The sequence below is a fragment of the Hyphomonas sp. J20-32 genome (assembly GCF_055808555.1).
Genome location: NZ_CM147873.1, coordinates 672,031 through 783,485, shown reverse-complemented (window position 1 = coordinate 783,485; position 111,455 = coordinate 672,031). Strand labels below are relative to the sequence as shown.

112 protein-coding genes (1 of these 112 running past the window's edge) are annotated in these 111,455 nt (G+C 62.3%); 52 read left to right on the top strand and 60 right to left on the bottom strand.

Annotated features, from left to right (window positions below):
• Positions 1–1,198 carry the 5' portion of a murein transglycosylase A gene (gene mltA, locus AC0L7I_RS03750; protein ID WP_473398200.1) on the bottom strand. Its footprint begins 26 nt before the window's first position, so 1,198 of the gene's 1,224 nt are visible here — the first part of the coding sequence; the start codon lies at positions 1,196–1,198; its stop codon lies off the left edge, out of view.
• 68 nt (positions 1,199–1,266) lie between these two features.
• Positions 1,267–1,881, bottom strand: coding sequence for a Tim44/TimA family putative adaptor protein (locus tag AC0L7I_RS03745; protein WP_473398199.1), 615 nt, complete (start codon positions 1,879–1,881; stop codon positions 1,267–1,269).
• A 135-nt stretch (positions 1,882–2,016) separates the two neighbouring features.
• On the opposite strand from AC0L7I_RS03745, the gene secB reads away from it, so the two are divergent.
• Positions 2,017–2,514: a protein-export chaperone SecB gene (gene secB / locus AC0L7I_RS03740; protein WP_473398198.1), complete on the top strand. Its 498-nt coding sequence runs from the start codon at positions 2,017–2,019 to the stop codon at positions 2,512–2,514.
• A gap of 3 nt (positions 2,515–2,517) precedes the next feature.
• Here the strand turns inward: secB and dnaQ are convergent, their stop codons facing one another.
• The 5 genes from dnaQ to AC0L7I_RS03715 are packed head-to-tail and all read right to left on the bottom strand — an operon-like array spanning position 2,518 to position 6,065.
• A complete protein-coding gene (gene dnaQ, locus AC0L7I_RS03735; protein ID WP_473398197.1) occupies positions 2,518–3,216 on the bottom strand; it encodes a DNA polymerase III subunit epsilon in 699 nt (232 codons plus the stop codon).
• Positions 3,213–3,821: a dephospho-CoA kinase gene (gene coaE, locus AC0L7I_RS03730; protein WP_473398196.1), complete on the bottom strand. Its 609-nt coding sequence runs from the start codon at positions 3,819–3,821 to the stop codon at positions 3,213–3,215. Before coaE ends, dnaQ begins: the two co-directional genes overlap by 4 nt.
• On the bottom strand, positions 3,818–4,633 hold the full coding sequence (gene aroE, locus AC0L7I_RS03725) for a shikimate dehydrogenase (protein ID WP_473398195.1): 816 nt from the start codon (positions 4,631–4,633) through the stop codon (positions 3,818–3,820). The genes coaE and aroE overlap by 4 nt, the downstream gene beginning before the upstream one ends.
• Positions 4,630–5,226, bottom strand: a complete 597-nt coding sequence (locus tag AC0L7I_RS03720) for a Maf family protein (protein ID WP_473398194.1) — start codon at positions 5,224–5,226, stop codon at positions 4,630–4,632. Before AC0L7I_RS03720 ends, aroE begins: the two co-directional genes overlap by 4 nt.
• The gene (locus AC0L7I_RS03715) at positions 5,223–6,065 is read right to left on the bottom strand and encodes a pyruvate, water dikinase regulatory protein (RefSeq protein WP_473398193.1); all 843 of its coding nucleotides are present in this window, start codon (positions 6,063–6,065) and stop codon (positions 5,223–5,225) included. The genes AC0L7I_RS03720 and AC0L7I_RS03715 overlap by 4 nt, the downstream gene beginning before the upstream one ends.
• Positions 6,066–6,391: 326 nt before the next feature.
• On the opposite strand from AC0L7I_RS03715, the gene hemE reads away from it, so the two are divergent.
• From hemE to AC0L7I_RS03670, 9 genes are all read left to right on the top strand, one after another.
• Positions 6,392–7,447 carry a uroporphyrinogen decarboxylase gene (hemE, locus tag AC0L7I_RS03710; RefSeq protein ID WP_473398192.1) on the top strand — a complete coding sequence of 352 codons (1,056 nt, stop codon included), beginning with the start codon at positions 6,392–6,394 and terminating at the stop codon, positions 7,445–7,447.
• A gap of 6 nt (positions 7,448–7,453) precedes the next feature.
• The gene (gene hemH / locus AC0L7I_RS03705; protein ID WP_473398191.1) at positions 7,454–8,527 is read left to right on the top strand and encodes a ferrochelatase; all 1,074 of its coding nucleotides are present in this window, start codon (positions 7,454–7,456) and stop codon (positions 8,525–8,527) included.
• Between the two features lie 12 nt (positions 8,528–8,539).
• Positions 8,540–8,968 (top strand): CopD family protein, encoded by a 429-nt coding sequence (locus tag AC0L7I_RS03700; RefSeq protein WP_473398190.1) that lies wholly within the window; start codon positions 8,540–8,542, stop codon positions 8,966–8,968.
• 149 nt (positions 8,969–9,117) lie between these two features.
• Positions 9,118–10,407, top strand: coding sequence for a transcription termination factor Rho (rho, locus tag AC0L7I_RS03695; protein WP_473398189.1), 1,290 nt, complete (start codon positions 9,118–9,120; stop codon positions 10,405–10,407).
• Positions 10,408–10,423: 16 nt separating this feature from the next.
• On the top strand, positions 10,424–11,758 hold the full coding sequence (mnmE, locus tag AC0L7I_RS03690; RefSeq protein ID WP_473398188.1) for a tRNA uridine-5-carboxymethylaminomethyl(34) synthesis GTPase MnmE: 1,335 nt from the start codon (positions 10,424–10,426) through the stop codon (positions 11,756–11,758).
• Positions 11,759–11,828: 70 nt separating this feature from the next.
• The gene (mnmG, locus tag AC0L7I_RS03685; RefSeq protein WP_473398187.1) at positions 11,829–13,694 is read left to right on the top strand and encodes a tRNA uridine-5-carboxymethylaminomethyl(34) synthesis enzyme MnmG; all 1,866 of its coding nucleotides are present in this window, start codon (positions 11,829–11,831) and stop codon (positions 13,692–13,694) included.
• Positions 13,695–13,697: 3 nt separating this feature from the next.
• Positions 13,698–14,324 carry a 16S rRNA (guanine(527)-N(7))-methyltransferase RsmG gene (gene rsmG / locus AC0L7I_RS03680; protein ID WP_473398186.1) on the top strand — a complete coding sequence of 209 codons (627 nt, stop codon included), beginning with the start codon at positions 13,698–13,700 and terminating at the stop codon, positions 14,322–14,324.
• On the top strand, positions 14,308–15,117 hold the full coding sequence (locus AC0L7I_RS03675) for a ParA family protein (RefSeq protein WP_473398185.1): 810 nt from the start codon (positions 14,308–14,310) through the stop codon (positions 15,115–15,117). The genes rsmG and AC0L7I_RS03675 overlap by 17 nt, the downstream gene beginning before the upstream one ends.
• A gap of 5 nt (positions 15,118–15,122) precedes the next feature.
• Entirely contained in the window at positions 15,123–16,034 is a 912-nt protein-coding gene (locus tag AC0L7I_RS03670) for a ParB/RepB/Spo0J family partition protein (RefSeq protein ID WP_473398184.1), read from the top strand.
• A 7-nt stretch (positions 16,035–16,041) separates the two neighbouring features.
• On the opposite strand, the gene holA is transcribed toward AC0L7I_RS03670, so the two are convergent.
• The 4 genes from holA to AC0L7I_RS03650 are packed head-to-tail and all read right to left on the bottom strand — an operon-like array spanning position 16,042 to position 20,578.
• Positions 16,042–17,076, bottom strand: coding sequence for a DNA polymerase III subunit delta (holA, locus tag AC0L7I_RS03665; protein ID WP_473398183.1), 1,035 nt, complete (start codon positions 17,074–17,076; stop codon positions 16,042–16,044).
• Positions 17,076–17,552 carry an LPS assembly lipoprotein LptE gene (lptE, locus tag AC0L7I_RS03660; protein ID WP_473398182.1) on the bottom strand — a complete coding sequence of 159 codons (477 nt, stop codon included), beginning with the start codon at positions 17,550–17,552 and terminating at the stop codon, positions 17,076–17,078. Before lptE ends, holA begins: the two co-directional genes overlap by 1 nt.
• Positions 17,549–20,116 (bottom strand): leucine--tRNA ligase, encoded by a 2,568-nt coding sequence (leuS, locus tag AC0L7I_RS03655; RefSeq protein WP_473398181.1) that lies wholly within the window; start codon positions 20,114–20,116, stop codon positions 17,549–17,551. Before leuS ends, lptE begins: the two co-directional genes overlap by 4 nt.
• A 36-nt stretch (positions 20,117–20,152) precedes the next feature.
• Positions 20,153–20,578: a DUF3576 domain-containing protein gene (locus AC0L7I_RS03650; protein ID WP_473398180.1), complete on the bottom strand. Its 426-nt coding sequence runs from the start codon at positions 20,576–20,578 to the stop codon at positions 20,153–20,155.
• A 116-nt stretch (positions 20,579–20,694) separates the two neighbouring features.
• Here AC0L7I_RS03650 and AC0L7I_RS03645 point away from each other — a divergent pair, with 116 nt between their 5' ends.
• Complete coding sequence (locus AC0L7I_RS03645; protein WP_473398179.1) at positions 20,695–21,882, top strand: porin; 1,188 nt, start codon at positions 20,695–20,697, stop codon at positions 21,880–21,882.
• Between the two features lie 75 nt (positions 21,883–21,957).
• Positions 21,958–22,410 carry an NtrZ family periplasmic regulatory protein gene (locus AC0L7I_RS03640; RefSeq protein ID WP_473398178.1) on the top strand — a complete coding sequence of 151 codons (453 nt, stop codon included), beginning with the start codon at positions 21,958–21,960 and terminating at the stop codon, positions 22,408–22,410.
• A gap of 11 nt (positions 22,411–22,421) precedes the next feature.
• Here the strand turns inward: AC0L7I_RS03640 and AC0L7I_RS03635 are convergent, their stop codons facing one another.
• Entirely contained in the window at positions 22,422–23,063 is a 642-nt protein-coding gene (locus AC0L7I_RS03635; RefSeq protein WP_473398177.1) for a thiamine phosphate synthase, read from the bottom strand.
• On the opposite strand from AC0L7I_RS03635, the gene AC0L7I_RS03630 reads away from it, so the two are divergent.
• Complete coding sequence (locus AC0L7I_RS03630; protein ID WP_473398176.1) at positions 23,044–23,703, top strand: YggS family pyridoxal phosphate-dependent enzyme; 660 nt, start codon at positions 23,044–23,046, stop codon at positions 23,701–23,703. The two genes, AC0L7I_RS03635 and AC0L7I_RS03630, sit on opposite strands and share 20 nt — an antisense overlap.
• On the opposite strand, the gene AC0L7I_RS03625 is transcribed toward AC0L7I_RS03630, so the two are convergent.
• Positions 23,700–24,215: a L,D-transpeptidase family protein gene (locus tag AC0L7I_RS03625; protein WP_473398175.1), complete on the bottom strand. Its 516-nt coding sequence runs from the start codon at positions 24,213–24,215 to the stop codon at positions 23,700–23,702. The genes AC0L7I_RS03630 and AC0L7I_RS03625 overlap by 4 nt on opposite strands.
• 96 nt (positions 24,216–24,311) lie before the next feature.
• Here AC0L7I_RS03625 and AC0L7I_RS03620 point away from each other — a divergent pair, with 96 nt between their 5' ends.
• Entirely contained in the window at positions 24,312–24,998 is a 687-nt protein-coding gene (locus AC0L7I_RS03620; protein WP_473398174.1) for a response regulator transcription factor, read from the top strand.
• Between the two features lie 225 nt (positions 24,999–25,223).
• On the opposite strand, the gene AC0L7I_RS03615 is transcribed toward AC0L7I_RS03620, so the two are convergent.
• Complete coding sequence (locus tag AC0L7I_RS03615; RefSeq protein ID WP_473398173.1) at positions 25,224–25,841, bottom strand: hypothetical protein; 618 nt, start codon at positions 25,839–25,841, stop codon at positions 25,224–25,226.
• A gap of 308 nt (positions 25,842–26,149) precedes the next feature.
• On the opposite strand from AC0L7I_RS03615, the gene AC0L7I_RS03610 reads away from it, so the two are divergent.
• The gene (locus AC0L7I_RS03610) at positions 26,150–26,737 is read left to right on the top strand and encodes a hypothetical protein (protein ID WP_473398172.1); all 588 of its coding nucleotides are present in this window, start codon (positions 26,150–26,152) and stop codon (positions 26,735–26,737) included.
• A gap of 6 nt (positions 26,738–26,743) precedes the next feature.
• Here AC0L7I_RS03610 and AC0L7I_RS03605 read toward each other — a convergent pair whose 3' ends face one another.
• Complete coding sequence (locus AC0L7I_RS03605) at positions 26,744–27,547, bottom strand: exodeoxyribonuclease III (RefSeq protein ID WP_473398171.1); 804 nt, start codon at positions 27,545–27,547, stop codon at positions 26,744–26,746.
• 300 nt (positions 27,548–27,847) lie between these two features.
• The gene (locus tag AC0L7I_RS03600; RefSeq protein ID WP_473398170.1) at positions 27,848–28,510 is read right to left on the bottom strand and encodes a LolA family protein; all 663 of its coding nucleotides are present in this window, start codon (positions 28,508–28,510) and stop codon (positions 27,848–27,850) included.
• Positions 28,511–28,754: 244 nt separating this feature from the next.
• On the opposite strand from AC0L7I_RS03600, the gene trxA reads away from it, so the two are divergent.
• From trxA to AC0L7I_RS03580, 4 genes are read left to right on the top strand one after another with little or no spacing between them, the layout of a single operon-like run.
• Positions 28,755–29,642: a thioredoxin gene (gene trxA / locus AC0L7I_RS03595; protein ID WP_473398169.1), complete on the top strand. Its 888-nt coding sequence runs from the start codon at positions 28,755–28,757 to the stop codon at positions 29,640–29,642.
• Between the two features lie 51 nt (positions 29,643–29,693).
• Positions 29,694–30,344 (top strand): LON peptidase substrate-binding domain-containing protein, encoded by a 651-nt coding sequence (locus AC0L7I_RS03590; RefSeq protein WP_473398168.1) that lies wholly within the window; start codon positions 29,694–29,696, stop codon positions 30,342–30,344.
• Between the two features lie 11 nt (positions 30,345–30,355).
• A complete protein-coding gene (locus AC0L7I_RS03585) occupies positions 30,356–30,589 on the top strand; it encodes a Trm112 family protein (RefSeq protein ID WP_473398167.1) in 234 nt (77 codons plus the stop codon).
• Entirely contained in the window at positions 30,586–30,891 is a 306-nt protein-coding gene (locus AC0L7I_RS03580; protein ID WP_473398166.1) for a gamma-butyrobetaine hydroxylase family protein, read from the top strand. The genes AC0L7I_RS03585 and AC0L7I_RS03580 overlap by 4 nt, the downstream gene beginning before the upstream one ends.
• Here AC0L7I_RS03580 and AC0L7I_RS03575 read toward each other — a convergent pair.
• Entirely contained in the window at positions 30,888–32,126 is a 1,239-nt protein-coding gene (locus AC0L7I_RS03575; protein WP_473398165.1) for an FAD-dependent monooxygenase, read from the bottom strand. The genes AC0L7I_RS03580 and AC0L7I_RS03575 overlap by 4 nt on opposite strands.
• A 214-nt stretch (positions 32,127–32,340) precedes the next feature.
• Here AC0L7I_RS03575 and AC0L7I_RS03570 point away from each other — a divergent pair, with 214 nt between their 5' ends.
• Positions 32,341–33,726, top strand: a complete 1,386-nt coding sequence (locus AC0L7I_RS03570; RefSeq protein WP_473398164.1) for an ammonium transporter family protein — start codon at positions 32,341–32,343, stop codon at positions 33,724–33,726.
• Positions 33,727–34,255: 529 nt separating this feature from the next.
• A complete protein-coding gene (locus AC0L7I_RS03565) occupies positions 34,256–36,715 on the top strand; it encodes a DNA translocase FtsK (protein ID WP_473398163.1) in 2,460 nt (819 codons plus the stop codon).
• A gap of 11 nt (positions 36,716–36,726) precedes the next feature.
• Here the strand turns inward: AC0L7I_RS03565 and AC0L7I_RS03560 are convergent, their stop codons facing one another.
• Positions 36,727–37,743 carry an aldo/keto reductase gene (locus tag AC0L7I_RS03560; RefSeq protein WP_473398162.1) on the bottom strand — a complete coding sequence of 339 codons (1,017 nt, stop codon included), beginning with the start codon at positions 37,741–37,743 and terminating at the stop codon, positions 36,727–36,729.
• 72 nt (positions 37,744–37,815) lie between these two features.
• Positions 37,816–39,540: a tetratricopeptide repeat-containing sulfotransferase family protein gene (locus AC0L7I_RS03555; RefSeq protein WP_473398161.1), complete on the bottom strand. Its 1,725-nt coding sequence runs from the start codon at positions 39,538–39,540 to the stop codon at positions 37,816–37,818.
• A gap of 41 nt (positions 39,541–39,581) precedes the next feature.
• Here AC0L7I_RS03555 and AC0L7I_RS03550 point away from each other — a divergent pair, with 41 nt between their 5' ends.
• On the top strand, positions 39,582–42,053 hold the full coding sequence (locus AC0L7I_RS03550) for a TonB-dependent receptor (protein ID WP_473398160.1): 2,472 nt from the start codon (positions 39,582–39,584) through the stop codon (positions 42,051–42,053).
• 54 nt (positions 42,054–42,107) lie between these two features.
• On the opposite strand, the gene AC0L7I_RS03545 is transcribed toward AC0L7I_RS03550, so the two are convergent.
• A complete protein-coding gene (locus AC0L7I_RS03545; RefSeq protein ID WP_473398159.1) occupies positions 42,108–42,617 on the bottom strand; it encodes a prolyl-tRNA synthetase associated domain-containing protein in 510 nt (169 codons plus the stop codon).
• A gap of 52 nt (positions 42,618–42,669) precedes the next feature.
• Between AC0L7I_RS03545 and AC0L7I_RS03540 the strand changes: the two genes are divergently transcribed.
• Complete coding sequence (locus tag AC0L7I_RS03540) at positions 42,670–43,404, top strand: DUF6065 family protein (RefSeq protein WP_473398158.1); 735 nt, start codon at positions 42,670–42,672, stop codon at positions 43,402–43,404.
• Between the two features lie 88 nt (positions 43,405–43,492).
• Here AC0L7I_RS03540 and hisE read toward each other — a convergent pair whose 3' ends face one another.
• Together hisE and hisF are read right to left on the bottom strand one after the other, a co-directional pair.
• Complete coding sequence (gene hisE / locus AC0L7I_RS03535; RefSeq protein WP_473398157.1) at positions 43,493–43,849, bottom strand: phosphoribosyl-ATP diphosphatase; 357 nt, start codon at positions 43,847–43,849, stop codon at positions 43,493–43,495.
• A gap of 171 nt (positions 43,850–44,020) precedes the next feature.
• A complete protein-coding gene (gene hisF, locus AC0L7I_RS03530) occupies positions 44,021–44,779 on the bottom strand; it encodes an imidazole glycerol phosphate synthase subunit HisF (protein ID WP_473398156.1) in 759 nt (252 codons plus the stop codon).
• A 131-nt stretch (positions 44,780–44,910) separates the two neighbouring features.
• Between hisF and AC0L7I_RS03525 the strand changes: the two genes are divergently transcribed.
• Both AC0L7I_RS03525 and AC0L7I_RS03520 read left to right on the top strand, forming a co-directional pair.
• Positions 44,911–46,443 (top strand): serine/threonine-protein kinase, encoded by a 1,533-nt coding sequence (locus AC0L7I_RS03525; RefSeq protein ID WP_473398155.1) that lies wholly within the window; start codon positions 44,911–44,913, stop codon positions 46,441–46,443.
• Positions 46,444–46,834: 391 nt separating this feature from the next.
• On the top strand, positions 46,835–47,029 hold the full coding sequence (locus AC0L7I_RS03520) for a hypothetical protein (RefSeq protein ID WP_473398154.1): 195 nt from the start codon (positions 46,835–46,837) through the stop codon (positions 47,027–47,029).
• Positions 47,030–47,113: 84 nt separating this feature from the next.
• Here AC0L7I_RS03520 and AC0L7I_RS03515 read toward each other — a convergent pair whose 3' ends face one another.
• The 4 genes from AC0L7I_RS03515 to hisB form a co-directional block, all read right to left on the bottom strand.
• Positions 47,114–47,704, bottom strand: a complete 591-nt coding sequence (locus tag AC0L7I_RS03515) for a hypothetical protein (RefSeq protein ID WP_473398153.1) — start codon at positions 47,702–47,704, stop codon at positions 47,114–47,116.
• Positions 47,705–47,766: 62 nt separating this feature from the next.
• On the bottom strand, positions 47,767–48,498 hold the full coding sequence (gene hisA, locus AC0L7I_RS03510; protein WP_473398152.1) for a 1-(5-phosphoribosyl)-5-[(5-phosphoribosylamino)methylideneamino]imidazole-4-carboxamide isomerase: 732 nt from the start codon (positions 48,496–48,498) through the stop codon (positions 47,767–47,769).
• Positions 48,495–49,139, bottom strand: coding sequence for an imidazole glycerol phosphate synthase subunit HisH (gene hisH / locus AC0L7I_RS03505; RefSeq protein WP_473398151.1), 645 nt, complete (start codon positions 49,137–49,139; stop codon positions 48,495–48,497). The genes hisA and hisH overlap by 4 nt, the downstream gene beginning before the upstream one ends.
• A gap of 112 nt (positions 49,140–49,251) precedes the next feature.
• Positions 49,252–49,848, bottom strand: a complete 597-nt coding sequence (gene hisB, locus AC0L7I_RS03500; protein ID WP_473398150.1) for an imidazoleglycerol-phosphate dehydratase HisB — start codon at positions 49,846–49,848, stop codon at positions 49,252–49,254.
• Positions 49,849–49,972: 124 nt separating this feature from the next.
• Here hisB and AC0L7I_RS03495 point away from each other — a divergent pair, with 124 nt between their 5' ends.
• Positions 49,973–51,727 (top strand): putative bifunctional diguanylate cyclase/phosphodiesterase, encoded by a 1,755-nt coding sequence (locus tag AC0L7I_RS03495; RefSeq protein WP_473398149.1) that lies wholly within the window; start codon positions 49,973–49,975, stop codon positions 51,725–51,727.
• Here the strand turns inward: AC0L7I_RS03495 and AC0L7I_RS03490 are convergent.
• The 6 genes from AC0L7I_RS03490 to AC0L7I_RS03465 form a co-directional block, all read right to left on the bottom strand.
• Positions 51,724–52,260 carry a GNAT family N-acetyltransferase gene (locus tag AC0L7I_RS03490; RefSeq protein ID WP_473398148.1) on the bottom strand — a complete coding sequence of 179 codons (537 nt, stop codon included), beginning with the start codon at positions 52,258–52,260 and terminating at the stop codon, positions 51,724–51,726. The two genes, AC0L7I_RS03495 and AC0L7I_RS03490, sit on opposite strands and share 4 nt — an antisense overlap.
• Positions 52,257–52,673 carry a nuclear transport factor 2 family protein gene (locus AC0L7I_RS03485; RefSeq protein ID WP_473398147.1) on the bottom strand — a complete coding sequence of 139 codons (417 nt, stop codon included), beginning with the start codon at positions 52,671–52,673 and terminating at the stop codon, positions 52,257–52,259. The genes AC0L7I_RS03490 and AC0L7I_RS03485 overlap by 4 nt, the downstream gene beginning before the upstream one ends.
• Complete coding sequence (locus tag AC0L7I_RS03480; protein WP_473398146.1) at positions 52,670–53,083, bottom strand: hypothetical protein; 414 nt, start codon at positions 53,081–53,083, stop codon at positions 52,670–52,672. Before AC0L7I_RS03480 ends, AC0L7I_RS03485 begins: the two co-directional genes overlap by 4 nt.
• A 117-nt stretch (positions 53,084–53,200) precedes the next feature.
• The gene (locus AC0L7I_RS03475) at positions 53,201–54,256 is read right to left on the bottom strand and encodes an HpcH/HpaI aldolase/citrate lyase family protein (protein ID WP_473398145.1); all 1,056 of its coding nucleotides are present in this window, start codon (positions 54,254–54,256) and stop codon (positions 53,201–53,203) included.
• Between the two features lie 188 nt (positions 54,257–54,444).
• Positions 54,445–54,678 (bottom strand): hypothetical protein, encoded by a 234-nt coding sequence (locus AC0L7I_RS03470; protein WP_473398144.1) that lies wholly within the window; start codon positions 54,676–54,678, stop codon positions 54,445–54,447.
• Between the two features lie 65 nt (positions 54,679–54,743).
• Complete coding sequence (locus AC0L7I_RS03465; protein ID WP_473398143.1) at positions 54,744–55,658, bottom strand: tyrosine recombinase; 915 nt, start codon at positions 55,656–55,658, stop codon at positions 54,744–54,746.
• A gap of 91 nt (positions 55,659–55,749) precedes the next feature.
• Here AC0L7I_RS03465 and cysK point away from each other — a divergent pair, with 91 nt between their 5' ends.
• Positions 55,750–56,736, top strand: coding sequence for a cysteine synthase A (gene cysK, locus AC0L7I_RS03460; protein WP_473398142.1), 987 nt, complete (start codon positions 55,750–55,752; stop codon positions 56,734–56,736).
• A gap of 113 nt (positions 56,737–56,849) precedes the next feature.
• The gene (locus tag AC0L7I_RS03455; protein ID WP_473398141.1) at positions 56,850–57,629 is read left to right on the top strand and encodes a hypothetical protein; all 780 of its coding nucleotides are present in this window, start codon (positions 56,850–56,852) and stop codon (positions 57,627–57,629) included.
• A gap of 2 nt (positions 57,630–57,631) precedes the next feature.
• Here AC0L7I_RS03455 and AC0L7I_RS03450 read toward each other — a convergent pair whose 3' ends face one another.
• Positions 57,632–59,224, bottom strand: a complete 1,593-nt coding sequence (locus AC0L7I_RS03450) for a hypothetical protein (RefSeq protein WP_473398140.1) — start codon at positions 59,222–59,224, stop codon at positions 57,632–57,634.
• Positions 59,214–59,348, bottom strand: coding sequence for a hypothetical protein (locus AC0L7I_RS03445; RefSeq protein WP_473398139.1), 135 nt, complete (start codon positions 59,346–59,348; stop codon positions 59,214–59,216). Before AC0L7I_RS03445 ends, AC0L7I_RS03450 begins: the two co-directional genes overlap by 11 nt.
• Positions 59,349–59,456: 108 nt before the next feature.
• On the opposite strand from AC0L7I_RS03445, the gene AC0L7I_RS03440 reads away from it, so the two are divergent.
• From AC0L7I_RS03440 to AC0L7I_RS03430, 3 genes are read left to right on the top strand one after another with little or no spacing between them, the layout of a single operon-like run.
• On the top strand, positions 59,457–60,029 hold the full coding sequence (locus AC0L7I_RS03440) for a shikimate kinase (RefSeq protein ID WP_473398138.1): 573 nt from the start codon (positions 59,457–59,459) through the stop codon (positions 60,027–60,029).
• Positions 60,026–61,156: a 3-dehydroquinate synthase gene (gene aroB, locus AC0L7I_RS03435; RefSeq protein WP_473398137.1), complete on the top strand. Its 1,131-nt coding sequence runs from the start codon at positions 60,026–60,028 to the stop codon at positions 61,154–61,156. The genes AC0L7I_RS03440 and aroB overlap by 4 nt, the downstream gene beginning before the upstream one ends.
• Before the next feature lie 25 nt (positions 61,157–61,181).
• Entirely contained in the window at positions 61,182–62,444 is a 1,263-nt protein-coding gene (locus AC0L7I_RS03430) for an HlyC/CorC family transporter (RefSeq protein WP_473398136.1), read from the top strand.
• A gap of 57 nt (positions 62,445–62,501) precedes the next feature.
• On the opposite strand, the gene AC0L7I_RS03425 is transcribed toward AC0L7I_RS03430, so the two are convergent.
• Positions 62,502–62,786 carry a BolA family protein gene (locus AC0L7I_RS03425; RefSeq protein WP_473398135.1) on the bottom strand — a complete coding sequence of 95 codons (285 nt, stop codon included), beginning with the start codon at positions 62,784–62,786 and terminating at the stop codon, positions 62,502–62,504.
• A 19-nt stretch (positions 62,787–62,805) separates the two neighbouring features.
• On the opposite strand from AC0L7I_RS03425, the gene AC0L7I_RS03420 reads away from it, so the two are divergent.
• From AC0L7I_RS03420 to AC0L7I_RS03410, 3 genes are all read left to right on the top strand, one after another.
• Positions 62,806–63,429 (top strand): DnaJ domain-containing protein, encoded by a 624-nt coding sequence (locus AC0L7I_RS03420; protein ID WP_473398134.1) that lies wholly within the window; start codon positions 62,806–62,808, stop codon positions 63,427–63,429.
• Positions 63,430–63,437: 8 nt separating this feature from the next.
• Positions 63,438–64,925 (top strand): glycerol-3-phosphate dehydrogenase, encoded by a 1,488-nt coding sequence (locus tag AC0L7I_RS03415; RefSeq protein WP_473398133.1) that lies wholly within the window; start codon positions 63,438–63,440, stop codon positions 64,923–64,925.
• Between the two features lie 114 nt (positions 64,926–65,039).
• Complete coding sequence (locus tag AC0L7I_RS03410; protein ID WP_473398132.1) at positions 65,040–66,527, top strand: hypothetical protein; 1,488 nt, start codon at positions 65,040–65,042, stop codon at positions 66,525–66,527.
• A 74-nt stretch (positions 66,528–66,601) separates the two neighbouring features.
• On the opposite strand, the gene AC0L7I_RS03405 is transcribed toward AC0L7I_RS03410, so the two are convergent.
• A complete protein-coding gene (locus tag AC0L7I_RS03405) occupies positions 66,602–66,979 on the bottom strand; it encodes a DUF4345 family protein (protein ID WP_473398131.1) in 378 nt (125 codons plus the stop codon).
• Positions 66,980–67,148: 169 nt separating this feature from the next.
• On the opposite strand from AC0L7I_RS03405, the gene AC0L7I_RS03400 reads away from it, so the two are divergent.
• A complete protein-coding gene (locus AC0L7I_RS03400) occupies positions 67,149–68,183 on the top strand; it encodes a glutathione S-transferase family protein (RefSeq protein ID WP_473398130.1) in 1,035 nt (344 codons plus the stop codon).
• A 16-nt stretch (positions 68,184–68,199) separates the two neighbouring features.
• Here AC0L7I_RS03400 and AC0L7I_RS03395 read toward each other — a convergent pair whose 3' ends face one another.
• Positions 68,200–68,817 carry a TetR/AcrR family transcriptional regulator gene (locus tag AC0L7I_RS03395; protein ID WP_473398129.1) on the bottom strand — a complete coding sequence of 206 codons (618 nt, stop codon included), beginning with the start codon at positions 68,815–68,817 and terminating at the stop codon, positions 68,200–68,202.
• Positions 68,814–69,902 carry an MBL fold metallo-hydrolase gene (locus AC0L7I_RS03390; RefSeq protein WP_473398128.1) on the bottom strand — a complete coding sequence of 363 codons (1,089 nt, stop codon included), beginning with the start codon at positions 69,900–69,902 and terminating at the stop codon, positions 68,814–68,816. The genes AC0L7I_RS03395 and AC0L7I_RS03390 overlap by 4 nt, the downstream gene beginning before the upstream one ends.
• 154 nt (positions 69,903–70,056) lie before the next feature.
• Here AC0L7I_RS03390 and AC0L7I_RS03385 point away from each other — a divergent pair, with 154 nt between their 5' ends.
• Positions 70,057–71,160, top strand: coding sequence for a complex I NDUFA9 subunit family protein (locus tag AC0L7I_RS03385; RefSeq protein ID WP_473398127.1), 1,104 nt, complete (start codon positions 70,057–70,059; stop codon positions 71,158–71,160).
• Positions 71,161–71,378: 218 nt separating this feature from the next.
• Here AC0L7I_RS03385 and AC0L7I_RS03380 read toward each other — a convergent pair whose 3' ends face one another.
• The gene (locus tag AC0L7I_RS03380) at positions 71,379–72,227 is read right to left on the bottom strand and encodes an undecaprenyl-diphosphate phosphatase (protein ID WP_473398126.1); all 849 of its coding nucleotides are present in this window, start codon (positions 72,225–72,227) and stop codon (positions 71,379–71,381) included.
• Between the two features lie 252 nt (positions 72,228–72,479).
• Between AC0L7I_RS03380 and AC0L7I_RS03375 the strand changes: the two genes are divergently transcribed.
• Positions 72,480–73,925 (top strand): NAD(P)-dependent oxidoreductase, encoded by a 1,446-nt coding sequence (locus tag AC0L7I_RS03375; protein WP_473398125.1) that lies wholly within the window; start codon positions 72,480–72,482, stop codon positions 73,923–73,925.
• Between the two features lie 6 nt (positions 73,926–73,931).
• Positions 73,932–78,473, top strand: coding sequence for a glutamate synthase large subunit (gene gltB, locus AC0L7I_RS03370; RefSeq protein WP_473398124.1), 4,542 nt, complete (start codon positions 73,932–73,934; stop codon positions 78,471–78,473).
• A gap of 46 nt (positions 78,474–78,519) precedes the next feature.
• On the opposite strand, the gene AC0L7I_RS03365 is transcribed toward gltB, so the two are convergent.
• The gene (locus tag AC0L7I_RS03365) at positions 78,520–79,428 is read right to left on the bottom strand and encodes a DUF4349 domain-containing protein (protein ID WP_473398123.1); all 909 of its coding nucleotides are present in this window, start codon (positions 79,426–79,428) and stop codon (positions 78,520–78,522) included.
• Positions 79,429–79,673: 245 nt separating this feature from the next.
• Between AC0L7I_RS03365 and AC0L7I_RS03360 the strand changes: the two genes are divergently transcribed.
• Positions 79,674–80,936, top strand: coding sequence for a SulP family inorganic anion transporter (locus AC0L7I_RS03360; RefSeq protein ID WP_473398122.1), 1,263 nt, complete (start codon positions 79,674–79,676; stop codon positions 80,934–80,936).
• On the opposite strand, the gene AC0L7I_RS03355 is transcribed toward AC0L7I_RS03360, so the two are convergent.
• Complete coding sequence (locus tag AC0L7I_RS03355) at positions 80,933–82,480, bottom strand: acyl-CoA carboxylase subunit beta (RefSeq protein WP_473398121.1); 1,548 nt, start codon at positions 82,478–82,480, stop codon at positions 80,933–80,935. The two genes, AC0L7I_RS03360 and AC0L7I_RS03355, sit on opposite strands and share 4 nt — an antisense overlap.
• 243 nt (positions 82,481–82,723) lie before the next feature.
• Between AC0L7I_RS03355 and AC0L7I_RS03350 the strand changes: the two genes are divergently transcribed.
• The 5 genes from AC0L7I_RS03350 to AC0L7I_RS03330 all read left to right on the top strand — a co-directional run bounded on the left by AC0L7I_RS03350 (position 82,724) and on the right by AC0L7I_RS03330 (position 86,319).
• Positions 82,724–83,026, top strand: a complete 303-nt coding sequence (locus tag AC0L7I_RS03350) for an SCP2 sterol-binding domain-containing protein (protein ID WP_473398120.1) — start codon at positions 82,724–82,726, stop codon at positions 83,024–83,026.
• Positions 83,027–83,091: 65 nt separating this feature from the next.
• Positions 83,092–84,057, top strand: a complete 966-nt coding sequence (locus AC0L7I_RS03345) for an alpha/beta fold hydrolase (RefSeq protein ID WP_473398119.1) — start codon at positions 83,092–83,094, stop codon at positions 84,055–84,057.
• Positions 84,058–84,120: 63 nt separating this feature from the next.
• The gene (locus tag AC0L7I_RS03340; protein WP_473398118.1) at positions 84,121–84,774 is read left to right on the top strand and encodes a DUF5671 domain-containing protein; all 654 of its coding nucleotides are present in this window, start codon (positions 84,121–84,123) and stop codon (positions 84,772–84,774) included.
• The gene (locus AC0L7I_RS03335) at positions 84,758–85,252 is read left to right on the top strand and encodes a hypothetical protein (RefSeq protein WP_473398117.1); all 495 of its coding nucleotides are present in this window, start codon (positions 84,758–84,760) and stop codon (positions 85,250–85,252) included. Before AC0L7I_RS03340 ends, AC0L7I_RS03335 begins: the two co-directional genes overlap by 17 nt.
• A 62-nt stretch (positions 85,253–85,314) precedes the next feature.
• The gene (locus tag AC0L7I_RS03330) at positions 85,315–86,319 is read left to right on the top strand and encodes a zinc-dependent alcohol dehydrogenase family protein (RefSeq protein WP_473398116.1); all 1,005 of its coding nucleotides are present in this window, start codon (positions 85,315–85,317) and stop codon (positions 86,317–86,319) included.
• Between the two features lie 7 nt (positions 86,320–86,326).
• On the opposite strand, the gene purH is transcribed toward AC0L7I_RS03330, so the two are convergent.
• The 7 genes from purH to htpX form a co-directional block, all read right to left on the bottom strand.
• Complete coding sequence (gene purH / locus AC0L7I_RS03325) at positions 86,327–87,931, bottom strand: bifunctional phosphoribosylaminoimidazolecarboxamide formyltransferase/IMP cyclohydrolase (RefSeq protein ID WP_473398115.1); 1,605 nt, start codon at positions 87,929–87,931, stop codon at positions 86,327–86,329.
• A gap of 60 nt (positions 87,932–87,991) precedes the next feature.
• Positions 87,992–89,884, bottom strand: a complete 1,893-nt coding sequence (locus AC0L7I_RS03320; RefSeq protein WP_473398114.1) for a polysaccharide biosynthesis protein — start codon at positions 89,882–89,884, stop codon at positions 87,992–87,994.
• Positions 89,881–91,611, bottom strand: coding sequence for a heparinase II/III family protein (locus AC0L7I_RS03315; protein ID WP_473398113.1), 1,731 nt, complete (start codon positions 91,609–91,611; stop codon positions 89,881–89,883). Before AC0L7I_RS03315 ends, AC0L7I_RS03320 begins: the two co-directional genes overlap by 4 nt.
• An 11-nt stretch (positions 91,612–91,622) precedes the next feature.
• Positions 91,623–92,291 carry a ribulose-phosphate 3-epimerase gene (gene rpe / locus AC0L7I_RS03310; RefSeq protein WP_473398112.1) on the bottom strand — a complete coding sequence of 223 codons (669 nt, stop codon included), beginning with the start codon at positions 92,289–92,291 and terminating at the stop codon, positions 91,623–91,625.
• A gap of 94 nt (positions 92,292–92,385) precedes the next feature.
• A complete protein-coding gene (locus AC0L7I_RS03305; protein ID WP_473398111.1) occupies positions 92,386–92,889 on the bottom strand; it encodes an outer membrane lipoprotein in 504 nt (167 codons plus the stop codon).
• A gap of 206 nt (positions 92,890–93,095) precedes the next feature.
• Positions 93,096–94,364: an RsmB/NOP family class I SAM-dependent RNA methyltransferase gene (locus AC0L7I_RS03300; protein WP_473398110.1), complete on the bottom strand. Its 1,269-nt coding sequence runs from the start codon at positions 94,362–94,364 to the stop codon at positions 93,096–93,098.
• A gap of 4 nt (positions 94,365–94,368) precedes the next feature.
• Positions 94,369–95,268: a zinc metalloprotease HtpX gene (gene htpX / locus AC0L7I_RS03295; protein ID WP_473398109.1), complete on the bottom strand. Its 900-nt coding sequence runs from the start codon at positions 95,266–95,268 to the stop codon at positions 94,369–94,371.
• Positions 95,269–95,365: 97 nt separating this feature from the next.
• Here htpX and AC0L7I_RS03290 point away from each other — a divergent pair, with 97 nt between their 5' ends.
• A complete protein-coding gene (locus AC0L7I_RS03290) occupies positions 95,366–95,590 on the top strand; it encodes a DUF1674 domain-containing protein (RefSeq protein WP_473398108.1) in 225 nt (74 codons plus the stop codon).
• 12 nt (positions 95,591–95,602) lie between these two features.
• Here the strand turns inward: AC0L7I_RS03290 and AC0L7I_RS03285 are convergent, their stop codons facing one another.
• Positions 95,603–96,625: an SDR family oxidoreductase gene (locus tag AC0L7I_RS03285; RefSeq protein ID WP_473398107.1), complete on the bottom strand. Its 1,023-nt coding sequence runs from the start codon at positions 96,623–96,625 to the stop codon at positions 95,603–95,605.
• Positions 96,626–96,671: 46 nt separating this feature from the next.
• Entirely contained in the window at positions 96,672–97,610 is a 939-nt protein-coding gene (locus AC0L7I_RS03280; protein WP_473398106.1) for a DMT family transporter, read from the bottom strand.
• On the opposite strand from AC0L7I_RS03280, the gene AC0L7I_RS03275 reads away from it, so the two are divergent.
• Positions 97,609–97,893, top strand: a complete 285-nt coding sequence (locus tag AC0L7I_RS03275; protein WP_473398105.1) for a hypothetical protein — start codon at positions 97,609–97,611, stop codon at positions 97,891–97,893. The genes AC0L7I_RS03280 and AC0L7I_RS03275 overlap by 2 nt on opposite strands.
• Here AC0L7I_RS03275 and AC0L7I_RS03270 read toward each other — a convergent pair.
• The 8 genes from AC0L7I_RS03270 to ykgO all read right to left on the bottom strand — a co-directional run bounded on the left by AC0L7I_RS03270 (position 97,884) and on the right by ykgO (position 102,918).
• Entirely contained in the window at positions 97,884–98,771 is an 888-nt protein-coding gene (locus AC0L7I_RS03270; protein WP_473398104.1) for an SDR family NAD(P)-dependent oxidoreductase, read from the bottom strand. The two genes, AC0L7I_RS03275 and AC0L7I_RS03270, sit on opposite strands and share 10 nt — an antisense overlap.
• Positions 98,772–98,857: 86 nt before the next feature.
• The gene (locus tag AC0L7I_RS03265) at positions 98,858–99,742 is read right to left on the bottom strand and encodes an SDR family oxidoreductase (RefSeq protein ID WP_473398103.1); all 885 of its coding nucleotides are present in this window, start codon (positions 99,740–99,742) and stop codon (positions 98,858–98,860) included.
• 27 nt (positions 99,743–99,769) lie between these two features.
• Positions 99,770–100,264, bottom strand: coding sequence for a hypothetical protein (locus AC0L7I_RS03260; RefSeq protein ID WP_473398102.1), 495 nt, complete (start codon positions 100,262–100,264; stop codon positions 99,770–99,772).
• Between the two features lie 41 nt (positions 100,265–100,305).
• A complete protein-coding gene (locus tag AC0L7I_RS03255; RefSeq protein WP_473398101.1) occupies positions 100,306–100,566 on the bottom strand; it encodes a DUF2312 domain-containing protein in 261 nt (86 codons plus the stop codon).
• A gap of 45 nt (positions 100,567–100,611) precedes the next feature.
• Positions 100,612–101,565 carry an alpha/beta fold hydrolase gene (locus tag AC0L7I_RS03250; protein ID WP_473398100.1) on the bottom strand — a complete coding sequence of 318 codons (954 nt, stop codon included), beginning with the start codon at positions 101,563–101,565 and terminating at the stop codon, positions 100,612–100,614.
• A gap of 5 nt (positions 101,566–101,570) precedes the next feature.
• A complete protein-coding gene (locus AC0L7I_RS03245) occupies positions 101,571–102,101 on the bottom strand; it encodes a tetratricopeptide repeat protein (RefSeq protein ID WP_473398099.1) in 531 nt (176 codons plus the stop codon).
• Between the two features lie 48 nt (positions 102,102–102,149).
• Complete coding sequence (locus tag AC0L7I_RS03240; RefSeq protein ID WP_473398098.1) at positions 102,150–102,761, bottom strand: HAD-IA family hydrolase; 612 nt, start codon at positions 102,759–102,761, stop codon at positions 102,150–102,152.
• A 31-nt stretch (positions 102,762–102,792) separates the two neighbouring features.
• Positions 102,793–102,918, bottom strand: a complete 126-nt coding sequence (ykgO, locus tag AC0L7I_RS03235) for a type B 50S ribosomal protein L36 (protein WP_034736570.1) — start codon at positions 102,916–102,918, stop codon at positions 102,793–102,795.
• Positions 102,919–103,030: 112 nt separating this feature from the next.
• Between ykgO and AC0L7I_RS03230 the strand changes: the two genes are divergently transcribed.
• Positions 103,031–104,392 (top strand): lytic murein transglycosylase, encoded by a 1,362-nt coding sequence (locus AC0L7I_RS03230; RefSeq protein WP_473398097.1) that lies wholly within the window; start codon positions 103,031–103,033, stop codon positions 104,390–104,392.
• On the opposite strand, the gene AC0L7I_RS03225 is transcribed toward AC0L7I_RS03230, so the two are convergent.
• Together AC0L7I_RS03225 and AC0L7I_RS03220 are read right to left on the bottom strand one after the other, a co-directional pair.
• Positions 104,393–105,664 carry an MFS transporter gene (locus AC0L7I_RS03225; RefSeq protein WP_473398096.1) on the bottom strand — a complete coding sequence of 424 codons (1,272 nt, stop codon included), beginning with the start codon at positions 105,662–105,664 and terminating at the stop codon, positions 104,393–104,395. It abuts the gene before it with no gap.
• Positions 105,665–105,709: 45 nt separating this feature from the next.
• Complete coding sequence (locus AC0L7I_RS03220) at positions 105,710–106,192, bottom strand: hypothetical protein (RefSeq protein ID WP_473398095.1); 483 nt, start codon at positions 106,190–106,192, stop codon at positions 105,710–105,712.
• Between the two features lie 144 nt (positions 106,193–106,336).
• Here AC0L7I_RS03220 and motA point away from each other — a divergent pair, with 144 nt between their 5' ends.
• The 5 genes from motA to AC0L7I_RS03195 all read left to right on the top strand — a co-directional run bounded on the left by motA (position 106,337) and on the right by AC0L7I_RS03195 (position 111,346).
• Positions 106,337–107,251, top strand: a complete 915-nt coding sequence (motA, locus tag AC0L7I_RS03215) for a flagellar motor stator protein MotA (protein WP_473398094.1) — start codon at positions 106,337–106,339, stop codon at positions 107,249–107,251.
• Between the two features lie 78 nt (positions 107,252–107,329).
• A complete protein-coding gene (locus AC0L7I_RS03210; RefSeq protein ID WP_473398093.1) occupies positions 107,330–107,749 on the top strand; it encodes a hypothetical protein in 420 nt (139 codons plus the stop codon).
• A gap of 58 nt (positions 107,750–107,807) precedes the next feature.
• Complete coding sequence (locus AC0L7I_RS03205) at positions 107,808–108,818, top strand: endonuclease/exonuclease/phosphatase family protein (RefSeq protein ID WP_473398092.1); 1,011 nt, start codon at positions 107,808–107,810, stop codon at positions 108,816–108,818.
• A gap of 44 nt (positions 108,819–108,862) precedes the next feature.
• The gene (locus tag AC0L7I_RS03200) at positions 108,863–109,387 is read left to right on the top strand and encodes a hypothetical protein (RefSeq protein WP_473398091.1); all 525 of its coding nucleotides are present in this window, start codon (positions 108,863–108,865) and stop codon (positions 109,385–109,387) included.
• A gap of 42 nt (positions 109,388–109,429) precedes the next feature.
• Positions 109,430–111,346, top strand: coding sequence for a cation:proton antiporter (locus AC0L7I_RS03195; RefSeq protein WP_473398090.1), 1,917 nt, complete (start codon positions 109,430–109,432; stop codon positions 111,344–111,346).
• The last annotated feature ends 109 nt before the right edge of the window (positions 111,347–111,455 follow it).

Below are 111,455 nucleotides of genomic sequence, written 5' to 3'. Positions count from 1 at the left end.
GGCCGGACACCTCGGAGACCTGCATTGCGCGGATCAGGCGTTCGGCAACATCGCGCGGCAATAGCACCCAAAGACGCCCCGGCGCGTTCATCGTTCCGGCGCGCGCACCAGCCTCGGGACCGGTGCCGAAATAGAGATCGCCGCGCACGGCGCCCTTGATCGCGCCGCCGGTATCCTGAGAGATCAGCAGGCCCGACCAGTCGCCGCCAAGGCCCGGCGCGGTTGTTTGCACGAACATGGGAACGCCCAGTGGCTGGATACTGGTGTCGACCGCCATCGAGCCGAGGGGCGTCAACGGCACGCCCTGCGCCCCGACCGGGCCCAGCGTGGGGTCGCCTTCGGGTTCCGCGCGGAAAAAGACATATCGCGGGTTCTGGTTCATCGCGAGGCGGGCCTCGGTGGGACCGGCCCTGTCCATCCAGTCGCGGATACCTTCCATGTTGGCCTGGCCCCGCGAGATGCGGCCGGTCTCCATCAGCCAGTTGGCGGTCGACCGGAAGGGCTGGCCATTGTGAGCGGCATAGACGGCCCTTGTTGTGGAGCCGTCTGGAAACCTTAGCCGGCCCGATCCCTGTATCTGCAGGAAGAAGACATCCGAGGGATGCGCATACGCAATCGCGGTCACGCCATTCCGCGTGATTTCCTCGCGCGCCGGATAGGGCCGCGTCTTGCCGTTTCGCAGTCGCTGGAGCGGCGAGGCGCCGTTTGGCACAAGGTCAGCGGGAAGGGCCGGAACGGGTTCTGTATAAGGGGGAACGGGACTGCGGCGCGCCTCATAGGTCGGCTCGAAATAGCCGGTGAACCGGCTCGCGCCGTCGGGCGACAGGGCCTCTATCGGAATGAATAGCGATTCAAAAGCTGCGCGTGCGGCAGTTTCATCATGCGCACGCTTGAGCGCTGCGCATGCCGGCAGCCAATCCGACACATTGCCGGCCCATGTGGCGTTGGCTGAGACATGACCGGACTTGGGCCGCGTCGCGAGGCGGGCACAGCTTCGCTTGAAGGCCTGGAGGCTCGCCATCAGCTGTGCGGAAGACCAGCCGGGAAGGTCGGCATAGGCCTGAGGTGTGCTGGCGGTCGAGGGCGGCCCCTTGAGCACGGCAATATCCTGCCCTGGATAGGTGATCGGCGGACGCAGCGAGCTTTGGCACGAAACCAGTGCGAGCGACAGGACGATGACGGCGAGCGAGCGAAGCATGACGCAATTTATGGCCCGCTTCGCGCGCACCTGCCATCCTAAAGATGCCGATCAGGTGAGGCGTGCGCCTAGTTGGCCGCTTCGACGTCGTCGAGGATCCAGTTGGGATCGGCCGCCGTCACGTCCCGCATGAACGTCCAGACTTCCTTGGCCGTACGGGTGGTTTCGCCATCCCCGAGATCAGCCTCGTAGCGAATCATGATCCGCGCCATGCGGCCATCAAGCTCTGCGCTGTCGATCTCTGCGCGCTTGATGCGCAACAGCTCGAACGTCTTTTCACCCGGTGCCCTGGCAGAAATGGCCGCGTCCCAAGCTTCATAGACATCGTCATCCAGCAGCGGGCGCAGCGCGTCACGATCACCCCGGGCAAAGGCGGCAACGATCATCTGGTAGGCAGCCTTGGCGCCCTGCATGAAACCCGAGGCCGAAAAGCTGTTGTCGGCATTGTATATTTCTTCAAGACCCCCTGCAGCGGGCCCCGTGAAAATGGGACGTTCGGCATGGTCCCGGCGCTGGCGGCGCTCGGCAAGGTCTGCCGGCGCAGTGTCCCTGGGCGCCTGGCTTGCTGTCGGCCGCTCCACGGGCCGGTCGTTTCCGCCACGACCGAGCGCCATGTAGAGGCGTGACAGCACGATCAGCGCCACGGCGGCAAGCACAAGAACCTCGATCACTGGGTCGAACATTTAGAGTAAAATTCCTTCAGGCATTCGGCGGTGTCCTGTCTAGATAGTCACGATGGGCTTGTGAAGCCAGTGATGCGTTGCGCCACGGGAGGCCGCATGCTAGGCGCGCGGTGCGATCCAGGTAGAGGAAACATCATGACAGACACGAGCGCACCGGGAAACCCCACTCCCCCACAGGACCCCAATGGCGAGAAGTCGCCCGCACCGATTATGCGCGTGCTCGGCCAGTATGTGAAAGACCTGTCATTCGAGAATCCGGGGCACGCCCCTGTTCAGTCGCAGCCAAATATCGACCTTGGCATTGATGTGGGCGCCAAGCCGCATGCCGACGGCAACGGCCTGTTCGAAGTGTCGCTGAAGCTTTCAGCCAAGGCCCTCTCCGATGGCAAGGTGATGTTCATCTCCGAACTCGATTATGCCGGCCTGTTCCAGCTGCAGAACATTGCCCAGGACCAGCTTGAGCCGATGCTGTTGATCGAGTGCCCGCGGCTGCTATTCCCGTTTGCCCGCCGGATCATTGCCGAGATCACGCGCGAAGGCGGCTTCCCGCCCCTGCTGATCGATCCGGTCGACTTTGTCGCACTGTACCAATCCCAGGTGCGCCGCGCTGCCGAGGCTGCGACCCAGCAATAGGCTTCAGGCCTGTTTCCAGAGACAGTCGGGACCGAGTGTCCCGATGAAAGCTGCATGAGCCGCCTGCTCTGATGCCGAGAGCAATGGCGCGAGCGGTGTTGGTCGTTGGCGTGCGGCGCGACGTTCGCTGCTCTCCGTTTCCTCGGCCGGCGCGTCAAAGGAGAAGGCCCGCGCGCGGCCACCCAGCAATTCCAGATAGACGCTGGCCAGCAACTGGCTGTCGAGCAGCGCACCGTGTAGCGTGCGGCTTTCCAGCGATATGTCGAAACGCTTGCAGAGCGCGTCGAGGCTGGCGGGCGCGCCCGGGTATTTCTTGCGCGCCAATGCGGCTGTATCGATCCAGCGATGGTCTTCGATCAAAGGCCGCCCGCACAAAGCGAGCTCCATGTTGAGGAAGCTGCGGTCAAACCCGGCATTGTGTGCAACCAGCATGTCGTCGCCAATGAATTCGAGAAAGGCCCCGATTACATGCTCTTCTTCAAAGAAGGGGGCATCTTTCAGGTGCTCATCGGTGATGCCGGTGATGCGGATTGTGTCGGCGGACACGGGCCGGCGGGGATGGATCAGCGTGCGGAAGGTCTTTCCGGTCGGGATGTGATTGATCATCTCGACAGCGCCGATCTCGATGATGCGGTCGCCTTCATTCGGGTTCAGGCCTGTCGTTTCGGTGTCGAAGGCAATTTCGCGGATGAGTGTGGTCATGCGTGGTCGTCCTCGTCCTTGCAATTCATCAACGCGATTATGGCGCGAACCAGGTCTCGTGCAAACTCGAAACCATGCTCGGTCGGGATGATGAAATCGGCGCGCGCGCGTTTTTCAGCGTCAGGCACCTGGCGCGCCAGGATGGATTCGAAGGCCTGTTCGGTCATCCCGGGCCGCGACAGGACACGTTCACGCTGGACGGCTGCCGAGGCCGTAACGACGACAACATAGTCGCAGAACTGCCAGCCCCCCGTTTCATAGAGCAGCGGAATATCGATCACGACGAATGGCGCGCCGGATTCGCGGGCGGCCTGACGGAATTCATGCTGGGCCGCACCCGCCAGCGGGTGCACGATGGCTTCGAGACGTTTCATCGCGTCGGCATCGTCGAGCACGCGCTCGCGCAGGCGGATACGGTCTATGGCGCCATCGACACTGACGCCCGGAAAGGCGGCTTCGACGGGCGCGACGGCCGCGCCGCCTTTGGCATAAAGCGCGTGGACAGCCTCATCGGCATCATAGACAGGCACGCCCTCTTCACGGAAGAGTTCGGCGGTGGCGGATTTACCCATCCCGATTGATCCCGTCAGCCCAAGGATGATCATGTCGTGGCCTCCACAATGGCGCGGCAGCGCGATTCAGCGCGCTCCATGTCTGGCAAAATTCCGAACCAGTGCTCGAAAGCAAAAGCTGCTTGCGCGACCAGCATGCCAAGCCCGTCCATTGTCCGCCAATCTTGCGCGGCAGCGTGGGCGAGTGTTGGTGCCGCCACCTTGCCATAGCTGATATCGTAGAACGTCCGGCCAGTCCCTTTCGGCAGTTCCAGCGCCTGGCCGCTGTGCCCGAGGCTCACCGTGTTGACGACCAGTTCTGCGGTTGCCAGTCGCTCGAGACCCACATTCAACGTACATGTCTCGGGCCTTGTCAGCAGGTTGTCGGCAATCTCCTGAGCGCGGGATATCGTCCGGTTACATATCGTGAGACTTGCACGCAGGTCGGTCAGGACAACGGCCAGCGCCCGGGCGGATCCGCCAGCGCCCAGCAGGAAGACATTCTTTCCGGCCACGTTCACACCGGCCTTGTCGAGTGTGTGGATAAAGCCCGGTGCATCCGTGTTCTCGGCACGCCATCCGCCGGTCTCTGTGCGTATCAGCGTATTGGCCGCACCAATGCGCCGGGCAAGGTCCCCTTTTTCCTCAGCCAGCGCAAGCGCGGCCTGCTTGTGCGGCAATGTGATATTGAGCCCGCGCGCGCCCTGGCGTTCGAGCGTGGCCAGCGCGTCTCCGAGTTCGCCTTCCGGCACTCGCATCGCCTCGTAAGTGGCGTCGATTCCGTGTTCCCGCAGCCACTCGTTGTGGATCAGCGGCGAGAGCGAATGGGCAATCGGGTCGCCAATGACACCATAAAGCCGGGTCATGATGATATTGCCCCGCGCGTGCGCAGGTAATCGAGCAGGGGCAAAAGCGGCAGACCAAGGATAGAGAAATAATCACCTTCGATCTTCGTGAATAGCTGGGCGCCGAGGCCTTCAAGCTGGTAGGCGCCAACCGTCGAGAGCAGTGCGTCGCCAACGCGGTCGACATAGGACTCGATAAATTCCTCGCTGAGCGGTCGCATGGTGAGTTTCGGGCGGGCAAGATGGCGCCAGACCGGCACGCCATCTTCGCAGACAACGATGGCTGTTTCGAGTGTATGGGTCTTGCCGGAGAGCCTGCGCAGATGGTCGCGCGCGGCAGCAAGATCTGCCGGCTTGTCAAAGGCCTCGCGCTCCAAGGATAGCATCTGGTCACCGCCGATGACGAGGCCGGGCGTGCGGCTGGACACTTTCACGGCCTTGAGCTCAGCCAGCTTCATGGCCTGGTCGCGCACCGACATGCCCTCTGCGCGCAGGGCCGCTTTGGCGGCGTCTTCGTCAACATTCGGCTTGATGCTGGCCGCATCGATGCCGGCGCCGGCCAGCAAGCCGCGGCGACTGGCGCTGCCCGAAGCGAGAGTAATGGCGAGGCTCATAGCTGGGCCCGCCGTTCGTTCAGTAGGTTCAGGATTGCCGCAGCCGTTTCCTCGACCGAGCGGCGCGAGACATCGATGGTTTTCCACTTGTTGCGTTGGAACAGGCGATTGGCCTGGGTGACCTCATCGCGCACGGCGTCTTCGTCAGCATAGACCGTGTGTTCGTCCTGGTTCAGCGAGATCAGGCGCTGGCGGCGAATCTGCACAAGGCGCTCAGCGCTGATCTTGAGCCCGACGACCATGGGCCCCTTCTCGCCGAACTCCTCGATGAAGGACGGAAGCTGGACACCCGGCACGAGCGGGATGTTGCCAGCGCGGACCTTCCGGTTGGCGAGGTAGACGCAGGTTGGCGTCTTGGACGTGCGGCTGACGCCGAGGAGGATGACATCGGCCCCGATCAGGCCATCGACATTCTGGCCGTCATCATGGGCGAGCGTGAAATTGATCGCCTCCATCCGATCGAAATAATCCTGGTCAAGCGCATGCTGGCCGGCAACCTTGTGGTTGGCTGCTATGCCGAGATGCCGGCCGAGCATGGCGATCGATGCGTCAAGCACCGGCAGCGTGGCCACGCCGCGTTCGCGGCAGAAGGATTCCAGCCGCGTCCGCAATGCCTCGTCGGAGATCGTGTACCAGACGACGCCGGGCGCCGCCTCGATCTCGCGCATCACACGTTCGAGCTGACGCTCGGACCGGACGAGGTAGTAGTTGTGCTCGAGTGCCTGTACATTCTCGAACTGGGCACAGGCGGCGCGCTGGACGGCATTCAGGGTTTCGCCCGTGCTGTCTGACACGAGGTGAACGTTGAAATAGATGCTCGGGCGTTGAGGACTGGGCATGGCACACTCTCTTGCCGACGGCCGGGCGATTTCACAAGGCCTGTGTACTGCCTGTGGACAGGTGAATCGTCACACCGGGAGTCACAATCCATCCACATGCGACCGAATCTGACTCCCGAGGATTCCCCCTATGTTTCATCCTGTGACTCCATAAGGGGGGTTAACCTGGCATTAACCCTCGCAGCAATTGATGGTTAAGGAGGTGTTAACGGGGTGCGACACCCTGTGACTCACGTGTGGATTTCGCTGGACAAATCCTGTGAGTAGCCTTTCTCCCCGGATATCACCGGATAGTAATAATAAGCGCCCTCACGGGCTTTTGAGAAATGAGGAATTTGAGGGTCATGGGGCAAACCGGCACATCAAAGTTCATCGAGGTACTGGAGGGAAAGCCCGCCAAGAGGCCTCCGGTATGGATGATGCGACAGGCCGGACGTCACTTGCCGGAATATCTCGAGCTGAGAGCCAGGGCCAAGGACTTTCTCGATTTTTGCTATACGCCCTCAATGGCCAAGGAAGCGACGCTGCAGCCCATTCGCCGCTATGGCATGGATGCAGCGATCCTGTTTGCCGATATCCTCCTCATTCTCGATGCAATGGGTCTGGGCGTGGAATTCCAGAAGGGCGTTGGCCCGGTCGTCCAGCAGATCAACGCGGCTTCCGACCTTGGCAAAGTGCCTGCGATCAAGGCAGCTGACAGGCTGGCGCCAGTTTACGAGACGGTATCGCGGGTGAAAGCCGAGCTTCCGAAGGACACGGCGCTGATCGGCTTTGCCGGATCACCCTGGACAGTGAGCCTGTATGCGATCGAGGGGCGTGGCAAGACGGACAAGTCGCTGGCCTGGCGGTGGGCGCATGGCCGGCCGGACGACCTGGCAGCGGTGATGGATCATGTCATCGAGGCAACCGCGCACTATTTGGTGAAACAGGTTGAAGCAGGTGCCGACGCCCTGATGCTGTTCGACAGCTGGGCCGAAGGCCTGCCGGACAATATCTTCCGCGAAGTCATCATCCGGCCGACCACGAAACTCGTGGCCTTGCTGCGGGACATGGGCGTGAGAGTGCCGATCATCGGCTTTCCGCGCGGCGCGGCGGCCATGCTGCCCGAATATGCGAAGGTTACCGGCGTGACAGCTGTCGGGCTGGACACCGCAGCTGTGCCGTCATTCGTGAACGCGTCCCTGCCGACAGGCCTGCCGGTGCAGGGCCATCTGGATCCCTTGCTGCTGATCGAAGGCGGCGCGCGGCTTGATGCCCGTGTCCGCGAATTGGTGGAAGCCTATGCCGGGCGACCCCATATATTCAATCTGGGGCATGGCGTCCGGCCGGAAACACCGATCGCGAATGTTGAGCGTGTCCTGAAAATTATCCGGGAAGGCTGATCGCTGATGGGTCGCAGAATCGCCGTTGTACTGTTCAACCTGGGAGGTCCCGATGGGCCTGACGCCGTACAGCCGTTCCTGCGCAACCTGTTCGACGACCCAGCAATCATCCAGGCTCCGCTGCCGATCCGGTGGGCGCTGGCGCGATTCATATCGAAAACGCGGGCGCCATCGGCGCGGAAGAATTACGCCCTGATGGGCCCCAGCGGTGGTTCGCCCCTGTTGCCAGAGACGGAGCAGCAGGCCGACGCCCTGCAGATCCAGCTGGCGGCAGCGCTGCCCGGCGATGAAGTGCGCACGTTCATTGCGATGCGCTACTGGCACCCGTTCACGAAAGACACGGCCAGGGAGGTGAAAGCCTGGCGTGCGGATGAGGTCGTCTTGTTGCCGCTATATCCGCAATTCTCGACGACGACGACCGGATCGTCACTGAAAGAGTGGAAGAAGCATTATGCCGGGCCGACCCGCACGGTGTGCTGCTATCCGTTCGAGGAAAGTTTTATCGCAGCGCATGTCGACCAGATCATGGCTGCGTTCGACAAAGCGGGCCGGCCGGCTGATGTGCGCCTGCTGCTTTCAGCGCATGGCTTGCCGGAAAAAATTGTTGCGGCAGGCGACCCCTACCAATGGCAATGCGAAACGCTGACCGCGATGATTGCCGCGCGCGTGCCGCAGGATTGGGACGTCGTCGGTTGCTACCAGTCACGGGTAGGCCCTTTGAAATGGATCGGCCCGGCGACAGATGAGGAAGTAGAGCGGGCAGCGAAGGACAAGCGCAATATCCTGATCGCGCCGATCGCCTTTGTGTCCGAACATATCGAGACGTTGGTGGAACTGGGCGAAGAATACAAATTGCTTGCCGAGCAGCATGGTGCGCCGAGTTATACGCGCGTCGAGGCACTCGGGGTGCATCCGGGCTTCATCCGGACTCTGGTTGGCGAAACGCTGGCAGCGCTGGACATGACTGGCAGTATCCGGTCGTGTGCCGGCAGCCGGCTGTGCCCCACAGGCGCGGCAGGGTGCCCGCACGCCGATGTGGCACGCAAAGCCGGGCTGGCCGTGAGCATGACGGCAGACTAGGGGCCGGATTCGATGCTGTATCTCTTTGTGAAAGCCCTGCACATCATCTTCGTCGTCGCTCTGATGGCAAGCCTGCTGGTCTATCCGCGCTACAAGATCCACCAGCTTTCAAGTTCGCCCGGCGAGCCGCTGTATGAGGCAATGAAAAAGGCTTCACTGCAGTTGCGCATGATCATCATGAATCCCAGCTTGATCCTGGTCTGGGTGTTTGGCCTGACGATGCTGTGGATGAATCCCGGCCTGCTGACGCAAACCTGGCTGCATGTGAAACTGGTCCTGGTCCTGGTCCTGTCGGGCATGCACGGCTATTTCATCCGTCTCGGCAAGAAGGTGGATCGCGGCGGTGATGGCGTGTCGGCCAAACAGCTGCGCATGCTGAACGAGGTGCCATTCCTCTTGATGATCGGCATCGTCATACTGGTGGCCGTTAAGCCGTTCTGAGCCGGAATCCGCATTGGTGCTTGACGAAACGGGCCTGTTTGGCCCATATGCGCTCAACCGGCGCACAGTCCTTGTGCAGCGCGTTTTCCATTAATGCCCGGTTCCCCCAATCCAGTCTTTAACCTGACTTACATCCGGATTCCCCCTGAATGGCTTCCTCCATGCTCGACAACGTCACCAGCGTCACCCTGCGCGAACTCAAAGCAAAATCGCCGGAAGAGCTTTTGCTCTACGCTGAAGAGCTTGAAGTTGAAAACGCATCGGCGCTGCGGACGCAGGACATGCTGTTCGCCATTCTGAAAGAGCTGGCCGACAGCGAAGTCGAGATTACGGGCCTCGGCGTGCTGGAAGTCCTGACCGACGGCTTCGGCTTTCTGCGCTCGCCGGAATCGAATTACCTGCCTGGCCCCGACGACATCTATGTCAGTCCGGAAGTGCTGAAAAAGGCCAATATCCGGACCGGTGACACGGTGGAGGGACCGATCACGGCGCCGCAGGACAATGAGCGCTATTTCGCACTGACAGATGTGTCGAAGATCAATTTCGAGGAGCCTGAGAAGGCGCGCCAGAAGGTTCACTTCGACAACCTGACGCCGCTGTATCCCGAAGAGCGGATGAAGATGGAAAGCCGTGATCCGACAAAAAAGGATCGCTCTGGCCGCGTCATCGATATCGTTGCGCCGATCGGCAAGGGCCAACGCGCACTGATCGTCGCGCCGCCGAGGACCGGTAAGACGGTATTGTTGCAGAACATCGCAGCCGCGATCGAAGAGAACCATCCGGAATGCTACCTGATCGTGCTTCTGATCGACGAACGTCCGGAAGAAGTGACCGATATGCGCCGCACGGTGAAAGGCGAAGTTGTCGCCTCGACGTTCGACGAGCCAGCCACCCGTCACGTCCAGGTCGCGGAAATGGTGATCGAGAAGGCGAAACGCCTGGTTGAGCACAAACGCGACGTCGTCATCCTGCTCGACTCGATTACACGTCTTGGCCGCGCCTACAACACAACCGTCCCGAGCTCCGGCAAGGTCCTGACCGGCGGTGTCGATGCGAACGCACTGCAACGCCCGAAGCGCTTTTTCGGCGCAGCGCGGAACGTAGAAAATGGTGGCTCACTCACTATCGTCGCAACGGCGCTGATCGATACTGGCAGCCGGATGGACGAAGTGATCTTCGAGGAATTCAAGGGTACGGGTAACTCGGAAGTCGTGCTGGACCGGAAGATTGCCGACAAGCGGACCTTCCCGGCCATCGACATCATGAAATCGGGTACGCGGAAAGAAGAACTGATCACGCCGCCAGACCAGCTTTCCAAGATCTACATCCTGCGCCGTATCCTGGGCCCGATGGGCACCAATGATGCGATTGACTTCCTGATCGACAAACTCCGCCAGACGAAGACCAATGATGAGTTCTTCGAGGCGATGAAAAACTAGGGATGCAGGCGCCCATATGAGCGAGCGCGATACAATCTGCGCCCTCGCTTCGGGCGCGCCGCCAGCCGCAATTGCGATTCTTCGCCTGTCGGGGCCGAAGGTCAGGCAACTGGCCGAGCAGCATTTGGCGTGCGGCATTCCCGTGCCCCGGCATATGACGCTGACAGATGTGAGCGATGGACAGGGGTGCCTTGTTGATCGCGGGCTTGCCGTGTTCATGCCGGGACCGGGCAGTTATACCGGCGAAGACACGCTGGAACTCTACCTCCATGGCGGCGCGGCTGTTGTCGAGCATGCGCTGGGCGCAATGACATCCCATGAAAGTGTGCGCATCGCCGAGCCCGGTGAATATACGCGCCGGGCTTTCGAGGCAGGCAAGCTGGACCTGACGGAAGCTGAGGGCGTCGCCGACATTATTGAAGCTGAAACGCTGGCACAGAAGGCACAGGCGTTGCGCCAGCTCGGCGGCGGACTGTCTGAAACCTATGCAGAATGGCGCGCTGAACTGACAGGCGTCCTGGCGCTTGTTGAAGTTGCCATCGATTTTCCGGACGAGGGCGATGCCCCGCAGGAGACGACCGCGCCAATCCTCTTGAAACTCGATCGCGTGATCGCCGAGATCAGCGAGGCTCTGGGCGATGGCGGGATTGGCGAACGAATCCGGGACGGGTTTCGGGTTGCCATTATCGGCGCCCCGAATGCCGGCAAGTCGACCTTGCTCAATCGGCTGGCGCGGCGTGAGGCAGCTATCGTGACCGCGAAAGCCGGTACGACACGTGATGTGATCGAGGTGCGCCGGGTGCTGGGCGGGCATGTCGTCTGGATCGCCGATACGGCTGGTCTGCGTGTTACCGAAGACGAAATTGAAGCCGAGGGCGTGCGTCGCGCGGAGATGGCCGCACGGGACGCGGACCTGCGACTGTTCCTGATTGATGCTGAAGCGCCAGATATAAGTGTTCTGTCTACGGACTACCGAAAGACGCAAGACCTAGTCGTCCTGAACAAGGCAGACCTTGGCTCAACCCCCTCCTCTATTGATGCCGACCATGTCATTTCCGCGAAAGCAGGCGTTGGCGTCGATGCTCTGGAACAAGCGATCGCAGGCTTTGTTGCTGACCACGCCCGGTCGGTCGAAGCGCCGGTCATCACGCGGCAGCGGCACCGGGCGAGATTGGAGGATGGATTGTCCAACCTGGTGGCGGCGCGGGTTGCCTTGTCCGAAGGAGTCGGGGCCGAACTGGCCGCTGAAGACGTGCGCATGGCACTGCGCCAGCTGGGCTCCATAATTGGTGTTGTGGGTGTTGAGGACGTATTGGACGCTGTGTTCTCCGCGTTCTGCATCGGCAAATGACCCCTAGGGTTTAGGCGGCCGCGCGGTTATATGTCCGCAACAAGATCCTGTTTCCTGAGGCGCGGACGTGATGGCGAAGCCAGACGAATTTGATGTGATTGTAATTGGCGGCGGCCATGCTGGCTGTGAAGCAGCTGCGGCAGCGGCGCGCTATGGTGCGCGCACGGCGCTGGTCACGCACAAGCGTTCAACCATCGGCGAGATGAGTTGCAATCCGGCCATTGGAGGGCTCGGCAAGGGACACCTTGTGCGTGAGATTGATGCGCTGGATGGCCTGATGGGCCGAATGGCGGACAAGGCCGGTATCCAGTTCCGAATGCTCAACCGTTCGAAAGGGCCCGCCGTTTGGGGCCCGCGTGCGCAGATTGACCGGGCGCTTTACCGTGAAGCCATGCAGGCTGAACTGGCGGATTATCCAAACCTGACGATTGTGGAGGATGGTGCCGAGGACCTGATCCTGGAAAACGGGGTTCTGGCGGGTGTGACCGGTTTGACCGGACAGTCATACCGCGCAAGCAAGGTCGTCATCACGACCGGGACATTCCTGAAGGGCATGATCCATATAGGAGAGAAGCGAATCCCGGCCGGCCGCGCTGGAGAAGCACCGGCGATAGGGCTGTCGGACCGTCTCTACGCGCTCGGACTTCCGATGGGGCGTTTGAAGACGGGCACACCAGCGCGCCTGGACGGCAAGACGATTCACTGGGACCGGTTGGAAATGCAGGCGGCAGATGAGCGCCCAGTGCCATTCTCTTACCTGACTGACGAGATCCGCGTGCCACAGGTTGCCTGCGGCATCACATGGACGACGCCGGAAACGCACGCCATCATTGCCGAAAACATTGGACAATCAGCTGTGTATTCCGGCGCGATTGCCGGGCGCGGCCCGCGCTATTGTCCTTCGATTGAAGACAAGGTCGATCGGTTCGCGGATCGTGATCGTCACCAGATATTCCTCGAGCCGGAAGGACTGGAGGACGATACCGTCTATCCGAACGGCATTTCGACTTCGCTGCCAGAAGCCGTCCAGGACGCCTTTATCCGGACGATACCGGGGCTGGAAGATGTCGTGATCCGCCAGTATGCCTATGCAATCGAGTACGATTACGTCGATCCGCGTGCCCTGACCCAGTCACTGGAGGTTCGCGCATTGCCTGGACTTTATCTTGCCGGGCAGATCAACGGCACCACCGGATATGAAGAAGCCGGCGCACAAGGGCTCGTTGCGGGCATGAACGCAGCGCGCCGGGCGGATGGGCAGGAGGCGGTCACGTTTGACCGGGCTGAGGCCTATATCGGGGTCTTGATTGATGACCTTGTGACACGGGGCGTCACCGAACCGTATCGGATGTTCACGTCTCGCGCTGAATACCGCTTGGCGCTTCGCGCCGACAATGCGGACCAGCGTTTGACCCAAAAAGGCCTCGATTCGGGGATTGTGGGCCGGATTCGGGCCAAAGTGTTTCACGTGAAACAAGATGCATTAACCGGGGCCCGGGAAAGACTGCAATCTCTCACGCTGTCTCCGGCCAAGGCGGCCCAGGCGGGATGGGAGATCAATCAAGACGGTCGCGTACGATCAGCCTGGGAATATCTCGCCTATAAGGGAATAGGGTTCGCCGAACTGGCGACCGTCTGGCCAGGCCTCGCGAATGTTCCGGCAGAAATCGCAGCCCAATTAGAAATCGAAGCCCTGTATGCCGGATACCTTGAGCGCCAGGCCGCCGATGTCGCGGCGCTTCGCCGGGACGAAAGCCTCGCGCTTCCGGACGGACTCGACTATGCGGCGGTCGGCGGCCTGTCGAATGAAGTCCGTCAGAAGCTTGAAGCGATCCGTCCGGCAACCCTTGGACAGGCCGGGCGTATCGAGGGCGTGACGCCCGGCGCCCTGACAGCTTTGCTCAGCCACGTCAAACGCCGCGCAAAGGCGGTATGACCGATGAACAATGGGAATGACCGAGCGGTATTCCTTGCCGCCCACGATGTTTCACGTGAAACGCTCGAACGCCTCGATGCCGTCATCGCTACGCTCGATTTCTGGCGGCAAAAAAGCAATCTGATCGGGCCACGAGAATGGCCGCATATCTGGCAAAGGCATGTCTGGGATTGCCTCCAATTGCTGGATCACATTCCCGAAGACGCGCGCGTTGTGGATCTCGGTTCGGGGGCCGGTTTTCCCGGGTTGATCATCGCGGCGGCGCGCCCAAACGGGCATGTCACGATGATCGAGAGCGTCGGGAAAAAGGCAGCGTTCCTTCGCGCGGCGATACTGGCGGCTGGCCTTTCGGCCGACGTCGTCCAGGGACGAGTTGAATCAGCAGAGGCTGGACCTGCAGATATTGTGACAGCGCGGGCGTTTGCGCCATTGCCGCGCCTTCTCGATTATGCCGCGCCTTGGCTGAAAAAAGGTGCAATGGGGCTGTTCCTCAAGGGCGAACGCTGGGAAGAGGAATTGACGGAAGCCCGACAAAGGTGGAACTTCGCGTATGAGGCGATTCCGAGCCGGAGTGGCGGATCGGGTGTCGTATTGATTGTAAGGGAGTTGCGCGGTGGCGACGAAGCCTAGGATTTTTGCGGTGGTGAACCAGAAGGGCGGCGTCGGCAAGACGACGACCTCTATCAATCTGGGCACAGCGCTGGCGGCCGTTGGTCGTCGCGTTTTGATAGTCGATTTCGATGCGCAGGGTAATGCCTCGACGGGACTTGGTATTTCCCGGGCAGACCGGCTGCTGACAAGCTACGATCTTGTGGTGGACCGGGTTCCGATGGAAGAAACGGTCCTGTCGACCATCGTTCCGCGCCTGGACATCATTCCCGGCGATGAGAACCTGTCGGGCGTCGAGACCGAACTCGCGACTGACGCGCGGCGTTCGTACCGGCTGCGCGATGCCCTGATGACCTATGTAGACCGGGCCGAGCAGGGCGGGCTGGTAAAATACGATTATATCCTGATCGACTGCCCGCCATCCCTGTCGGCGCTGACGATGAATGCCATGACGGCAGCTGATGCGCTCCTGGTGCCGTTGCAGTGCGAGTTCCTGGCGCTTGAAGGCCTGTCGCAACTGATGCGCACTGTGGATGCGGTCCGGTCGGGTTTGAACCCAACGCTCGAGATCCAGGGCGTGGTACTGACCATGTACGACCGCCGCAACAACCTGTCGGACGAGGTCGCAGACCAGGTCCGGGCGCATTTCGGCAACAAGGTCTACAATACGGTCATCCCGCGAAATGTGCGCCTGTCTGAGGCGCCTTCATTCGGCAAGCCCGCGCTCCTGTATGATTATCGGTGTCCCGGCAGCGAGGCCTATATCCGTCTCGCATCGGAAGTCCTGCAGCGCGAGAAGGCGAGGGCGGCCTGAACGAGATGACGGAAGACGCAAAGAGCAAACCCTCACGCCTTGGCCGCGGCCTGTCTGCCCTGATGGGCGAGATTGATGCTGTTGGCGCTGTGCCGACGACAGAAGGCAAGAGCACGCCGGCGCCGGTCTCGAACGAGATCGACATCGAGCTGATCCGGCGCAATCCGGCCCAGCCGCGCCGCACGTTCGATGAGACTGCGCTACAGGAGCTAGCGGAATCGTTGAAGACCAAGGGGGTCCTCCAGGCAATCCTCGTCCGCCCGGACCCCAAGGACAGCGGCAAGTTCCAGATTATCGCAGGCGAGCGCCGGTGGCGGGCTGCCAAGATGGCCGGTTTGAAGTCCATTCCGGCACTGGTGCGCGAGATCGACGAGCTCGAACTGCTTGAGATCGGCATCATCGAAAACGTCCAGCGCGCAGACCTCAACCCGATCGAGGAAGCGGAAGCCTATGAAGCGCTGATGAAGCGTTTCGGGCGCACGCAGGACAGCCTGGCGCAGAGTGTCGGCAAGAGCCGGGTTCATATCGCGAACACGTTGAGGCTTCTGCAATTGCCGGAAAGCGCGCGTGCGTTTGTCCGGGAGGGCAAACTCAGTGCGGGTCACGCGCGTGCTGCGCTGGGTGCGCCCGATCCGGAGGCGCTGATTCGCATGGCGGCCGAAAAGGGCCTGAGCGTGCGGGATGTCGAGTCGCGTGCGAAGGATGCGCGCGAAGGCGGAACGAGCGAGACCAGGCCGGCTAAGTCGCCGGGGATGGAAAAAGACGTCGATACAGAAGCGCTCGAAGCGGACCTGACACGGACGCTCGGCCTTGCCGTCGACATCCGGCATGGCAAGGATGGCGGCGAGTTGCGCATCCGCTATCGCGACCTCGAACAGCTGGACGATGTGTGCCGGCGCCTGACGGCCAAGCGCTAGACCCGGGTCAGGCGACGTTGGCCGCCGCCTTGCCAAGCTCATTCATCAGTACACGAACAACAGGGTCGGCGCTTCCGGACCCGGACTTCGCCTGATGTTCTGCATCATAGATGCGCTCAAGAATGCGCAGCAGCCGCTTTTGTGGCCACTTGCCGAGACGCCCCCGAAAAGCCGGCCAGTCACTTTGCCAGACCGGCGGACGGAGCTTCATGCCCGGGGAGCCTTCTCCCGCAGCCATCCGCTTGTGTGCGTCCAGCATGCGTAGCGTCTCGCTCTGCAGTGCGCGCAGGATGGAGATGGCTGACGTTCCGGCGATCTCGAGGCGCTGCAAGGCGGTATTCGCGGCGATGAGATCACCGGCGAGCGTTGCCCGGATCGCGGCCGACAGGTCGTGATCGATGTCGGTCGCGGACAGGGCACGAATATCGGCGAGCATGACATCGCGTCCCAATCCACGCGCGTAGAGCGCCAGCTTGTCGATTTCAGAATTGGCGATGCCGCGGTGGCCGGGCAGGTCGCCGGTAAAGGCGTGAAGTGCGGCGGGCTCTATGGTTGCGCCGACATCCATGAGCGCTGCTTTCACGCGCTCCTCGATATCCCCGGCTTCGTCGGCAAACAGCTGAAGGCAGGCGGTTTTCTTGGCTGTACTGGCTGCGGCTCGCAGCTTGGATTTCGAGGCGAGGCTTCCTGCTTCGATGACCAGTTTTGCAGCGTAGCGTTGCTCGGTCTTGTCGCCTTCCGCTATGGCTTCCGAGAGAAGCGCTGCGATCTTGTCTCCATTGGTACGGACACGAATGACGCGCGGGTCGCCCAGCAGCGACACGGCTTCGAGATTGTCGAACAGGAGCGAAGGGTCTTTCCTGATCGCATCATCATCCAGAACCGACACTTCGAGTTCGCCAGCTTTCGGGGCCCAGGCCTTGATCAGACTGGCAGAGGCGTCGCTCGCCAGGCCATCATCCTCGCCGAACGCCAGAACCGCCCAGATCGCCGGGTCGGGTCGGCGGGAGAAGGTGACTGCCTGCTTGCCCTTTAGCAGCATCAGCCGGCTGAGAGCTGTAGTCGCAAATCGTCGACAATGCGTTTCGCGAGTTCACGCATGGTGCGGTCATAAGCGCTGGTTTGAGCCGCGATGTCGCCATAGGGCGCCGATGGGGGAACCGTGAAATCGGTTTGGGCGTCGACCACGCCCGAGACCGCCCCACTATCGCGCGCCAGCACATATCGCCCGGACGCAGTAATACTGGAGCGGGACGCCGCGCCGTCGGGCTTGAACGCAAGCCGCGTCAGGTTGTCCTTCAGGATCACGTTCAGCGTTGCAGGTTCGGTCACGCCCGGTAGTCCGATCGCGAGCTCTTCCTGCAGCGCACGCCTAAGCAAGTACCCGGACCGACCGCGAATGGGCTCGACAGTGATGGGACCACCTGCAGCGAGCGCGCTCGTACCTGGCGCATAGACGGGCTGGAAGCCACAGGCAGCCAGGGAAAACAGGAAGAGGGAGGCGACGAGCTGTTTCATGCGACCACGATATTCACGATGCGGCCGGGAACGACAATGGTTTTCTTGACCGACTTGCCGCTCAGGAAGGCGGCAATATCCGGTTCAGCAAAAGCAGCCGCCTCGACCTCATCCTTCGAAAGCGCTTTGGCCACAGTGATTTCACCACGGCGCTTGCCATTCACTTGAACAGCCATGGTCACGCTGTCATCGACCAGCAGGGCAGGGTCCGGCGCGGGCCAGGCCGCAGCAGAAACAAAGCCTGCGCCGCCGATACGCTCCCAGCAGGACTCAGCCAGGTGGGGCATGAACGGCGTCAGGCACCGGGCGAGCATGGAAGCCCCTTCGAACCGGGCACCGAGGATCGAGCCGGAATCCGCTTCGGCCTTCTTCAGCGCCGTGACCCATTCATGGATGCTGGCGACGGCGGAGTTGAAGCGGAACTCGTTAATTGCCTTGTCGATGGCTGCGACGGCCTTGTGCGACGCTTTGCGCAAGGCAACCGAGTTATCGTCTGCGCCCAATTCAGGGGCAGCGGTTTCCGGAAGCGCGTCGAAGACACTCCAGATGCGCTGCACGAAACGCGCGGCCCCTTCAGCGCCTGCCTGTGTCCACTCGACGTCCCGTTCGGGCGGCGAGTTAGACAGCACGAACCAGCGTGCAGTATCTGCGCCGAAGGCCTGAATGATCGCGTCGGGGTCGACCGTGTTCTTCTTCGACTTCGACATTTTCTCGATCGGGCCAACGCTTGCAGGCTTGCCGGTGGCTACCTCGATCCAGGCGCCTTCCTTGAGCTCTACTTCGGAAGGCTCCAGCCAGTCGCCATTTGCAGACTTGTATGTCTCATGCGTCACCATGCCTTGAGTGAACAGGCCCGCGAACGGCTCGCCGCTCGGCAGGTCCAGTTCCCCGACATCGCGCATCGCGCGGGCGAAGAACCGGGCATAGAGCAAGTGCAGGACGGCATGCTCGACGCCGCCGACATATTGGTCGACGGGCAGCCAATAGGCGCGCTCGGCCTTGTCGTCGGGGCTGGCAAACCGGGCATAATACCAGGAACTATCGACAAACGTGTCGAGCGTATCGGTTTCGCGGCGAGCCTTTCCGCCACACGTCGGACAGGCGGTGTCCTTCCATGTCGGGTGGCGTTCCAGCGGATTGCCGGGCTTGTCGAAAGTCACGTCATCCGGCAGCCGCAAGGGCAGGTCGGACGCTGGCACGGGGACGATCCCGCAGGCGTCGCAGTGCACAACCGGAATGGGGCAGCCCCAATATCGCTGGCGTGAAACGCCCCAGTCGCGCAGGCGATAGTTCACCTTGCCTTCGCCGAGCCCTTGGGATTCGATCTTCGAAGTGGCCGTCCGCTTGGCGTCGTTGATGGTCATGCCATCGAGGAAGCCGGAATGGAAAATCGTGCCAGGCCCGGTATAGGCATCGTCCTCAACATCAAATGTTGCCGGGTCGGCATCAGGCGGCAGGACAACCGGCGTGACGGGCAGGCCATATTTGCGCGCAAATTCGATGTCGCGCTGGTCGTGCGCAGGGCAGCCGAATATGGCGCCGGTGCCGTATCCCATCAGTACGAAATTGGCGACCCAGACGGGCAGGGTGCGGCCCGGTTCGAACGGATGCTGGACGGTGAGGCCGGTATCGAAGCCAAGCTTCGGCGCTTTCTCGATGGCTTCCTCGCTGGTGCCCATAGAGGCGCATTCGGCGCGGAAATCCGTGAGCGCTTTATTGTCCTGCGCCAGCTGCACCGTCAGCGGATGGTCGGGCGACAGGGCGATAAAGCTCGCTCCGAACAGCGTGTCGGGGCGGGTGGTGAAAATCTCCACACCGCGCTCGAAACCATCAGGCTTTTCGCCAGAGAATTCGAACCGCATCTGCAGGCCTTCGGACCGGCCGATCCAGTTGGCCTGCATGGTGCGGACTTTTTCCGGCCAGCGCTCCAGCTTCTGGACCTGGTCCAGCAAGTCGTCGGCATAATGCGTGATGCGGAAGAACCACTGGGTCAGCTCGCGCTGTTCGACGATGGCGCCTGAGCGCCACCCCCGGCCATCGACAACCTGCTCATTGGCCAGAACGGTGTTGTCGACCGGGTCCCAGTTGACCTTGCTGGCCTTGCGATAAACGAGGCCCTTTTCCAGCATCTTGAGGAACAGGCCCTGTTGGGCGCCGTAATATTCCGGGTCGCATGTGGCAAATTCGCGGCTCCAGTCGAGAGACAGGCCGAGCTTTTTCAGCTGCGTCCGCATGGCGGCGATGTTTTCGTAGGTCCACTTTCCCGGATGAACGCCGCGCTGCAGTGCTGCATTCTCGGCAGGCATGCCGAATGCGTCCCAGCCCATCGGGTGGAGGACATTGTATCCGTTGGCGCGGCGATGGCGGGCAACAACATCGCCCATGGCATAGTTGCGCACATGGCCCATATGCACCCGGCCAGACGGATAGGGGAACATTTCGAGGATGTACGCCTTGGGCGCGTCGCCCGCCTCGGCTGGCGATTTCGCCTTGAACAGGTCTGCTGCGTCCCACTTGGCACGCCATCTGGTTTCCGCGGCCTGCGGATCGTAACGGGTGGCCATGTCCCGCTCCTTTAAAGAGGTCTGGTGCTTGGCTTTCTAGCCGATTTGTGACGCCTTGAGCGTGCGGGCACGTTGAAGGATCTTGTTTTCAAGCTGGATTCCGGTCTCTGGATCGACGCTCGCATCAGTCCAAGTCCCGTCCTGATTGGTCTGGCGGAAGACCGCCACTTTGACGCCGTCGGCGCGAAGACGGGTGTCGAGAATGTAGACGGTTGCCTTGATGCGCTCATCTGGCGAATCCGGGAACGACTTCCAGTCATAGACGACGAGACCGCCGACAGGATCGGCGCTCTGGACCGGCATGTTCTCGAACGTATCCAGCGCGGCACGCCACAGGTAGGGATTGACCGTACCGATATTCTTCTGCGTGATCTGGCTCTCGTTCTTCTTGCTGTTGCCCGATTGGCAGCCGGAAACGATCAGCAAGCCCGCCAGGGCAGCGGTGATTATGTGTTTGACCATGAAGATTGTTCCTGAGTGCAAGACCTTGTTGACGAGGGTTTGTATAACAAGGGGAGTCCGGGCTCGCCAGTGCTGATATGCCTAACAGAGCGGATGGTGTTTGCAGGAGAGAGACAATGTGGAAACCGCTGACACCGCTGACACTGCTGGCAATACTGGGCGCGATGACCGGCCATGCGCAGGCGCAGGACGAGTGGGACGTCTGGGAGACCAAAAGCGAAGCCGAAGCTGCGGTCGCTGGCTCGACGGCAGGCGCAGCGCCAGTGACCTATCTGGGCGCGTTCGGCCTGTCCACCAACCGGGTGCTGGATAGCGGCCTGGAGATTGGCGCTGTCGGGCGGTTTGAAGTGCAGCGCGACCACCCGGGCCGGGCCGGATTCACGGGGGTTCCCGGTGGTGGTGCCGGGGGAGCGCCAGATGTATGGCAAGGCGGCTTCAGCGGGCTGGCGACAGGCGCGGCGGGCGAGCATATCGGTGCGCGCGGGCAGTTGGAGCTCGCCTATGTGTATGCCGAAGGCGGTTATGGCGAGGTGCGGCTGGGCCGGGACAAGGGCGTCGCAGCGCGTTTCCATGAAGGCGCGCCGAGCGTGTTCGTGAAGGCGTCGACGGCCAATCCCGTTCTGGATCCGACCGGGCAGGCCTATGTGCGAACGGACCATGACCTGACCGGACCGGCACTGAAGATCAGCTATGCCAGCCCGCGAATCCTGGGCGTGAGGGCAGGCGTGTCCTACACGCCGACAGCGGATGTGCGGGGCCTCGACCGCGACCCGGCACGGCAGGTGGCTGGCAATCCGCAGCTCAGTGTCGATTCCGCAGCCGAAATGGCCGTCAATGTTTCGCGCAGGCTGCGCGAAAGCGGCGTGAGGCTGCAGGCCGCGCTCGCCTATAGCCGCGCCGATGTGAGTTCAGTGATCAGGCCCGATAATTACGGGACGGTCGAGACCTGGTCTGCCGGTGTGTCCGCCGAATTCGAAACAGTGACGATCGGTGCGAGCGTTCTGGGAAGCAATAATGGCGTCGAAAACGGCCCGGGCGACTATTCAGCATGGACGATCGGCGCGACGAAACGGGCCTATTCGCTCGATTTCGGGCTGGACTATGGCGAAGCCCGCGATGATGCGACGGGTCTGGAAAGCGAATCATGGAGTATCGGCGCAGCCAGGGATGTGGCCGAAGGCTTGCGGATTGGCGGGGGTTACCGCAGCCAGACACTGCGTGAAAGGCGAGTTGGCCCGTTGCCAGTGCCTCCAAATCGGGATTCTTCCGACGGTGTTGTGTTAGAAATCACACTATCGCTTTAATTTGGCCCCCTGTCAGAATGTTAATCTTCTCTTAACCGGGCGGGATGACTATTCTTGTGCGGGAAGGTGTAGGAAATGAAACCGGGCTTGATTCTCTCGATCACACTGATTTCAGCCATGCTGGCTTTGCCGGCGATGGCCGATCCGGTCGTGCCCGGTGATGTGCTCAAGGTCCAGGCGCCCTCCCTGTCGGAAAGCAAGGCGGCCGAGGCAGACTGGTATCGCCAGTTTGCCCAGCCCAAGCCGGCAGACACCAAGCCTGTCTGGCAGCCTGAGCCGACGGACGACTTTTCCGTCCAGTTTGGTGGAAATGCGCGCTGGCAGCTGAATCTCGACATGCTGACCCGGCCGAACTCGTCTCCGCTACCGCGCGAACAGATGCAGGCTGGTGCCACATTCCGCGTGACGCCGCGATTCTCGGTCGGCGGTGAAGTCAGCGTCGGCGCCGAACGCCTGAACGATACATCCCAGTGGGAAGACAGCCAGCTTGAGACCGGCATCCGGCTCAAGTCTGCATTCAAGTTCTGATTTTCTGGTCGTCAGTCCGTTTGAGACAGGCTGCCCACTGATGCCAAACCTGAAAACCCGGAAACCCGCTTGGCATTTTCTGCTGTAACCCCGCCAAGGGCAAAGACGGGGCAAGAGGCGGACTGCGCTATCTGCCGGAGTTTCAGCGGTCCGATGGGACGCCCGGCGGTCGGACTGGCGGACGCGAAAACCGCCGAAAGCAGCGCTGCATCAACCGGATATTTCGTGATCGCGCGAAGCTCTGCAGGTGAATGGGCGCTGGCAGTCATCAGCGCGAATGCGCCGCGCCATTTCCGGGAGGCGCCAAGCCGGGCATTCGGCCAGTGAACGCCCGGAGCGCCAACAGCCATCGCAAGAACCGGATCGGCAGAGATAAGCAGGCGCAGCTTGCGCGCCCGGCAGACGTGAGCAAGCTCTGTCGCAATCCTTTCGGCATCCGGTGCACCGAAATGGCGATAGATGACGCCCCAGCCGGGCGGCAGCGAGTGAGCTATCTTGACCGGATCGGGCGTGCGTGCGGGATCTGTCAGGAACAGGACCGGCGGAATGCCTTGCGGTAGGTGCGCCGAAGCCGCGCGGGCGGCGGCCAGAAGCTTGCGCTTTGGCGAGGATTGGCGTTTCAACGTCATCAGCATGACTGATACGGTTTCCATTCCCCTTGCCAAGCGGCGCGACGAAATTCTGGCAGAGCTGGCGCAGGCCGCGAGCCCGCCGCCCAGCCTTGTTGCCGTGACGAAAACCCAGCCTGATGAAAAGATCGACGCGATGCTGGCGGCGGGCCAGCGCGTGTTCGGTGAGAACCGGGTGCAGGAGGCGCAGGCGCATTGGGCCGAGCGGCGCGGCCAGTACCCTGAACTGGAACTGCGCCTGATCGGACCGCTGCAGACCAACAAGGCGGAGGATGCGGTGGCCCTGTTCGACGTGATCGAGACTCTCGACCGGGACAAGCTGGCGCGGGCGCTGGCCAAGGCGATGGCGGCAACGGGCCGGCGGCCCGCCGTGTTCATTCAGGTTAATACGGGCGAGGAGCCGCAAAAGGCGGGCGTCACGCCGGATGGGCTGGCAGACCTCCTGAGGGTGGCGGTCGGGGAATGCGGCCTCGATGTGCGGGGCCTGATGTGCATACCGCCGGTCGATGAGCCGGCCGGGCCGCATTTTGCGCTGCTGGCGAAGCTCGCCCGGCGGCACGGCCTGACAGGCCTGTCCATGGGCATGAGCGGCGACTACAAGCTCGCCGCGAGTTTCGGCGCGACGCATGTGCGGGTCGGGACGGCCTTGTTCGGGGCGCGCTAGAGCACAATTTCGATGCGTGAGTCCGGCGTCAGGAAGCGCAGCACCGTGCGCAGGTCCGGCTCGGCGAGGGCAACGCAGCCTTCGGTCGGCTTGTAGTCTTCGCGGGCGAGATGCAGGAAAATCGCGCTGCCGCTGCCCGGAACGACCGGGTCGTCATTGTACCCGAGCTCCACGACGAGGTTGTACACATGGTCGGCGCGCCAGAGTTTTTCGGCCGAGGCCGGGTAGGGCAGGGCGACCGGGCGGTTGTAGAGCGGGTCGCCCGGTGCGTCGCACCAGCCGTCATCGGGGCGCAGCGGGACTTTCGGCAGGCGCGTTTCTGGCGGCTGGGTCCGGTCCGGCCGGTAGAACAGGCGCCGGGTTTCCCAGATTCCGATCGGCGAGGCGCCGTCACCTTCGCGTTTGAGGTCGGCGCCGATCACGCCGCCCTTGCCGACGGCGCAGCGGCAGGCGAAATCCATGCCGAAGAAGCTGCCGTCTGCGCGGGCTATGAAGTGGCTGTTCACGCGCATCTCCCTGTGTTGTGATCGCCTGTCGGCCACATTCTTATGACATCTGTTGCTGTCTTGGATATGTGCAAGGCGAAATTGGACGGAATGGAGCGGAAAATGTCTGCAAAGAAGACAATCCTGCTGGTGGATGACGATAATGACCTGCGCGAAGCGCTGGCCGAGCAGTTCGAGCTGCATGACGGGTTCGAGACATTGCAGGCGGAAAATGCCCGCGATGGCGTCGCGACGGCCGTGGCCGAGCGGATCGACCTGATCCTGCTGGATGTCGAAATGCCGGACCTGGATGGCCGCGAGGCCTGCAAGCTGATGCGGCAGAAAGGCGTGCGCGCGCCGATCATCATGCTGACCGGGCAGGATGGCGATGCCGACACGATCCTCGGGCTCGATTCCGGGGCGAATGACTATGTCACCAAGCCGTTCAAGTTCTCGGTCCTGCTGGCGCGGGTGCGGGCGCATTTGCGCAGCTTTGAACAGTCCGAGGACGCGACGTTCCAGGTCGGCCCGTATGATTTCCGTCCGTCGATGAAGCTTCTGGTGACAGCCGAGGGCCGCAAGGTGCGCCTGACGGAGAAGGAAACCAATATCCTGAAATACCTCTACCGCGCGGGCGGCAAGCCGGTGGCGCGCGAGGAACTCCTCTCGGAAGTCTGGGGCTACAATGCCGCCGTGACAACGCACACGCTGGAAACCCATATCTACCGCCTGCGGCAGAAGGTTGAGCCGGACCCGTCACATGCGCGCCTCTTGCTAACCGATGCGGGGGGCTACCGGCTGCAGCCTTAGGGCATGCTTTTCAAGCGCTCAGCATGAGCCGCCAATAACATCATTCCACCATCCCCGCAGGCCCCTGCGCAGGCAGGGGTCCATGGACTGGCATTTCCCCCGGCCCCTGCGGCGCCCTTCGTCCATGGATACCTGCTTTCGCAGGTATCATCGGGGGGAGAGATGCGGGTGTACCCGGAAACACCTCCCGGTGCCCGGCATGCCTGTCTGACAAGCCTGTCGGACTCAGCTTGAATTGTCCCATTTTTCGAGGGCCGCATTGAGCAGGACCGGCAGGGCCGAGGTGATCGCGCCGAGTTCGGGGCGGAGGCGGTACGCGCTGGCCATGGGCATTGCGACCGGTTTGGGGTCGCCGCGCTTTTGCTGGCGGGCGAGGCTGCGTGCGAGGCGCTTGGTATAGAGGTCCGGCGCTTCCAGCACTTTGTAGAGGGCGCTGACACGGGCGAGGAAGGGCGCGGCGGGGACCGGGCCGGAGGCACGAAAGCTCTCCGGAAACAGCACGGAGGCTTCGGGGTCGACCTCGGGCTGCACCCGGCCCGACAGGGCGAAACGGTACGGGGCCGGGAAGGTGACGAGCTCGGTGCCCTCGGGGAGCGTCGTGGGGGTGGCAGGGGTGAGGCACGTCCGCGGTCGGACCGGGGCAAGGGTGAGGGCCAGCGCCATCAGGGTGAGCAACCGCCGCACGATGATTTCGAGCTGTTTCAGCCGCCCGGAGGCCCGTCGCTTCAGGCTGCGTTTCAGCGTCAACGGACGCAGGTGCGCATTGGTCATGTTGATCACCGCCCACAGCGCGAGGCGGGCCTGTTCGAGGCCGTGATGGATCAAGTCGGACGGATGGCTCATGTGGCGCAGTATAACGCGAGCGGCGTATGGGTTGGATAAGGGGGTGGAGAGCGGGGGCATCTTGTTTGCCGAAGATACCTGCGAAGGCAGGTATCCATGGACAGGGCTTTCCCATCGCACCTTGGAGCGCCGCCAGTCCATGGACCCCTGCCTTCGTAGGGGTCATCGGGGGGGAGGACTGGGTGTGCGATTGGGAAACGGGAGGAGCGGGACGTGTCATGTCGCCATAAATCGTTCGCAATCTGGTGATCAATCTAGAGGGGAGGGGCGTGCCGTCGCTCAGGTCCCGTTGTGAAGGAGAAATGCCATTGTTTCGATTGTTGGTGATTGCCTTCGTCATGACGTCATCAGCGCTGGCTGCCTACGCAGACAATTGGCGGGATGGCAGCGCGATCCTCACCTGCGACCCGCATGAGGGTCATTTCGAACTTCTCTCACAACAGAATTATTTCCAGAATTTTGAAAAGGAAGAGGGCGAGGTGATCGGACAGAATGTCTACTTTCCTAGTCAGCTCGAGGAAGAGCCGTTTGTCTGTAAACTGCCGGACGCTGAAGTCATCGTAGAAGGGCGAAATCGAATTTCCGGGAGAGGACCGTGCGGTGCGAGAGCGGGCGCACAGGTTCGCGTGACGATCAACGGCAAGTCTGTGGCATATGCATTCAAAGCCGCCAACACATCGACCAACTCAACCTCACTCCTGCAAGACGGGTGGATCGAACTGTCAAACTGTTTCGAGCGCATGCATTCGGTGGGTGTTCTTAGCCGGAGCAATCGCATGAGGGTGGAACTTTGCCGCGTGGAAGATTTTCACACGGAGGGGTCGCAGGACCTGATCCCTGTATCGGGTGCATGCAAGGTGTGGACTAACAAGGATACGCTATTTCGAGCGGAATGATCAAATTTACACACTCACCTTCACGCTGATCGGGGCGTGGTCGGAGGGTTTCCAGCCGCCGCGCCAAGGGAGGTGGACGCGGTAGGAATCGAGTTTGGTGTTCGCGAGGGCGTCGGGATTGGCCCAGATATGGTCGAGGCGGCGGCCCTTGTTCGAGGCGGCCCAGTCCTTGGCGCGATAGCTCCACCAGGAATACAGCTTCTGCTCGTCCGGCACCGCCATGCGGGCAATGTCGGCGAAGCCGGCTGTCTTGCGGGAATCTTCCAGCAATTCGGTTTCTTCCGGCGTGTGCGAGACGATCTTCAGGAGCTGCTTGTGCGACCAGACATCGTTCTCGTGCGGGGCGACATTGAGGTCGCCGACAAGGATGCGGGACGCCTTGGGCAGTTTCTTGTAGCCCTTGCCCAGCTTTGCGAGGAAATCGAGCTTGTGGGCGAACTTGTCATTGGCGACAGGGTCGGGCACATCGCCGCCGGCGGGCAGGTAGATATTGTGGATTTCGAGCCCGTTCAAGCGCGCAGCGATGGCCCGGGCATGGCCTTCGCGGCAAAGGTCCGGCACGTCGACGCGTTCCAGCGGCAGGCGCGAGGCGATGGCGACACCGTGATGACCGCCCTTCTGGCCGTTGAGAACAAGGTGCTTGAGGCCCATTTCGCGGAACTGCTTTTCCGGGAATTCGCCGTCCTGGCACTTGGTTTCCTGCAGGCAGATGACGTCCGGCGCCTCGGCGGCGACAAAGTCGGCGACGTTCGGCGCGCGCAGGCGCACGGAGTTGATATTCCAGCTGACGATCTTGAGTGGTTTGGCCATTCGGTCTGCCTAGCACTGATCCCCGAAACGTCAACGCGCCCGAACGCGGGGGAGTTCGGGCGCGCCTGACGCGAGATTTTACGTCTCGCCGGCAAGGGAGTTCCGGCGGCGATGGAGCGGGTGTTCACAGCGGGGGGTCAAGTGCTGCGCGGGGTATTCCGCTTCATCGACAGTTGCAAAGATGTCACGCGACGCAAAATTATCAAGTAAATTTTATGTTAAATGGTTGCGTTTTTCAGAATCGAAAAGTGCCGCGGCGCGCGTTCTGGTGCAAGTATTCCGAAGCGCGCCGCAGACGCCTTATTCATCGTCGAAGTCTTTCAGGATGAAGAGGCGCGGATTGAGCTTCTGGCCATACTCGACGCCGATGAGCTGGACGGAGGTGATGTTGCCGCCACTGTCTTCCGTGCGCCAGCCGATGAGTTCCTTGGTCAGGTCCGACAGGATCAACGAGAGCGTGCCGTCCATTTCGCCGGAACGGTCCTGGAGGGTCACGCCGATGCGTCCGTCCCTGCGGACAACCTCAAGCACCTGGGCTTCGGTCTCGAAGTCGAGACTGTCGTCGAGCAGGAGCGAGAGCGGCGTCGAGCCGAGCGGGACGCGGTCTGTTGTTTCCAGCTCGCTGTCCTGCAGCGCAACGGTTGCGCCATTGCTGACGATAAGGAGCGGCGTCGGGTCGTCATAATCGAAGCGGACCTTGCCCGGGCGCGACAGGGCGAAACGGCCGGTCGAGACGGAATAGTCGGGCGCAACCTGTTCGAACTGGCCGCTTGCGGTCTTCACGTCGGACATGGCCTTGGAGACATCCCTGAGGATGGCGCTTCGTTCGGCAGCCGTCATGGCCGTCTGGGCGGCGGGTGCGGTGACGGCCGGCACGGACGGGGCGGCGCCCTGAAGGGACACGGCCAGCGGCGCGGTGGCGAGGGCGGTGATCGCCCCAAGGGTCGTCAGCAAGTTCATCATAGCGTGGGCCTCCTTTGACCATGAGCTTCAATCTAGTGGCCTGAACCTCACCTAAACAGGGCCAGATCAAGGTATTTCCGCCGCTATTCGTTGGCCTGTATTCAGCTTGGCGCGCCACGAGACGCCAACCGACGGCAGGATGAACAGCAAACCGCGCAGGATGTTCCAACCTGATTACAGCGCCCGCTTGCGTATTGGCGCCGCCGCGCCCATCTTTGCGCCCGTATATAAAGGAACCCTATCGATGACGGACACCGCTTCGCTCAATACCAAGGACAGTACCGACCAGGAATTCATGGCCGATGTTGTCGAGGCCTCCAACACGCAGCCTGTCATTGTCGACTTCTGGGCGCCCTGGTGCGGGCCGTGCAAACAGCTTGGCCCGGTGATCGAGCGCGTTGTCGACGCCAAGAAGGGCGCGGTCAAACTGGTCAAGATCAATATCGACGAGAACCCCGCCTATGCGGGCCAGTTGGGTGTCCGGTCGATTCCGGCCGTGTTCGCCTTTGACAAGGGCCGTCCGGTGGATGCGTTCCAGGGCGCGCTGCCGGAAAGCCAGGTCAGGGGATTCATCGACAAGCTGCTGAGCGGCACTGACAGCGCGCAGGTGATTGCCGAGGCGCTGGTGCAGGCCGAGGCGGCGAGCCAGTCCGGCGATATCGGCACCGCCGCGCAGATCTATGCCAGCGTGATCCAGGAAGACCCCGAGAACGTGGCGGCGATTGCCGGCCTCGCGCGCTGTTACCTAGCCAATGGCGATAAGGAACGCGCGACCGCGACGCTCAACATGGTGCCGGAATCGGCCAAGCATGACACCGCCGTCAAAGGCGTGCGCACGGCCATCGAACTGATGGCCGATGACGACGCGCCCGGCGAGTTCGATGCACTATTGAGCGCCGTAACTGCCGCGCCGGACGACCATGCCAAGCGTTTCGAGCTTGCCGAAAAATATGTCGGTGCCCAGCGCTACAAGGACGCGATCGATCACCTGCTGATCATTCTGGGCGCAAAACTCGACTGGGAGGGCGGCAAGGCAAAGGAAAAGCTGCTACAAGTCTTCGAAGCGGCCGGGCCGAGCGACCCGGCAACGGTTGAGGGCCGGCGCCGGCTGGGATCTCTGATGTTTGCCTAGACCGGCACTCGGCCCACTTTCGCATCCCCGACGGAAACAGGATCCGGACCGATGAGCGTGGGACATTACAGGAAGACAAGCGACCTGCCCGACACGCTGGCGGTGTTCCCGCTGCCGGGCGCGATATTGTTCCCGCGCTGGGAATTGCCCCTGAACATTTTCGAGCCGCGTTACCTGAACATGATCGACGATGCGATGGCGGGCTCGCGGCTGATCGGCATGGTGCAGGCGATGGGCGGGCCGAAGGCGCGGCCTGTGCTGGCCGATGTCGGCTGTGCAGGGCGGATCACCAGTTATGCGGAAACCGACGACGGCCGCTACCTGATCGCGCTGACCGGGATCGCGCGGTTTGCCATCAGAGACGAGATGCACGTGACGACGCCGTATCGCCAGGTCCGGCCGGATTGGGCGCCGTACGAGGCTGACCTCGTGGCGGCAAACGACATCGGCCTGCCAAGCCGGGAAAGGCTGATCGGCGCGCTGAAAACCTATGTCGAAATCAACAAGATGCAGGCTGACTGGTCGGCGGTGGAAGATGCGCCGCTCGAGACGCTGGTCAATGCGCTTAGCGCGGGTTGCCCGTTTTCAGTGATCGAGAAACAGGCGCTGATCGAAGCGCCGAGCTTGAAAGCGCGCGCCGAAACGCTCATCACCCTGTTGAGAATGGACGTGCCCGGCAATGATGCCGGGACGATGCAGTAGGACCGACCGGAATGAGTGATGACACACGAGCCAAGCCGGAACGGGGATCGGGGGTCGATCCGCGCCTGCTGGAAATCCTGATCTGCCCGGTGACAAGGCAACCCCTGACGTATGACCGTGCGGCGGGCGAGCTGATTTCGAAGAAGGCGCGGCTGGCCTATCCGATCCGGGGCGGGATTCCGATCATGCTGGCGGACGAGGCGCGTGACCTGGACAATGCCATCGCGGACGGGGACGACGCATGAGCGCGCCCGCCTGGCCGGTGCGGCTGACATTCCGGCGGAACGCGCGGGAGTTGGATGCGGCGTTCGATGACGGGTCGTCGGGCACGGTGGATTTCGTTCGCCTGCGCGAGAACAGCCCGTCTGCCGAGGTGCAGGGGCATGGATCGGGGCCGAAGCCGGCCCAGCCGCCTGTGCCGACCGATATCATGGTGGAGCGGGCCGAGCCCGTGGGGCGCTATGCCGTTCGGATCGTGTTTTCCGACGGGCATTCGAGCGGGCTTTATACCTGGGACCTGCTGAAACGGCTGACAGTCGGCGCCTAGCGCATCAGGCTGGGCAGGCTGGCCTGGTCGGCGCTGGCCTGGCGGGCCATGGCGCGGCGGATAGGGCCAACCTTGCCAGCGGCGATGAGCGCGAGGCCGCGCAGCGGTTTGAGCAATGCATTGTCGTTTGAGAACACGCGGTCGACGCCGTCCATGAACATGGCGGTCGTGGCGGCATCGAAGCGGCGCCATTCCTGGTAGCGCTGGAGCGACGTGTCGGCGCCGGGATCAAGTCCGATGTCGCGGGCATCCGTCATCACGTCCACGAGCGCGCCAACATCCTTGAAGCCGAGATTGAGGCCTTGCCCGGCCAGAGGGTTGATCCGACGGGCGGCATCGCCAAGCAGCGCCGCGCGCGGCCCGACCATGGATGTGGCGATCTGGAGGTGCAGGGGATAGGCCAGCGGCTTGCCGTCGAGCGTCATCGGCCCGGCGAAGTCCGCAAAGCGCGCATTAAGCTCGGCTTCGATGGCCTCGGTTGGCAAGGCGGCCATGGCTTCGGCAGCGCCGGTTTTGAGATACCAGGCCAGATTTGCCCGATTTCCGGGCAGCGGAAGGGTCGCGAAGGGGCCTTCCGGGGTAAACAATTGCCGGGCGAGGCCCTTGTGGGGGCGTGAAAGCTTAACATCGGCAGCAAATACCGATTTGCCATAGGCGCGCCCCTCGGTGGTGATGCCGAGCGCGGTCCGGACGCCGGATTTCACGCCGTCGCAGGCGCCGACGAGGCCGGCATGGACGATGCGGCCGTCATCAAGGGTGAGGCGCGCATGGGCCCGGTGGGTTTCGAGGCCGGTGAACTTCGTGTTTCGCCACCAGGTGAGGCCGGGCGTCGCCGCCGCAACATCGTCGAGGGCGGCCTGGAGCGCAGCGGCCGGGACCATCTGCCCGAGCGGCTCACCCTGCGCGTCTTCTGGCAAGTCGTCTGTACCAAACAGGACAGAGGGCGCGCCAAACCAGTGGCGCCCGCCATCGGTGGCCTCAAGGCCCATGAGCGGTTGTGTCTGGCCTTGCAGCGCCGCATGCACGCCGGCTGCGCCGAGCAGGCGCCAGCTGCCGCGCACGATGGCGAAATTGCGTGTGTCGGGCGGCGGGGCCTTGGCCGGGTCGCGGGCATCGACCAGCAGGGTCGCGAAACCGGCCCGCGCGGCAAGGATGGCCAGCGACGTGCCAACCGGTCCGGCGCCGATAACGGCCAACTCGACCTTGAGAGAGGGGGCTGCAGGCGTTTCAGTCATGTCTTCTAGGTAGGGGGCAGTAACCAAACCGTCCAGCGATGACGCAGATTTGGGCGATTGGCCGCAACCCTGCACAGCGATTGACCACGTGGACGGTGAATCCGCCCGGACCCCTGTGCGGCGAGCGACATTCCGCAGGCGCCGCAATCATATCAGTCGTGGGAGAGCGCGGGGGGTCCCGAGCTCCAGGTCATTGACGAAGGAGGGGCCAGAGATGGGCCAGACGATTGGAAGATGGTTGCGCGGGGCGGCATTGTTGCCCGTCGCGCTTACAGCGGGGGTCCTGGCCTATGCCCAGGAAGACGACCTCGCGACACGGCTCGCGGCCCTTGAAGAGAGTGTGAATGGCAGCGCCAGCGCGTATGTCGACAATAGCTACCTGTTCCTGATCGGTGGCATCATCGTGATGCTCATGGCAGCCGGGTTCTGCATGCTCGAGGCCGGCTTGGTCCGCTCCAAGAATGCCGCCATGCAGTCGACGAAAAACGTCGCCCTCTATTCCATTGCCGGCCTGATGTTCTGGGTCGTCGGTTACAACATGGCCTATCCGGCTGAAACCGTTCTGAACGGCCTGCTCGGCACGACGCCAGGGCCCTGGTCGGGCGGTGATCTCAGTGTCCAGAGCGATGCGGGCTATGCGCCGGCGTCCGACTGGTTCTTCCAGATGGTGTTCGTTGCGACGGCGGCCTCGATCGTTTCGGGCACCGTTGCGGAACGCGTGAAACTGTGGCCCTTCCTGATCTTTACGGCCATCCTGACAGCCGTGATCTATCCGATCGTCGTGTCCTGGGAATGGGGCGCAGGGTATCTGGATACTGAGTGGGCGTTCTCCGACTTCGCCGGTTCAACGCTGGTTCACTCGGTCGGCGGCTGGGCGGCCCTCGTGGGCGCCATCATCATCGGTCCGCGTACCGGCAAGTATTTCGGCAAGCAGATCAACCCGATGCCGGGTTCGAACATCCCGCTTGCTGCACTCGGCACGTTCATCCTCTGGTTCGGCTGGTTCGGCTTCAACGGCGCGTCGCAGCTGGCGGCGGGTACGGCTGCCGATATCAATTCGGTTGCCCAGATCTTCGCCAACACGAACATGGCGGCCGTCGGCGGCGTGATCGCTGCGATGATCACGACGGCGATCCTCTACAAAGGCAAAGTGGATGCGACCATGGTCTTCAACGGCGCCATTGGCGGCCTCGTGTCGATCACGGCTGAACCGCTGATGCCAACGATGGGCCAGGCCGTACTGATTGGCGGTGTCGGCGGCATCCTTGTTGTCCTCGCCGTGCCGCTGCTCGACAAGTTCAAGATCGATGACGTCGTCGGCGCCATCCCGGCCCACCTCGTGTGCGGCATCTGGGGCACGATGATCGTTCCGGCGACCCATGGCATGGCCATGATGCCGAACGAAGCCGGTGATCCGAACTTCGTTGGCCAGCTTGTCGGCGTTGCACTCACGGGTGTCTTCGTGATGGCGGCCTCGACGGTTGTCTGGCTGCTGCTCAAGTTCACCATCGGTGTGCGCTGCAGCCTCGAGGACGAAGAAATGGGCCTCGACAAGGCAGAGATCGGGCTTGAAGCCTATCCGGAATTCTCCAGGGGCTGAGGGGTTCGTCCAGGAGAATACGAACTCCGGCGGGTTCAAATCCGCCGGAGTTTTTTCCAAACCACTTGAAAGCGCCCCGCAGCTCAGGCTGCGGGGCGCTTTTCCGTTCCGGAAGGCAATGGCCAGCCTTCTCCCCGGAGGCCAGGTTTGCCGCAATGGGAGTCTTAACCACATCGGGCTCAGCGTTAAAAACCTGCGTCATTGCCGCCAGACTCGTTAACGCCGGTTGCCCTCCCACACCTGAGCTAGCTCCGTACCCAGCACGAAGCGACCTAATGGATACGGGGAGAAATTCGTGTGCCTGTCCGATGTGCAGCGACCGATTTGGTCTGCAAATCCATGTCGTGCGCGACAGAACGCAAGAATTTGCCCTTCGCATGCTTCACCGAGGCTGCTTTTGGCGGACACAACCCGGGGCCGAAATCGTTAAGGTATTCACCGAACTGCTCCGCCGCGTGTTTGCGCGGTGTTAAGGCTGATCCGGCAATGTGGGCACTTCCCATTCCGAGAAGCGGAGTTGCCCCGGCACATGACTGATTACGCCTATACTGACGACGACGTCCCCACCGCGAGCGATCCGGTCTGGAGGATCCTGACGGGAGCCGCGGCTTTCGGAGCGGGCGTGTTCGTTTGCGGCAGTGTCGGGTCCTATGTGCCGAGCGATCCAAGCTGGAATGCGGCGACGGATTCTGCGGTCCAGAACCTGTTTGGCGGCGCTGGCGCGATATTTGCCGATCTTGCGCGCCAGGGATTTGGCTGGTCGAGTTGGACAGCCGGACTGGCGCTGATGATCGGCGGGGCCATGCGTGCCGTGCTGATCGGCGCGCCCAGCGTGCGGCGCTGGCTGCTGGGTGCGAGTTTCGTGCCTCTGTCTGCCGCCTGCTTCGCCGGTTGGCCGGTTCCGGAATCCTGGCCTTTGAGCGCGGGCCTCGGCGGCGTCGTGGGAGACGCCCTTTTCCATTATGCCCAGATGCCGTTCAAGGCGCTGCTGTTGCCGTCGCCCGGCACATGGGCAGGGTTCATCCTGGGCGGTGCGGCCCTGTGGGCCGCTCTTGCGGCGCTGGGCTTCCGGCGCGGCGATGCGCAACTGTTGCAGGAAGCTGCTACCTCTTCGGGCATGCGGGCCGCGCGCAAGGCCAGAGGTGTCTTGGGCCTCGTCGCCTCAGTTGGCCATTTCCTGACGCCGAAACGGCGTCCATCCGAAATCACGGATCGGGCGCGTGTCGTGAAGGGGGAAGACGATCTCTCCGGTGAAGCGCGCAGCTTCTTCAGGAAGCCGAAGAAACAAGTCGAATATGATGAGGATGACGAGGATCTGGAGGAAATCTTCGACGAAGAGGATGCGTACGAAGAAGACGAGGACTTTGAAGAGCCGGACGAAGTGCCTGTTCGCACGACGCGCTTCAAAAATCCGAAGCCAGCGCCCAAGCCGCCGGTTCCGCGCGTGACCAAAACAGAACGCCGCAACAAGGCGACACGGCTGCCGTCGATCGACTTGCTGCAGATGCCGGAAGAGCGCGGCGACACGGTCGATGAAGAAGCCCTGATCGCCAAGGCGGCGCGCCTGTCGGAAGTGCTGAAGGAATTTGGTGTCCGTGGACGGATCAAGGAAGTGCGTCCGGGCCCGGTGATTACCCTGTTCGAAATGGAACCTGCGCCGGGTGTCAAATCATCGCGTGTAATCTCGCTGGCTGACGATATTGCCCGCTCAATGAGCGCTGTCTCGGCCCGCGTGGCGGTGGTGCCCGGCAAGAACGCAATCGGCATCGAGTTGCCGAACGAAGACCGTGACACGGTTTACCTGCGCACGTTGCTGCAGTCGGAGCCCTATGTTGCCACGCGCGCCAGCCTTCCGATGGCGCTGGGTGAGGACATTGGTGGTGTGCCCACCGTGGTCGACCTTTCCAAGATGCCTCACCTGCTGATCGCCGGCACGACGGGTTCAGGCAAGTCCGTGGGCGTCAACGCGATGATCCTGTCGCTGCTGTATCGTCATACGCCGGAACAGTGCCGGTTCATCATGATTGACCCGAAGATGCTCGAACTTTCGATCTATGAAGGTATCCCGCACCTCCTGGCGCCAGTCGTGACCGACCCCAAGAAGGCCGTGAACGCCCTGCAATGGACCGTGCGCGAAATGGAAGGCCGCTACGAGCTGATGTCGAAGGCCGGTGTTCGCAACCTGTCGGGCTTCAACGACAAGGCTGCAAAGTATCGTGCGTCCGGTGAGCAGATGGCCCGCAAGGTGCAGGTCGGGTACGACGAGCGGGGCAAACCGATCCACGAGACTGAAATCCTTCCGGTCGACCATATTCCGAACATTGTCGTTGTCATCGACGAGATGGCGGACCTTATGATGGTGGCCGGCAAGGAAATTGAAGGCTGCGTCCAGCGTCTTGCGCAGATGGCGCGGGCAGCCGGTATTCACCTGATCACCGCGACGCAGCGCCCATCCGTGGACGTTATCACCGGCACGATCAAGGCGAACTTCCCGACACGGATCTCGTACATGGTGACGACGAAAATCGACTCGCGTACGATCCTGAACGAGCAGGGCGCCGAACAGCTGCTGGGCATGGGCGACCTGCTTTACCAGGCGCCCGGCAAGAAATCACAGCGCCTGCACGGGCCGTTCGTCTCCGATGAAGAAGTCGGCACCGTTGTCGACTGGCTGAAAGAGCAGGGCGAACCAGACTATGTCATGGACATCCTGGAAGCGCCGGAAGACGGTTCGACCGGCTCGGCCGTGATGGACGCCATGCTCGGCACATCGACCGGCGATGATGACGAAGACCTGTTCGCCCAGTCGATCGCCATCGTTGTGCGCGACAAGCGCGCCTCGACCTCCTACCTGCAGCGCCGCCTCAAGGTTGGTTACAACAAGGCGGCCGGCCTGATCGACCGGCTGGAAGAAGAAGGCATTGTCTCCGCGCCGAACCATGCCGGCCGGCGCGAAGTGCTTGCGAACGGTGCGCCGAGCGGCGACTGAGGCTGTCAGCCTCAGCCCATCGGGTAGAGGATTTCCTTCGACACGGCGTTGCAGGCTTTCATCACTTCGTCGGACAGTTCGAGATCGGCGGCTGCCAGGATCGGAGCAAGCTGTTCCTGGCAACTGACGCCGACAATGGTCGAGGCAACAAAGTCATGCTGTTTCGACCAGGCCGTGGCGAGGGTGACCGGTGACATGCCAGCCTCGGCAGCAATCGCCATGTAGCGTTCAGTGGCAGCGAGGGATTTCTCGTTGACGAAGCGCTGGGCCATCAGCGTGTGGCGCCCGCCTTTTTTGATATAGTTCGAGAACCGCGCGCCTTCCGGCGTGGCGCCGCCATTGTACTTGCCCGACAGGACGCCGCCGCCGATTGGCGAATAGGGGATCAGGCTGATCCCTTCCTTGCGGCAGATGTTGGCGAGCTCGTCTTCGAAGCGGCGATTGTTGAGGCTGAAATTGTTCTGGATCGTCTGGTAGCGTGCCGTTCCAAGACGTTCTGAGGTCGCGAGGCTTTTCATCGTGCCCCAGGCATTTTCATTACTGCTGCCGATGATCCGCACGAGGCCAGCACGAATGAGTTCGTCGAGGGTCTCCATCGTCTCGTCGAAATCTGTGCCATGGTCGGGCCAGTGCGTCTGGTAGAGGTCGATATAATCGGTATCCAGACGCTCGAGGCTGGCCTCGACAGCCCGCGTGATATTGTGGCGGTCCATAGCCGTCATGCCGGCGCGCTGGGAGGACTTGATCCATCCGTGCGAGGGTCCGGACACTTTGGTAGCGATGATCAGGGAGTCACGGTCCTTGGTCTTCATCCAGCGCCCGACAATCTCCTCGGTACGGCCGGCCCATTTCGGATCCGGCGGGACGGGGTAATTTTCGGCCGCGTCGTAGAAGTTGATGCCTGCATCATAGCATTCGTCGAGAATGCGGAAGGCTTCCTTCTCGTCGGTCTGCGACCCGAATGTCATGGTGCCCATGCAGATGTCGGATACGTAAATGGCGCTCTTGCCAAGGCGGCGATGTTTCATAATTCTCCCCCGGGGTTTCGGTTCATGGCTGCAGACTAGCGCCAATCTGCGCGAGCGCCATAGCAAGAGAGACTAAATCACCGAGCGTTCCCCCGCGGAAATGCAGCCGGCTTCTTCCAGAATGTCGAGCGCACTTTTCAGGCCAGGCTCATATCGCTTCCAGCGGGCAAGCGAGCCAGTATAGAGCGGCTGGCGCACTTGGGCAGAGCTTGCCGTGGCGACGGGGGCCGCATTCTCGTGAAAATCGAGGCAGGCGGCTTCGAACTCCAGGCCACAGAAATCAAGCAGGCGCCGGGTCTCGCCTTCGATATCCCCCACCACGCGCTCATAGTGGACTTCGCAAAAGCGATCTTTCGGCAGCGACCGGGAAAATACAGCCACCATGCGATCGAAGGCGACATAGTAATTGGCCGTGGCCTCCAGGCTGTAGGCGTAATTGTAGTAAGAATAACTCGTCGCGAACATCTGCCGGTAATTGCTGAGCACTGTGTCGGCCGGATGGCGCCGCAGGCAGACAATGCGCGCGTCCGGCAAGGCAGCCAGGATAACGGCGGAGTAGAACGCATTGAGCGGCATCTTGTCGATGAAGCGGCCCGTGAGCCCTTGCGTGCTGGTTACGCTCTCGATGTAAGCTTGCCCAAGCGCGCGCAATTCGAGATTTGCGGCAGCTTGCAGCGTTTCGGGGTCGAGCACGAAACTGGACTGCGTGGCGGCCTGCCGCTTCAGGCAGAGCCCGAAATCCGACAATTCTCCGGCCGACGTGATTTCGCTGTGGCTCGAAAGGATGCGGTCGACCAGCGTGGTGCCGGTGCGGGGCATGCCGACAATGAAAATGGGCGCTGCGGATGGATATCCGGGCTTGCCCTGAACCAGGGCGGGTGTGGTTCGGGCCGCATCGAACAAAGCAAGGTCCGAGGACGGGTCATGGTGGATGGTCGCGCTTTTCTTCACCTTGGCGCGATGGAGCCATTCGAGCGCCTGTGCGGGGTTCCCGAGATCTTCATGCGCCTTGGCCAGCGCGTGGCCGATGCGGAGGGCGTCGTCGGGGTCGGTCCCGGTCGCTTCGAACGCCGCCTCGAGATCGGCCACAAGGTTTTCTGTTTCGGACTGGCGCGTGATCTGGACGATTGACGACAAAGCGCGGGTTTCCAGCGGATCGATTGCGAGACAGCGGCGAAAGGCGTCCCTTGCCTTGTCCATCTCGCCGAGAAACTGGAGTGCGGCGCCGTGATTGTAGTGATACCCGGCAATGCCGGGCGCCGCTTGAGTGGCCAACTGGTAGAATGGCGCGGCGCGCATGTGCAGGCCGGCCCGGCTGTATACGACGCCGAGCGTGTCGAGCGTGTATGCGTCGGTTGGCGCGAGGCGGGCTGCCGCATCGGCTGCTTCGAGGGCGCGCTCACGGTGCAAACGCGCAATCTGGCTGCGGGCCAGTTGGGCGAACGCCGCTGAATGGCCCGGATCAAGCGCGGTCGTTCGTGAAAACAACTCGACGGCTTTTGCATGATTGCCGTGATCGGCAGCGAGAATTCCGAGCAGGTAAAATGCCTGTGCCGACGATGGGTTCGATTTGAGTTCTTCCAGGCACAGTGCGTGTGCAGATTGATAGTCTTTTTCCGAGAGAAGCTTCGCGGCCTGGTCAAGCCGCGGACTTCGGACGGAGGGGTGTTGTGAGTTTCTCAGCAGTCCTGTCCTGTTTTCTGGCGAATTTGCAATTGTGTGCCCATTTTGACGCGCATGACGAGAAATGAAAAGTTTGCTGCTGCTAGGGGTTGCACATGAGCGAGGGTCGCACACAATCGATTCTGTGAGGAGGGGGAAAATCTGATGAGGGATGCATGATGAAAATCAATCTACTTAAGACAACGAGTGCTTTCGTTCTTGTGGCTGGTGCCGCGTTGGGCGCGCAAGCCCAGGATACCGCAGGCGACGCCGAGCTACGTGCCCAGACGATCACCGTCACGGCGACGCGTCGCTCAGAGAGTGTGCAGGATGTTCCGCTGAACATCGCAGCGGTTGGTGAACAGCAAATTGAGCAACAGGGTTTTGACGAGCTGGCCGATGTTCTGGCTTATGTTCCCGGTATCAATATCGTGGATCGTGGCGGACGCCAGGGCAACCCGATCATCGTGCGCGGCTTGAACGCTGACCCGATCGGCTCGGGAGACGGCAACAATGATGGCGGCGGCACTGTCGCCACATATCTTGGCGAAATTCCGATCTTCCTTGATCTGAAGTTGAATGACCTTGAGCGCGTCGAAGTCCTGCTCGGGCCACAAGGCACGCTGTATGGCGCGGGCACCCTCGGCGGTGCGATCCGCTACATTCCGAACCGGCCGAGCTTTGACGGGGACATGGCCAATGTCCGCGCAGAAGCCTACCAGTATTCCGAAGCGGATGATCTGAGCACGGGTGCCGGATTTACGGTCAACAAAGTGGTCACGGACAAATTCGCGCTGCGCGGTTCATTCGACTTCAAGAATGATTCCGGCTTCACGGACTATCCCTTCCTGGTTCAGGAAATCGGCGTATCCAATCCGGACATCTTCGATTCGGCGAACCTGCGCAGCATCAATGATGCCGACGGCGAAGAGGCCTATTCAGGGCGCATCGCTGCGCGCTGGCAGCCGCTTGACTGGCTGGATGGCACACTGACCTACTACTTCCAGAACCAGGATATCGAAGGCCGCACCATTTCCAGCGCCCGTTCGACCATCGCGACGGGAGACTATGAGTCTGCCAAGCGTGTGACGGAGCCCAACTTCCGCCGCAACCAGTTGCTGGCCCTCGAAATTGTCGCCGATCTCGGCTTTGCAGAGCTGACGTCGGCAACCGGCTTCGGCAAGCATGACGAAGACGGCCAGCGTGACCAGACCGACCTCCTGATTTCCCTGGAATACAGCTACGAGCTTTTCCCGGCCTTCGCGTCGTTCACGCGGGAAAAGGATGATGATGAGTTCATCAACCAGGAAGTCCGGCTTGTCTCGACGAGTGATGGTCCGTTGAACTGGATTGTCGGCGGTTACTACAACAAGGCCAAGACATCCGGCTTCTCGAAGGAGTTCACGCCTGGCTATAGCGAGTACGCCGTTGACGTGCTGGGCTTCGATGCCTTCGGCCTGACCGGCCACCCGGGTGACCTGGAATATTTCTCGACGTCGCGTCAGGAACTGACCGAAACCGCCTTCTTCGGCGAAGTTGGTTACGACCTCACGGATCGGTGGACGGTGACGGTTGGCGGTCGCTACTATGACTATGAGCTGAAAGCGGCGAGCACAGTGGACTTCCCGCTGTTCGACAACACGCTCGAGCCAATGACCATCGACGAGGTCCAGAATCTTGCTTTCGACCCTGCTCTGGGCCAGGCGGATGATGGCTTCCTGTACAAATTCAACACATCCTATGACGTGACCGACGATGCGCTGGTCTACTTCACCATCAGCGAAGGCTACCGAATCGGTGCGTCGAACGGCATTGGCGAATGTGACGCGTACGATCCAAACGCGACTCAGGGCGCCTGTGCGCTGGCACCGGGCCAGCAATTCGGCCCGAATCCGGGTGACGTCGCCCAGTTCGACGAACGCCAGTACGGTCCGGACCAGACGACCAGCTACGAGCTGGGTGCCAAGACCACGCTGATGGACGGCGCGCTGATCCTGAACGGTGCCATCTACTTCATCGACTGGACTGACCCGCAGGTGTCCTCGGCCACGGTGAACGCGAACATCCCGATCACGATCAATGCGGATGGTGCGGAATCGAAAGGCTTCGAAATCTCCGGCAACTGGCAGGCCACTTCAGCGTTCAGCCTGCGGGGCAGCTATAGCCATACGGAGACGGAGTTGACGGCGGATGTGCCTTCGTTGATTCGTACGATCACGCCTCCGGGCTTTGGCACGGCGTTCGAGGACGGCCTGTCGGGCGACCGCCTGCCGGGCTCGCCGGAAGACCAGTTCTCGGTCTTTGCGAGCTATGAACAGCCGCTCCGGGACGCGACGCTGATCTACAATTTCGGCTATGCCTACCAGGGCGACATCCTGACCCGGACCGGCGGACGCGGCAACAGCCTGACGCTGGACGGCTTTGGCCTGGCCAATGCCTCGGTCGTCTATGATGCCGACACCTGGAAAGCGACCCTGTTCGCCACCAACCTGTTCGACGAGTTTGCCGAGACCGGTGCTGTCAGCACGAGCCTCAGCAACCAGACCGTCAGCGACAATGACGGCGGCGATGTGTTCGTGCGCAGCCATTACACGACCGTTGCGCCGCCGCGCGCGATCGGCGTGCGGCTGAGCTATACGTTCGAATAGGCCGGACCGGAGCCTTCAAGCGACAGGGGCCGTCTCCGAGGAGGCGGCCCTTTTCTATTCCGGCGCCTGCAACTGGCCGAAATCCACGATCTCGAACGCGTGCCCGGTGGCCTCGACAAAGCGGCGGAAATCCGCGCGCGACACGGCGGTGGTCCCGGTATTGGTGAGCGGGTGGAAGTTGACGGGATCGACCGCGAGAAGCGCCGCATCGACAATGAAACGGACTTTTGCCGCCCGGTCGTTCATCAGGGCGAAGGCCGTGACCGAGCCCGGCGTGACGCCGAGCAGGGCGAGCATGTCGTCGGGCGAGCCGAAGGAGAGGCGCTTTGTGCCGATATGGCGGTGCAGCTGGTTCAGCCTGATCTGCGTATGCGCCTCGGCCGCGATGAGGACATAGGCGCCATCCTTGTCCTTGAGGAACAGGTTCTTGGTGTGCGCGCCGGGCAGGGCGGCCTTGAGGCCGGTGCTTTCGCCGACGGTGAACACGGCCTCATGCCAGTGCGTGGTGTGCGCAATGGCGAGGGAATCGAGATAGGCGAACAGGGTGTCGGGGCTTGCAGTCATGCCTGTCTTTGGGCCAAGTCAGGAGCCAGCCGTCAAGAAGAGAAAGCCTTCCATGCGCCTCGAATGCTACAAGATCCACGACATTGCCCCCGAGATCGTGCCGGGGCGCAGCCAGCGCGAATGGATGGACGCGTTTCCCGACCGCCACCCCTATCGCTGCCTGCCGCTGACCATGGCCAATTCAACGGGGTGGGAAATCCTCTGCCCGATGGATATCAAGATCATCTGGAATGGCGGCCCGCGCAAGGAAGACATCAGCTTCAAGACGACCGGCGACCCGAATGCGATTGCCAGCTTTGCCGACAGCCATTTCATGCGCGGGATCGTGACCTTCCATACCGGCCACCTGTTCCGCACCCCGCCCGGCTGGGGCGTGTGGGCGACCGGCGCGCCGAACTGGCCGAAGGACGGCATTGCGCCGCTGACGGGCCTTGTGGAGACCGACTGGCTGCCTTTCCCGTTCACGATGAACTGGGCGATGACGCGGCCCGGCGAGGTGATTTTCCGCAAGGGCGAGCCGTTCTGCTTCATCACGCTGATGGAGCACAGGAAGCTGGAAGAGATCACCCCGGAACGCAAATCGATGAAGACGAATCCCGAACTGGTGAAGGAATACGACGCATGGGTGGCCAGCCGGTCTGACTTCAACACGCGCCTCGCGACGGGCGAGGAGAAGGCGATGAAGGAACGCTGGCAGCGCCATTACATGAAGGGCCAGAAAGTGACCGGCGACAAGGCTGAGGAGCACCAGACCAAGCGCCGCCTGAAGCCCGTGAAGGACATGTGAACCTGCCCGGACAGATGCCCGGACAGATACACGGAAATTGCCCGGATACAGCCCGGAGGGGCCCCGGAACAGCCCGGACGGTTCGGGCCTAGTCCGGTTTGCGCGACGCTTTTTCGGCGAGGCCGGATGTGCCCTGGCGGGCTTCGAGCTTTGCGGCGAGGGCGTCGAGCGGCACGCCGCGCGCGCGGAGGCCCACCATCAGATGGTAGATCACGTCGGCGGCCTCAGCCGCGACATGGTCGTCTGACTCGCGGATCACGGCCTCGGCCAGTTCTGCGCCTTCCTCGGCAATCTTGGCAGCGACGGCATCCGGCCCCTTGGCGAGCAGGCGCGCGGTCCAGCTGGTGCCGGCATCGCCTTCAAGGGCGCGCGCATCGATCGTGGCGGCGAGGTGGGCGAGCGCGGCGCTGAGCCGGGCGAGGGGGCCGAGAGGGGGACGGGTCATGGGGCGCTCCTGTTGGGGAGGGTTTAGAGCAGGTAGGGCCGCGACTAAAGCCCCCTCTCCCTCGGGAGAGGGGGTTGGGGGTGAGGGGAAGCGGATGCGTCGCTGAAAAACCTGTGTCGTGGGGAAACCCTGTGGCCCCTCACCCCTGCCCCTCTCCCAAGGGAGAGGGGTTCACAAGGGCCGCACCGGCGCGCCTGCCGCCGCGAGGGCGGTGCGGGCCTCGGCAATGGTCGCTTCGCCGAAATGGAAGATCGAGGCGGCGAGCACCGCGCTGGCGCCGCCGTCGAGGATGGCGGGGGCGAGGTCATCCACATGGCCTGCGCCGCCCGACGCGATGACGGGAATGTTCACGGCGGATGAGATGGCCTTCAACAGGGCGATGTCATAGCCGGACTTGGTGCCGTCGCGGTCCATGCTGGTGAGCAGGATTTCGCCTGCGCCGCGCTTTTCGGCCTCTATGGCATATTCCACTGCGTCGATGCCGGTGGCGTCGCGCCCGCCATGGGTGAAGATTTCCCAGTGGTCGCCCGTGCGGCGCGCATCGATGGCGACGACGACGCACTGGCGCCCGGCCTTGGCGGCGCAGCGGCTGATGAGGGAGGGATCCGCCACGGCGGCGGAATTGATGGCCACCTTGTCGGCGCCCGCTTTCAGCAGGGCGACCAGGTCGTCCGCGCTGCGCACGCCGCCGCCGACGGTGAGCGGCATGAAACAGGCCTCGGCCGTGCGGGTGACGATATCCAGCATCGTGCCGCGCCCTTCATGGCTGGCGGTAATGTCGAGGAAGCATAGCTCGTCGGCGCCCTGCGCATCATAGGCGCGGGCGAGCGCCACCGGGTCGCCCGCATCGCGCAGGTCGACGAAATTGACGCCCTTCACGGTGCGCCCGTCCTTCACGTCGAGACAGGGAATGATGCGGGTCTTGAGCATGGGAGCCGTGTAGCGGGGAAGGGGGGGCGGGGGAAGGGGGGGCATTTCTGTTGCCGCTCGGAGAACAGATTTCGGCTGGAGCGAGAATCGAAATACTATGAAAGTTTAGAGCGAATTTTCAGGTGGTGTCTATGAGCCAATCAATCCAGCTTGAGCGTGAAGTCTGGCAATTCGATCCAAATGCCAGGCTGGGAGAAGCGGGGGGCTTTGGCGAGGTTTTCAAGGGCAAAGGTGACAGCAGAGAAGTCGCTGTAAAGCGACTCCGATATGGCGAAGATGATTCGGCGGCCAGAGAAATTCGTGTAGCTGCAGAACTCGCCGAGGTAGGCTCAAGCCACCTCGTCCCGGCTATTGACTACGGACTCGACCCTGCATCTGGACGATACTTCATCGTGATGCCGTTATGCGACTACAGTTTGGAAGAATGGCTATCAAAAAAAGCTGTGAGTCCGAAGGATGCTGCAGCTATTGGCCTTCAAATACTTGCAGGTCTAAATGGTGCGTCATCTCTGATTCATCGTGATCTGAAGCCAAGCAATATTTTGCATTACCGGGACAATTGGGCAGTCGCAGATTTTGGCATCGCCAAGTTTGCGGAGGAAAGCACCTCTCTGCAAACGCTGAAGAGAGCGCTTACGCCTGCCTACGCTGCTCCTGAGCAATGGCTGTCGTCACGCACTAGCAGTGCGACAGACATTTACTCACTAGGCTGCATCCTGTTTCGAATGATTTCGGGCCAAGTCCCATTCCCAGGTTCAGAAGAGGATTGCAAAGATGGGCACCTTAACCAAAGACCTCCAACTTTGGGGATTGAGGAACGATCTCTGGAGAACCTTATTCTACAAATGATGAGAAAAGCTCCGGAAGCGCGGCCAACACGAGAGGTTTGCGAAGCTGCGCTCAGAAAAGTCCAGACGAGCCCTTCCAAACCGTTTGGAGGATTTCTTCAAAAGGCATCGCTTGAAGTTGAAAGAGCGGCCGCAGAGAAGGAAGAGGGGGAACGGCGTCAACAAAATAGGGTCGCGCAATTCAAGTCCGCTGCGGCAGACGCTTGCCACGAATTCAAAGATATCCGTGAACGGCTGTTCGACGAAATCCTATCCGAAGCTCCTTCCGCTTTGCGCCATCGCAGTGAGAAGATCGAGCTTGGGAATGGTACAATGTCGATGACAGATCCGATAGCTTTGGAGGTGGACGACGCGCATAGAAATGACAAGTATGGCGCTGTGTCGAAACAAGACTACGGTCGGTTGCATGTCGCTGCGTACGGGACAATCGCCGTTCGAAACACCGTAAACCGAATAACTCATGGCGATCCAGCGCTGTACATGTGGCGCGCAACCTTGTTTTTTGCGCGGCTTGCCGATGATCAACCCATGCGGTGGTATGAAATAGCTTTCTGGCATTCCGGCGGTCATGCAGATGGTCCGTACGATCTACCTTGTGATCGCTCCGAGTTTTATGGAGCTATGTCGAATACTATGGTTCCGCACAATAAGGCGTATGGGCCACTTACGATTGACGGTGAAGATGAAGCCGCTTTTCAGCAGCGATACGCTCTGATGCTTGCGGTCGCTTCAAAGGGGCGATTGCTGCCATCCAATACTTTTCCAATCGGGAAAGGCTATTGGGATTCGCTACATCGAGTGGCTGATTCAAGCTAATGAGCGTATCAGTGAGCAAGCCGTAGGGTGGGCTGAGCGGCGCGATACCCACCTAGCCTCGTGCCGCGCGTCTGCCCGGTGGGTTGTTGCTGCGCCTAACCCACCCTACGAGAGCGGACGTCTCCCTCTCCCTTGGGAGAGGGATTGAGGGTGAGGGGTTATGGCCTTGCCTGCTTCACGAGGGCTGCCGGGACACATGATGTCTTGCGCCGTTGTTATCGCAGTTCGGGTGGAGAGCTGGGTTGCCCCTCACCCCCGGCCCCTCTCCCAAGGGAGAGGGGGGGATGGCCGCCTAACCCACCTTTCATGGAAAAACCGGCCCGTTTCGGCTATACTGCGCGCAAGCGCGGCTCCGTGCTGCGCGAGGATGGACGCGTAGAGGAGACATGGCATGGATTTCAGGAAAACAGTGCGTGATGCGGCCGAGGCGATCCGGCACGATACCGAAGCGGACATGAGCCGCCGCGCGGCGAAACTGTCGCCGCTGCACGCGGCAGAGACACGGCCCGATGCGCCGGAAAGCGACATGGCGCATGCGCTGCGGACGCGGCGGCGGCTGAGGACGCCTTTGTCGACGAAGGTTTAGGCGCACGGCCCGCCCTTCGACTTCGCTCAGGGTGAGCCTTGGTGGGGTGCCTTTCTCGCCCCCTTCTCCCTGGGGAGAAGGGGCTTATTTCGGCGGCGGGCTTTCGCGCTCGCCGGTGCGGGTGCGGAGGGCGTAGAGGGCGGGGTTGGTGTCGCCTTCCATGACGTCTACGGAATAATGATAGTCGGCCGAGCCCCAGCCTGTGCGGGTGGTGTGCATGTGCGTGCCGTCGGGCAGGGCCTGGTCGAGCACGGAGACATATTTGAAACGGCCGCTGGCGTCCGGCGGGTGGCATTCGGTGTAGCGCTCCTGGAAGATGGTGGTGGCGGCGGCATCAAGGCGGATCGATTCCAGCCGGCCCTGCCCGTAATTGGTGATTTCGCTGAACGGCGCGAAGGCGCCGGTGGCATCGGGCCGCAGGATGATCCAGCGATTGTCGGCGACGGGGCGGATCTGCAGGTGGCCGTCGCTGCCCGCGACCGTGCCGTCGGGCAGGCTGACCGTGAAGCGCATGTGCCAGCCGCCCGCCATGCTGGTGAAGGCGGCATTGATGCAGGTGTCGAGGTCAGCTGGCAGCGTGCTGCCGACGGCGATGACATGGCGCGGCGGGGCGGGCGGCGCGGCACAGGCAGCGAGGGCGGCCAGGGCGACGCAAAGGGGCGCTTGCCTGTTCAATTGTCACCCCCTCACGCTACACACGAAAGCAGATTAGCACATTCGCGTATCGGGGGGCAGGGTCAGGCGGTCGCGGCGGCGATGGCCTCAGCCGGGACGATATCGCCATCATAGAGCGCGCGGCCGAGAATGGTGCCGGAGACGGGCGTGCCGGGCGCGGCGCGCAGGGCCGTGATGTCGGCTGTGCTGGCGACGCCGCCGCTCGCGATGATGGGGATGGTGACGGCATTGGCGAGCTGGCTGGTGAAGGCGACATTGACGCCGGTCTTGAGGCCGTCGCGGCCAATGTCGGTGGCGATGATGGCGGCGACACCGCAGCCCTCGAAGGCCTTTGCGAGCTCGACGGCTTTCATGTCGCTGGTCTCGGCCCAGCCCTCGACGGCAACCATGCCGTCTTTCGCGTCGATGCCGACAATGATGCGGCCGGGCAGGGCGCGGGCGGCGGATTTCACGAGGCCCGGGTCGCGCAGGGCCGCGGTGCCGAGGATGACGCGGGAGACACCGGCCTCCAGCCAGGCGTCGACCTGGGCGCGGGTGCGGATGCCGCCGCCGAGCTGGACCGGGGCGGGCGTGGCCGAGAGGATGGCCCTGACGGCGTCGGAGTTCGCCGACTGGCCGGCAAAGGCGCCGTTGAGGTCAACGACGTGGAGATGGGAGAAGCCGGCCGCGTGGAAGGCGGCGGCCTGGTTGGCCGGGCTGTCATTGAACACGGTGGCCGCATCCATCTCGCCGCGCAGGAGGCGCACGCACTGGCCGTCTTTCAGGTCGATGGCGGGGTAGAGGGTGAAGGTCATTCAGGGGTCCATTGCAGGAAGTTGGCGAGCAGTTGCAGGCCGACGCGCTGGCTCATTTCCGGGTGGAACTGGGTGCCGAAAATGTTGCCGCGGGCGACCGCGCTGGTGAAGGGGGCGCCATAGTCTGTTGTCGCGGCGACATGGGCGGGGTCGGCCGGGCGGATGACGTAGGAATGGGTGAAATAGGCGTGCGGGTCGGGCCCGAGGCCGGCCAGCAGGGCGTGGGGCCGGGTGAGGCTGAGCGCGTTCCAGCCGACATGCGGCACGCGCAGGCCGGGGCCGGGGGTGATGCGGTCGACAATGCCGGGGACCCAGCCGAGGCCGGGCGTTTCGCCATCCTCAAGCCCGGTATCGGCGAGCAGCTGCATGCCGACGCAGATGCCGAGAAAGGGCGTGTTGCCCTGCAGGACGGCGGATTCGAGCGCGGCGACGAGGCCGGGGCGGGCGCGGAGGTTGGCCGCGCAGTCGGCATAATGGCCGACGCCGGGCAGGAGGATGCGGGCCGAGGCGGCAATCGTGGCGGGGTCGGCGGTGATGTCGACGCGGATGGCAAGGCCGGCGCGGCGCGCGGCCTCGTTCAGCGCACCGGCGGCGGAATGCACGTTGCCTGAGCCGTAATCGATGAGGGCGACCGAGTTCATGGCCCGCTCTTAGCGGTCCCCCACGCAAATCGAAAGAGCCGATTGGCCCGCATTGCGTCGCGGGGTCACGGCCCTGTCCGGCCCACCTGCCCGGAATGACGCTGGCAGCCGCCTAGAGGCTGCCCTTGGTCGATGCCGGCTTGCCGCCGAGTTTCGGATCGATTTCTATCGCCGTCCGCAATGCGCGGGCGGTCGCCTTGTAACAGCTCTCGATGATGTGGTGGCTGTTCTCGCCGTAGAGATTCTCGACGTGCAGGCACATGCCGCCATTCCCGGCGAGGGCGTGGAAGAATTCCTTGAACAGTTCGGTATCCATCTCGCCGACCTTGTCGCGGACGAAATTGACCTTCCAGATCAGGTAGGGGCGCTTGCACAGGTCGAGGCTGGCGCGGCTCAGCGTTTCGTCCATGGGGATATAGGCGTGGCCGAAGCGCGTGATCCCGGCAAAATCGCCCAGCGCCTTGAGAATGGCCTGGCCGATGACGATGCCCGTATCCTCGACGGAATGGTGCATGTCGATGTGCAGGTCGCCCTTGCAGCGGACGGTGAGATCGATGGCGGAATGCTTGGAGAAGCTTTCCAGCATGTGGTCGAAGAAGCCGATACCGGTTTCGATATCGGACTTGCCGGTACCATCAAGGTCGAGGGTGACCGAGATATCGGTCTCCTTTGTCTTGCGGTCGACGGTGGCGGTGCGGTGCTTAATCATCAGGAACCATATAGTGCGCTGTATTCTCAACAGCTAGCGCGTTTTGTTCACTGATTTCTAAACATATTCACTGAATGTCTGTTCAGGAACGGCCACAACTGGCCAAAACAAGGCGAATCGGCGCTTGAACAAGAAAAGATTCCTAAGCCGCATTTTCGGCACCATGACCATTTCCGCGTTTGCGGCAGTGGTCGCTGGCACGCTGGCATCTGTTGTCTTCGTTGCCCTCATCGCGATTGTCCAGACCTACCGGGTGCTGGCATTGGGGTTCCGCCCGTTCGATACGGCGGTTCCAATTCCCTTGCTGTTGCTTCTGTTGGTGGTGTCAGCGACGCTGTGCGCAACGGTGGCCTATATCTCGGGGCGCCATTTTCACCGGTCGCTGGTCCGGTTCAATGACTACCTGCTGAACGCACACCTGGATGACACGCATTCGCTCGACGGCATGCACTTCGCTGAACTGCGCCGCCTGCGCGTCGGTGTGACGCGCACGATCGGCAAGTTGCGCCGGGAAAACGCCCAATTGCGCCAAACGGCATTCGTGGATCCGCGGACCGGATTGTCCAACATGATCGCGATCGAAAAGGCGATCGGGGAATCCTTGATGCGGGCTACGTTCGAGGCGCCTGCGGCCCTGATCATGCTCGACCTCGACCGGTTTACCCGCGCCTCCGAACAATTGGGCAGCTATGCAAGCGAAGCCCTGCTCGCCCAGGCCGGACAGCGCCTCAAGTCTGAACTTGCCGCGATCACCGGCCCATCGGGCGCGGCCCTGCGCGAGGCGACCATCGCCGCCCTGCAAGCCGACGAATTCGGCATCTATATGCCCAATGCCATCAGCCGCGAGCACGTGGCGACCATCGCCCGGGCCATCCGCCAGGCATTTGCCGCGCCTTTCGAACTGAACGGGCAATCGGTCAACCTCGGCATTTCCGGCGGGATCGTGATGGCGCCCGAAGATGCCGATAGTTCGCAAAAACTATTCCGGCATGCTGAACTGGCGCTGCGCCTGGTGCGCGACGAAGCCACGTCGGGGTTCCGCTTCTTCACGCCGCGCCTGACCCGCGTTGCGCGTGGCAAATACAAGCTGGAAGACGAGTTGCGCGAAGCCGTTGCGAACCGCGAGTTCAAGGCCGTTTTCCAGCCAAAGGTCGATTTCCGGTCCGGCAAGGTTATCGGCGCTGAAGCCCTGGCGCGTTGGCGCCGTCACAACGGCAAGATCATTTCCCCTGCGGCCTTCATTCCGCTGGCGGAGGAAACCGGCCTGATCAACCAGATCGGCGAACAGATTCTCGAGGCGGCCTGCCAGTCGGCGCGCATCTGGATGCGCGAGGGCCTGGACGTGTCGGTGGCGGTAAACGTTTCGCCTCGCCAGTTCGAGCAAGGCAACCTCACGGATACGGTGATGGACGTGCTGAAACGGACCGGCCTTCACCCGAACCGGCTGGAGCTTGAAATCACCGAAAGCATGGCCGTCGAGAACCCGGCAAAAGTGGCGGAGGTCATGGGGCCGCTGCGCATGATGGGCATGAAACTCGCCATCGACGATTTCGGAACGGGACATTCCAACCTGTCAATGCTGACCCAGCTGCCATTCGATATTTTCAAGATCGACCGGCAGTTCGTGTCGGCTCTGGAAGGCGACAAGCAGGCCCCTGCAATTGTCGAGATGATTCTCGCCATGGCCGAAACACTCGGCCTGCAGACGGTGGCGGAAGGCGTGGAGACAGAACGGCAGGCAGACTTCCTGCGCCGTCGCGGCTGCACGATGGGGCAAGGATTCCTCTACAGTCCCGGCCTACCGCATGGTGCGTTCCTGGACTTCCTGCGTGCGTTCAGGGCCAATCCCATTCCGCTTGATTCGCGCAAGGCCGGCTAAGGTTTTTGGGGGCCGTCACGGCGGTAGACATTGACCGGCGTGTCCCGGAAGAGCGCCTCACACCAAAATGCGTACCCTGATTTTTCCGCTACGCGGCGCGACGCGACATTGCCTGCGTCGATGATGCAGTTCGACGGACCCGGCCGATTTTCATCGAGCCAGGCATGGATGGCGCCAACCGCCTCGCTGGCATAGCCCTTGCCCCATGAGGCCCGGTTGAATGCCCATCCGGCCTCCGGGCAGACCGACAGGTCCGGATCCATGCCGCGCTTGAAATCCGCGAAACCGACCTCGCCGATGAAGCGCCGCGTGTCCTTTTCCACAGCGACCCAGTATCCATAGCCGATAAGCGGCCACATGCCGCGTGACCGGGCCAGGTTGAACCAGACATCCTGCGCCGGCCGGGTCGCGCCGCCGATATGGCGCACCACTTCCTCGTCATTCCACATGGCAGCGCAGGGCTCATAGTCGTCGGCCTGTTGCGGGCGCAAGACAATACGATCTGTGACGAGCGTCGGCGGCTCGGTGATCATGCACCGCCTTTCATCTTGGCGAGCATGGCGCCCATCGCAGCGTGGACAGTCTGTATAGCCTTCAGTGGGCGGACCATGACCTTGAAGTCGGTGATCTTGCCCTGGTCATCCCACTCGATCATGTCGATCCCGTTGACCTGGATACCGTCCATGACGCATTCGAATTCGAGCACGGCCTTGTCGCCGCAATCGAAGATGCGCGTGTATTGGAACGTGTCACCACCGAGCGTTTCACCGGCTGCGGAAAGATAGGCCATGGTGATCGCCTTGCCTTCCTGCGGCGTATGCACGACAGGGCTGCGAAACACGACATGCTCGGCGAGCTGGTCTGCGAGGCCGGCGGAATCATGGCTGCCTTCCATCCAGTCAAACCAGCGCTGGAGATTGGGCGAGTGCCCGGTGAGTGCGATCATTGTTCTGCGTCTCCTGTCACAGGTTTTCCAACGAGGTAGCTTTCTGGCTGGTTGAAACAGTCGCCGCGAATGGCGACCCAGCCGCCCGGAAAGTCCGGTTCGGTGAAGACGAGTTCGAGACGGCCCCAATTGTTGCGAGGCGCGCCGGATTCGGGGTCAGAGATGGACACATTGCAGCCATCGGCGGGCGGCAGGTCGTCTTCTATCCAGACGCCACTAAAGGCGCCACGTCCCTCATAGGTTTGCGCGAGGCCTTCGATGTAGGCGAGGCCGCTGGCCGTGCCGTCGTCGACCGGATAGGACAGGACCGCTTCTCCCGTAGGCAACTCACGTTCGTAGACAACATCGCCAATGACGGTGGTCCACACCTCGTCTGCGAGGGCAGGGGCCGCGCACGCGGCAACTGCCATGCCTAATAGGGTTGTTCTCAGCATCTCTTCCCACCTTGTCTTTTCCGGTCGGTCACGGAGTGAATCCCTGTGCCGCCCAGCGAGGTTATCACGCGAATCCGACAAGTTAAGGGGCAATCACCCGTTATAAGCGGCGGCCAGGTCCGGGTCTTTCGAGGCAACGAGGTCGGCGAGATCGGCAATCACCTTGGCCTGTTTCCAGGTCGCATCGTCCTGCATCTTGCCGTCTAGCATGGCGACGCCGGTGCCGTCGGGCATGGCTTCGAGGATGCGCCGGGCGAATTTCACTTCGTCCGGGGCCGGGCTGAACACGCGTTTGGCAATGTCGATCTGGTTCGGGTGGAGGCTCCACGCACCGGCGCAACCAAGCAGGAACGCGTTGCGGAATTGCTGTTCGCAGGCATCGAGGTCGGAAATGTCGCCGAAGGGGCCGTAGAAGGCGTTGATTCCCGCCATGCGGCAGGCGTCGACCATTCGGGCGATTGTATAGTGCCAGAGATCCTGCTGGGCATTGGCGCGGGCGCTGCCATCTTCATGCGGGTCTTCGAGCACGCGGTAGAAGGGATGGCCGCCGCCGACGCGGGTGGTTTTCATCTTGCGGTCGGCAGCGAGGTCTGCCGGGCCGAGGCTGATACCCTGCATGCGGGGAGACGCAAGCGCGATGTCCTCCACGCGGGCCATGCCCTGTGCAGTTTCGAGGATGGCGTGAAAGAGGATGGGGCGGGTGAGCCCGGCCTTGGCTTCGAGCTGGGCGACATACTGGTCCGCAAAGTGGATGTCCCACGGACCTTCGACCTTGGGCAGCATGATCACGTCAAGCTGGTGGCCGGCCTTGAGGACAAGCTCGGACACATCGTCCTGGAACCAGGGCGAGTTCAGCGGATTGACGCGGCTCCAGAAGCCGGTGCCGGTGCCCTGCCAGTCATACATGGACGCCATTTCGATAGCGCCTGCGCGGGCAGCGTCCTTGGCGTCAGCGGGAATGGCGTCTTCGAGATTGGCGAGGATCACGTCGACCTTGGCGGCCATGGCGGGTGTTTTCGAGCGGACTTTTTCGTTGTGGCCAGGGACGAAATGGATCATCCGCTCCAGACGCGTCGGCAGTTCCAGCATCGGGTTGGGTGCGCCAATGGCCAGCGGCTTGAAAAAGTTGCGGGGTGTCTTCTCGCTCATGTCTGTCTCCTCATCCGCGACAGGCCTAAGCGTGATGGTGCACTGCGTCAAACAGGAACAAAGCCGCACCCCGCCGATTGGTCCGCCGAATTCCAGATAAAGGTAATCCCTCCGTCCTCGCGGACCGTCGTTCGTCGGCCGGCAAAACGAGGTGCAAGGCGCCTGACTGCGTTTCGCAGCCGGGATGCCTAGGTGTTTTCGACGGGGACTTGCGTCATCCGCTCTTCGGCATCGAAGGCGCGGCGAAAGACAATGACGGCAAGAATGGCTGAGGCGACGACGTCAATCACTTCGGCGCCCATGATCGTGTACTTGCCCGCATGCAATTCCGAGAGGATCGCCCAGACAGCGGTGGCCGACGTGATCAATGCCAGTTCGGCGATGAGCAGGGTTGGAACGAGGGCCTTGAGGAAACGGTTCATGGGGAAGCTCCAAATCGAATATTCAAGGATATTGTCCTGCTGCCGCAGAATCGCAATGGCCTATTTCAGGATCGGGCGAGTGGGTGGCTGGTTTCCAGCAACTCTGCGAGCTCGTCTGTCAGGACATGCGTATAGATCTGGGTCGTGGCGATGTCGGCGTGACCGAGCAGGGTTTGCACGCTTCTGAGGTCTGCCCCGCCCTGCAGCAGGTGGGTGGCATAGGCGTGGCGCAGGGCATGCGGGTGGACCCGGGCAGAATTGATATTGGCGGCGCGGGCGAGGTCGTCGAGCATCTGGCCGAGGCGGCGGCGGGTGAGGTGGCCCTGCTTGCCGCGTGACGGAAAGAGGAATGTCTCGGCCCGTCCGCGCGCGAGGCTGCCTGCGGGGAGGCTGTCTTCGCGCACAGCGAGCCACTCTGACAGGGATGCGAGGGCCGGGCCGCCAAGCGGGCAGAGCCGTTCCTTGCCGCCCTTGCCGCGAATGATGATGTCTTGCGTCACCCAGCGCGCACCCTTGCGGCGCGGCAGGCTGCCAAGCGTGAGGGACATGAGTTCCGATGCGCGCAGGCCGGCGCCATAGAGAAGCTCGACCAGGCATTTGAGCCGGAGGTCGTCGCCGCAGGCGTTGATCAGTTGGCCGAGTTCTTCACGCGAGAGGACGTCCGGCACGTCGCGGGAGGTTTTGGGTCCGTCGATCTTTGCGGTCGGGTCGTCCTTGCGGTCGCCTTCTTCGAACAGGAAGCGGAAGAAGCGCCGGACCGCGGACAATTTGCGTGCAGAGGTCGAGGCAGCCATGCCACGGGCCGAGAGATCGGCCTGCCAGGCGGCGAGGTCGCGGCCGGTGGCGCCGGACAGGTCGCCAGCGCAGAATTCGGACGCGTCGAGCAAATCGCGCGCATAGGCGTCGAGCGTATTGGCGGCCGCACCGCGCTCGGCGCTCATCATTTCGAGGAAGGCTTCGATGCGTGCGCGGTCCGACATGAGACAAATCTAGCCTGCCTGTGTTAATGACGCCTCTATGGGTCGCGCCATCTCGCGCGGGTGCCGAAAACAAAAGGGATGGGAGAAAGTAATGAGCGGAGTATTCGACTATAATGGCGTGACGCTGGATGCACCGGGACGCGGGCGGGTCTACGGCTCGATCCTTGAAACGGTGGGCAACACGCCCATCGTGCGGATTCCACGCATCGCTGCCGAAGACGGCCTGAAAAGTGACCTGCTCCTGAAGCTCGAATTCTTCAATCCCCTCGCCAGCGTGAAGGACCGGATCGCCATCGGGATGATCACGCAGCTGGAAAAAGACGGCAAGATCGGACCGGGCGCTGTTCTGGTCGAACCGACTTCAGGCAATACAGGCATCGGTCTCGCCATGGTGGCGGCATCGCGCGGCTACCGCCTTATCCTGACCATGCCGGATTCGATGTCGATCGAGCGCCGGAAGATGCTTGCGATCCTTGGCGCCGAGCTGCACCTGACTCCCAAGGAGCTGGGTATCAAGGGAACCCTGGACAAGGCGGCCGAGCTGCTCGCCTCAAATCCGGGCTCTGTCATGCCGAGCCAGTTCGACAATCCCGCGAACCCGGCGATCCATGAAGCCACGACCGCCGAGGAGATCTGGCGCGATACCGGCGGCGCAGTCGATGCGGTCATCTCCGGTGTCGGCACTGGCGGCACGTTCACCGGCACGGCCCGTGTCCTGAAGGCGAAAAAGCCGTCCGTGAAAATGTTTGCCGTCGAGCCGGAGGCGAGCCCTGTCCTGTCGGGCGGCGAGCCGGGCCCCCACGTTATCCAGGGAATTGGTGCCGGGTTCATTCCGGGCAACATGGACACAAGCCTGATGGACGGCGTGGTGAAGGTGGCGAATGCGGATGCAATCGCGAATGCAAGACGCCTGGCGCGTACGGAAGGCATCCCGGTCGGCATTTCATCGGGCGCGGCGCTGACGGCGGGCCTCGAAGTGGCCAAGCGGCCCGAAATGGCCGGCAAGACGATCGTGGTGGTAATCCCGTCCTTCGCCGAGCGCTATGTCTCTACGCTGTTGTTCGAAGGGCTCGGTTGAGCTCACTGCCTGAAAGATGCCTTGGTTCCGGCGGCATTTTGCCGAGAGGGCCCGTCATGCCAGAGAGATTCGCAGCGATGTGGCGACATCATGCTTTCAATCTGGAGACTATAATGAAGAATCTGTTCTGGCTCTCAATCCCGGCGGCCATCCTTTTGGCTGCGTGCACTTCGTCGGTGCAGACGACGTCTGGCGCCGACTACCTGGCGGGATATGACGGCAGCTACGAGATTTCCGGTTCGGCCGGGCCGAGTGACACGGACGCCGATGTCCGGCGTATCGCTGCTATTGAGCCGAACCTGAAATTTCCGGCCCGGATTGGAATCGCACGCGTTCAGAATGGAGCGCTCGGCGTGGTTCCGGACGACGAGGGCACCATCTGGCAAGACCTCGCCGAGGATCTCGGTCCCTTGTACGGAGAATTCGTGCCCGTCAGCCCGTTGATCGCGGCGATGGTCAGCGAAGAGCCAACGGCCAAATCGAATGCTGCGGCGAGAGTGATTGCAGATATCAGGCGCGGCGCTGCGCGCCAGCACCTCGACTATGTACTCGTCTACGAAGTGAGCTCTTCGACGCGAAACAAGGCAAGCGCCTTGTCAGTGGCTGACTTGACCGTGATCGGCATGTTCGTGCTGCCGGGCCGAAACGTCGAGGCTGAAGCCACGGCCAGCGGACTGGTGATCGATGTGCGCAATGGCTATCCCTACGCAACCATGACCGCTTTTGCCGACAAGAAAGGCCTGTCGCGAACGATTAGCGCGTGGTCGAAGCAGACTGACCTTGCCCGCACGGCGGAGCAAAAGGCCGTTCTGGAGCTTTCCGACGACGTGCGCGATGCGATGAAGGCGCTAGGCGAAACATTCGTTGCCCAGCAGGCCGATCAACCCAAATAGGCCTATCTTTCCACCTGCCAGTAGCCGGTGGCCTCCAGCGCGAGCTCGGAGGCCGCATCGCCTGCGCCAATCGTGTTCAGCGCCCGGCCGACTAGGGCGAGATCGGCCACGTCGAGTTTCGACGCGTCACCATTGACGAGCGCAACGGTGGCCAGGATCGCCTCGCCGGCGGCGCCCGCTTCCGCATTTGCGAGTATGGCGAGCACGGCGCCCGGTTTGTTTGTCTTGCCCGGCGCTTCACTGTCACTGGCCATCAGGGCGCGAGCTGAGGGGGGCGGTGTGATTCCGGTCATGGTCCAGAGCGCAAAGAGGCGGGCCGCCGCCTTGCGATCCGCCTTGGTCGTTGCTTTTGTGACGAGCCGGTGACCGGTTGCAGTGGCGTCGCCGCTTCCGGCGAGCACGGCGAGGCCGTCGATCAGGGCGAAATCGAACGCGCGGGTTTCGGGTGCTTCGTCGAGCGTGGGGACGAGCGTCCAGAGCGTGGCGCCTTCAAAGTCTTTCGCTGCAAGGCTCGCGCGGGCGAACAGGAGTGCGTGTTTCGCGGTATCCCTGGTCAGGCTGAGGCTGGTGATCTCTTTCGACAGGACGCTGGAAACCGCAACGAAGCGGGCAGGATTGATGGTGGCAGCCTGCAAGGCGGCGGCGATGGCGTCGGCGCGACCGTCTTCGGGCATTCCCACGTTTCGAGCGGTCGCGATGGCCATCTCGATCTGCGATTCCGGCGTGAAATCTGGGTCTTCGAACAATGAGTCGAGCACCGCGCGCCAGGCGGAGATGTCGATGAGGCCCGCCTCGGCGGCGATCGCTGCGGCTTCGGCGCGCTTGGCGGCAGGGAGGCCGGGCCGGGCGACCATGGCGGCCGCAAGGTCTGGCCGCGTGAGCGAAAGCGGTGTGTCAGAGGGGGCAAGGGCCGCCTTGGCCGAAATGGCAAGTGCGATGCCGCTGTCATATTTCGCGGCAGGAGGATTCGGCAGGTCGCCGGAAGCGGCAAAGACGGCCGAAGTGAGCCAGCTGTCGCTCACGCCCTGACTGGTCGCCATTTCGATGGCGAGTTCTGCGCCAGCGGTATTGTCTCGCAACGCGGCACACACGGCGCGCAGCTTGGCCCAATAGGCCCCCTCGCGCACTGCGCCGGTATTTTCGGCGCAGGCCATGGCTTCGTTACCGAAGGCGAGGTTCAAGTCAGTGGCAATCTCGTCGCTGTCGAGACCGGGCGGCGACGTTTCCAGCCGGGCCATGAGGCTGGCGGCAGGGCGCGCTTCGCCGAGTTCGAACAGGATGCGGGCGCGTTCGGCGAGGAGGGCGGGCGATTGGGCACCTTGCGGCGCGGTCGCGGGTGACATGGCCATGCGACGCATGAGCGTGCGCTCAGCCGGCGTCAGGCCTTGCGTGCGCACATCGCGCATCATCGGCAACAGGGTTTCGGTGTTCGAGGCACGCCACATGGACGCCGGCAGGGCCGGTTCGCCGACTTCGAGGAAGCCCATGCCCCAAGGATCGACCATTTGCAGGCCGGAATCCTCGATCTGGGCGCTCGCGGAGAAGCAAAGGGTTGCAGCGGCGGCGAAAACCGCCGGCCAGGACCTAGAGGACACCCTCTACCTCCATACGCACTTCGCCATCAGCCGGCTTGTTCTTGATCGCCTGCTGCCCGAGCCACCAGGCGCCAATCAGGCCGAGGATGACCAGAATGCCGAGAATAATGAGAAATTTGCGCATAAGATTAGCACCCCTGGGTCGAATTCATTTCCGCATCGGCCGTTGACCGATTGCTCACACAGTTCCGTCTCTATAGGAATTGGAGAGAATAGTGAATGAAAGCCTGCAATGCCCGCAGATAGCGACAGTCCCTTGCACATGACCGATCCGGCGCCAGCCTATGCGTCCCGGACTATAGCGCTTGTGGGGTTGATGGGCGCGGGAAAATCGACGGTCGGGCGGCGCCTGGCAGAGAAACTGGGACGCAAATTCTACGACAGCGACCACGAGATCGAGAAGGCGGCCGGCCTGTCCGTGGCCGATATCTTTTCATTGCACGGCGAAGCGGACTTCCGGCGCGGCGAGCAGAAGGTGCTCGAACGCCTGCTGGGCGAAGCGCCGCATGTGCTGGCGACGGGCGGTGGCGCCTACCTCAATGATGAGACGCGCGCCCTGCTCCGCGAAAAAGCCGTCACGATCTGGCTGAGTGCCGACCTCGAGACCCTGTGGCGCCGGGTGCAGAAGAAGAACACACGTCCGCTTCTGAAGCGCGACGACGCCAAGCAGGTCCTGCAGGACCTGTTGCTCGAACGCGAACCGGTCTATTCGCAGGCTGACCTGATCGTGCACAGCAAGGACGGCCCGCACGGGTCGACCGTGAATGCGATCATCAAGGCCCTGAAGACTTGGAAACCGGCATGAGCGATACCAAAACCGCTATGGAAATCGTTCGTGTCAGTCTCGGCGCGCGGAGCTATGACATTGTTGTGGGCAATGGGGCGCTTTCCGAGCTGGGTGCGCGCCTGTTGCCGCGACTGAAACAGAAACGCGTGTTCGTGCTGACAGACGAAACGGTGGCGCGCCATCACATGCGAGCGCTGGAAGATGCTCTCAAGCCGAGCGGTATCGAAACAGATGTGCTGGCACTGGCGGCAGGCGAGCAATCCAAATCCTTTTCCAATCTCGAAAAAATTCTCGACTGGCTATTGGGCGCAGGCGCCGACCGCAGCGATATTCTTGTTGCGTTTGGCGGCGGCGTGATTGGAGACATTGCCGGGCTGTCGGCGAGCCTGATGAAGCGTGGCATGGGCTTTGTCCAGGTGCCGACGACCTTGCTGTCGCAGGTCGACAGTTCCGTGGGCGGCAAGACGGCGGTCAACACACCGCGCGGCAAGAACATGATTGGCGCCTTCTACCAGCCGCTATTCGTCCTTGCCGATACGGCCCTGCTGGCGAGCCTGCCGGAAAGGGAACTTCGCGCCGGCTATGCTGAAGTGCTGAAATACGGCCTGATCAACGATCCGGCATTCTTCGACTGGCTGGAGGCGAACGGCGCAGATGTGCTCGGTTTGAAGCCGGAGGCGATCCAGTATGCCGTGGCGACGTCGTGCCGGGCCAAGGCGGCGATTGTCGCCGAGGATGAGAGGGAAGGCGGCGTACGGGCGCTTTTGAACCTGGGCCATACGTTTGGCCATGCAATCGAGGCGGCCAACAAATACCGGCCCGATGTACTGCACGGCGAGGCTGTGGCGCTAGGCATGGTTCTCGCCTTCCGTTATGGCGCCGCCGAAGGGATTACGTCGCCGGACGCGGCCGCGAAAGTGGCGCGTGTCGTTGCCGCGTCGGGGCTTCCGGTCGAACTGGGCGCAGTGCCCGGCGGTCCATACGAGGCGACAAACCTTGCCGCCCTGATGAAACAGGACAAGAAGGCGCGCGGAGGCCAGGTGCCGCTAATTCTGGCGCGTGGTATCGGTCAGTCCTATATTCACCCCGACGCAGACCTGAATTCGGTCGCTGCGTTCCTGGCGGGGCAATTGGAAAAGGCGTGAGGGAAACCTCCGAAGTCGTGACACAATGGTAGTCGGTTACATTATCGCGATCGCAATCCTGCTTGCGATGTCGGGCTTCTTTTCCGGTTCCGAGACGGCCCTGACGGCTGCTTCGCGCGCTCGGATGCACCAGTTGGAGAAGGAGGGCGACAAGCGTGCGGCCGCCGTCAACCGGTTGATTTCTGATCGCGAACGCCTGATTGGCTCGATCCTTCTGGGCAACAACCTGGTCAATATCCTCGCGTCGGTTCTGGCGACGTCATTGTTCACGCTGCTGTTCGGCCAAGGCGGACTGGCGCTGGTGCTGGCAACCGGCGTGATGACGGTTCTGGTGCTGGTCTTTTCAGAAGTGCTGCCGAAGACCTATGCCATCACGCGGACCGATTCCATGGCGATGACCGTTGCGCGCCCGATTGGCGTTCTGGTGCTGGCGGCCTCATGGATCGTGAAGCTGATCCAGTTCGTGGTGAACATAACCCTGAAAATCCTGGGGTTGGGAACGCCAGCGGATGTCTTGTCGGCCGCAGAAGAAATCCGCGGGGCGATCGACCTGCATGCCTCTGAGGGCGCCGTCGATGCGGCCGACCGGCTGCGCCTTGTCGGCGCGCTCGACCTGAAGGATTTGACGGTCGAGGACGTGATGATCCACCGGCGCAACATCCAGATGCTGAATGCCGACCTGGAACCGCGCCAGATCGTGATGAAGGCGCTGGCGAGCCCGCACACCCGCCTGCCGCTCTATCGCGGCGAGAAGGAAGAGATAGTCGGCATCCTGCACGCCAAGGACCTGTTGCGCGCGGCGCTGCCGCTGGGCGGAGACCTGGCCTCGCTGGACCTGGAAAGCATCCTGAGAAAGCCCTGGTTCGTGCCGGAAACGACGCCGGTTCAGGACCAGCTGGACCTGTTCCTCGCCAAGCGCGGCCATTTCGCGCTGGTCGTGGACGAATATGGCGAGCTGCAGGGCCTGATCACGCTGGAAGACATTCTCGAAGAAATTGTCGGTTCCATTCATGACGAACATGACGTGGCCGTTCAGGGCGTGCGCCCGCAGGCTGACGGGACGGTCAATGTCGACGGTTGGGTGCCGATCCGTGACCTCAACCGGGCGACGGGCTGGAACCTGCCCGATGACGAGGCCGTCACGGTTGCCGGCCTGGTCATTCACGAGGCGCAGACGATTCCGGAACCCGGCCAGAGTTTCGTGTTCCACGGCTATCGGTTCAACATTCTCCGGCGCCAGCGCAACCAGGTGACGGGCCTGAATATTTCTGAAATCGAAAACGCCTGAGTTCGTTTCCTTAGGCGTAGTCCCGACCGGGTCTCATCACGGGTCATATTCGGCCGATCATGGCATTTTCGCCTGAATCGAGAGCGCATGCAGGCCGGTATCGAATTCTTTTTGCAGTGCGAGCATGACGGCGCGCTGGATTTGTACACGCGACAGGCCGGTGAAGGCATTTGACGTAATCTCTATATTATAATGCGTTTCTCCGCCCGGTGCAGCACCCGCATGACCCGCATGGCGGGCGCTATCATCGGTGATCTTGAGGTGTTCGGGCTCAAAAGCCGCGGTCAAAAGATCACGAATCCGCGAAGTTCTGTCACTTGGTTGTGGCATGTTTACGATCATCTCCATATTATGTGCCGCTATGTCAGATTCAGACCCCTTCAGCTACCGCGTCAAGTTCACCGATATTCGGGTGAAACCTCCTGCCGAGGAGACGTCGAAGGCGCGTGCGCGCAAGACGCGTGTGTGCGAGCATCCCGAATGTGAACTCGAAGGCGCTTTCCCGGCGCCCAAGCGCGGCGGCAAGGGCAAGCTTTATTTCTGCCAGGCCCACATCACCGAATACAATCGCGCCTTCAATTTCTTCGAGGGCATGTCGCAGGCCGAAGCTGCGTCGTTCACGCGGTCGGAGCGCTACGGGCACAAGCGGACCTGGAAATTCGGAACCGGGCCGATGGCAGGCAAGAAGGCGTCGACAAGCCATGATCCGCGAAACTGGGCGGGCCGGGCCTTTTTCAATGTCGACGATGCGGGCAATGCCGAAGGCGGCGCGAAGGCGCGCCGGTCGGCGCTGCAGGTGCGGGCGCTGAACGAGCTCGACCTCGAAGCAACGTCGACGCCGGCCGAGATTCGCGCGCGTTATGCCGAATACATCCGTCGCTTCCATCCCGATTCCAACAAGGGTGACCGGTCGTCAGAGCACAAGCTGCAACGGGTGATCCGGGCCGGCAAGCTGCTCAAGGCGGGCGGGTTGATGAAGGACTAGGCCGGAGCGTGCACGATCTCCTGGTCATTGGCGGCGGCATCAACGGGGCCGGCATTGCGCGCGATGCGGCCGGTCGGGGCCTGAAAGTTCTCCTCTGCGAGAAGGACGACCTGGCCGCACATACGAGTTCAGCAAGCACCAAGCTGATCCATGGCGGCCTTCGCTATCTCGAGATGTATGACTTCGCGCTGGTGCGCAAAGCATTGATCGAACGTGAAATCCTGCTGCGTGCGGCGCCGCACATCATCTGGCCGATGCGGTTCGTATTGCCTTACGACAAGGACTTGCGGCCTGCCTGGCTGATCCGGCTGGGGCTGTTCCTGTATGACCATATGGGCGGGCGCAAGATGTTGCCCGCGACCCGGACGTTGCGGCGTAAAAAGACCAGCAGGCTTGACCCGCTGCAGGAGGAATTCCGGCTGGCGTTCGAATATTCTGACTGCTGGGTCGAAGATTCGCGCCTGGTCGTGCTGAATGCTGTCGACGCGCATGAGCGCGGGGCTGAAATCCTGACGCAGACCGCCTGTGTCGGACTGGCGCGCCATGCCGGTCATTGGGAAGCGACCCTGCGCGGACCGGACGGCGACAAGACCGTGATGGCGCGCGCGCTGGTCAATGCGGCAGGCGGTTGGGTCGACGAGATCCTCGGTTTGGCCGAGCCGGGCACGCGGCAGCAGAACCTGCGCCTCGTAAAGGGCAGTCATATTATCGTGCCGCGATGGCATCAGGGAGACTATGCCTATTTCTTCCAGAACGGTGACGGGCGGATCATGTTCGCCATTCCTTATGAGCGGGGCGAGTTCACGCTGATCGGCACCACGGACGTTCCGTTTGAGGCCGACAAGGACAAGGTCGAGATCAGCCAGGACGAGATCGAGTATCTCTGCGCCGGCGCGAGCGAATACTACAAACGGTCGATCACGCCGGCAGATGTCGTGGCGACCTATTCCGGTGTGCGCCCGCTCTATGACGACCATGCGGCGAATGCCTCAAAAGTCACCCGCGACTATGTGCTGAACTGCGACCGGACTGGCGGCGCGCCTGTTCTTTCGGTCTTCGGCGGCAAGATCACGACCTATCGCGAACTCGCCGAGCATGCACTCAAGGAACTTGGACCGGAGTTTCCTGGCATGACGAAGCCGTGGACGAAATCTGCGAGCCTGCCGGGCGGCGATATCCCGGGGGCTGATTTCGAAGATTTCCTGCGCGGCCTGTCGCTGCGCCATTCCTGGATGGAACAGCGCCTCCTCAGGCGGCTGGCGCGGGCGTATGGCACGCGGGTCGATAAACTTGTCGGTGCGGCGAAGAGCATGGCCGAACTGGGCCGCGACTTCGGGGGCGGTCTCTACGAAGCCGAAGTCACGCACCTGATGCGGCACGAGTTCGCGCATACTGCCGAAGATATTCTCTGGCGCCGCAGCAAGCTGCGCCTGCATCTCACGGCCCCCGAACAGGCAAGGCTTTCTGAATGGCTTGCTGACCGGCAATCTGCATGATCCACTGACATATTGACGCGGCGGAAACTTTGAAAGCGCTTGCAGCCAGGGTCAAATTGTTCGCATTTTAGAGCGACTGGCACGGGGCGTGTGCCGCAACCTGGGGTATCTAAAATGAGTTCTACGAAGTTCGCCTGTTCGGCGATTGCGCTGGCGGCTGTTCAGATTTTGGCACCTGCAGCCCATGCAGACGATGCTGAAACTGCCGCGCTGCTTGAGCGAATCGAAAAACTGGAGGCTGCCAATGCGCAGCTCATGGCCGTTGTCGAAGGACTGGTCGAAGAGTCCAGGGTCGAACGCGTTCCTGTGGCCACGACTAAGGCCGGTGCCGCCGAGCCTGAGGCGCCGGCGGGAGCCTATGTCGGCATTGCGCCAGCCTATGGCTACGCCGTGCTTGATCACGCCGAGTCGGTGAACAAGAAGCGGATCCTGCAGCTTCAGGCCCGTCAGGACGGTACATTGAAGGATGTTGTCACCCTGTCTGGCCAAGCCACCGTGCTTGCCGACTATCAGACGAGCAATCGCGACGACAAGTTTGGCTACCTGATGCGTCACCCGACGTTCAACAACCAGATCGGCGACAATTCGTCCGAAGCCGTGATCCATTCGGCGTCGCTGGCGACCACAGCGGCGCTGACCGACGATATCACTGCCTATATCGAAATGTTGTATAGCCCGGAGCAGAGCTTCGGTGCGGGCACGATCACCGGCCTGTCGCGTAACCAGGTCCAGGTGCGCAAAGCCTACCTGATGTGGGGAAACCTCGACAAAAGCCCGGTCTATGCGGCGATCGGCAAGATGGACACGCCATTTGGCCTGAACGACACGGTTAGCCCGTTCACCAATTCAACGGTCTGGCATGCCTTCGCCGGGCTCGCCTATGGCGCCGAGCTTGGTTACCTGAAGGACGGGCTCAGCCTGCGGGCGATGGCGATCCAGGGTGGTGCGCAGTTCCGCGCGGCGCACACGCCGGTTGATGGTACCAATGTGCCGTCGAAATTGAACAATTTCGCGGTTGATGCCAGTTACACGTTCGACCTCGGGGAAGGCGACGGCGCGATGTTCGGTGCGAGCTACCAGCACGGGAGTGCCTATTGCCAGGACTACCCGGTCGTCCACTTCAATCCTTGCGCAGACAACAACCCGCAGTGGGCTGCTTATGGCAAGGTCGAGAAGGGGCCGTTCACGGTGCTGGCGGAATATGCTCAGACAACCGATGTCTGGCCTGGCTCAGCCGTGCCGGATCCGACCAATCCGCTCAGCCAGTTTGCGGCCCAAAAGACGAAGTCCTTTGCCGTTGGCGGACGTTACGGGTTTGGCCCCGAGCTTGAGGGCGGCGCCTTCGGCTCGGCGTTGTCGCTGGAATTCAGCACGTTCATTGCCGGCGATGATGGCGCGCCTTGGGAGCGCCAGGACCAGTGGGTGCTCGGTTATTCGAAATACCTCACGGCAAACGTGAATCTGTTCAGCGAATACGTTCGTGTCGATGGTTATGCGCCGCTGAACTTCGTGAGCGGGGGTAATTTCCCGGATGGCAGTACATGGTCGGACAGCGACGCAAGTACGGATGTCTTCCTGTTCGGGGCGCAAGCCGCTTTCTAGAAAGCCGTACCTTCACTATCAAAAAAGGCCCCCTGCGATCACTCGCGGGGGGCTTTTTTACAGGATCGGGCAAGCTATCTGGCGCCGAGGCGACGCGCGCCGAAGATCAGCAGGCCGACAAGCACGAGTTCGATAATGACGGGCTGGGCGATCCCAGCTGGCGGGCCGTCAACGATTATGCCGATGAAGCGGCCAAAGACCGCGAGGCCGAAGACCAGCGCCGACCCGTAAAGCCAATGCGCCTTGCCACGAAACAGTGCGAGCGCGCAGGCGATAAAGTTGACCAGAAAGAAAGCGGCGAGATCGGCGCGCAGTGAGTTCGCGCCAAGGGCGTCGATGCTGGTGAGGCCGAGAATGGTGCCTGCCTTGACCGGGTCTGCCCAGAACAGGAGGCCCATTGCCAGCGAAAATAGTCCGGCAAGCGTGACGCCTGCCCGTGCAATCCAAATCATGTTTTCCTCCCAGCGCCGGGCTCGTTTGGTTGGCCCGCATTCGCGCATTCAGGATGCATTCAGTCCAAATGTACAGACCGTGTGCGACCCCTCACCCAAAATTCGATATACTGACAGTAATTATGCCAATATAATATGTCCACCTGAAACGGAGAGGTCGCAAGAATTGATGAATGCACCGCTGGAATTGATGGGCGCTCCGGGCTCGCCTTATACGCGCAAGATGGTCGCGCTACTGCGCTATCGCCGAATCCCGTATGCGATCAGCTGGACGGCAGGGCGACCAGCCAAGCCGGGCTATCCTGTGCCGAAAGTGCCCTTGCTGCCGACCTTTTACTTTCCTGACAATGAGGGCGGTTTAACGGCCGTGACGGATTCGACACCGATTATACGGCGGCTGGAATCCGAAAATACCGGGCGTTCGGTTATTCCCTCCGATCCGGTCCTGTCCTTCCTGAACGACCTGATCGAGGATTACGCGGACGAATGGTTGACCAAGGCGATGTTCCATTTTCGCTGGGCCCACAAGGCGGACTATGACAATGCCGGGCCGCTTCTTATCTACTGGTCGCAGAACACGCTTGATGCCGAGAGTGCAGGCAAGGTGTCTGATGCAATCTCGAAGCGCCAGTTCGACCGGCTTTATGTCGTCGGTTCGAATGACGTGACAGCGGAGACGATTGAAACCTCCTATGCCCGCCTGATCGGGATACTCGATGACTTGTTGCAAAAAAAGGGTTTCGTGCTGGGTGCGCGTCCGTCTTCGGCGGATTTCGCGATCTATGGCCAACTCACCCAGCTGGCCATCGTTGAACCCACTTCGGCGGCGATCACAGTCGCGCGCTCGCCGCGTGTAAGGGCCTGGGTCGATCTCATGGAAGACCTGTCCGGGTTTGATCCGCAGGAAGAGGATTGGTTCGAGGCGGACGAAGCACGCGCGGCGCTGGCGCCGCTTCTGGCCGAAATCGGCCGCGTCTATGCGCCTTTCCTGATTGCCAATGCCGGGGCCATCATGGCGGGAGAGAAACATTTCGAGACGGAAATTGACGGCCGCACCTGGGCGCAGCCCAGCTTTCCCTACCAGGCCAAATGCCTGAGATGGTTGCGTGAGGGATATGGAGCGCTATCGGGCAACGAACGAGGATCGGTCTATGCGCTGATTTCCGGGTCTGGTTGCGAAACGCTTTTCGACGAGCCCTCCTGACGCATGCGACAGAACTTCAGTGATCGGATATTGCACGTTCGACCATGAACTTCATGGCAGCTTCGGCTTCTTCGGCAGAAAGGCCCTGGTCTTGCCGCAGGCGGCGCCAGGCCTGGAACCCGGTCACGACGTCCAATGCCGCGACAAGGCGCTTGTCGGATGCGCGGTCAGTCGGCAGCACGGCCTTCAGGCTCTCGCGCTCAAGAATCACATTGCGGCGATACTCGTCCATGAGGAATCGCGATTGGAACCGCCTGAGATTGGCCGAAACCCTGATCGGGAAAATTCGCTCATAGACATCGGCCCGGCGGCGAACCAGTTCGGCAAGCCGGTCTTTCCAGTCCGTGGCGGTGTAGGGCGCCAGCACGATGGGCATGATCTCGGACTGAATTTGCTCGGCCATTTCACCGAACAGGCTGTCCATATCCTCGAACAGACGAAACACTGTGCGCTGGCCCACAGCGGCCCGCTCAGCGACACGGGCGGCGCTGGGGTTCATGTCGCCTTCGCGGATCAGGGCGAAGAGGGCTTCGATGATCTGCGCACGGCTGCGCTCGCTGCGCCGCCTGCGCCCATCGACTGTATCGTCAGCGGATGGTGGGCCCGGAAATGGTGTGACTTTTGAATCGCTCATTTGAACCCGTCATGCTGGTTGATCACGTCGCTATCAGCAGGAAGGCTGAACACCATGCCGTCTTCGGAGACAATGATTTTTCCGTCGAATGCTTTTTTTGCGTCGCGAACAAAGTACGAATTGAGTACGCGTGCCGGCAGTGGCGGGATCGTATGGTAGAATACCAACTGCCGCGCGCCAGCTTCGCTGGCGGCCCGGGCCGCATCGGCCGGCGGGGCGTGATAGGTGAGAATGTCGTCGAGGATCCTGGCAATATGCGTCATCCCCTTCGCGGCGGCGGCGTCATGCATCAGCCCGACCATTTCCGGATCAAGCGCTTCATGGAACATGAGATCGACGTCTTTGGATGCGGCGACAAGATTGGGATCATAGATCGTGTCGCCGCTGATGGCGACGGAACGCCCCTTGTAGTCAACCCGGTAGCCGAACGCGGGTTCGACAGGCGCATGACTGACAGAGAAGGCCGTAACCCTGAGGCCGTCTTCTTCGAGAATGATGGCCTTTCCGCCGGGCCCGATAGGCAAGGTGATCGTTTCAGCGACACCCCCGCGCCCGGCCGGGTTGGCGATGTCTGATCCATGATGCGCCGTCCTGAACGTGCCGTCGATCCGATAGGCGGCATTGAAGCCGGCCACGACTTCGTCGACGCCTCGCGGACCGGACACAGGAAGCTGCGTCGCGCGACGGCCATTTACCCAGACCTGCATCAGCAATTCGCCAAGGCCGTCGATGTGATCAGAGTGAAGGTGGGTCAGGTATACGCGCTCGACACGGTCGATGGGGTAGCGCATTCGCGAAAGGTTGCGAGTACCGCCGGAGCCCGCGTCAAACACGATTGCGCGGTTTCCCGCCAGCACGGCGAGGCAGGGGCCCGCTCGCATCGGGTCTGGCATGGGCGTGCCCGCGCCGCAGACGAACACGTGCAGTCCGTCGGGAAGTTCGCGGCTCGCGTCGCGGCCGACATTCTGGGCGACGGCCCGTTTGAGCGCCGAAGCGGCGATCTGTGGCTTGAAGACTTGAAGGCCGATCAGGGCTATGGCGCCGAGGCTGACTGCGCCGACCAGGCCTCGCAATATCCATTTCATTTTGAGGCTTCTCCTCGTGTTTCCGTTGGCTCGTTGCCTGCCGCAAATCATCGGGTGTCCCGGAAGTGGCCCTGAAACCAAGCCGCGGCATGCTCGAAATCAGGTTCCGGGAGTATTATGACATAGTAAGTGCCATAATGTTTCCGGAGGAGCAATGGATAGTGGAGCAGGGCTGGATGTCAGCTCTTGCCGCATGGACATGGGCGAGGCTGTATGTTCAAAGGCGGCAACCTTAATTCCGGCGCTGCCGGCAGATGAGAAGCGTGACATGACCAAGGGCTTGGTGACGATATTCGGCGGTTCGGGCTTTATCGGGCGCTATGCAGCGCGCACGCTCGTGGAAAAGGGCTACCGGGTGCGTGTGGCCTGTCGGCACGTGAATACGGCGGCGGATGTGCGCCTGGCAGGCGCCCCCGGCTGGGTCGATATCGTTCAGGCCAATATTCGTAACCGGGCCTCGATCGAGCGCGCGCTGGACGGCGCTGTTGCGGTGGTCAACCTGGTCGGCATCCTGTTCGAGAGTGGTCCGCAAAGCTTCGAATCGGCCCACCGGGACGGCGCGGCGCTTCTGGCCGAGGTCGCAGCCGAAAAGGGCATAAAGACATTCGTTCAGGTGTCCGCCATTGGCGCGGACGCAGAGTCGCAGTCTGACTATGGCCGGACGAAGGCTGAAGCTGAGGCGGCCGTTCGCGCGGCCGTGCCAACTGCGACGATCCTGCGCCCGTCTGTCGTGTTCGGTCCGGAGGACGGTTTCCTCAACAAGTTTGCCCAGATGACGCGGTTCGCGCCGGCCTTGCCTGCTATCGGCGGCGGCAAGACGAAGTTCCAGCCGATCTACGCCGGTGATGTAGCAGAAGCGATTGCGCTGGCCGTGGATCTCGAAGCTGCAGCTGGCAAGACGTATGAGCTCGGCGGCCCGCGGACCTACACGTTTAATGAGCTTCTTGATTTCATCCTGAAACAAGTTGACCGGCGCCGCTTCAAGATTCCGCTACCCTTCTTCCTGGCCCGTCCTATCGGATATATCGCCGGAGCCGTGTGGCGCTACATTCCGCCCTTCTCGTGGGGCATGCTGGGTCAGCCCCCGGTCACCGGCGATCAGGTCGTGATGCTGAAGTCGGACAATGTCGTGGCCGAGGGCGCCCTGACGGCCAAGGATCTCGGACTGACGAGCCTGGAGACCGTCGAGTCGATTGCACCGACCTATCTCTGGCGGTTCCGCCCCTATGGCGAGTTCAACAAGGCGGCTGACGCCTGAGCGGCGCACGGCTGGCTCAGCCTACCTGAACCCCACCCGAACAAAAATGCCCGGAAAATGCCCGATAGGCGCCGTCTTGCGCGCCTCATTGAGGGCTGAGATGTGCTTCTCCGCAGGCGTTCGGGGACGCACGATGCGGGAGGGGCAGCACGCGGCAGGAGGGTCACACCTCGTGCGACGCGTGTTGCTTTGTGCCGGACAAGATCGTTCCGTCGGGTCTAGAGAAGGCCGATGGCTGGTGTTGTCAGGATCAGTGCAATGCCGAGCGCAAAGCGGTACAGGACAAAGGGAAGGAAGCTCATGCGCCGCAGGAGCGCCATGAGGGCTGCGATGGATGCAAGACCGGTGATGAAGGCGACGGCGGCGACGATCATTCCGTCCTGGAGCGTGACGATGCCGTCAGTGGGGGCATCCATAAGACCGAGCGCGCCGTAGAGACCGGCTGCGGCCAGGATAGGCGCCCCGATCAGCATAGAAAACCGGGCCGCTTCCGAACGTTCGTAGCCGAGTGCGCGAGCGGCCGTCATGGTGATCCCGGACCGGCTGGTGCCGGGGATGATCGCAGCAATCGCCTGTGTCGCGCCGATCAAGAAAGCGTGCCCCAGCGTCATGTCCGCCTCCTTTCGGTCGCGCCCGCCCCGAACGTCCGCCCACCAGAGCAGCGCACCGAAGACGATGGTGGCGCCAGCAACCGTGTACACACTGCGCAGAGCGTGCTGCATGTCCTGGGGCAGGAAATTTTCGTAAAGAGCGGCGACGACGAGCGCGATCGGCGTGGCGACGAGAATGCAAAGCGCCAGACGTGCGCCGGGTGAGAGCGGCTTCTTGGTGACGGGAGCGGCCACCAGTTCGAACCCGCCCAGCACCGCGCTTGCGACGTCCTTGCGGAAATAGAGCAGCATGGCCGCCAGCGTGCCGAGATTTGACACGGCGTTGATGAGCAGCTCATCCCGCCCGACCAGACCGAAATAGTCGGACGCCAGAAGGACATGGGCTGAGGAGGAAATCGGCAACCATTCGGTAAACCCCTGAAGAGTTGCTATGATGATGAGCTGGAGCAGGGACATGGCGGCCTCTTCTCGGATTACGGCAGTATGACGCGCCGCGGGAGGCTCTTCACCTAGCCCAGTTTGGTCGATTGAGCACCCATATCCATATATATCGAAATGATACAAAAAAAATTAAGTTCGCAGAAGCTGGAAACCGAAACATCGCATTTCTCCTTTTGCAAATATCATTATGATATACATAAGGGAATTGATGCTTGTCGTCTCGTGCCTTGTCATTGTAGATGGCGGGTCAATCGAGTGGAGGTCTGAATGGCTGAGAAGATGCTGCAATTTACGCATGTGCAACGGTCCATGCCGGCCAAGCGCGCCGCGGACGAGCGCGCGCACGACTTCGACGAAATCTACGCCGAGTTCAGCCTCAAGGCGGCCGGTGCGCAGGCGGCGCGCTGCTCGCAATGCGGTGTGCCATTCTGCCAGCAGGGCTGCCCGCTCTCGAACAATATTCCCGACTGGCTGAAACTGGCTGCCGAAGGCCGGCTGGAAGAAGCCTGGCAGGTCTCAACAGCCACAAACAACATGCCCGAAATCTGCGGCCGCATCTGTCCGCAGGACCGGCTGTGCGAGGGCATCTGCACGATCGAGCAGTCGGGACACGGCACCGTGACGATTGGCTCGGTCGAGAAGTTCATTACCGACACGGCCTGGGAAAAGGGTTGGGTAAAACCGATCTCGCCGCCGCGCGAACGCTCCCAGTCGGCGGGCATCATCGGCGCCGGTCCGGGCGGGCTTGCTGCGGCTGAGCAGCTGCGCCGCAAGGGCTATCAGGTGACGGTCTATGACGCCTATGACCGCGGCGGCGGCCTGCTCGTCTACGGTATTCCCGGGTTCAAGCTGGAAAAGCCGGTTGTCGCGCGGCGCATCAAGCATCTCGAAGACAGCGGTGTGACTTTCAAGTTCAACACACGGGTCGGCCCGGATATCTCGCTGCAGGACTTGCGCAAGGCGCATGACACGGTTCTCATCGCGACCGGCGTTTACCAGGCGAAGGACCTGAAATGCCCGGGCGTAGGTTCAGAAGGCGTCCTCGCGGCGCTCGACTATCTGACGGCCTCCAACCGCAAGAGCTTTGGCGATGCCGTGCCCGAATTCGACGACGGCACGCTGAACGCGGAGGGCAAGCGAGTGGTTGTCATCGGCGGCGGTGATACGGCCATGGACTGCGTGCGAACGGCTGTGCGCCAGGGCGCCAAGTCCGTGACCTGCCTCTATCGCCGCGACCGCGCGAACATGCCCGGAAGCCAGCGCGAAGTGGCCAATGCAGAGGAAGAAGGCGTCGTATTCGAATGGCTGGCGTCCCCTGAGGCGATCCTCGACACCAAGGCAGGCAAGGCCAAGGCCGTGCGCGCGGCGAAGATGAAACTGGGCGAGCCGGATGCGTCCGGTCGCCAGAGCCCGGTCAAGACTGGCGACACGATGGACGTGAAAGCCGACATGGTGATCAAGGCGCTCGGGTTCGATCCAGAAGACCTGCCGGAACTGTTCGGCGAACCGGCACTGACCGTGAACCGGTGGGGCGCGGTGCGCGTGGATTACGCAACAATGGAAACGAGCCTGTCCGGCGTCTATGCCGCTGGCGACATCGTTCGCGGCGCCTCGCTGGTCGTATGGGCGATCAAGGACGGCCGAGACGCGGCCGAGGCGATGCACCGGGCAATGAAATCGGCTGAAAAAGCCTCGAAAGTGGCGGCGGAGTAAGATCAGATGTCAGATTACGTGAAGCAATACGAAGCGAACCGTCAGAAACTTGTCGACGGTCACGCTTACGACCCGGCTGACGAGCATGATGCCTGCGGCGTCGGCCTTGTCGCCGCGCTGGATGGCAAGCCGCGCCGCGAGATCGTCGAGATGGGCATCATGGCGCTCAAGAATGTCTGGCACCGCGGGGCGGTCGACGCCGACGGAAAGACAGGTGACGGCGCGGGTATCCGCGTGGCCGTGCCCCAGGATTTCTTCCGCGAGCATGTCACGCGGACCGGGCACACGCCCACCGACGATCCGATCTGTGTCGGGCAGATATTCCTGCCCCGCACCGACTTTGCTGCGCAGGAGTCCGCCCGCACAATTGTCGAAACCGAAGTGCTGCATTTCGGATTCTATATTTACGGCTGGCGCCAGCCGCCGGTGGACGTGTCAGTGATCGGACAGAAAGCCAAGGACACGCGCCCGGCGATCGAACAGATCATGTTCCGCGACGCGCAAGGGCGCTCTCCGGAAGACCTGGAACGGGCGCTTTACATCTGCCGCCGCCGCATAGAGCGGCGGGCGCGCGAAATGGCGATTCCCGGTTTCTATGTCTGTTCGCTCAGCCATGCCTCGCTGATCTACAAGGGCATGTTCCTGGCCCAGGACATCGACAATTTCTATCTCGACCTCAAGGATCCGCGCTTCATTTCGAATTTTGCGATCTATCACCAGCGCTATTCGACCAATACCTTTCCGCAATGGTCGCTTGCCCAGCCGTTCCGGATGATCGCGCATAATGGCGAGATCAACACGCTGCGCGGCAACAAGAACTGGATGAAGAGCCACGAGATCCGGATGGTTTCTGAAGCGTTCGGCGAGCATGTCGATGACGTCAAGCCGGTGATTCCCGATGGATCGTCGGATTCCGGCGCGCTGGATTCCGTGTTCGAGCTTCTCTGCAAATCGGGCCGGCCCGCGCCAATGTCGAAAGCCATGCTGATCCCGGAAGCATGGTCGAAGCGGGATTCGGTCATGCCGACGGCGCACCGCGCACTCTATGACTATTGCAACTCGGTGATGGAGCCCTGGGACGGGCCAGCCGGGATTGCGGCTTATGATGGTCGCTGGGCCATTGCTGGACTTGACCGCAACGGCCTTCGTCCGCTGCGTTATGCGCTGACCACGGACGGCATTCTAGCGGTTGGTTCGGAAGCAGGCATGTGCCCGCTCGGTGATCACGAAGTTGCAAAGCGCGGCTCGATCCCTGCCGGCGGCATGATCGCGGCAGACCTCCAGACCGGAAAGTTCTACGAGCATCGCGAGCTGATCGACTTTCTGGCGGCCCAAAATCCCTATGAGGAGTGGCTCTCAAGTGTCACTGAACTCGAGCCTGAAATCGGCCCCGGACCAGAGCCGCAATTGTTCAGCAAGGAAGAACTCCTTCGCCGCAAGACGGCTGCCGGCTATTCGCTGGAGACGCTGGAACTGATCCTCGCGCCGATGGCAGAGGCAGCCAAGGAGGCGCTGGGGTCGATGGGCGACGATACGGCGCCTGCGGTGCTGTCCTATTCCTACCGCCCGATGAGCCATTTCTTCCGTCAGAATTTCAGTCAGGTGACCAACCCTCCGGTCGACCCGCTGCGCGAAGAGCGGGTGATGAGTCTCAAGACGCGTTTCAAGAACCTCGGCAACGTGCTGGATACGGACAAATCTCAGCAGGAAGTTTTCGTTCTGGAAAGCCCCGTGCTTTCAACCGGGATGTACGAGCGCCTGATTACACGCCTCGGTGTCGGCATGACCGAGATCGACTGTACGTTCGACGAAGCAGACGCGACAGGCGATGGCGGCGCGCTGAAGGATGCGCTGAGTCGCATCCGTCGTGAGGCCGAAGAAGCCGTACGGGAAGGGCGTGAGCATATCGTGCTGACGGACCAGCACCAGTCTGCGAACAAGATTGCGATTCCAATGATCCTCGCCACGGGCGCGGTGCACTCGCACCTCGTGGCGCAGGGGCTGCGCACTTTCTGTTCGATCACGGTCCGGTCTTCAGAGTGTCTGGATACGCACTATTTTGCAGTTCTTGTGGGCGTCGGGGCAACCTGCGTGAACGCCTACCTGGCACAGGACGTGATCGCGGATCGTCAGGCGCGTGGCCTGTTTGGCGACATGACGCTGAACCAGTGCGTGAAGAACTACAAGGACGCGATCGAAGCCGGCCTCCTCAAGATCATTTCCAAGATGGGGATCTCGGTGATCTCGTCCTATCGCGGGGGCTATAATTTCGAGGCTTTGGGGCTCTCACGTGCCCTGGTGGCAGATTATTTCCCCGGCATGAGCAGCCGCATATCCGGGATTGGCCTTGCCGGCCTTGAGGAGAACGCACTTGTTCGGCATGAAGCTGCGTTTGACGAGGATGTCGTTTCGCTTCCTGTTGGCGGTTTCTACCGGCTGCGCGCAAACGAAGAACCCCACGCGCTTGATGGCAACCTGATCCACACGCTGCAGGCGGCCTGTAATCGTGGAGATTATTCAATCTATCGCAAGTATGTCGAGGCCGTGCACGCGCGCGACCCGTTGCAATTGCGCGACCTGCTTGATTTCAAACCGGCGGGAGACGCGGTGCCCCTGTCGCAGGTCCAGTCGATCAACGAGATCCGCAAGCGGTTCGTCACGCCGGGCATGTCGCTGGGCGCACTCAGTCCGGAGGCGCATGGTACGCTGAACGTCGCCATGAACCGGATCGGCGCGAAGTCGGTGTCGGGAGAAGGCGGCGAAGACAAGGCCCGTTACCGGCCGCTGCCGAACGGCGACAACATGAACTCTGCCGTCAAGCAGATTGCTTCAGGGCGTTTCGGTGTGACGGCGGAATACCTCAACCAGTGTCGCGAGATCGAGATCAAGATTGCCCAAGGCGCCAAGCCCGGTGAAGGCGGACAGTTGCCCGGCTTCAAGGTGACCGAATTCATCGCCAAGCTGCGCCATGCGACGCCCGGCGTGATGCTGATCTCGCCGCCACCGCACCACGACATCTATTCGATCGAAGACCTGGCCCAGCTGATCTACGACCTGAAACAGATCAATCCCGATTGCCGCGTCTGTGTGAAGCTCGTAGCACAATCTGGCGTCGGCACGGTTGCTGCGGGTGTGGCGAAGGCCAAGGCGGATATCATCCTCATCGCCGGCGGCGTTGGGGGAACAGGCGCAAGCCCGCAGACATCGATCAAGTATGCCGGCCTGCCATGGGAACTAGGCCTTGCTGAAGCCCACCAGATACTGTCGCTGAACAACCTGCGCGGCAAGGTGACCCTGCGCACCGATGGCGGCCTGCGCACCGGACGCGATATTGTCATCGCCGCCATGCTGGGCGCCGAGGAATACGGTATCGGCACCGCGAGCCTGATCGCCATGGGTTGTATCATGGTGCGCCAGTGCCATTCGAATACCTGCCCGGTCGGCGTTTGCGTTCAGGATGAGGCACTCCGGGCCCACTTCACGGGTACGCCCGAGAAAGTGGTGAACCTGATGAGCTTCATCGCGGAGGATGTACGGGAAGTGCTGGCCTCGCTCGGCCTGACGTCACTCGACGAGGCGATTGGCCGGACGGACCTCCTCGTACAGGTCAGCCGCGGCGCATCGCATCTTGATGATCTTGATCTCAACCCGCTGCTCGTTCAGGTCGATACCGATCACCCGGTTGTCTACCAGCCGACGCGCCGGGAAGAGGTGCCGGACTCGCTTGATGTGCAGATCCTGCGCGACGCCGAGCCCTTCTTCGAGCGTGGCGAGAAGATGCAGCTTGAATACAATGTCCAGAACACGATGCGGGCGATTGGTGCACGGTCGAGTTCGGCGATCACCCGGAAGTTCGGCATGAGTGCACTGCCTGAAGGGCGCCTGCACATCCGGCTTGAAGGGTCTGCCGGCCAGTCGCTGGGCGCGTTCAGCGTTCAGGGCCTGCTGCTCGAAGTGGTTGGAGATGCCAACGACTATGTTGGCAAGGGCCTGTCGGGCGCGACGATTGTGGTTGCGCCGAAACCGCGCGAGCGTCGCTCGTCCATCGGTGACGCGATCGTTGGCAATACGTGCCTTTATGGGGCGACGGCGGGCAAACTGTTCGCGTCAGGCACGGCCGGCGTGCGTTTTGCCGTGCGCAATTCGGGTGCCAAGACAGTGGTCGAAGGTTGCGGCGCCAACGGCTGTGAATACATGACGGGAGGCCGGGCGGTCATCCTCGGTCCGGTCGGCGACAATTTCGGCGCCGGCATGACAGGCGGGGCTGCCTTCATTTGGGATCCGGATAATCGGTTCGAGCGTGTGGCAAACCCTGATTCCATCGACTGGTATCCGCTGGCCGACATGCCGACCGAACATATCGAGCAATGCCGGGCGCTGGTCCAGGAACATGCGGATCGCACCGGTTCGATCAGGGCAGCCGACCTGCTGGCGGAATGGGATGTCGCGCTCAGCCAGATCCTGATGATTGTTCCGAAGGAAATCGCTCACCTTCTCCTGCCGAAGGACAAGCCCAAGGCGAAGAAGAAGGTGTCCGAAAAAGCCTGACCGTAGCTGGGCCTCGTCCTTCGTGGGACGAGGCCCGGCGGTCGGTTCAGGACTTCTTGCGGCGGATGCGGGGCCAGATCAGTTTCAGCCACATCCACAGGAACACGCCGATCAGGATCAGCCATGGCAGGCCGACGGCAAAGGCAGTGATAACGGCAGCGAGTGCGCTCGACAGGTTATAGAAGAACCCACCGAAGGCTTCGCCGAGGGGGCTCAGCGCGCCGCGCGAGACCGGATTGCGCTTGGTCTCGTAGCTGACAGCCAGCTGGCTCATGTTCACCCGCTGCATCAGCGCCTTCATGCTGGATTTCAACGAGTCGATATCGCCGTTGACCCGCGCCAGTTCGCGTTCGGTTTCGAGCAGGTCACCCAGATCGCCCGGACGGTTTTCCAGCAGGTCCTCGATCCGCTTCTGCAGGGCTTCCTGGGCATGCAGCCGGGCATCTGTATCGATGATGGTAACGGTCAGGTCTTCTGCCGTGGTCTGGCGACTGGTCACGTCGCCCTTCGCGGCTTCGGCCTCGGCCTCGACGCCGCTCATGAAAGTTTCGATCCAGTCCGGCGTGGCACGGATATTCAGCGAACCGGACGCTTCGTCTTCCGACCAGGCGTTGAGATAGGAATTTGTGACGATGCATTTGGCCGGGCCCGCTGCATTGCAGGCGGCGATATGGCCCTGCATCACGGGTTCGATCGCAGCGACAGGCAGGCGCAGGCCGATCGAATGGGAATAGGCGATGTATTGTTGAACTTCGGCCTCTGGCGTTGCGCCGCCGACATTGATTTGTTCCGCCGGCGCTTCGTTGAAGGCGTCCTGGCTCATCATCGCGGTGGGGGCAGGCGGAGGCGGCGCCATGGCAGGCGCCATTTCGCTTTTGTCGTATCCGCCTGAGCCGCCGCAGGCAGCCAGAACAATGACCGCCGTCGCCAGCAGGATTGAGTAACGTGTCTTCATGAGCTTGGTCCCTCCACAGATGGCACAGAGCCATCATGAAACCCGAATAAAGGCAATATCAGGCTGGAATTGTGGAGCGCTTGGGCGGGGCGAATGCGTGCGGTGCCTGAGGGGCTGGAAAAGACCCGGTTGCCCGCCCGCAAAGCGGTCACGAACGCGTTGCAAGGCGGGTGAGACATCAGGGGCAGATACGAACGGACGCTTTTATGCTAGCGCGGAAACCGTTCCGGATTTGCTGGCGCCCGATGAAACCGAAAATACTGACGACACTCCAGACCTATTCCTGGTCTCTATTCCGGGCCGACCTGATGGCCGGCATTACCGTGGCCATGGTCGCGCTGCCGCTGAGTCTCGCGATCGCGATTGCGTCGGGCGCTGATCCCGCCAAGGGGATCGTGACTGCGATTGTAGGCGGATTCCTTGTCTCCCTGCTGGGTGGCAGCCGGGTGCAGATTGGCGGGCCGACCGGTGCGTTCATTGTGGTCGTGTTCGGGGTGATCATGCAGCATGGCTATGACGGGCTGGTGCTCGCGACGTTCATGGCCGGCCTCATCCTGCTGGCCGCGGGCCTGTTGAAGGTCGGCAACCTGATCAGTTTCGTGCCTGAAGCAGTGGTCCACGGCTTCACCATCGGAATTGCGGTCATCATCGCGACGAGCCAGCTCAAGAACATTTTCGGTCTTTCGATGGATTCGCTACCGGCCGACTTCCTTGAGAAACTGCCTGTCCTCTGGGAGGCGCGCGCGACGGCAAGCCTGCCCGCGTTGGGTATCGGTCTCGCGACGATCGCGGGCATTATCCTGCTCCGCAAGATGGCGCCGCGCTTACCCGGCCTGATCGTCGCGGTCGGTGTGACGTCTGCGGTCGCGGCCTTTATGGCTCTGCCGGTAAACACGATCCACTCGCAGTTTGGGGCCCTGCCAAGCCACTTGCCGATGCCTTCGTTTCCGTTGCTTTCAGTGGACCGTGTCCTTGAACTGCTGCCGTCAGCCTTCGTGATCGCGTTCCTCGCCGGGGTTGAATCACTCCTGTCTGCAATGGTCGCCGACAAGATGAGCGGCGGGCATCACCGACCGAATGCCGAAGTCATCGCACAGGGGTTTGCAAATATGGGCTCGGCGCTCTTTGGCGGCCTGCCTGCCACGGGCGCCATCGCGCGGACGGCAACCAATGTGCGCGCGGGCGGAAAGACGCCTGTTGCCGGGCTCATTCATGCGCTGGCAATTCTGATTGCGATGTTGGTGGCTGCGCCGCTCGCGGGATACCTGGCCATGCCCGCGCTGGCCGGATTGCTGATACTGACCGCCTGGAACATGAGCGAACCGCACAAGTGGAAGAGTTACCTGTCTGCGCCGCGCGCTGACCGGTTTCTCCTGCTGCTCACGCTGGTTTTGACGGTAGTCGCCGATCTGACAATCGCGATCGGTGTCGGCGTGTCCGTGGGACTGGCCATTCGCCTGCGGCGTCGGAACGTGCCCCCTGCCGATTGGGACACACCGGAACGCTAGGGGCGAAACCCGTACCGGTATTCTCCCGTCTCGATGATACGCACAGCATGGTGCACGAAGTCGACGAGCAGGGTCCGCGTGTCGCGCGGGTCGATGATTTCTTCGGCAAGAAAACTCTCGGCCGTGCGGAACGGAGAACGAATCGCTTCGAACTTGCGATAGAGCTGTTCCTTGAGGGCATCCGGATCCTCGGCCTCGGCGAGTTCCTTGCGGAACGCCGCCTCGATGCCGCCCGCCATGGGCAGGCTGCCCCAGTCGCCGCTCGGCCAGCAATAGCGCCACTTGGTCTTCGACTGGTTCATCATCGCCGAACCGGCGAGCCCGTAAGCCTTGCGGATGACCACCGAACAGACCGGAATATTGGCCTGGTAGATGGCCGTCATGGCGCGCACGCCCGCGCGGGTGACGCCAGCCGTCTCGGCCTTCACGCCGACGGCGAAACCCGGGCAATCGACAAAGTGGACGACCGGCAGGTGGAACATGGAGCAGAGGTCCATGTGCCTCGTGACCTTGTCGCAGACATCGGCCGTCCACGCGCCGTCCAGGAAGAAGGGGTCGCCCGCCAGTATGCCGACTGGATGCCCGTCGATCCGCGCGAAGCCGCAGACCATGCCCCGGCCCCAGTCGTGCCCGATCTCGAAGAAGCTGTGACGGTCTACCGTCGCTTCGACAATCTTGCGGGGCTTGTAGGGCGTCTTGCCGTCGGTCGGGACGATCGACAGGAGGAATTCCTCCTTGCGGTCCGGGTCGTCCGTCGGCGGTGTGCGTTCGGGCAGCTCATGCACAGATGGCGGAAGGTAGGACAGGAATCGCCGCGCCGCTTCAAAGGCGTCGGCCTCTGTGTCGACCACATTGTCGACCGTGCCGTTCTGGCCCTGGATTTTCCAGCCGCCGAGTTCTTCCTTGGTCACATTCTCGCCGAGTGCGATGGCGACCGGCGGCCCGGCGACGAAGACCTGGCTGAGTTCCTTGACCATGACCGAGAAATGGCTGGCGGCGACACGGCCAGCGCCCATCCCGGCACAAGGGCCCAGCGCCAGCGAGACGAATGGCACCTGCGTCATGCCGTGAACGATTTCATTCCAGCCGGGTGTTTCAGGAATATAGGTGCGCGGATCCTTCTCGAGACTCTTGACCGAACCGCCGCCGCCGGTGCCGTCGATCATCTGGACCAGAGGCATCCGGTATTCGGTGGCCATCTTGATCATCTGGACCATCTTCTGCCAGATCGCAGCGTCGGACGCGCCGCCGCGCACGGTGAAATCATCGGCCAGAATGACCGTGGATTTACCGTTCAGAGTCGCACGCCCGGTGACGGACGTGGATGGCGTGAAGGCTTCGAGTTCGTCGTCAGCGCCATAGGTCGCCTTGCCGGCGATCTTGCCGATCTCGTGGAAGCTGCCGGGGTCGGCGAGAAAGGCCACGCGTTCGCGGACGGTGAGCTTGCCGCGGCCGCGCTGGCGTGAGACCGGCTCTTCGCCACCCATTTTTTCCGACAGGCGCTCGCGCCGGCGCAATTCTTCGATCGATTTTTTCCAACTCATGCCATCATCAATCGGCGGTGGTGGCCCCTTTGGTCAAGACTTTCCGAACGCGGCGCAGGAGGTGCCGTTGCGGCAAGCGGGATCAAGTCCTTGCGACGTTGAAACCATTATCGCGGCGTGAAGCGGCACCATGATCGCGTCAGCGGGAGCGCTGAACAATCCCGACCGGCTTCAATCTTTCCTTGCATTCCCCCGTGTCCCTCTGCTTTATCCCATTCAGGCTCATTCCAAGGAGGACCCATCATGGATCTCGCAGAACTTACATCCAAAGCTTCGTCCGCTGTCCAGCCGGGCGGCGATTTCACCAAAAAGGTGAAGTTCGATTTCGGCAGCGTCGGCAAACTCTTCATCGACGGCGTCGCAGGCAAGGTCGACAATTCCGACGGCGCAGCAGATGCGACGATCAAGGTCGACTGGGATGACTTCCAGAAGATTTCCGGCGGCCAGATGGACCCGACAATGGCGTTCATGCAGGGCAAGCTGAAAGTCGAGGGCGACATGTCGGTTGCAATGCAACTGCAAAGCCTGATGAAGAAGTTCTCGTAGAATCCGCGACGGCTTACCAATCCAGAAGGGGCCGCCCCGGGGAAACCTGAGGGCGGCTTTTTTTCATGACTGACAAGACCGCCACAGCCAGAGCCGATCAGCGCAAGGACTTTGTCATTGTGCCGGGCAATCCTGCGCCCGACGGCGCAGAAATTGTCTGGTTCGAGGGCAGTGCCGGGCGATCGCTGCGAGCCTGTATCGCGCCAGCGCTGACCTACAACAATCCGCGCGGCACGGTGATCGTCTGCCCGGGCCGTACGGAATTCATCGAAAAGTATTTCGAGGTCGGCCGCGAGCTCCAGGCGATGGGCTTTGCCGTGGTGATCATCGACTGGCCGGGCCAGGGCCTGTCGGACCGCCTGCTGGACGACACGAAAAAGGGCCATATCGACCGTTTCGAGACCTTTATGGGCGCGCTCGCCAAGGGACTGGAGAAGCTCGATGACAGGCTGCCGCGGCCCTATGTGTCGCTCGCCCATTCCATGGGCGGGGCGATTGCGCTTGCAACGATCGCGCAGGGACTGGTCAAGGTCGAGGCTGCTGCCTTTTGCGCGCCGATGTGGGGGCTCAAGTCGAAATTCCTGGGCATGAATTACCTTGTCTGGGCCATGCGTGTGACGGGCCGGTCAGGCGATTATGCGCAGCAGCCCGGTCCGGCGGAGACATTCGAAACCAATATCGTGACGCACGACAAGCGCCGCTGGCAGATGCAGCGAGACCTTTGCGACGCGGCGCCGGAACTGGAACTGGGGCCGGTGACCTGGGGCTGGCTCGGCGCGTCGCTCAATATCGTGTCGACCTTCGGCAAGGCCAAGGCACTCAACGCCGTGAACATCCCGGTCTTCATTGCGTCGGCGGGTGAAGAAAAGCTGGTCGACAATGCCTCGCATGAGGCCGTCTGCGCACGTCTGCCCGATTGCGAGCATGTCACCGTTGAGGGCGCGCTTCACGAAATCCTGATGGAAACGGACGAACGCCGCGCTGAGTTCTGGGAAGGATTCCAGCGCCTGCTGCAACGCGCCGGAATCTGACCCGGCTGGCGACGGCCCGACAGACGGGCTATGCTGGCGTCCGAACATGGGAGTGAGGACGCGATGGCCGAAAAGACACTCGTGGAATTCGTCAAGGAGAGCCTCGAGCGCGGGCAATCGCGCACGGCCATCGTCGACGCGCTGGCCGAGGCGGGCTGGCGCAAGGCGGAAGTGGATGCGGCATTGGAGACGTATTCCGATGTGGCGTTCCCGGTCGCCGTGCCGCGACCTCAGCCTTACCTGTCAGCGCGCGAAGCCTTTTTCTATCTCCTGTTCTTCATCCTGCTGGGCATCGTGTCCTACAGTCTCGGCTCGCTTCTGTTCGCGCTGATCGAATATGGCTTTCCCGACAAGACAGACGTGAATGACTATCGGGTGTTCAGGCTGGAATCACAGGTGCGAAGTGGTGTGTCAGGCTTGTTGGTGGGAACGCCGATCTTCCTTTGGATTGGCTATATCCTGCGGGGTGCACGTCGCAGGAACCCGCAAATGCAGCGCTCCCGCATTCGCAAATGGCTGACTTATGTCAGCCTCGTCGTTGCCGGGTGCACACTTGTCGGCGACGGCATTTCGCTCGTGTACAATTTCCTTGGCGGCGACCTGACCGTGCGGTTTGTCCTCAAGTCGCTGGTGGTGGCTGTGATTGCCGGGGCGATCTTCACCTATTTCATCGGCGATGCGGAGAAGGGAGACCAAGGCGATGTGGGCTCCGAGTGAATCCGGCGACTGGCTGGCCGTCGCGCTTGTTGGCGTTTCCGTTGCCGCCATAGTCGCGGGCCTTGCGATCATAGGCGGGCCGGGGCAGGCGCGCGAGGTGCAGCGCGACCAGATACGGCTGAATGCCCTCGTCGGGACAGCCGAAGCGCTGAACTGTTACAGCCGGGGTGTCGGCACCCTGCCGGAAGACTTTCAGGTTGTGCGCGTGGCCATTGCGGATTCCGGTTCGCCGGCGCGGCTGGCAAAAGGGTGCAGCAACGCTGCATGGAGCGATGACCCGGTCACAGGTGTGCCGTTCGACATTCTCCCCATTGATGCCCAGCACGCCCAGATTTGCGCCGTGTTTGAACGGCCATCAAAGGATGAGCCGAGATATTACGGGACCGGCTGGCACGGTCCGTACATCGACGCCGCTTCGCCGCGCCCCGAGGCAGGCCGGTTCTGCTACACCGTGAATCTTGTTGCGTCACCAGACTGATCAGCTTGACTTCCCTAGCGTCGCCGACCCACGTTCAGTGCAAAGCGAAGAGGAAGCGCCCCATGAAAGTTGCCGCCGTCAAAAAACCCGGAGGTCCCGGAAGCCTTGTCATCGAAGAGCGTCCGGATCCAAAGCCGGGCCGTGGCGAGATCCTAGTCCGTGTGAAAGCCAGCAGTCTCAACTATCACGACTTCGTTGTCGTGATGGGCGGCATCCCGACACCGGATGGCCGCATCCCGATGTCGGACGGGGCTGGCGAAGTCGTCGCCGTGGGTGAAGGTGCCAACCGGTTCAAGCCGGGCGACCAGGTGCTCAGCCTGTTTTTTCCGAACTGGTATTCGGGCGCGCCGCAGATGGCCGGCTTTGCCAGCGTGCCGGGAGACGGTGCCGACGGGTTTGCCGCAGAATTTGTCGCCATGCCCGAGTCGGCCTTCACGCGCATGCCTGAGGGTTATTCATTCGAGGAGGCTGCAACGCTTCCCTGCGCTGCGCTGACGGCCTGGCGCGCGCTGATGGTCGAAGCGAAAATCAAGCCAGGCGACTGGGTGCTGACACAAGGCACGGGCGGAGTCTCGATCTTCGCGCTGCAATTTGCCAAAGCCGCCGGCGCGCGGGTGATCGCGACATCGTCGTCCGACGCGAAACTCGAACGCCTGAAAGCGCTCGGCGCTGACCACCTGATCAACTACAAGACCACGCCGGAATGGGGTAAACAGGCCAAGGCATTGACCCTTGGCCGCGGCGTTGACGAAGTTGTCGAGATTGGCGGCCCGGGGACGCTCGCCCAATCGATCCAGGCCTGCAAGATGGGCGGACATATTTCGCTGATCGGCGTGCTGACCGGCGTATCAGGCGAAGTACCAACGGCCGCGCTGTTCTCGTCAAACATCACACTTTCCGGAATTACCGTCGGCTCAGCCACCCAGCAGGAAGACATGATTGCGGCAATCGAGGCGAACAATATCAAGCCCGTGCTCGATCAGACATTCCCGCTCGACAAGATCGCCGACGCGTTCGCCCATCAGGCGTCGCAACAGCATTTCGGCAAGATCATCGTTGCGATCTGAACCGGGCCTAGTGCCGGAAGTGGCGCATGCCCGTGAACACCATGGCGAGACCGGCATCATCGGCGGCGGCGATCACTTCGTCGTCGCGGATGGACCCGCCGGGCTGGATCACGGCTGTCGCGCCGGCTGAGGCAGCCTGGAGCAAGCCATCGGCAAACGGAAAGAACGCATCGGAGGCTGCAACGCAGCCCTTGGTTTTCGGTGTGTCCCAGCCAGCCACTTCAGCGGCATCTTCCGCCTTGCGGGCTGCGATTCGGGCCGAGTCGATCCGGCTCATCTGGCCTGCGCCAATGCCGACCGTGGCGCCATCCTTTGCATAGACAATCGTGTTCGACTTGACGTGCTTGGCCACGCGCCAGGCGAAAAGGAGGTCGTCTAGCTGTTCGTCGGTCGGCGTGCGGCGCGTAACGACCTTGAGATCGGCGCGGGTAATGCGGCCAAAATCGCGGTCCTGCATCAGGAAGCCACCGGCAACGGTCTTGACGAAATGGCCGGGAGAAGCCGGATCGGGCAGGCCCTCGGTAATCAGGAGGCGGAGATTTTTCTTCTTGGCGAAGATGGCCTCGGCATCGGCATCTGCGCCCGGCGCGATGACAACTTCTGTGAAGACGCGGCTGATCTCGTCAGCCGTCGCGCCATCCAGCGGGCGGTTGAGCGCGACGATGCCGCCAAAGGCCGAGGTGGAATCGCAGGCAAGGGCCGCGCGATAGGCATCGATGACGGTCTTGCCCTGGGCAACACCGCACGGGTTGGCGTGCTTGATGATGGCCACGGCGGGCGTTTCGGCGCCCAGCTCACCAATCAGTTCATAGGCCGCGTCCGTATCATTGATATTGTTGTAGGAGAGCGCCTTGCCTTGCAGCTGTTTCGCGGTCGCGACGCCGGGGCGGTTTTCGCCGGTTACGTAGAAGGCGGCCTTTTGGTGCGGGTTTTCGCCATAGCGCAGGGCTTCCTGCAGCCTGCCGCCGATCGCGGCCCAGTCGGGCGCGGTGTCGCCGAGCTGGCGGGCGTACCAGCCTGAAATGGCGGCGTCATAGGCGGCGGTACGCGCATAGGTCTTTGCCGCGAGCTTGCGGCAAAGCGTGACGGGGACTTCGCCATCATGGCCTTCCATTTCCGCGATCACCGCATCGACGTCGCCGCCGTCGGTGCAAACGGCCACGAATGCCCCGTTCTTGGCTGCGGCGCGCAACATGGCCGGGCCGCCGATATCAATGTTCTCGATGCAGGTGTCGAAGTCGGCGCCGGAAGCGACCGTGGCTTCGAACGGATAGAGATTCACGTAGATGAGATCGATGGCGCCGATACCGTGCGTTTCAGCGTCCTTCACATGGCCCGGATTGTCACGCAGGTAGAGAAGGCCACCATGCACGGCCGGATGAAGCGTCTTGACGCGCCCGTCCATCATCTCCGGAAAGCCTGTCAGGTCGGAAACGTCCTTGACGGAGAGCCCGGCCTCTTTCAGCAGTTTTGACGTGCCGCCGGTCGAGACCAGTTCCACGCCCATGGCGGCAAGCTTGCGAGCCTGGTCGACGAGACCGGTCTTGTCGGAAACGGACAGGAGGGCTCGGCGGATGCGAACGGGCGCTCCGCGGCTGGCGGCGTCGGTCATGGGGGCATCCTCTGGCAGCTGGCTGAATTACCGCGCGGGGTAGCACGACCGGCTGGGGCGTCAAGCGCTGTGGCGCCGGGCACGTACCGCGCGGTTGGCGCCATATTCGGGCACCAGCACACCGAGCAACCTCAGGGCTTCTGACCGTTCCCGGCGGCCTGCTGCTTCCAGGAGGGCGGCAAGTTGTTTCTCGAACAGTTCGCCATGTCCGTTCGGCGACGCTACGCGATTGATGCCGTCGACCGAGGTCGGGCTGACTTGTTCATGAAGGTAGGTCAGCGCTTCATGCATCTTTTCGCCATCCCTTAGGCCGGTGGTCACGATCTCGATGTCTTCGCCTGGGACAAGGCCCTTGAGGCGGATCATGGTCTCGGCCAGCTGGAGGATCGCAATCGGTTCGCCCATATCGAGCACGAACAGGTCGGCGGCACCTTCAAGCGCCTGAAGGGCAGCGGCCTGCAATACAAGCGAAGAGGCTTCCTCGACAGTCATGAAATAGCGCGTGACCCCCGGGTCTGTAAGCGTAACAGGTCCGCCGGCGGCGATCTGTCGTTCGAACAGCGGTACGACGGACCCGGATGAGCCGAGTACGTTGCCGAAACGGACCATGGAGGCCGACATCCGGGAATCGGCCGCAATCCGGCTGACCGCGATTTCAGCAAGCCGCTTCGTGGCCCCCATAACATTGTCCGGGTCGACAGCCTTGTCGGTCGAGACGAAGACGAACCGGCGGGCACCGACGGCGACCGCTGCGCGCGCCGCATTCACCGCGCCGCCCACATTGGTCAGGATGGCCTCGCAGAGATTATGCTCCATCAGGGGAACATGCTTGAGCGCGGCCGCATGAATGACGAGGTCAGGCTGGGCGCGCTGGAAGACATCGGTGAGCCGGGCGACGTCACGCACGTCCCCAAGGCGCGAGACAACCTGCACACCGGGCGCGGCCGAGCCGAGGGCCATGTCGATGCTGTAGAGATTGAACTCGGACGCGTCGAGAATTGTCAGGCAGGCGGGGCTCAGCGCCGCGACCTGCCGGGTCAGTTCCGAGCCGATCGTCCCGCCGCCGCCTGTCACGAGCACCTTGGCGGACGTGACGATATTGCGAACGGGGGCGATATCGAGCTGGCGTTCCGGCCGGGCGAGAAGGTCTGCCGGATGAACGGGTTCCAACATCTGTGCGGTTTCGTCACCGCCAAGCGCCATGATTTCGGCGCCATGGCTTGATGCAATTTCGAGAATCTGGAGCATGCCCTCGCGAGACCGGGCGACGCCGGTCACAGCGAGCCAGGGTGTCTGACCGTACCGGACGCGCAGAACGTCGATTACATTTCCGAGGTCGTCCAGCGCGCCCATGATGGGAACGCCGCGGATGGCGCGGCCGGGGTTTGCCCCGCGCATGTCAACAACACCGAGCACGCGGACTTTGCCACCCTGAGGTGCGCTCTGGAGCCGTCGCAATACGTTAACGCAGTTCTCAGCATCGCCGACAAGGAGGACGGGTTGTCCGGAGCGTGCCACGGGGCTGAAAATCTGCAGGGGCATGTGCGTTGATCGCGACAGGGCGATCATGCGGCCGGCGAACAAGAGGATTGTCCAGAGCAGGGTGGCGACGAGGAAGGTCGCCCAGGGCGCAACGAGCTTGCCGTTGAGCAGCAGCATCACCGGCAGGTAGATCAGGCCTGACAGCCCGATCGCCTGAACCGTCATCACGGCATCGGGCCAGCCCATATGGCGCCAGACCTGTTTCTGAACGCCGCGGATCATGAATCCGGCGAACACGGCCAGGATGAAAAAACAGGTGCTCGCGATGACAGATACAAGTGAAAATGGTCCGGTGACTGCGTCTGACGACCACACCAGTACGGAAGCCATGACCATCGCGATCGCCGCCATGGTGACGTCGAACCCCAGGGTCAGGACCATGGCCCTGCGGGCTGCGCTCTGTGGGGTCATGCTGCAGACTCCTTGAGGAAGGCCCAGCGGATACAGTTGGGTGGTTCATTGCCGTCGCTGTTCGGGTCGGCATAGCCGGCCATGACGATCTGTTCCGGCTGTTCGACGATACCGCGCGCGAGGTAGACTGTCCGTTCAAGCCGGGTGCCCTCATGGCTCGTCTTGAAGCGCCAGACGGAACCATTATCGCAGATAAGGCGGATCGCATCACGCGACATCATGGCTGTGACGGTTGGGTGGAGATGGAACCGGATTTCGAAATTGATGAACTTGGAATCGTCTGATCGCGATTGAGAAATCGGGCGTACCAGCGAATCCTCGCCGGTCAGCCGGCTACCGTCGCCCGACATGAACAGGCGCCGGCGATGCAGGAGGCCGCAAGCTGCCTTGTAACCACCATGTTGGGCATCAAGCCAGATTTCGTCGGACTCCTCGAGCCGCTTGGCCGAGATGCCTTCAGGCCCCTTGGCTGCGAGCAGGCGGGATTCTTCATTGACCACGAAACTGGCCGAGTCCCGCCCTGCAAGCACGAGGGTGGAATGCGCACCGGTGCGTCGAACCGCAGCCTGCCAGTCGACATTCACTTCCGCACTATAGCCACAGGATGTGACCAGCCGGGCCGGCCCATCCGACAATTCGAATCCGAGCGCGCCGGCATGGGCAAAATCCCCGAATGGCGCCGGTGGGGCTTCGCCGCAATCGAGCACAAGGCGCACAGGACCTTTTTGAAGTTTCTGGAACCCGGATTTCGGCGCAAACGTGAAACGGCGTGGCGGCGTACCAAGGCGTGTCAGCGCGGCGTTGATGGCCTCCGGCCTCCCCTCGTCTCCATCATTGAAAGGATTCAGCGCGCCGTCTTCCGTTTGGAAAAAGGCCAGCATCGCCCCCATGCGCGGAATCCACTTTTCAAAATATTCCGGTACGACATGACCTGCTTCCTGCAGGACTTCGCGCAATGTGAGCAGGTTGAGCAGTGCAGACAGGAGACGCGACGGACTGCGGCTGACATGACCGCCATCCGGAAGGATTTGTGCCGTGCATTCGCCATCCAGCCGAGCCAGCGCTTCATCCAGCTTGTGCGCTCCATCCATGCAAACGGAACGGGCGACCATGACGCACGACCCCATCCAGCGGGTTTTGGGATCCGTCGTCTGGTCGAGGGTTTCCGACAGGAATTGCAATTGCCTGACCAGGCATTCCATGCGCTCGGGCCTGGCGCCTGCGGTGAAGATGTGGCTAGCACACCGCATCCAGTTCCAGATGCGATTTGCGGTTGGTTCAGCCCGCCACGCGAACCCGTTGAACGTGCCGAATGCATCGATCCAGGAATCAACAAACGCCCCGGCCCGGCTTGTGCCGGCAGGGCCTTGTGAGAGGAGGTCCGGTAGCCAGTCGAAACGGTGCAGCCTGTCCGCAAAGTGCCGCGATGGAAGGGAAACCGACCAGGGGGCTTGCGCACGCTCCAATGTCAGGCGTTCCATGCCAATGCGCCATACATCGCGCATCAGGGCTTCGCCGCGCCATGTGTCAGGCGGAACAATATCGGGGAGATTGACGTCGAAATCCCTGGGCGAGGTACTCGTCAGCTTCAGTCGCTGCCGCGCGCCGATTCGCGCGTCTTCACCGGCAACGCCGCGAAAACGTCGCCACAGGGCGGCGTCGTCGGCGCTGGAACGCGTGCGGTCAGCTCGGAATTCGCTGTCTCCACCACCCAAGGCACGGCCCATCCTGAAACCTACTATACTTTAACGTTCGGCCTGAGCGCCCGAATATTCTGACCATAGGCTGAAGGCCCACCCTTGAAAACGGCGGAGCCTGCAACAATTGCGGTAACACCCGCCGAAATGGCCCGGGGCGCGTTTTCAGGGTTCAGGCCTCCATCAATTTCGAGGATGATGTCACGGCCTGACTGGTCGATCATGTGCCTGAGCTCTTCGACCTTGCGCAACTGGCTCTCGATGAAGCTCTGTCCGCCAAAGCCCGGGTTGACCGACATGACAAGGATCAGGTCGACATTGTCGAGAAGGGGCTCAACCATGGACGCTGGCGTGCCCGGATTGAGCGCCACGCCCGGCCGCATGCCGGCAGCCCGGATTGCCTGCAACGTGCGGTGAATGTGCGGTCCCGCCTCCGGATGGACAGTGAGAATGTCGGCGCCCGCCTTGGCGAAGGCCGCGATGAACGGATCGACCGGTGCAATCATGAGGTGCACGTCGAACGGCTTCTTCGAGTGGGGCCTAAGCTTTTCAATGACGGGTGGCCCGAATGTCAGGTTCGGTACAAAATGGCCGTCCATCACATCAATGTGGATCATGTCGGCGCCCGCTGCATCAATTGCGCGAACTTCGTCTCCCAAGCAGGCGAAGTCCGCCGAGAGAATCGAAGGGGAAATCAGGACCTTGCTCATCCTCAATCCCTAAAAGGGAACAGCCGACCGCACAAGGCGGCCGGCTGTCCGGTAATCAAGTTTTAACCACGTGCCCGGTTTGGGGCAGGCCGGATCAGTAGCCGCCGCGGGGAACCAGCTTCCAGCCGTCAGCGCCTGCAATAATGTCGACCTGCGTGCCGGGCGCGATGTAAACGTCGGCGCCCTGGACGATTTCCTTCACGTCGCCATTGCTGAAGCGAACGATGTAGGCATAGCCCTGCTTGGTGCCGATCGCCTTGCCAGCCTCGTTGCCGACCATGCCGCCAGCGACCGCGCCGCCGATGGCGCCTGCCGTCTGGGCCTTGTCGCCGCCGCCGAGTTCAGAGCCTGCGAGGCCGCCAAGAACGGCGCCTGTTGCCACGCCGATAATCGAGCGGTCTGGCTTGATCGTCACGGCTCGCACCGACGTCACGGTGCCTTGGTAGACGGTCGAGGCCTGGCCGACGGACTGCGTGCTCGTCGTACCGATACCGGGGCTGTTGGCGCAGCCGGCGAGGGCGAGGGCGAGCGTGAGCGCGGCGAGCGCGCCAGCCATGACCTTGCCTGGAACAGCGCGGGAGGAAGTAATTGCAGACATATCAGTGCTCCTTGCACATTGAATGGACACTTTTTGCGCGTATTCAGCTGAATAGCAGATGAACCCGTGCAGACTATCTTGGGGCCATCGGTGGCGATTCAATGGCGGCCAGCGACAGATTCTGCCGTCAAGGCGGCATGTCGCAACCTGTGGCTAACACGTATTTACTATCGGTTCGCCCGCACAGCGCGGACGTCGCAGGCGAATCAGGCTTTGAGCAGCCGAGCGATGTAGAATGTATCGTGGTCGCCATCTGTGCCCGGCAGGGTCAGCACGTCGCCTGCGGGCGTAATCGCGTTGTCAAAACCGGGGATTTCGGAAGGGCTGACGGGGCTTCGCCGGACAAGGCCCTTGGCGATCGCCGCCTCGACGACATCGACGCCTTCAGCCGGCAGCGGCGTGCAGACGCAATAGACGAGCGTGCCGCCGGATTGCAGCATGGCGAGCGCTGATTCGAGCAAGCGAGCCTGCACAACAGGAAAGCGGATGATGTCAGCTTCGCGCTTTATCCACGCGCCTTCCGGGTGACGACGCAGTGTTCCCAATGCCGAGCAGGGGGCGTCGAGCAGGATTTTCGAGACGGGCGCGTCCGGGCGCCATTCATCGGCATTAGCTGCGATCACGTCGGCGGAAAGACCTGTTCGGGCGAGATTTTCCTTCAGCAAACGCAGGCGCGGCTCAGACCGGTCAACCGCTGTGACACTGGCGCCCGACGCGGCAAGCTGGAGCGTCTTGCCGCCGGGCGCAGCGCAGAGGTCGATCACGGTATCGCCAGCCTGCGGGTTCAGCAGGCGTGCAGGAATCATGGCCGCGGCGTCCTGAACCCACCAGTCACCTGCGGCGAATCCGTCCTTGTCCTCGACGGAGCCGCCTGGCACCCGCACGGCCCCACCGGGTACGATCTCGCCTCCGGTTTCGGCGGCGACCTTCTGGGGGTCTGATTTGGGTGTCAGGTAAAGCAAGGGTTCGGAGAGCTGCGCCTTGGCGAGCGCGATCGCTGCCTCCTCACCGAGTGCATCGGTGAAGGCCGTTTGCAGCCAGTCCGGCCAGACCGTGACGGGAGACAGGGCCGGAAAATCGGGGCGCTCGCGGTCGGCACGGCGCAGGACGGCGTTGAGGAAAGCACCGCCGGAGCGGGCTTCAGGCCAAGCCTTGGCGGCTTCCACGGTTTCGCCGACGGCGGCGTGGGGTGGGGTATCCATCAGCCAGAGCTGGGTGACACCGGTGCGGAGCAGGGCCCGTATCGGCGCGGTAACGGCGGGGAGCGGGCGCGACAGGAGGGGGGTAAGGGCATGGTCGATATGCCCGAGATTGCGCAAGGCGGTACTCGCTATGGCCCGCGCGAACCCGCGGTCGGAGCCCTCAAGCGTGTTGAATACCTGGCTCGTGTCCATCGCATCGTCGAGCGTGCGACGGCTGTCTAGCGTCAGGGTCAGCAAATCGGCTGCGGCCCGGCGAATATCGGCTCCGCTCACGTTCTCAGCCCCACGGGCCGGCAGCGCGCCTGGCGGGGGTGACATCAGCAGTTGGCGCGGACATCTGGTCCCCGGCCATGCGGCGCAGGGCGGCAACCCGGCTGGCCGTGGATGGGTGGGTCGAGAACAGGTTGTCGGCGCCGCGGCCGTTGAGCGGGTTGGAAATGTACATATGGGCCATGGCGGGGTTGCGCTCGGCCTGGACGTTTACGGACGCGCGGGCGCCGCGTTCGATCTTTTCAAGCGCCGAAGCCAGCCAGAGCGGATTGCCGCAGATTTCGGCGCCCTTGGCATCGGCCTCATATTCGCGCGAGCGGCTGATCGCCATCTGCACGAGGCCGGCGGCGACAGGGGCGATAATCATGATGGCGAGTGAGCCGATCAGGCCGTTGCGTTCGCGTCCGAAGAAAAGCGCAAAATTTGCCAGCATGCCAATTGCGCCTGCGATGGTTGCGGTGATGGTCATGGTCAGCGTGTCGCGATTGCCGACATGGGCGAGTTCGTGGGCCATGACGCCTGAGACTTCTTCCCGGGTCAGCATGCCAAGCAGGCCGGTCGTCGCCGCGACGGCTGCATGCGATGGGTCGCGCCCGGTGGCGAAGGCATTCGGTTGAGGCGTTTCGATAATGTAGACTTTTGGTGCGGGCAGACCAGCCCGCTCGGCGAGCGAGGCAACGTCATTCGTGAAATTGCGCAGCATCGGCGTCATCGTCTCAGGCGTCAGCTCGCGTGCGCCCTGCATTTTCAGGACGATCTTGTCGGCATTCCAGTACGAAAACGCGTTCATGGCGGCCGCGACGACAAAGGCGACGACCGTGCCGGGCACGCCGCCAACAAGATATCCGATCGCCATGAAGAGTGCGGTCAGCATGGCAAGCAATATGAAGGTTTTCGCAGTCCCCATTGGACCAATACTCCACTAATACGACAGCGCGATGTTTATACGGACAGTACCGTCAACTATATGGTGACCATTAACGAATTGAGGAGTCTGCTGGCACATGGGCCAAGAAATACCAAACCCTGACAACAGTCAGGACGAGTCCGAGCGCCGCAAGGGTTTGACGCCTGAGGCCCGCCGGGCGCTGGAAGAAGCAGATGCGCGCCGCGCGGCGGCCGAGGCCGATGCGGCAGCCCTGCCCGAGGACGAGAATGGCGGGCCCCGCACGATCGAACCGACGCGCTATGGCGACTGGGAACGCAAGGGAATTGCCTACGATTTCTGAGCGCTAGGCGCGTCAGACGACTCCGGCATCAATCAGGCTTTGCGCGCCATCGATGATGGCCTCCTTTGCCGTATGGGGAGTCCAGCCAAGAATGGTCCGGGCCTTTTCATTGGATACCTGGCGTTGCCGTCCGAGTTCCGGAATGACCTGTTTCAGGGGCGGATTGAAGACGGCGACGATTTTCAGCATGAAATCGGGCATCGTGCCCTTGGGTAGTTTTTTCGCATAGGCCGGAAAGGCCTCGCGCAGCACATCGGCAACCTCGCTGAACCACATGAACGGCTGCGAGACGAGGAAGCGCTCGCCCGCCGCGCCCGGTACGGTCATGGCTGCCAACTGGGCTGCAGCGACATCGCGGACATCTACAATGCCGAAGCCGATGCGCGGCACGGCGGGAATCTTCCCGGACAGCGGCATGGTCAGGAGTTCCAGCGAAGCAGAAAGGTCGCCGCTCATGACCGGACCGAGCACGGCTGCCGGATTGATGACCGCGAGCTCGAGGCCCTTTCCTTCGCCGTTGACATAGTCCCAGGCCGCACGTTCAGCGATGGTCTTGGAGCGGGTATAGGCGGTGTTGTCTTTCAGGTTGTCTGGATTGGACCAGTGTTCCTCGGTCAGGATAGCGGGGCGGTTCTCGCCCCAGCCATAGGCGATGGCCGCCATGGAAGACGTCATCACGACGCGCTTCACGCCGGCGACTTTGGACGCTTTCAGGACGCGCAGCGCGCCGTCTGTTGCCGGACGGATCAGTTCGTCCGGGTCTTTCGGAACGCCGCTCGGGAACGGTGAGGCCACATGCTGGACAAAATCCATCCCGGCAACTGCCTCTGCCCAGCCTTCGTCGCGCTCCAGGTTTGCTGCGATCAATTCGATCGCGATGGGCCTGCCGGCATATTTGCTGAGCGTTTCATTCAGCTTGGCCGCACTGCTGGCCGAGCGCGCCGTGCCGCGTACCTCATGGCCCGCGTCCAGCAATTGAAGGATGACATGCCCGGCGATGAAACCGGTTGCGCCCGTAACGAGTACCTTGGCCATCGAAGCCTCCCAGATTTTCGTGAATGATGAGCGCTCCCGCCATCTTTCACAAGGGAGGGGCGACGGCCTTGCCTCTCATCCGGTGTTCCCGGAACGTGATGTAGAACGTTGCCGAGATGATGATCGCGGTTCCGACCCAGGTCCACGGGCCCGGCAGGAGATGGAACAATAGCCAGTCGACCAGGGCCGCCATGGGCAGGCGCAGATAGTCGATGGGGGACAGGAATGAGGCGTCGCCAATGCTCATGCCGCGAATGTAGAGATACTGGCCGAGCGCGCCGCAGAGGCCCATGAGGCCGATCATGCTCCAGTCCTGAAAAGACGGCATGATGGCGGGCCATTTCCAGATGGCGAGCGGCAGCAACAGGACAGATGACAGGAGGTTGGCCCAGATCAGCAGCGTGACCGGGCGATGCAGGCGCGACAGCACTTTCACCAGCGTGATCGCGCCCGCCATGCAGAACGCGGCGCCGAGCGCGAGCAGGGTGCCGACGCTGACGCCTGCCTGCGGCTGGGTCATGATGAGGACGCCGACAAAACCAGCCAGAGTGGCGCCCCACCGATGCCAGCCGACGGTCTCGCGCAGGACAAAGGCGGCAATCACCGTAATGAACATGGCGCGCGAAAAACTGATCGCGTTGAACTCCGACAAGGGCAGGCCGACCGCGTCAGAAACGGCGTAAAAACTCAGGATGAAGCCGACCGTGCCGAATACGCTGCGAACAAAAACCATCACCGGCTGCTGGACGCGCATGATGCCGAAGCCGTGTCGGAAGAGGACGGGCAGCGTGATGACAAGCGCGACTGCCGCACGCCAGAAGGCGAGGAAGCCCGGATCATAGTGGGCCGACTGGAGTTTTGACAGGGTCAGAAAGGCCGTGAAGACCGCACCCGACGCGGCCATCCAGAGCGCACCTTCCAGGTTGCGCGTGCGTTGCGGGCGGTTATCCTCGCGGGCTGCAGACACATTTGGGCTAGTTGCCATGGACCGTTTCACCGCCTCCGAGATCGATGAGATTGACCGCCTGTGGCGGCGCCTTCCGATCGATCACATGTGGACCGGTTGGGCAACCGCGGGCGAGGCGCCTGAACAGGTCTGGATCTTCCGCACACGCGCCCACTGGCGCCGGTTCCCCCTGACCAAGTCGGCCAGGGGCTATGTTCTTGCCGATGAACACGGCCGCCGCATGTTCCGGGCGCCGACGCTGGCGGACCTGCTGCAGGCCGTTGAAGCAGTCCCGGGCCTGGACGCAATGGTTCAGGACTGAGCGCCGGACGCCATGGCGACCCGCATCTGCTCGGCCTGTTCCGGGGAGATACCGAGCGCTTCGAGGAGCGGGCTGGCAGCCTGTTCGTTCCAGCTGTGCGGTGGGCCGACGGTCATGCCGCCGTCGACCAGGAACTCGCCGCCCGTGATGAATCCTGACGCATCGGACGCCAGGAAGGCGGCCATTTCGGCAATGTCGTTGCCGCGCCCGACGCGCCCGATCGGCTGCATCTTGCCGCCCGACTGGGCCACCATTTCAGCCATCTGGTCTGCCTGTTCACGCGGCAGGCCGAGAGACGCCCCGAAGATCGATGTCGCGATAAAGCCGGGCAGGATGGAATTGACCCTTATCTGGTACTTGGCGAGTTCAGCGGCGGCCAGTTTCGAGAAATGCGCGACGCCTTTCTTGGCGACTGAATAGGTGATCGGCGCATAGCCAGCGCAAACGGCGCTGATCGAGGACGTGTTGATTACCGAACCGCTCCCGCGGGCCTTCATGTGCGGCACGGCAAACTTGGTGCCCGCGAAGACCTGTTTCAGGAGCAGGTTCATCGTCGTGTCGTAGCCGTCGAGGTCGAGGTCTTCGACGCCCGTCGACGTGCCGCCATGACCGGCATTGTTCCAGAGGATGTCGAGACCGCCGAAGGCATCGACAGCCGATTGCATGAGGGCTTCGAGCTGGGCCATGTCGGTGACGTCGCAATGGGTGAAGCGGACCTTGTCTGATCCGAAGCGCGTTTCCAGCGCCTTGCCCTTCTCGTCCTGCACGTCGCCTGCGATGACTTTCGCACCTGCGGCGACGAAGACTTCGACGCCCGCAAGGCCGATGCCGCTGGCGGCGCCTGTAATGATGGCGACCTTGCCGCTGAGATCCGTCATGTTGTTATCCTCCCGTTTTCCCACCATGCGCCGGGCTTCCGCCGGGGACGTCAAGGGAGGCTGGAAAAGATTCGGGACGGTGCCGCCTAGCCAGGTTTGCGCAGGCCGAATTGCTTGGCGAAAATGCCGTCGAGCATGCGTTTGGGCAGCCGGGACGGGATCGTGAAATTGGTCAGCTTGTTGGGCACGGGAGCATAGCGCGCCCGGGGGCTCGGGTCTTCCAGGGCGGTCTGGACGACCTTGCCGATTGCTGCCGGTTCAAGCCCGGTCCGGCCGCCTTCGAGCATGATCTGTTCGAACTGTTTCAGGGGCGCGGCCCAATCGCTTTTTGCATAGGGCTGGTCGACATTCTCAGCCTCGGCCTTGTCCCAGATCGGCGTTTTCACGGCGCCCGGACCAATGGCGATGGCGTCGATGCCATAGATGGACAACTCGCGGCGCAGGGTGTCGGTCATGGCTTCGACGGCATGCTTGGTGGCGGCATAGGCACCGAGGAAGGGGGCCGATATCCTGCCGCCAACGCTGGTGATATTGACGATCCGGCCGGGCGGGCCGGACCGGAACTTGTCTGACCCGAGCAGGGGCACAAAGGCCTGCGTTGCGCGAAGCAGGCCGAACACGTTGACTTCGAAATGCGCCTCGAAGTCCCCGAGCGGCTGGATCGCCAGCGGACCCATCTTGGCGATGCCGGCATTGTTGACGAGGCCGGCCAGCCGTGCGTTGCCGAGCGCCTCGGCGACGGTCTGCACCGCAGTCTCGACGCTGCCGGTCTGGGTGACGTCGAGAAGTATCGGGCGTAAGTCGCCACTGGCGCCGTCTTTCAACAGGTCCCCATCGGCCTGTTTGCGTACACCGGCGAAGACGCGCCAGCCCTTTGCGGCCAGGTGGCGGGCCGTCGCGGCGCCGATGCCCGTGGAGGCACCCGTAACGACGACTGTGCGGGGAGAAGCCGGGGTCGTGTCCTGTGCCATGTGTCGCCTTTTGTCCGGGGGAAAGGGTCAGTCGTCTACGGTCTGCTTGCCGCCCTCGATTACCCGGAAACGGGCCCGTGGCGGGGGGATGGCAGGCGTGTCCTGCGGGGGTGGTGGGGGTGTGGGGGCGGTCACCAACCGGGGCGCGGCGGGGCGGGACGGGGGTGGTTCAGACGGAGGAGCGACGGCAGGCTCTTCGTCCTCTGCGGCGATGTCGCGTACACGCGGCGTGTAGGCCGGGCGGTTTTTCGACTTGAAACCTGACTTGCCTTTGCCGCGCGCCTTCTTGTCGATTTCTTTCAGCTTGATCTGCTGGAGGCTTGAGAGTGCCTCGCCTTCGGCGCCCTTCTCCGGATCGGCAAAGGCCGAGCCATAGGTCTCGATGCGCTCTTCGACCTCTTCAAGGAACTGGCGTTCCCAATCGGAGAGTTCGGGGCCGAGGCCCTGTTCGGCGAGCGCGGCGGCCTTGCGCAGTTTGCGCAGGGCGGCACGTTTCTTACGTTCGTCGACATCCCGGGACATGCTGGGGATGTTAGTTCAATCCGGCACAAAGGCCAATTGATTCAGGCGTCGCCGGTGGCCATCAGGTACAGTTCGAGCATCATTTCCTGTTCTTCGCGATCGGCCTTTTCGACTTTGCGAAGACGGATGACCTGGCGCAGCGCCTTGACGTCGAAGCCGAAGGCCTTGGCTTCGGCGTAGATTTCCTTGATCTGCTCGGCGACCTCTTTCTTTTCTTCTTCCAGACGCTCGATCTTGGCGACGGTCTGGCGAAGCTTTTCCTTGGTCGTTTCGGTCAGGTGCGTGGCGGGAGCGTCTTCCATGAAGGTAATCCTCGAATCGATGTGGTGGCAGGCAGGCCGAGCCTCTTAGCGAGACTTACCGTCCGTGGCCAGACGCCGAATGGCATCCGCGACATCCGGGCCGTGCGCGTGGTGGGGCATGTGGCCTTCGTCCGGCAGGATCATGAGGTCCACAGGCACCTGTTTCTTGAGCGCGCCGACATGAAGCTTCGGCGAGATCACCGTGTCCTGGCTGCCGGAGAAAACGGTGATCGGCACTTGCAGTTCCGGGTAGCGCAGGGATTGCGCGCCGAGCTCTGCCCGCAAGGCCTGGACATCCTGCGCGTTGGCCCGGAAATTTGGCGGGCGGAACAGCAGGCCGATGGCGGAATTCTCGAAATATCCTTCCGGCGCGGGTGCGGGATCGAACACGCCGTCTATGCCCGCCCGGACCTGCTGCGGCCCAACGGTGGGCACAAGCTGGGTAAACATCGGGCCGACCATCGGTGCAGCGGCAAGGCCGGTGTACCAGGCCTGCCCGCCGCCGCCCCAGTCATGCGTGACGGGCGCAATCAGGACGAGGCCCTGAACCAGATCGGGCCGGTCGAGCGCGAGGCGTAACGCCACGGCGCCGCCGAAGGAGTGGCCGACAATGACGGCTTTTTCACCGGGCGCCATCTGGTCAAGTACGCCGGCCATCTGGGCGGCCTGCATTTCGAGGCGATGGGCGCCTTCGAAGCGTTCCGAATAGCCGTGCCCCGGCCGGTCGGCCATCAGGACGCGGGCGTCGCCCTCAAGACGCGGCGCGAGCGTCCAGCTGAATTCACGGGCATTGGCGCTGGCGCCGTGGATCATCAGGACGGGCGGGCCGGAGGTTCCTGCCGAGAGGATGTTCACCTTGCGACCGTTGACGGTGAGCATCCGGCCTTCCGACGCGGGATTGGCCGCCTGGATTTTCGACGTATAGGCCGCGCTCGAGACACAGGCGCCCACACCGCCGACGCTGACGAACGAAACTGCAAGCAGGGCGAAGCTGATCATGCGTGTCAAAGCCCCTGGCCTTCGGCGACCTTGGACAGGCGCTTTTCGGCCTGCATCGCCTGGGTCATGAACGGATAGATCGCGAGGGCCTGCCGGTAGGCCTCAAGCGCCTCCTTCTCGGCCCCCATGGCCTCCATCATGATGCCGAGCCCGGCCCAGGCGCCGAAATGGCGGGGTTCAAGCCGGAGTGCCTCATTGAGGTCGCGCAAGGCTTCGGGGAAGTTTTCGTCATTGAGGAACAGGCCTGCCCGCCGACTCCATGCCTCGGGATAGTCCGGTTCGATCAGGATCGCGCGGTCATAGAAAGCGCGGGCGGTTTCATAGTCTCCGATCGTCTGGGCATCGACCGCACGTTCCATCAGCATGTCGACTGTCGGAGAGCCGGATTCCATCCATGAGGCCCATATGTCCTGAGCGACGTCGTTGGCTTCGCTTTCGCTGGGCGCGTTGTGCAGTTTCTCGAACATCTCGTCCGAGGGGCCGGCGGCGGCCTGACCAGCAAAGATGAAAGCTGCGAGGAGCAAGCGCTTGAACATGGGGATTAATATGGCCGGGAAGCGGGCGGCGGCAACATCAAGTTTGCATCAGATCAGGCGGTGATGCGCCAATGCGGCTTCCAGACCGGCTGCGCCGGTGAAGTGATGGGTGGCAAATCCGAGCGCGTCTGCGGCGGCGATATTGGCTGCGCTATCGTCGATGAACAGGACGCAAGCCGGATCCGGATTGCCGATCGCCTCCAGCGTATGGCGGTAGATCGCGGCGTCGGGCTTGACCATGCCAAGGTCGCCGGAAACGACAACGTGGCGAAACCGGTCCAGCACCGGGCCGAAATGCTGTTGCATCAGGGGCCAGGTCTCGGACGGCATGTTGGTGAGGGCGTAGAGCGGCACATTGCCTGCGTGCAGGCGTTCGATCAGGTCGGGCGTGCCATCGATATAACCATCGAACATTTCCATCCAGCGGCCGCCCCAAGCGCGGATTTCAGTCTCGCATTCGGGATGTTCCGCGATGAGCGCGGCAGCATTGTCGGCAAAGCTGACCCCGGCATCGTGGCGCATATGCCAGGCCATCGTGCAGACAGAGCCCAGGAACTGATCCCGGGCTTCGGCATGGTCAAAAATTTTGTCGTAGAGGCGCGACGGCTCCCAATCGAGCACGACGCGACCGAGATCGAACAGGGCAATCGAAACGGTCATTTTCCCGCCTCATTGCCTGTTCATCTTCGGCTCAGGCCTGTTTCGCTTTAAAGCGCGGGTTGGTCTTGTTGATCACGTAAACGCGGCCCTTACGGCGCACGATCTTGCAATCGCGGTGACGTGCCTTGAGGGACTTAAGAGACGAGCGGACTTTCATGGGCCTAGCCTGACGATCATGTGATATTAGGAAAGCGGTGCGAGTAATGAATCCGGGTAGCAGAGTCAAGGACGTGCGCTGTCAAGCGCCGACATTCCCACGGAGAGCGACGATGATACAGACTGGCATTGCCAGGACGCAATGGCTTGCCGCGGCTGCGTTGGCAGGATTGCTGGCTTCCTGCGCCGCAGGGCCGCATGCGGCAAAGCCACCTGTGACAGGCAATCCGCCCGTCGGCACGGTGCAGACGGGACCCATCAAGTACAAATCGTCCGGCCATGCGGCGATGGACGCCTGGCGAGTTGATTTCTCCAACCGGGCGCTGGAAGCGGGCCATGACCGGGCGCTCGTGGAATTGCTGCTGAGCGGCATCGAGCCGATTCCGCTCTGGCTGGGGTCGGACATGCAGGTCGCGGGCACCGGCATCGGCGACCAGGCCGAGTTCGCCAAGCCGATCTGGGACTATTTGCGGGTTCCACTTGGCGACAGCCGGATCCGGAATGGCCGGGAGCGCCTCTCGATCCACCCTGACATGTTCGCCAGCCTCGAGGCACGCTACGGCGTCGACCGGCAGGTGCTGGTGGCGATCTGGGGCATGGAAACCAGTTATGGTGCGGTGATCGGCAATTTCGACGCCGGCAATGTGCTCGCCAATATGGCGGTCGAAGGCCGGCGGCGCTCGTTTGCCGAAAAGGAATTGTTCGCGGTGATGAAAATGGTCGAGCGCGGCGACGCCGAACGCTCCGACCTTGTCGCCGGCTGGGCCGGGGCGATGGGGCAGACCCAGTTCATGCCGTCGACCTACCTGGCCTTTGCCGAGGATTTCGACGGCGACGGGCACAAGGACGTCTGGAAGAACGAGGGCGACGCGCTCGCTTCGGCAGCCAACTATCTCAGCAAATCGGGCTATGCGATGGGCCAGCCCTGGGGCATCGAGGTGGCCGTTCCGGCGGGTTTCGATTACAGCCTGGCCGACGGCAATGAGCGGCGCATGGATACATGGCGTGCAGCCGGGCTGGTGCCGATTGCGGGTGGACCGTTCGAGACCGCCGGAGCCGATTTCGCGCAGCTCTGGCTGCCGTCGGGTGCCGAGGGACCGAAATACCTGCTGTTCGGCAATTTCAAGGCGTTCAAGGCCTACAACAATGCCGACTCCTATGCCTTTGCGGTTGGCATGGCAGGCAATGCGATCATGGGAGAACGCGGACCTGTCACGCCCTGGCCAACGCACTTGAGGCCCCTGTCGGTGGCGGACATCAAGGCGTTGCAGGCGGGCCTCAACGGGCGCGGGTTCAGCGCCGGGCCAGTAGACGGCATTCCGGGCCGCCAGACGAAACTTGCGCTGATGGGCTTCCAGAAATCCCGCGGCCTTGTGGCGGACGGCTATCCGACCAAGGACATGCTGGCGCTCGTGGTTGACGGCGGCGGCGGTAGCAGCGTGGGAGTGTCGTCGGAGAGCGAAGGCCCGAGCTGATCACTCGGCCTCCGAATATTCCCCGACACCATCCTTCAGGCCGAACCGGGCGAACAGGATCATCGACAGGAGAAGGCCTGCGCAGATGACGAAGGGCAGGTGCGGATTCACGTATTCGTACAGGAACAGGCCGAAGAAGGGCGTGATGATGAAGCCCATGCCATTTGCCGAGATGACCAGTCCGGCAACATTGCCCTGAAGTTGCGGCGAGACAGCCAGCGATGCCCCGCTGGAGAAGCCGGGCCGGGCGAGCCCCTGTCCGAGACCGATACAGAACTGCGCAAGAATAAGGCTGGCATAGTCGCGCGCGAATACCAAGATGACCGCGCCGAGGAAAAGAGGCACACAGCCGACCATCATCAGCGTCTTGTTGCGCAGGTTGAGACGCGGGATCAGCCCAAGCTGGGCGAACAGGACGGCGAGTGCGCCGACCGTGAAGGCGGGCCCGGTAAATTGTGCGGCCTCCCGGCCGGACACGCCCATCCGGTCCATCACGGTGAACACGAAGACCTGGGTCAGGATGCCGGTGGTCAGTGACAGGCAGACGGCAAAGACGAGGAAGGGCAGGACCGAGCCTGAGCGCCAGAGGCCGTGTGCGCCGGTTTCGTCATCATACTGCGTGGCATCGGAAACAGGGGGGCGTTGCTCAGGCAGGCGGAACCAGATCAAGGCTGACATGGTGAAGGCGATAACGGCGGTGACGGCCAGCGGGCTGAGCAGGCCGGCCGTCGCCACCAGGGCTGCGGCGACAGCGGGGCCGATCACGGTGCCGACGCTGAAGCCGGACGTGATGAAGGCAATCTCCGACTGACGCTCGGCCGGGCTGGTGCGGTCTGCAACATAGGCCTGCGCGGCTGGATTGGTGCCCGAGCCGAGAAGGCCGAACATGGACCGCGAGGCAGCAAGGCAGAGGAATACGAGCACCGTGCCGGTGATAATGTGATTCAGGCTGAGCCAGCCGAAGACCAGCAGGAGCGTCATCGACAGGCCGTAGCCGGCCAGCCCCATCGCAGCGACCGGACGCCGGCCCCAGCGGTTCGATTTCTTGCCCCAGAAGGGCGAGGTGACCGACCACCAGAAGGCCGACAGCGCGAAGATCGAGCCCGCCATCCAGTCAGGCAGGTTCAGTTCGCGTGTCATCGGCGGCAGCACGGCAGCGATCAGCATCGTGTTGCCGGCGCCAATAGCCATCAGCGAGAAGAACAATAAAAAGAAAGCGCCACGACGATCAGGTCGTGGCGCATCTTGAAGGGAATCAGCTGTCTGGCTCATGCCCAGACTAATCGGCTGGGGGGGCGAAAATGTCCAGTCGGTGACTTAGCCATTGTTCCCGGAGACGCTCGGATAGCATTCGCCGGACCAGGGCGAGAGGCGGGCATCGGTCATTGAGCGGTTGGAAAAATCAATGCAGGCCCGGCCATAGTTGCGGACCGCTTCGGTTGCCTGTTCCTCGGCCCAGGAATGGGCGCAGGCTGCCTGGTCTGGTGCCAGGCTGTCGGCAGGCGCCCCCGGGCGGCGTTGCGCGTCGATAAAGTCGGAGACACAGGCGGCGTAGGTTTCGATGCTCTGCGTAAACGCCTCACGCGCCCCGCGTGCCGTTTCAAGTTCTGCCAGAGAGCCAAAGGAGGCCGACTCGAAACCGGAAGGGCCGATGTCGCCGCAGGCCGCCCGGACGATGGCGCGCCCCTGTTCGGTCTGTTCGGCCGCGCAGACGCGGTAGCCGTCGCTGGCGGCATATTGCTGGGCGATGCACGGCGCGGCGATGGCGGTAAATGCGATGGCGGCGAGAAAAGTGCGCATGGGCTGGAACGGCCTCCTGTTCGCCACCCCCCGATGACGTTTCAGCCTATTGATACGTGTCGCGCAGGGGCTGATCAACCGCCCGGGACAGGGGTGCGTCGGGCAGGCCGAAAGAAACGCAGGGTTAAGACCCTTCTGCGCAGAGTGCGGGCTGTTATCGCCTTGAAAGGTATCGGTTTGGCGCAGCTTGTCGGCCTCGTTCTCGTCTTTGTCCTCGTTTTCGGTGGCCTTGTGCTGACCGGAGGGCGGGCGGCCATGCATGCGCTGCCGTTTGAACTGGCATTGATTGGCGGCGCGGCTGTCGGCACGGTCCTGATCGGCAATTCGATCAGCGTCTCGCGCGAGGCGCTGGGCGGATTCGTCAAGGCGTTCCGCGGGGCCAAATGGGGACGCAACGACTACCAGGACCTGCTCGTGCTGCTCGGCACGCTGATGCGAAAGTCGCGCCAGGGCGGCTTCGTGGCGATTGAATCCGATATCGAGGACCCCGAGACTTCTGCGGTTTTCCAGGCGGCTCCCCGGATTCTCGCAGACGATGCGGCGAGCGGCATGGTCTGCGATGCCTTCCGGCTGATGGCGCTGGACCTGTCCGATCCGGCCCGGGCAGAGGCCCGGATGGACCAGTCGATCGCCGTTTATCTCGACCAGCGCATGAAAGCGGTCGGGGCCCTGCATACACTGGCGGATGCCCTGCCGGCGCTGGGCATTGTGGCAGCCGTTCTGGGCATTATCCGGACGATGGGATCGATCAACCAGTCGCCCGCCATCCTGGGGGCGATGATCGGGTCGGCGCTGCTGGGCACGTTTCTCGGCGTCTTTCTCGCCTATGGCCTAGTGGGACCCGTGGCCGCGCGTTTCGGACAGATCGTGGAGGAAGACGCGCGTTTCCTGGACGTGATCCGTTCGGTTCTGGGCGCTTATGCTGAAGGGATGCAGCCGGGAATAGCGCTGGAAATGGGCCGTACGACCATTCCGCCCGCCCTCCAGCCGGACCCGTCCACGCTGGAACGGGCGCTCAGCGCCTCGCGATTTGTTGCCAAGTCGCGAACGGCGGCCTGAAATTCGAAGAGATTGTTTAACGGTCGCGAAATTCAGTTCTGAGACAGTCGCCCAATCCTTAGGGACGAGGTGATGGAAATGACAGATACAGCTGCCGAAACGCTTCCCGAACGCAAGTACTGGGTTTCGGGCAACCTGAAACTGGTCGCCACAGGCCTGACCGGCTTGATCGCAATTTTCGTCGCACTGAAAGCGACGGCCTATAATTCAGGCGGCGCGATCGGTGTGGAAGATCATGTTTTCCGCATGGTGGCCTTCGCATCACTGACAATCTGGGTTGCGCTGACCATCGGCCTGCGCCGGTCCGGTACGGCCGCGGTGATCACGTTGGGATTTGCGACATTTGTCGAACTCATCCTCGAGCCCGCGCGTGGGCATGAATACGGCACGCTGGCCTCGACCAATCTCGGCATCGTGCTCGCCTATTGCGGCCTGCAGCTTTATCGGTACCGGCTGGCGGATGACCGCAAGCGCGCCAGAACCGTCGCCTCTGCCTAGGCAGGTTCCACACCCCTTGCATTGACGGCGCGGGCGGACGCGGGCGAGTGTCCGCGCCATGCCCGAAATACGCCTTTCGACCTTCAATTGCGAAAACCTGATGATGCGCTGCGATTTTCGCAGGGCCGGCATCGCGAACGCGCGCCAGCGCCTGACCGATGTCGACAGCGTGCATGTCGCTGAGCAGGTGGACTCTGTCTTCAATGTGCTTTCGGAAGATGACCGGACCCTGACGGCGCAGGCGCTTGCGGCGACGGAAGCGGAAGTCTGCGCCCTCCAGGAAGTCGAAAACCTTGTCACGCTGACCGCATTCGACACCCGCTATATCGCCAGGTGGGCCGGCAGCGCCTTTGGCCAGCGCGTGTTGCACGAGGGCAATGATTTACGCGGCATCGATGTGGCGTTGCTGTCGCGCCTGCCGGTGATTTTCCAGCGCAGCCATGCGCGATCGACATTCGGCTCGCTGGGTGTTGCCCCGCCAGAAGGCCGGAGCGTGAATGATTATGCGTTCCGCCGCGACTGTCTTGAGGTGGATGTGGCCAAGGACGGGCGCGCACTGACCCTGTTCGTCTGCCATTTCAAGTCGATGCACGGAGGGCGGGACAGGACCCGAAGCGTGCGCGAGGCCGAGGCAGCGGCGGTGCGGCGCGTGATCCGGAACCGGTTCGCAGATCCGGCGGAAGAAGACTGGGTCATTCTCGGGGACTTCAACGATTATCGCCAGGTGGACGGGGTGGCGGTTGGAAATTCGGGTCTCGGCCCCCTCCTGGACGACGGATTTGCTGTGGATCTCGCCTCTCGCGCGATTTCTGACCCGTTTGACCGCTGGACGCATCATTATCCGGAGGACGACATCTATGGCGCACTCGACCACATGTTCCTCTCGCCGCGCCTTGCAGCCCAGAATCCGGCGCCCGCAACAGCCATTATCCGGGCCGGTTCACCCTATCATGCCGCACGGTATACCGGGCTCAGGTTCCCCGGAATCGGCTGGATGGCGCCCAAGGCGTCCGATCATTGCCCGATGGCGGCAACCATAAAATTTGAAGGCCGGGCCTTATCGGCCTAGTCTTTCGTTCATATCTGACCTGCCCAGGCTGGAGGCCATGCCCATTGTCGCGTTTCGATGAACTGATCGCTACGGTTGAAACATACCAGACGCTCGCCGCCGAGAACTATAATCGGATCCGGTCGCTCGCCGAGGAAGTGCGCGCTGGCCTTTGCGACTATATCGGAGCGTCAGACGGCATTTGTGTCCACCTCGTGCCGCCGACCGGGTCTTTTGAGCCCAAACCGCATGGTGACGGGGCGTTTTCCCTGCCGCCACGGGGGTTCCGGCCATTGGTGCCAATCGCGTTCGGCCTTGCCGTTCGTGTCTCACGACAGGCCGACTGGCTGCGGGTGAGCATGGAATGCCGGAAAGTTGGCGAGGTGTTCATCGTCCAGATCGAGGATGGCGCCGAGTATGAATTCCGTCTGCCGCTCGGGGACAAGGACCCCGAACCATTTTATGAGCATGTCTATTCACATGTAATCAATTGGTTCGCGGAGAATATCGAACGCTACAAGGTTGGAGACTACGGAACCCGTGAAATCGGGTTTGACTTTGCGGATGACATGAAAGCTCACCCTGCGTAATGCAGGTGAGGACTACCGGGCGGTTGGGCAGATAGGGCGCACATGAACCATATGGACTTTGCTCTCGCGGGTGCCGGATCCGGCGAGCTGATCTTCGCTTGTGCGTTGATCGGCGCGCTGGGAATCGGCGCGCAATGGCTCGCCTGGCGCCTGCAGGCACCTGCCATCGTGCTGATGGCGCTGGCCGGACTCGCTGTCGGACCGCTCTGGGCGGTGACGTTCGGGCAGCCGCTGCTCGATCCAGAAGGTGTGTTCAATGGTGGCGGCAATGACCTCCTGCGACCCATCGTGTCGCTGGCGGTGGCCGTAATTCTCTTCGAGGGCGGCCTTGTCCTCAAATTCGAGAACCTGCGTGATGCGGGCGCTGCCGTGCGGCGCATGGTGTTCATTGGCGGGCCGCTGGCCTGGGTTCTCGGCACGCTGGCCGCGCGCTACGCTGCCGGGCTCGACTGGTCCAGCTCCATTGTCTTTGCAGGCGTCATGGTGGTGACCGGTCCGACAGTGATCATGCCGCTGCTGCGCCAGTCAAAGCTGGGCGGCAAGGCCGGCGCGTTCCTGAAATGGGAAGGCATTGTCAACGACCCTGTCGGCGCCCTGTTTGCCGTGGCCTCGTTCGAAATCATCCGCGTGGCGGCGACGGGCGAGTCGATCCTCGGCAAGGGCGCGATGATCGTGTTTGCTGCCGCGCTCGGCGTGGCGCTGGGCATCGCATTCGGCTGGGCCATCGTGCGTGCCTTCCGGGCCGGCTGGACGCCGGAATACCTGAAAGCGCCGATCATCTTCGCCTCGATCATCCTCTGCTATGCGCTGGCCGAGCAGATCGAAAAGGAAATCGGCCTCGTCGCCGTGACGGCCTATGGCATGACGCTGGCCAATTCCCGGCTCGCCGGGATTGCCGAACTGCGCAAGTTCAAGGAGGACATCGCCGTCCTGCTCGTGTCCGGCGTGTTCGTGATCCTCACGGCCAACCTCAAGCCCGACGTCATCAAGGACGCGCTGACCTGGCGCACGCTCGCATTCCTCGCGGTGATGCTGCTGGTCGTGCGGCCGCTATCGGTCTGGATTTCCACCTATGGCACGCTGAAGCGCAACGAAGCGCTACTCCTCGGCTGGATCGCGCCGCGCGGGATCGTGGCTGTGGCGGTTTCCAGCCTGTTTGCCACCTTGCTCGAAGATCTCGGGCGCCGCGGCGACAGCAAGTTCTATTTCTCCGGCGCCGAGCAGATCACGCCGCTCGCCTTCGCCATGGTATTCGTCACCGTGGTGCTGCACGGCTTCACGATCGGGCCGCTGGCGCGGCGCCTCGGCCTTGCCCGCAAGGACAAGCCGGGCGTGCTTCTGGTCGGGGTGAACCCGTGGAGTATCGACCTGGCCAAGGCGCTGCGCAGCGTCGGCATCGAACCGATCCTGGCGGATAATAACTGGCGGCGCCTGCGACCGGCGCGCGAAGCCGGCCTGAATACGTTCTTCGGGGAAGTCCTGTCGGAGGATGCGGAAGTGCGCCTCGACCATTCGGCCTTCGACCAGGTGATCGGCCTGTCGGCCAACGAGCCCTACAATGCGCTCGTGTCGGGTCATTTCGCGCCGGAACTCGGTCGCCACAAGGTCTACCAGCTGTCGGCGCAGGACACCGAGGACGAGGATCCGCGTGCCATCGGCATGGGCACGCGCGGGCGCACCCTGATCCGGCGCGGGCGCGGCTATGACAGTCTGATACGCGACCATTACCGCGGCTGGACGTTCGGCAAGACCAAGCTGACCGACGAATACGACATCGCGGATTTTCGTGAGGACCGGAAGAAGTCCGACCTGATTGCCGAAGTGCGGCCCGATGGCACGGTCACGTTCCTCGGGCCCAATCGCGAGCCGAAAGGCGGTGAAGGTGTCACCCTGATCAGCTTCGGCCCGGCTCGTCCGACGGAATCCGAGAAGGACCTCGCTGCCGCGCAGGCAGGCTGAACGCAGGGCGAATTTGTAATCCATAATACGGATTTAGCGGCTCGGCCCCTTGCTAAGTCCTAAAAACGAACCCTTCAGAACGAGCCCGTTAGGATGACGCAATTGTGAG

Bases quoted from the DNA above. Each gene is read 5' to 3' on its own strand.
- hisE (WP_473398157.1), bottom strand. From the start codon at position 43,849: ATGACCCGTCCCCCTCTCGGCCCCCTCGCCCGGCTCAGCGCCGCGCTC.
- AC0L7I_RS03260 (WP_473398102.1), bottom strand. From the start codon at position 100,264: ATGTCCCGGGATGTCGACGAACGTAAGAAACGTGCCGCCCTGCGCAAA.
- AC0L7I_RS03615 (WP_473398173.1), bottom strand. From the start codon at position 25,841: ATGAGCCATCCGTCCGACTTGATCCATCACGGCCTCGAACAGGCCCGC.
- AC0L7I_RS03410 (WP_473398132.1), top strand. From the start codon at position 65,040: ATGAGTTCTACGAAGTTCGCCTGTTCGGCGATTGCGCTGGCGGCTGTT.
- AC0L7I_RS03255 (WP_473398101.1), bottom strand. From the start codon at position 100,566: ATGGAAGACGCTCCCGCCACGCACCTGACCGAAACGACCAAGGAAAAG.
- AC0L7I_RS03630 (WP_473398176.1), top strand. From the start codon at position 23,044: ATGACTGATACGGTTTCCATTCCCCTTGCCAAGCGGCGCGACGAAATT.
- AC0L7I_RS03525 (WP_473398155.1), top strand. From the start codon at position 44,911: ATGAGCCAATCAATCCAGCTTGAGCGTGAAGTCTGGCAATTCGATCCA.
- AC0L7I_RS03420 (WP_473398134.1), top strand. From the start codon at position 62,806: ATGTCAGATTCAGACCCCTTCAGCTACCGCGTCAAGTTCACCGATATT.
- AC0L7I_RS03225 (WP_473398096.1), bottom strand. From the start codon at position 105,664: ATGAGCCAGACAGCTGATTCCCTTCAAGATGCGCCACGACCTGATCGT.
- AC0L7I_RS03550 (WP_473398160.1), top strand. From the start codon at position 39,582: ATGATGAAAATCAATCTACTTAAGACAACGAGTGCTTTCGTTCTTGTG.
- AC0L7I_RS03355 (WP_473398121.1), bottom strand. From the start codon at position 82,480: ATGAGTTGGAAAAAATCGATCGAAGAATTGCGCCGGCGCGAGCGCCTG.
- secB (WP_473398198.1), top strand. From the start codon at position 2,017: ATGACAGACACGAGCGCACCGGGAAACCCCACTCCCCCACAGGACCCC.
- AC0L7I_RS03745 (WP_473398199.1), bottom strand. From the start codon at position 1,881: ATGTTCGACCCAGTGATCGAGGTTCTTGTGCTTGCCGCCGTGGCGCTG.
- AC0L7I_RS03345 (WP_473398119.1), top strand. From the start codon at position 83,092: ATGACTGACAAGACCGCCACAGCCAGAGCCGATCAGCGCAAGGACTTT.
- AC0L7I_RS03425 (WP_473398135.1), bottom strand. From the start codon at position 62,786: ATGATCGTAAACATGCCACAACCAAGTGACAGAACTTCGCGGATTCGT.
- AC0L7I_RS03365 (WP_473398123.1), bottom strand. From the start codon at position 79,428: ATGAAGACACGTTACTCAATCCTGCTGGCGACGGCGGTCATTGTTCTG.
- AC0L7I_RS03440 (WP_473398138.1), top strand. From the start codon at position 59,457: ATGCCCGCAGATAGCGACAGTCCCTTGCACATGACCGATCCGGCGCCA.
- AC0L7I_RS03465 (WP_473398143.1), bottom strand. From the start codon at position 55,658: ATGTCGGACCGCGCACGCATCGAAGCCTTCCTCGAAATGATGAGCGCC.
- AC0L7I_RS03625 (WP_473398175.1), bottom strand. From the start codon at position 24,215: ATGCGCGTGAACAGCCACTTCATAGCCCGCGCAGACGGCAGCTTCTTC.
- hisB (WP_473398150.1), bottom strand. From the start codon at position 49,848: ATGATTAAGCACCGCACCGCCACCGTCGACCGCAAGACAAAGGAGACC.
- AC0L7I_RS03360 (WP_473398122.1), top strand. From the start codon at position 79,674: ATGAAACCGAAAATACTGACGACACTCCAGACCTATTCCTGGTCTCTA.
- coaE (WP_473398196.1), bottom strand. From the start codon at position 3,821: ATGATCATCCTTGGGCTGACGGGATCAATCGGGATGGGTAAATCCGCC.
- AC0L7I_RS03380 (WP_473398126.1), bottom strand. From the start codon at position 72,227: ATGTCCCTGCTCCAGCTCATCATCATAGCAACTCTTCAGGGGTTTACC.
- AC0L7I_RS03205 (WP_473398092.1), top strand. From the start codon at position 107,808: ATGCCCGAAATACGCCTTTCGACCTTCAATTGCGAAAACCTGATGATG.
- rsmG (WP_473398186.1), top strand. From the start codon at position 13,698: ATGAACAATGGGAATGACCGAGCGGTATTCCTTGCCGCCCACGATGTT.
- AC0L7I_RS03485 (WP_473398147.1), bottom strand. From the start codon at position 52,673: ATGATCGCACTCACCGGGCACTCGCCCAATCTCCAGCGCTGGTTTGAC.
- AC0L7I_RS03400 (WP_473398130.1), top strand. From the start codon at position 67,149: ATGAATGCACCGCTGGAATTGATGGGCGCTCCGGGCTCGCCTTATACG.
- AC0L7I_RS03545 (WP_473398159.1), bottom strand. From the start codon at position 42,617: ATGACTGCAAGCCCCGACACCCTGTTCGCCTATCTCGATTCCCTCGCC.
- AC0L7I_RS03640 (WP_473398178.1), top strand. From the start codon at position 21,958: ATGAAACCGGGCTTGATTCTCTCGATCACACTGATTTCAGCCATGCTG.
- lptE (WP_473398182.1), bottom strand. From the start codon at position 17,552: ATGAAACAGCTCGTCGCCTCCCTCTTCCTGTTTTCCCTGGCTGCCTGT.
- AC0L7I_RS03395 (WP_473398129.1), bottom strand. From the start codon at position 68,817: ATGAGCGATTCAAAAGTCACACCATTTCCGGGCCCACCATCCGCTGAC.
- AC0L7I_RS03720 (WP_473398194.1), bottom strand. From the start codon at position 5,226: ATGAGCCTCGCCATTACTCTCGCTTCGGGCAGCGCCAGTCGCCGCGGC.
- rpe (WP_473398112.1), bottom strand. From the start codon at position 92,291: ATGAGCAAGGTCCTGATTTCCCCTTCGATTCTCTCGGCGGACTTCGCC.
- AC0L7I_RS03270 (WP_473398104.1), bottom strand. From the start codon at position 98,771: ATGACGGATCTCAGCGGCAAGGTCGCCATCATTACAGGCGCCGCCAGC.
- AC0L7I_RS03650 (WP_473398180.1), bottom strand. From the start codon at position 20,578: ATGGTCAAACACATAATCACCGCTGCCCTGGCGGGCTTGCTGATCGTT.
- AC0L7I_RS03305 (WP_473398111.1), bottom strand. From the start codon at position 92,889: ATGTCTGCAATTACTTCCTCCCGCGCTGTTCCAGGCAAGGTCATGGCT.
- AC0L7I_RS03490 (WP_473398148.1), bottom strand. From the start codon at position 52,260: ATGATCACCGAGCCGCCGACGCTCGTCACAGATCGTATTGTCTTGCGC.
- AC0L7I_RS03620 (WP_473398174.1), top strand. From the start codon at position 24,312: ATGTCTGCAAAGAAGACAATCCTGCTGGTGGATGACGATAATGACCTG.
- AC0L7I_RS03455 (WP_473398141.1), top strand. From the start codon at position 56,850: ATGAAGAATCTGTTCTGGCTCTCAATCCCGGCGGCCATCCTTTTGGCT.
- AC0L7I_RS03475 (WP_473398145.1), bottom strand. From the start codon at position 54,256: ATGAGCGAGAAGACACCCCGCAACTTTTTCAAGCCGCTGGCCATTGGC.
- AC0L7I_RS03245 (WP_473398099.1), bottom strand. From the start codon at position 102,101: ATGTTCAAGCGCTTGCTCCTCGCAGCTTTCATCTTTGCTGGTCAGGCC.
- mnmG (WP_473398187.1), top strand. From the start codon at position 11,829: ATGGCGAAGCCAGACGAATTTGATGTGATTGTAATTGGCGGCGGCCAT.
- AC0L7I_RS03250 (WP_473398100.1), bottom strand. From the start codon at position 101,565: ATGATCAGCTTCGCCCTGCTTGCAGTTTCGTTCGTCAGCGTCGGCGGT.
- aroE (WP_473398195.1), bottom strand. From the start codon at position 4,633: ATGACCCGGCTTTATGGTGTCATTGGCGACCCGATTGCCCATTCGCTC.
- AC0L7I_RS03390 (WP_473398128.1), bottom strand. From the start codon at position 69,902: ATGAAATGGATATTGCGAGGCCTGGTCGGCGCAGTCAGCCTCGGCGCC.
- AC0L7I_RS03570 (WP_473398164.1), top strand. From the start codon at position 32,341: ATGGGCCAGACGATTGGAAGATGGTTGCGCGGGGCGGCATTGTTGCCC.
- AC0L7I_RS03290 (WP_473398108.1), top strand. From the start codon at position 95,366: ATGGGCCAAGAAATACCAAACCCTGACAACAGTCAGGACGAGTCCGAG.
- aroB (WP_473398137.1), top strand. From the start codon at position 60,026: ATGAGCGATACCAAAACCGCTATGGAAATCGTTCGTGTCAGTCTCGGC.
- hisH (WP_473398151.1), bottom strand. From the start codon at position 49,139: ATGAACTCGGTCGCCCTCATCGATTACGGCTCAGGCAACGTGCATTCC.
- AC0L7I_RS03335 (WP_473398117.1), top strand. From the start codon at position 84,758: ATGTGGGCTCCGAGTGAATCCGGCGACTGGCTGGCCGTCGCGCTTGTT.
- purH (WP_473398115.1), bottom strand. From the start codon at position 87,931: ATGACCGACGCCGCCAGCCGCGGAGCGCCCGTTCGCATCCGCCGAGCC.
- dnaQ (WP_473398197.1), bottom strand. From the start codon at position 3,216: ATGACCACACTCATCCGCGAAATTGCCTTCGACACCGAAACGACAGGC.
- AC0L7I_RS03210 (WP_473398093.1), top strand. From the start codon at position 107,330: ATGACAGATACAGCTGCCGAAACGCTTCCCGAACGCAAGTACTGGGTT.
- AC0L7I_RS03480 (WP_473398146.1), bottom strand. From the start codon at position 53,083: ATGGCAGTTGCCGCGTGCGCGGCCCCTGCCCTCGCAGACGAGGTGTGG.
- AC0L7I_RS03375 (WP_473398125.1), top strand. From the start codon at position 72,480: ATGGCTGAGAAGATGCTGCAATTTACGCATGTGCAACGGTCCATGCCG.
- mnmE (WP_473398188.1), top strand. From the start codon at position 10,424: ATGAGCGAGCGCGATACAATCTGCGCCCTCGCTTCGGGCGCGCCGCCA.
- AC0L7I_RS03670 (WP_473398184.1), top strand. From the start codon at position 15,123: ATGACGGAAGACGCAAAGAGCAAACCCTCACGCCTTGGCCGCGGCCTG.
- AC0L7I_RS03280 (WP_473398106.1), bottom strand. From the start codon at position 97,610: ATGGCAACTAGCCCAAATGTGTCTGCAGCCCGCGAGGATAACCGCCCG.
- AC0L7I_RS03585 (WP_473398167.1), top strand. From the start codon at position 30,356: ATGAGTGATGACACACGAGCCAAGCCGGAACGGGGATCGGGGGTCGAT.
- AC0L7I_RS03350 (WP_473398120.1), top strand. From the start codon at position 82,724: ATGGATCTCGCAGAACTTACATCCAAAGCTTCGTCCGCTGTCCAGCCG.
- htpX (WP_473398109.1), bottom strand. From the start codon at position 95,268: ATGGGGACTGCGAAAACCTTCATATTGCTTGCCATGCTGACCGCACTC.
- cysK (WP_473398142.1), top strand. From the start codon at position 55,750: ATGAGCGGAGTATTCGACTATAATGGCGTGACGCTGGATGCACCGGGA.
- AC0L7I_RS03645 (WP_473398179.1), top strand. From the start codon at position 20,695: ATGTGGAAACCGCTGACACCGCTGACACTGCTGGCAATACTGGGCGCG.
- hemH (WP_473398191.1), top strand. From the start codon at position 7,454: ATGGGTCGCAGAATCGCCGTTGTACTGTTCAACCTGGGAGGTCCCGAT.
- AC0L7I_RS03405 (WP_473398131.1), bottom strand. From the start codon at position 66,979: ATGATTTGGATTGCACGGGCAGGCGTCACGCTTGCCGGACTATTTTCG.
- AC0L7I_RS03330 (WP_473398116.1), top strand. From the start codon at position 85,315: ATGAAAGTTGCCGCCGTCAAAAAACCCGGAGGTCCCGGAAGCCTTGTC.
- AC0L7I_RS03195 (WP_473398090.1), top strand. From the start codon at position 109,430: ATGAACCATATGGACTTTGCTCTCGCGGGTGCCGGATCCGGCGAGCTG.
- trxA (WP_473398169.1), top strand. From the start codon at position 28,755: ATGACGGACACCGCTTCGCTCAATACCAAGGACAGTACCGACCAGGAA.
- AC0L7I_RS03230 (WP_473398097.1), top strand. From the start codon at position 103,031: ATGATACAGACTGGCATTGCCAGGACGCAATGGCTTGCCGCGGCTGCG.
- AC0L7I_RS03590 (WP_473398168.1), top strand. From the start codon at position 29,694: ATGAGCGTGGGACATTACAGGAAGACAAGCGACCTGCCCGACACGCTG.
- AC0L7I_RS03540 (WP_473398158.1), top strand. From the start codon at position 42,670: ATGCGCCTCGAATGCTACAAGATCCACGACATTGCCCCCGAGATCGTG.
- AC0L7I_RS03565 (WP_473398163.1), top strand. From the start codon at position 34,256: ATGACTGATTACGCCTATACTGACGACGACGTCCCCACCGCGAGCGAT.
- AC0L7I_RS03470 (WP_473398144.1), bottom strand. From the start codon at position 54,678: ATGAACCGTTTCCTCAAGGCCCTCGTTCCAACCCTGCTCATCGCCGAA.
- AC0L7I_RS03560 (WP_473398162.1), bottom strand. From the start codon at position 37,743: ATGAAACATCGCCGCCTTGGCAAGAGCGCCATTTACGTATCCGACATC.
- AC0L7I_RS03220 (WP_473398095.1), bottom strand. From the start codon at position 106,192: ATGCGCACTTTTCTCGCCGCCATCGCATTTACCGCCATCGCCGCGCCG.
- holA (WP_473398183.1), bottom strand. From the start codon at position 17,076: ATGCTGCTAAAGGGCAAGCAGGCAGTCACCTTCTCCCGCCGACCCGAC.
- AC0L7I_RS03265 (WP_473398103.1), bottom strand. From the start codon at position 99,742: ATGGCACAGGACACGACCCCGGCTTCTCCCCGCACAGTCGTCGTTACG.
- AC0L7I_RS03285 (WP_473398107.1), bottom strand. From the start codon at position 96,625: ATGGCCAAGGTACTCGTTACGGGCGCAACCGGTTTCATCGCCGGGCAT.
- hisF (WP_473398156.1), bottom strand. From the start codon at position 44,779: ATGCTCAAGACCCGCATCATTCCCTGTCTCGACGTGAAGGACGGGCGC.
- AC0L7I_RS03275 (WP_473398105.1), top strand. From the start codon at position 97,609: ATGGACCGTTTCACCGCCTCCGAGATCGATGAGATTGACCGCCTGTGG.
- AC0L7I_RS03605 (WP_473398171.1), bottom strand. From the start codon at position 27,547: ATGGCCAAACCACTCAAGATCGTCAGCTGGAATATCAACTCCGTGCGC.
- AC0L7I_RS03430 (WP_473398136.1), top strand. From the start codon at position 61,182: ATGGTAGTCGGTTACATTATCGCGATCGCAATCCTGCTTGCGATGTCG.
- AC0L7I_RS03340 (WP_473398118.1), top strand. From the start codon at position 84,121: ATGGCCGAAAAGACACTCGTGGAATTCGTCAAGGAGAGCCTCGAGCGC.
- AC0L7I_RS03520 (WP_473398154.1), top strand. From the start codon at position 46,835: ATGGATTTCAGGAAAACAGTGCGTGATGCGGCCGAGGCGATCCGGCAC.
- AC0L7I_RS03575 (WP_473398165.1), bottom strand. From the start codon at position 32,126: ATGACTGAAACGCCTGCAGCCCCCTCTCTCAAGGTCGAGTTGGCCGTT.
- AC0L7I_RS03315 (WP_473398113.1), bottom strand. From the start codon at position 91,611: ATGGGCCGTGCCTTGGGTGGTGGAGACAGCGAATTCCGAGCTGACCGC.
- AC0L7I_RS03700 (WP_473398190.1), top strand. From the start codon at position 8,540: ATGCTGTATCTCTTTGTGAAAGCCCTGCACATCATCTTCGTCGTCGCT.
- hemE (WP_473398192.1), top strand. From the start codon at position 6,392: ATGAGGAATTTGAGGGTCATGGGGCAAACCGGCACATCAAAGTTCATC.
- AC0L7I_RS03715 (WP_473398193.1), bottom strand. From the start codon at position 6,065: ATGCCCAGTCCTCAACGCCCGAGCATCTATTTCAACGTTCACCTCGTG.
- AC0L7I_RS03600 (WP_473398170.1), bottom strand. From the start codon at position 28,510: ATGATGAACTTGCTGACGACCCTTGGGGCGATCACCGCCCTCGCCACC.
- AC0L7I_RS03240 (WP_473398098.1), bottom strand. From the start codon at position 102,761: ATGACCGTTTCGATTGCCCTGTTCGATCTCGGTCGCGTCGTGCTCGAT.
- gltB (WP_473398124.1), top strand. From the start codon at position 73,932: ATGTCAGATTACGTGAAGCAATACGAAGCGAACCGTCAGAAACTTGTC.
- AC0L7I_RS03320 (WP_473398114.1), bottom strand. From the start codon at position 89,884: ATGACCCCACAGAGCGCAGCCCGCAGGGCCATGGTCCTGACCCTGGGG.
- ykgO (WP_034736570.1), bottom strand. From the start codon at position 102,918: ATGAAAGTCCGCTCGTCTCTTAAGTCCCTCAAGGCACGTCACCGCGAT.
- AC0L7I_RS03580 (WP_473398166.1), top strand. From the start codon at position 30,586: ATGAGCGCGCCCGCCTGGCCGGTGCGGCTGACATTCCGGCGGAACGCG.
- AC0L7I_RS03445 (WP_473398139.1), bottom strand. From the start codon at position 59,348: ATGCGCAAATTTCTCATTATTCTCGGCATTCTGGTCATCCTCGGCCTG.
- hisA (WP_473398152.1), bottom strand. From the start codon at position 48,498: ATGACCTTCACCCTCTACCCCGCCATCGACCTGAAAGACGGCCAGTGC.
- leuS (WP_473398181.1), bottom strand. From the start codon at position 20,116: ATGGCCACCCGTTACGATCCGCAGGCCGCGGAAACCAGATGGCGTGCC.
- AC0L7I_RS03385 (WP_473398127.1), top strand. From the start codon at position 70,057: ATGGATAGTGGAGCAGGGCTGGATGTCAGCTCTTGCCGCATGGACATG.
- rho (WP_473398189.1), top strand. From the start codon at position 9,118: ATGGCTTCCTCCATGCTCGACAACGTCACCAGCGTCACCCTGCGCGAA.
- AC0L7I_RS03635 (WP_473398177.1), bottom strand. From the start codon at position 23,063: ATGGAAACCGTATCAGTCATGCTGATGACGTTGAAACGCCAATCCTCG.